We start from the raw sequence: 110,858 nt of genomic DNA, 5'->3' as shown, positions 1-110,858 counted from the left end.
TGTCCACCTCGTCCGGCGTCAACTCGAGCAGATAGCCCGGCCCGCAGGTCCGGATCGCCTCCGGATGCCCGGCACCGGCGAAAACCTTACGCAGCCTCCAGACCCGGCTCTGGATCTGCCCCCGCGCCGTCGAGGGTGGACTCTCGCCCCAGAGGGCCTCGACCAGCTGGTCCACGGACGTCATGCTGTTGACGTTCAACGCGAGCATGGCGAGAACGGTCTGTTGCCTAGGCCCGCCGACGGGCAACGAGCGTCCTTCGGCGAGAAGTTCCAGGTTCCCCAGGAGCCGGACCAGCATCTCGCCCTTCCACCCGCTCCCGCCTCGACCGCTCCCATGTGGACCCGAGACCGGGCGCCGTCGCTCCGCCGCCCAGCCGCAGCGACGGTAACACTCCAAAGCACGCCGATATGCTGCATAACACATCAACGTCGGTCCTCGACCGTCCGGGGCACGGTGTTGGCCCGGCCTCCGGCCGGGCCAACACCGTTCTCACACCCGGGACAGGGCCCGGTCGCTCACCACGCACTGCATGCCGAACTGCCGCGCCCGGCGCATCGCGAAGTCCGTCAGCCCCGGTGTGTCCGCATAGTCCAGCGCGTACAGGTCCAGCTCGAGCTGGAGGAGCTGCTCCGCGATCTGCGCGTGGAACTCCAGCACGTCCGCCGGCCACGGCGCGTAGCCCTCCTCCGTCCAGCGGGCCGAGAACGACTCGAACACCACGCCGTCGACCAGTTCGGCCAGCCGGGGCAGCATGCCGAAGCCCCGGTTCGCCAGCAGGTAGCCCGGCTTGGCCTCGGTGCGGATCGCCGCGACCAGCGTCAGCAGGTGGGGTATGTCCTCCGGCCAGGTCAGTTCGACGTTGAGGGTGTCCATGAACAGCCCGGCGAAGCCGGCCGCCATCGCGCCCCGGGCCTGGCCTACCACGTGCTCCACCCACAGCGGATGGCCGACCTCGACGAACGCGCCGCCCCAGTCCGGGTTGCGCTCCTTGCGCTGCCACGGCGCGGGCGGCCCCTGGTCCTCCGAGAGCGACAGGTAGCCGAGGGTCTGCACGCCCTTGTCGGCCAGCAGGGCCAGCTCCTGCGGGCGGTAGAAGTCCGGCTGCAGAACCACCCGCGGGTACGTCGCCAGCTCCTCCAGGTGCCCGTCGCCGTAGTAGAAACAGATCGGTGGTCGGGTCATGACGGCCATCCGTTCTCGCGGTACCAGGCGTACGTGGTCCGCACGCCCTCCTCCAGCGGCACGGCCGGCTCGTAGCCGGTGAGTTCGCGCAGCCTGGACAGGTCCGGGCAGCGGCGCGGTACCGAGCCCGCCGGCGCGGCCAGGGGTTCGACGGCCGGGCTCACGCCGGCCAGCCGCAGCACCAGCTTGGCGAGGTCGCCGATGTTCGTCTCGTCCCTGTCGTTGCCGATGTGCACGATCTGCCCGGCGGCACCCGGCGCCGCCATCAGCCGCAGCATCGCCTCGACCGCGTCGTCGACGTGGCAGAACGCCCGGAACTGGTCCGCGCCCGGCACCTTGAACGGGTCGTCGCCGCGCAGCGCCCGCAGGGACATCTCCGGGATGACGTGGTCGGCGCCCATCCGCGGGCCGTACACGTTGTGGAAGCGGCCGACCACCGCGTCGAAGCCCTTCGCGCGGGCGGTGTGCAGGAACGCCGCCTCGCCGAGCAGCTTGCTGACGGCGTACGCGAATCGCGGCGCGGTGATGTCGGAGATCATCACCGGGATGTCCTCGGGGGTCGGCACGGCAACGACGCCGGCCTCGACGCCGCCGGCGTAGACCTCGCTGGTCGAGGCGAAGAAGACCCGCTCGCCGGGCGCCACCCAGTCGAGCAGGTGCATCGCGGCGAGGGTGTTGACCCGGACGACCCGGGCCGGGTCGGCCTCCACGTTGCGGACGCCGACGACGGCCGCGAGCAGGTAGATCTGGTCCCAGCCGTGCGGCAGCGCGGCGAAGGTCGCGGGATCGGTCAGATCACCGGAGATCACGTGTACGGCGGGAGCGGCGCGCAGGGCGGACAGGTCGCGGTCGTCGCGGCCGCGGGAGAAGTCGTCCACGATGGTGACGTCGTGGCCCTCGGCGACCAGCCGGCGGGCCAGGTGCAGGCCGATGAAGCCGGCCCCGCCGAGCAGCAGCGCCCTCATGACGCCGCCTCGGCTTCGAAGCGGGGCAGGTAGCCGAGGCCCGCGTAGCGGATGCCGGCCGCGGTGACCGCGGCGGCGTCCAGCACCCGCCACGAGTCGTAGATGAAGGCGGGCCGGGACTCGCCGAGGATGTCCGGTACGCGGATCGCCCGGTAGTCGGGGTGGTCGTTGATGACCAGCACCGCGTCGGCGTCGGAGAAGGCCTTGTCGAGGCTGACCGGGTCGCCGCCGTACTGCCGGATGACGTCGTCGGTGACCATCGGGTCGTGGCCGATGACGGTGATGCCCGCCGCCGAGAAGGCCGGCATCATGCTGGCGATCGGCGTTCCGCGCATGTCGTCGGTGGGCGGCCACCCCTTGTACGCCCAGCCGAGCACCGCCAGCCGCGCACCGCGGGTCTCGCCGCGGGCCTCCGCCAGCATCCGCACGACGGTCTCGGCGACGTGCACCGGCATGAACTCGTTGAGCTCGCGGGCCCGGCCGACCAGGAACGGCTCCCGCTCCTGCGCGCTGTCGATCATTATGTAGGGGTCCTTGGAGAGGCACCCGCCGCCGACGTAGCCGGGCCTGGACAGGTCGGGCCGCGGGTAGTCCGCGTTCGCCGCCCGGATCACCTCGAGCGGGTCCAGCCCGTGCCGCTCGGCGATCAGCGCGATCTCGTTGCCGAACGAGTAGATCAGGTCGGTGTGGCAGTTGTTGGAGAGCTTGACCAGCTCGGCGGTCTCCAGGTCGGAGACCTCCACGATGGTCCGCGCCAGGCCGCCGAAGAACTCAACCCCGGCGCGCAGGCTGGCCTCGTCCAGCCCGCCGATCACCTGCGGCAGCTCGACCAGCTCGCGCAGCGCCTGTCCCTGAATGGTCCGCTCGGGGGCCATCACCAGCTTGACGTCGTCGCCCCAGGCCGCGCGCAGCTCCGGCAGGACGACCCGCCGGCTCGTGCCGACCGGCACGGTGCTGCGGACCACGACGAGGGTGCCGGGCCGGCAGCGGGCCGCGACGCTGCGGGCAGCGGCGGCGAGGTTGGCCAGGTTGGGCCGGCGGGTGATGTCGTCCACGGGCGTCGACACGCTGATCACGGCCACCTCGACGGTGTCCGGCGGCAGTTCGGTGCCGACGTGGATGCGCGTGCCGATGTGCTCGGCGAAGACCTCCTCGACCCCGGGTTCGAAGATGTGCGACCGGCCGTGCGACAGCGTCTCCAGAACGCCCGGTGACACGTCGGAGCCGTGTACGACGAAGTCTCTGGTGGCCAGCGCGGCGGTGAGCGTGAGACCCACGTAGCCGAGACCGACCACCCCGATCGTCTTGGGCATGTTGCCTTTTCCCTTCCGTTGACATGGTGCAGGTCCCGCCGCTCAGGTGCAGGGCGGGGTGAGACGGTCCAGTTCCAGCACGGTGACCGTGCCGGCGAAGCGCTCGGTGCGGTACCGGCCGCAGGCCGAGCGGATGTCGGCGGGCCGGGTGGCGTAGTCGACGCTGAGCACGAACTTGCCCGCGTCGCGCAGGGCCCGGGTGTCGGCGAGGTTCTCCGCGCACCAGTCCCCCGTGCACGGCCGGTCGCCGGCGAGGAAGAACAGCTCCTCCATCGCGATGCCGTCGATCGCCGCGGTGTAGCCGGCGAAGCGGCGCAGCTCGGGCGAGTTCTGCGGAACGATGAGGAACCCCGGGCTGCGGGCCTTGGCGTACGCGCTGATCCGGGCGACGAGCGCGGCCATCGCGCTGCCGAGCGCCTGGCGGTCGCGGCCCTGCGCGTATCGCCGATCGATCTGTTCGTAGGCGAGCGGGGTGTCGAGGTAGACCCCGTCGAAGCCGGCTTTCAGGGCCTGGTCGACGCGGCCCCGGATCACCCGCTCCCACCAGCGCTCGTCCCAGTAGCGCACGAAGTGCTCGCCCGGCCAGTCGCTCCACTCGTTGGCGATCAGGTCGCCCGCGTCGCGCCGCAGCGCCGGGTACTCGGGGCGGAAGTCCTCGATGCTGCCGATCTCGAAGTACGCGAGGACCCGCTTGCCGGTGGCGCGGACCTTGCGGATCTCGTCGGCGCGGAAGTAGTCGGCGTGCGCGTCGCGGGCCAGGTCGACAACGGCGAGCTGGTACGGCCCGGCGGCGACCTGGTCGAGCCGGCCGCCGGGGTAGTCCTGCAGCTGGTATGCCCAGCTGGAGATCCGGCCCGGCGCCGGCGTACCGGCGGACCGCGAAGGCGGCGGTAGCGGACCGGCGGAGGATGCCGGGGCGGAGACCGGCGGTGCGGAGACCGGCGACGTGGACGCCCGCGGGGTCGCGGTGCCGGTGGCCGTCGGCGCGCGGCCGGTGCCGGCGCGCGTCATCAGGACCACGCCGACCGCCAGCGTCGCCACCGCGAGCAGGCCCGCGAGGACCATCCCGCGCCGCCGGTGCCTCATCCGGCCTCACCCGCCGCCCAGATGTCCTTGATGGAGGTGGCCAGGTCCCGGCCCGGCGCCCAGCCGAGTTCCGCGCGGGCCCGGCCGACGTCGGCCTGGATCCAGTCGACCGCGGCCGACCGCCGCGGCCCGGCACCCTGTTCACGGATGTCGCCGCGGTAGCCGGCCGCCTCGGCGAGCAGCCGCACCGCCTCGCGCGAGCGGACGGCGCGGCCGCTGCCGACATTGAAGACCCGGTGACTCAGCCGCGGCGGCCGGAGCACGGCCGGGACGATCTCCGCGAGGTCGCGGACGTCCACGAAGTCCCGGTACGCCGAGAGCGGGCCCATGGTGATCTCGTCCGCCCCGGTCGCCAGCGCGGCACGGATGCGTTCGGCGGCGCGGCCCAGCATGTTCTCCTGCGACATCCCCGGCCCGATCGGGTTGAACACCCGCAGCGAAACGGTGTCGGCCAGCCCGTTCTCGCCGGCGAGCTGGAACAGGCGGGTGCCGGCCAGGTGGCTGACCCCGTACGCGGCGACCGGGGTCGCCCGGTCCTCCTCGGTGACGGCGTGCCCGGCGGGGACGATCCCGTACTCCCCCGCGGAGCCGAGACGCACCAGCCGCACGCCGGGCCGGACCGCGGCCACCGCCTCGAGCAGCGTGGTCGCGACCAGGGTGTTGCCCCGGATCAGCTCCGAGTCGGTGCCGCCGAGGCGGCCGACGCAGCAGACGATCGCGGAGGGCGCGTGGTCGCCGATGAGCTGGACCAGCTCCCGGTGATCGCCGTCGATCAGGTCGTAGTCCCGCCGGCCGGGACAGATCACCGCACCCACCTGGGGATCCGCCTCCAGCGCCGCGCGCACGTGGCCCCCGATGAAACCAGAGGCCCCGAACAGAACGACCCGGCTCACACCGGTTCCCTGGAACGGCGGGGCAGCAGGATCGGCAGGAGGCTGGCGCAGGTGCGGTTGGCCTCGTCGTAGTCCTCGGGCCGGCCGATGTCGAGCCAGAAGCCGTCGAACGCGTAGGTGGCCGGGTGGTCGCCACGGTCCAGCAGGTCCAGCACCAGCTGGTCGAACCCGAACGGCAGGCCGGGCGGGTAGGGCGCGAGCGCCCGGCGGGACATGCCGTACACGCCCATGCTGACGGGGTAGCTCAGCACGGGCTTCTCGCGGAAACCGACGATGCGGCCCTCCTCGACGTCGAGGACGCCGAAGTCGATCCGGTGCTCCTGCGCGGCGGTGGCCACCGTCAGCGCGCCGCCGCCGAGCGTGTGCGCGGTGAGCAGGTCGGCGTAGTCGAGGTCGGTCAGGATGTCGCCGTTCATCACCAGGAAGTGGTCGGGCAGCGTGTTCTTGAGCCCGAACAGGGGCCCGATCGTCGACAGCGGCACGTTCTCCTCGACGTAGTCGATGCGCAGCCCCCAGCGGGCACCGTCGCCGACGAACGCACGGATCAGCGGGCCGAGGTGGTTGATCGCCAGGGTCACGGACTTGAAGCCGAACGACGCGAGCTGATCCAGCACGATCTGCAGAATCGAATGGTTGTCCCCGATCGGCATCAGCGGCTTGGGCAACGCCGTCGTGTACGGCCTCAGCCGGACGCCTTTGCCGCCGGCAAGGATCACTGCGTGCATCGCTGACCTGCCTCCCAAGTTCGAACTACCGGTAGCGCACGGCCTGGCCGAGAATCGGGGCCAGGCCGAGCACGAAGAGCGCCTGGAGCAGCAGCACGCTGCCCAGGTAGAGCGAGGTGTCCACCAGTGCTGGCCCGGACCGGCCCAGCAGCGGGGCGGAGCCGAGCAGGGCGCCGATTCCCACGTGGGCGACGATCGCGGCCAGCATCGACCAGCAGAGCCAGCCGAAGCGGTCGCGGCCGGCGAGCAGGAAGGCGAGCAGGTAGGCGCCGCCCAGCGCGACGTGCGCGGCGGTCATCACGATCCCGACGGCCGAGAGCAGGCCCAGGTGGTACAGCCCGGCGAGCATCGCCGCCGCCGGTATCGCGGGGGCCAGCAGGCAGATCGCCGTCTCGCGGGCCAGCAGCTGCCAGATCCCGCGGACGAACGCCCGGGGCCGCTCGACCCGGCGCATCAGCGCGGCCGCCTGCGGCCGGAACCGCTCGGCCCGCCACTCGATGACCCCCATGGTCAGGATCAGCGGCGCGGCGGCGATCGCCACGTCGAGGCTGCCCAGCAGGTACGGCGCCGCGGCGTGCAGCAGCAGCACCGCCGAGCACAGCCCGTACGCTCCGACACCGACCAGGGCCGGCACCTCCGGGCGCAGGGCGGCGCGCAGCGGGGGTTCCGCCATGGCCGCGGCGCGGGCGCGACGGACGGCGATCACCACCGCGAGCAGGAACGCGGCCACGACGCACCCGGCCGCCACCGCCGCCGACCAGGGCCGCAGCCCCGATCCGAGGATCAGATAGGCCACGCCGATCAGGAAGGCCGGCGTCATGACCAGCGCCAGCCACGGCTCGCGGCGGTAGAAGACCATGACCGTGCTGGTCAGCTGGTAGGCGACCTGGCAGGTGATCATCGCGACGAGCGCGACCCCGCCGCCGGTGAGCCAGACCAGCCCGGCGCCGGCCGCCGCGCCGGCGACCGGGACGGTCAGGGTGGCGACGATCAGGATCCGGCCGGCGGCGCGCGGCCGGCCGAGACCCAGCATCCGGTACGCCGCGTGCGAGGCGACGCCGGCGTAGACCCAGCCGAGGACGCCCGCGAAGACCAGGCCGAGCACCAGCGAGCGCCGCCCGACGATCGCCAGCACGGCCGGGAACGCGGTGCAGGGCAGCACGTACAGCGGGCCGTGGCTGATCAGCCGCAGGCTCTCGCGCCACGACCGGTTGCCGCGGACCCGCACGTCGCGCGGCCTCGGCAGGCGCGGGCCGAGGCGGCGGTACACCTCGGTGGACAGGGCGAAGACGTCCTGGTAGCCGTACTCGACGCGGGCGCCCCGGTCGGTGAGGCCGTCGGCCTCGAGGGCGGCGGCAACGTGCAGGGAGTCGACCGCCTGGCTCAGCGTCGGGCGTACCCGCTCCACCAGGTCGTCCAGGGGGTCGGTGGAGATCCTGGGCAGCAGGACGGTGTGCTCACCCGGCCCGGCGGCGTGGGTGGCGGCCGGGCCGGGCCGGTTGCCGTCCGGGTCCGTGCCGCTCCCGAGGCCGGTCTCCAGGCCGCTGTCCAGGCTCACCGCGCCTCACCGTCCAGCTGCAACTGCCACGCCGGGCCGCGCTGTTCGGGGACGGTGACCCGGCCCTGCGCCCGGCCGCGCAGGTGCCGCGGCGGCGTGGCGGGCCTGATCGGGGTGGCCAGCGACTCGTAGACATTGCGGTACATCTTCAGCGAGCGCCGCAGGGTGAAGTGCTCGAGCACCCGGGCCCGGGCCATGATGCCGAGCCGGTGGCGCAGCTCGTTGTCGCGCAGCAGCTTGATGCAGGCCTCGGCCACGGCGGCGTAGTCCCGGGGCGGCACGACGATGCCGGTGTCGCCGACGGCCTCGGCCACCCCGCCGACGTTGGTGCACACGGTCGGGCGCCCGCAGGCCATCGCCTCGACGACCGTGTACGGGAAGCCCTCGGAGATGCTGGTCAGCGCGACGATGCTGCCCGCGTGGTACGCGTCGACGGCGTTGCCGATTCGGCCCTCCAGCACGGCGGCGCCGGTGAGGCCGAGCTCCTCGATCAGCCGCTCGCAGCTCTCGTGGTAGATCCGGTTGACCGCCGGCGTGCCGCCGAAGATGCGCAGGCGCGCCTCGGGGATCTCGGCGCGGACCAGTGCGAACGCCCGGATCAGGGTGTGCAGGTCCTTGAGCGGGTCGACCCGGCCCATGTACGAGATCGTCGGCAGCGCCGGCTCGGAGGTGGCGGCCGGGAACTCCGCCGGCTCGACGCCGTTGTACATGGTCCACATGCGGTCCGGGTCGGCACCGTTGTGCAGCTGCCAGCGCCGGTTGTACATCGAGTGCGGCGCGAGCACGTCGGTGATCAGGTACGCGGCGCCGGCCAGCGACCGGAAGAAGCTGAGCACCAGCACCCGGACCGGGTGCGAAGCCTCGTCGTGCAGGTTGGCGATGTAGCGCTCGCGCAGGTAGATGCCGTGCTCGGACATGACCAACGGGGTGCCGTGCCTCCACTTCGAGGTCATGCCGACGAGCGTGGCGAGCCCGTTCATCGAGGCGTGCACGATGTCGGCCTTGACCGGGGCGGCGCTCAACGGCCGCAGCATGTGCTCGATGAGCCAGGCCGCCTCGACCGCGTCGGCGACCGTCGGCGCCGGCCCGATCTCGTCGACGCGCAGGTCCCGCCAGGCGTCGAGCATCATCGTCAGCGCCCGGTTGGACAGCAGCGCGGCGCTCAGGTCGCCGCCGTCGCTGGCGTACTCGAACATGCCCCGCAGGGCCAGCAGGAACATGCTGCGGCTGACCGCGCTCTGCTCGGAGCGGGTGGCCTCCATGGGCGTCACCAGGGCCCGGACGAAGACCTCGTAGGACTCGTTGAACGACGCGCCGGGCCGGTGGCCCGGCCCGCGCCGGAGTGCGCGGCCGGGCGGCCGCGCACCCCAGAGCGGGATCGAGTGGACCTTGTCGAGGTTGGTGGGGGCCGGGAAGACCGACCGCTCGGCGCCGTCGACGGTGAGCGCGACGACGTCCCAGCGGTAGTCGGGCATGCCCTTGATGAGCTGCTCGCACCAGATGCTGACACCACCCATCGCGTACGGGTAGGTGCCCTCCGACACCAGCGTGATCTTCACCGGGCCCCCTCTACCGGGTTGTGCTTGTCACAGGCGCGGGACTGCGGTGACCGTCACGGCGGTGTTGGCCGCCAGCGCGAGCGGGGTCGTGACATCGGTGCCGTAGGTGCTGGAGCCGGCGCCCTGCACGCCGCTGATCTGCACGGTGCCGGCGGCCGGCGAGGCGACCGTCACGTTGCCGGTCGACCGGTCGTACACGGGGTCGACGCCAGCGCCGAGCTGCGCGAAGTGCGCGGTCCGGACCGTCGTGTACGCCGCGAGCGACGGCCAGTCCAGGTTGATCAGCGGAACGGAGTAGAACCCTTCGTACTTGCTCATCACGGCGTCGATCCAGTCCGTCAGGAGCGTCCGGCCCGAGCCGTAGTCACGGGTGTTGGCGATGTGGAAGGTGTGCGAGTAGATCGCGCCCGACGACACGTGCCCGAGCGCGACACCGGCCTCGTAGTCGATGATCTGCTCGTAGGTCAGGTTCGCCGGCCAGTACGGGAACCTGCCGTTCGGGCCGTAGAAGGAGTTGTAGAAGGCGGTCTCCTCCTGCGGCGTGGTGCAGAAGTAGGCGATGTTGGTCGGCCAGTCCGGCACCACCGAGATGCTCGACTCCAGCGGATGCGCCTTGGCGGCGTTGAGATGCGCCGGCACGTGGCTGGCGAAGGACATGTTGCCGTGCAGGTACTGCACGCCGAGGTCCTTGGCGGCCCGCAGCAGCTCCGGGTTGGAGCCGGCCAGGCCGTGGTCGACCGGAGGACTGGTGTCGTCGTCCGGGTTCGGGTTGTAGACGCCGAGGCCCGAGTACTCCGGGGTCTTCAGCACGTTGTCGGGGGTGCTCAGGCCGATCGAGGCGCCGGCGACCCGGTTGCCGTTGATCTCGGCGTACGACGTGGCGTAGCTGGTGGAGTTCAGCTCGGGGTGGTTGAGGGTGTGGTTGAGCCACCGGAAGTTCGACTTGAGGCACTTGCTCGTCGCGGTCAGCTCGGTCGGCCCGCCGTTCGGGCTGCAGGCGCTGCCGGCGAACGGGTCGATGTCGGCGCCGTTGAACGCCAGGTTGAGCTTGAAGTCGGCGGCCTGCGGGTGTGCGGCACGCAGGGCGACCTGCTGGTTGTCGAGGTTGACCGCGTCGTGGCCGCTGACCTGCCAGCCGGGCGAGTACTCGACGTGGCCGTCCGGGTAGTAGTGGTCCGAGGTGTTGAACCAGTCGTCGACGTCGACGTTCAGGTGGTGCCGCTGCTCGCCGAGGAACATGCCCTTGGTCGCCCAGCGGACCATGCCGTACACGAGCAGGTCGGAGTGGAGCAGGTACTGGTTCGAGGTGAACGTCAGCGCGAGCCGCTCCCGGCCGTCCGTCGAGGTGGTGCGTACTCCGAGCACGTTGCCACCCTGCGTGATGGTCGCCTCGGCGCCGCAGCCCGGGGTGATCGCGGTGCGGTAGACGTACGACTGCACCAGCGGGATCTGGGCGGTGCTCTTCAGGTAGTCGAACACGCCCGCGCCGGTCGGGGTGAGCGAGAGGTTGATCGGGGTGCTGCCGACGCCGGTCTCACCGGCGGAGGTGAGGCAGTAGTTCTCGGGCCAGGTGCCGTAGCTGGTGTAGAGGGCGGCCTGGCGGACGCCGAAGTTGCGCTCGTAGGCCCAGAGGATGTTCCACTCCGCCGGGTCGAGGCCGGTGAGGTAGCTGCCGCCCGACTCGTAGACCTGCATGCTGTTGGTGAGCAGGATGGCGTTGTACCGGCCGACGCCGTCGGGACGCACGAGCGTGCTCGTGGTGATGGGGGTGGTCGCGTCGTACAGCACGTCGTAGGCGGCGCCCACGCGATCCAATGTGGTCTTCCAGGTGGCGACGCCGAAGTCGTTGGCGTCGGTGCCGATGACCAGGGCGCGCAGGGCGACCTGGTCGTTGAGCCCGGCCGCGGCCACTCCCGCGGCGCCGACCGCCTTCGACGGCTTGACGACCTTGACGCTGCCGGTGCGCTTGGGCAGCGGGCCGGGACGGGCCTCGGCGGGGCGCGCGACCTGTGCCAGGCCGGGGACGTTCGGGGGCTGCCCGGCGGGCTTCGCGAGCGCGCCGGTCGCCTGGGCGACGGCGGGGCTCGAGGCGCCGAGCATGACCGTCACGACGGCGGTCGCGACGAGGGTCAGGCGCGTCGTTCGACGACGGCGTGCGGGAAGATTGGGGACCATCCAAGACCTCCAGAGCGGGGAAGGATCACCACTGCACCCAGGTGGAATCTGGACACAGAGGGATCCCCGAAGGTGGCCGATGATGAAGCCACGATGGACGGTAGCAACCATCGCGAGCACATTCGATGTCCCGAGGCTGACCCGATTCAGCCGTTGACCAGTCCATGATGGAGTGCTAGGACCGTCGATATCCCGACGCTGTTTTCAAATCCATCTACATTGGTCACTTAACTGTTAAGTTCCCGCTGACATGGGTTTTTCCTTAAGTGATCTTAATGAAGGCGTAATAAACCAGACACGGACCGGAAGCGTCACGCGGCGCAGTGGATCATGCCCGACCGAGCGCTCGTAGATCATCTTCATCGCCTGGATGATCAACTAAGAGTGATCAGCCACCGAGAATTCATGGTTTTCGCGGTCGATCGGACCATGCGCCCATCAACCGTTGGGACAGGCTTTTCGGGGTACCCTAACGACGCCTCAGGCGGCGGTGGACCCCCGTCGCCGAACGACCGGCGAAAATGGTCTCCGCCGGCGGCGGAGACCATCGTGGACAGACCATTCCCGCCGATTGAAAATGCGAGGGCACTCCGCGGAACCGGAGTCGCCAGGTTCACGCCGCGCCGGCGGACTCCACCTGCCTGAGCTGACCGGTCGCGGCGTCGGCGTACCGGTCAGCCGCCAGGTCCAGGGCCTTACTCATCGCCGCCGCGTACCGGGCGGCGACGGCGACGCTGTCGACGGCGAGCGCCCGGCGGTCCCCCGCGTCGATGGTGCAGCCGGTGCGCAACATCGCCCGGATCCGCTGGAAGGTGGCCAGATGCTCGTCGACGGCGGCCAGCACGTAGACCGACAGATCCACGTCAGGCGTCGGGGCATTGCTGACTTTCATCATCAACGGCTCCTGTGGCGTACGGCGTCACGATCCCGGGCGTCTCGAACCCCCCGTGCCGTTCATGATCGGGCATAACCGGCATCTCCGGAGGCGATTCGCGATTGTCGCCGCACGCCCTACTCCGGCGCCGCCGGGCTGACCAGTCCGCTCCGGTACGCGACGACGACGGCCTGTACCCGGTCGCGGAGCCCGAGCTTGGCGAGGATGCGGGCGACGTGGGTCTTGACCGTCGCCTCGGACAGGTGCAGCCGCCCGGCGAGCTCGGCGTTGCTCAGGCCCTGCGCCAGCAGGTGCAGGACCTCGAGTTCGCGAGGGGTCAGCGTGGCCAGGTCGCGGTGTGCCGTCGAAGGCGCGCTGTCGCGGCGCGCGAACCGCTCGACCAGGCGGCGGGTGATGGCCGGCGCCAGGAGCGCGTCGCCGGAGCGGACCAGCCGGACCGCGGCGACCAGGTGCCGGCGTCGCCGAGGATGCGCCGCGTCGCCACCGGCGGCGTCGTCGGCATGCCGATCGGGGTGCTGCTGCAGCGGATGGTCGTCGGCGAGATGGGCCGCACCGCGGGATTCAACCTGCCGGCCACGGTCCTCGAGGTCTACCACCCGGTCGAACTGGTGCTGTTCGGCCTCGGCGGGCTCCTCATCGCCGTGCTCGGCTCGCTCCTGCCGGCCGGCGCGTACCAGCACCGCCGCGGCGCTGCGCACCGAGTGAGCACGCGCGCTACCGACGGGTCGTCCCCGTCGGTAGCGCGCGGTCAACCGTGCGAATGAGCCCCGGCCGGGTACACCGGCGTCAGGCGAGCGCCTTGGCCTTGATGGAGTCGAACTCCTGCTGGGTGATCGCCCCGGACTGGAGCAGTTCGTGGCCCTTGGCGATCTGTGCCGTCGGGTCGCTGCCGCCGCCGCTGCTCGCGGCGACGCGGCGGATGTACTCCTGCTGGTCCTTGGCCGCGGCCTCGTGCCGGGCGATCGTCCGTTCGGCCATGCTCTTTCCGCGGGCGATCAGATAGATGATCATCGTCAGGAACGGCAGGAAGAGCAGGGCGAGGATCCACACCGTCTTCATCCAGCCGCTCGTGTCGCGGTCACCGAACAGATCGCTCAGGATCCTGAACAGGATCAGGAAGTAGAAGAAGATGAAGTAGAAGATCAATAGGCTCCAGAGAAAGTCGCCGAACGTCACGTGAAACCCCTTTGACTCGTCACGGCCCGATGGCACTCATCGCGGTGCTGCGGCTGGGCTGTCGTCGGCTCCGCACCTGGCCAGGGCCGGGTGCGGAGCCTCTTTCAGCCCTTGACAGCAGAACACGCGCGGCCCGCGCCGGCCGTCATCCGGAACGGATGAAAGCCGGACAGCCGCAAGCCCCGTCGATGCGGGCGCCGCACGGTTCCGCGCCGTACCGGCCCTGCGTACGAGCGGCGGCGCTGGTCGAAAACCGCCGTTCCGGTGCCCTTCATCCCGCGACGGCATGGATCCGCCCGCTCGGCCGGCTCGGGCGGCGCCGCCGGCCGAGATCATCCACGACGGATGAGGCCCGATGATCTCCGCGCGGTGTCCGGCCCGCGGGCGCGGCGCCCGCGGCGCAGCAGGAGCAGCAGGATCGCGACGCCGAGGAGAACGCCCGGTACGGCGAGGGCGACCACCGTGCGCACCGTGCCGTCGCGGCCGGCCCCTCGCAGCACCGGGCCCGGATCGCGGCAGCCGTTCGCGGGATCGTCGTGGGTGAGGGCGCACACCATCAGCGACGCCCTCTCCGGGCCGTAGTCGCCCGCCAGCGCGGCCTGGAACTCCTGCCACTGGTGCCGCGTCTCGACGACGGCTCCCCGCACCGCCTTGGCGAAGTTGTCGCCGATCCGGCCCCGGGGTGTCGTCGGATCCGTCGCGGCGCCCCCGTCCGGATCGACCAGCCCGTTGTCCTTGTTGAGAGCGGCATGGGTGACCCGCCGTTCGCACACGCCGGTGCCGTCGACCTGGTCCGCGAGCACGAAACACCCGGTCGTCAGGTCGCGGGGCACTGCGCGCATGCCGCCACCGCGCAGGTCCAGGACCGGGCTCGGCGCCGGCAGGTTCAGGCCCGGCGGGTTGTCCGCGGCAGTCGGGCGGGACGGGTCCGCGGCGTCGGCCCAGTTGCTGTGTGCGTAGAAGTCCTGCACGCCGTGCAGGGCCCGGCCGAAGCTCTCCAGCGCCCTGCACTTCGCCCGCTGCTCGGCCGCCGAGTCCAGCACGCAGTCGGTGCCGAGGTCCACGGCCGCGCCCACGATCCGGCCCTCGTCGTCGAGCAGTCCCGCCGCGTTCCCGGTCCCCTCCCGGAAGCGGCGCCGCAGATGCTCGACGCAGGCGCCGAGCCCCGCCGTGGCCTGCTCGCGCGTGCGCGGGTAGCCGCCGCCGGCGAGAAAGTCGGCGTCGTCGCAGTGCGCGGCGGGATCGGACACCTCCGTGCGGTCGGGGGCCCCGACGGCGCCGAACTTCTTGTCGTGTCCCGCGAGCTGTGCCACCGACCGCGGCTCGAAGCAGTCGCCGTCCGAGCCGGTACCGGCCGGACAGGCCACCGCGGCGCGGGTGATCCGTTCGTGCTCCCGACGCTGTCCCCCGCCGTCGATCGTCCCGAACCCGGCCGCCGGGCCCGGAACCGCCAGGACGGCGCCGGCGACGGCCAGGGATGCGAGCAGTGTCCTGCCGGAGCCTCCCCGCATCGCGCACCTCCCAGCGCCATCAGGCTGCCCAGCCGCCGCCGTCCCCGGCTCACCCCGTCGGGATGAACCCCGCCGGTCGAGAATCGGACAGGAGCACTTCGCGCAAGGCCGTCCCGGCCCGTCTGCCGCGGTGGGACCGTCGGATGGTGACGCCACCGTCGGCGAAGCGAGGTCCCCGACATGAAAGCCGAGCTCGACCGGGTCGGATCGATCCGACGGACCCTGGTGTTCGCCGCCGCGCTCGCCGCCCTGCTCTACTTCGCACGCTCCGGTGCGACCTCGCTGACCGTCCAGGTGCTCTTCACCGCCTTCATCGCCGCCGCGACGATCTGGCTGCGCGGGCAGTACGCCGACAGCCTCGACGGTGAGCAGTGGGTGATCCCGCGCTGGTTCGGCGGGCTCCTGCTGGCCACCGCCTTCGTCCTGGTGGTCCTGCACCACATGCTCGGCCAGGGCTCGTTCGCCGTCATCGGGGTGCTCCTGGCGTACTTCGTCGCCGGATCCGCCATCGCACAGATCCGGCAGAGCGAGTCGGTGCACCTACTGCGGCTGCCCAGCGGCAGGAAGTACGTGGAGATACGACCGATGCGCTGGGGGCTCGGCCTCACCGTCGCCGGCGTCGTGGCCGCGTTCGGCGGCGCGGCCCTGCTCGGGCCCGCCCGGCAGGTCGTGCCCGGCGCGCTGCTCATCGTCCTCGCCGTGCTGGTGCTACTCCCGGTCGGGCTGGCCATCTGGTCCGAGCAGGCCCTGCGCCGGCTGTGCCGCATGGACGACGCCCGGGCCTGGCTGTGGTGGCTCGGCGGGGCCGGCGCCGCGGTCTTCGTCGCGGTCACCGCCGCCTTCAGCCTGTGGAACTCGGCCTGGCTCATCGCCCTCATGGTGGTGCTCGCGCTGCTCGTCATCGCCTTGGTGTCGACCACCCAGGCCGACATCGCCGCCGTGATGGCCGTCGTCGCGCTGATGGGCGTGACCCCGTTGCAGGCGTCCGAGCCCGGACAGTTCGGCCCGCGCGGCCGCACCCAGGTGCTGGTGGCGCTCGGCGACTCGTACATGTCCGGCGAGGGCGCCGCGATCTACTACGTGGGCACCGACGACGGCGGCGGCAACCAGTGCCGCCGCTCGCCGACCGCCTGGGCGGCGATGGCGGCGCAGGACGAGACCAACTTCGACGGGCTGGCGTTCCTCGCGTGCTCCGGTGCGCGCACCGCCAACGTCCTGACCGAGCACCCCACCTCGTCCGTCGCCGACTCGGCGCTGGCCCGCGTCGGGGTGCCGGCGCCGCGCCCTCAGCGGGACGAGCCGGGCACCCAGCTCGACGCGTACCAGAAGATCCGGGGCACGTTCAAGCCGCGGATCGTGGTGGTGAGCATCGGCGGCAACGACGCGGGCTTCTCGACCATCGGCGTGATGTGCGTGGCGCCCGGCAACTGCGACCGCAAGGCCGGGCTCTGGCGGGACTCGCTGGATCAGGTACGCAAGCAGCTGCGCGCGACCTACCTCGAGGTCGACGCGGCGTTTCCGGGCGTGCCGGTCGTGGTGGTCCCGTACCCGGATCCGATCAGCATCCGCGAGAACGGCTGCCGCCAGGTGGCGCTCTCCCGCGCGGAGCAGCGGTTCGTGCACGAGTTCCTGACCGGCGGCCTCAACCGGGTCATCCGCCAGACCGCCGAGGAGTACGGATTCCACTACCTCGAGGAGATGCAGGACGCGCTGGCCAAGGCACACCTGCAGCTGTGCGACCCGCTCAACGACGGGCGGCCCGGCATCAACTTCATCGGCCTGCGCTCCGTGCGCGGCATCGCCGAGCAGCGCTTCAACCCGGCCAACTGGACGCACAGCAGCCTGCACCCCAACGAGCGGGGGCATGCCGCGATGCTGCGGGTCTTCCAGACCTGGTGGGCCACGCAGAAGGCGTCCATCACCGCGCGGGAGACCGTCGGGGTACCCGCGCGGGACCGGTCGGCGGACGCGCTGAGCGACCAGCAGCAGACCACCCAGGCGCTGGCGCAGGCGACGGCGACGAGGCAGGCGCCGCCGTGCAGCCTGTTCGACAGCACGAACCGGGGCTGCCGTCCGCAGGGCCAGCGCTGGGCATACCAGCAGATCGGCTGGACGCTGCTGATCTACGGCGCCGGTGTCCTGCTCGCCGCGGCCGGCGCGTGGTGTTTCGCGGTCGCGCTGTTCGCCCGCAGCCGCCGCCACTGGGCCCGCACCAAGTCACCGCCCGGGACTGCGCTCTAGCGGGCGCGCGCCCGCTGCTGGAAGGCGCTCGCCACCATGTGGGCCAGGTCGAAGATCAGGGCGACGACCACCCAGAACCATTCCCAGCCGACGAGGCCGACGCCCGGCGTGTAAAAGATGACGTACAGCAGGGTGGCGAACGGGAAGAAGACGATTCCCAGCAGCGGCCAGATCCAGGTGTCGAACGCGGCGTCGACGAATGCCGGCCGGACCACCCAGACGATGAACAGGGCCAACCGCGGGAAGACCCCCGCGAAGATGGCGAACAGGCAACCCATGTGCACTCCGTCCTGGACCGCGGCGCGACGCCGCCCGCGGCGTCCGCCCGGCTCGGCTACGTCGGGTCGATAAGCCTTTCCGGCTCCGGTTTCACGCTCGACCACCGCGCGGTGAGCGCGAAGATCACGAAGGTGTCGAGCGCGAGCATCAGCAGCGACCAGAGCGGGTAGGCGCCGAGCGAGGCGATCTGCCATACGGCGTGCAGGCCGACCACGATGATCGCCGCGATCCGGGCCCAGGTCTGCGTCGCGAGCAGGCCCACGCCGACCGCGAACAGGGCGACGCCGAACAGCAGCAGCGTCCAGCCCCAGGAGGTCAGGTCGATGAGCAGGAGCCGCTCCTCGAGCACCAGGAGCTGCTCGTCGTTGAACAGCACCAGGAGGCCCTCGAGGATGTTGACCATGCTCATGATCAGCAGCATGGTGGCGGCGAAGACGACCATGCCGGCCCACGCCGTGCTCTTGCTCGCGACCATTGCTCTGTTCCTCCCCGTCAGGGCTGGCGCCGGACCCGCCGAACGGCTGCCGGCGACCGGATCGTCGCACCGGGCCGCGGGCCCGGGCATCACCCCGCACGAATGAGGACGCCGGGGCCTACGCCTGCGCTGCGGGCGCGTCCGAGGGCGATCGCAGCGACGTCAGCGTCCGCCGCCAGGAGACGACGATCGCGGCGAGCGGCACCGCGATGAAGACGCCCAGGATGCCGCCGAGGATCCCACCGGCCACCGTGACCGCGAGGATCGCCAGCGGATGCATGTCGAGCGCCGCGCCGAAGACCAGCGGGCGGGCCAGCCCCTCGAACACGTTCTGGGTCACCAGCACGACCGCGAGCATCCACAGCGCCGCGTCGACGCCGCCCGCGCCGAGCGCCACCAGCACCGTGAAGATCGCGGACACCCAGGCACCCAGGTACGGCACGTACGCGGTGGCGAAGGTGACAAGCGCGATGACGAACACCAGCGGCAGCCGCAGAACCGCCGCCGCGGCTCCGATCACCACCGCGTCCAGGGTGGCGACGAAGGTCGTCCCGACGACGTAGCGACGCAGCCGGCCGGCGGCGTCGGCGAGCATCTGCCGCGTCGTAGCCGCCGGCAGCGGTGCCCGCCGCTCGATGCCCGCGCCGAACCGGCGGCCGTCGATGAGCAGGAAGAACAGGATGTAGAGCGCGACCAGCACGGCGAAGACCAGCATGACGACCGCCATCGTCCCGGTGAGCACGGTGCCGGCGAGCCCGAGCAGGACCTCCCGGCGCTGCGACGCGTCGACCGCCGGGGTCACCAGGTCGGCGCCGGTGGCGGAGCTCAGCCGGTCGGCGGCGGCCTGTGCGGTCTGCTCCCAGGCGGCACCCTGGCCACGCAGGCCGATGACGACCACGACGACGAGCACGCCGACGATCAGCGGCACGGCGGCGGTGGCGACGGCGGCGGCCGCGGCCGGCCGGAGCCGGTGCCGGCACATCCATCCGAACCACGGCTGGAGCACCGCCGCGAGGATCACCGCGAAGATCACCGGTGCCAGGTACGGCAGGACGACGCTGATCGCCACGATGGCCGCGACGACGCCGGCCACCGCGCCCGCGACCATCAGGCCGGACCACCCGAGCCGGGCCAGCCACCGCGGAGCGAGACGGCCGTCGCCGGCACCGTTGTCGTTCATGGTGCGAGTGTCGGCGGTCCGCCCCGCCCCGGCATCCCCCGTCGCGGACGGCACCGCGGCTTTCCTCCGACGCGGATGAGGCAGGCCGCAGAGCACCCGCGAAGACTCGGCCACAGCCCTCGCAACCTACGGACGGAGACCCGACCATGTCTGTGGACGAAGCAGTCGCCGCGTTGCTGGAATCGGTGATGCCCGGCGAGGCGCCGCTCGCGGAGACGCTGATGCGGATGCACAGCGACGTACAGGCGCAGTCCGGCCTCGACGACCGGACGTACCTGCTGGTGCGGATCGCGGCGCTGGTGGCGGTCGACGCGCCGGCCGCCTCGTACCTGGTGAACCTGACCGTCGCGGACGAGATCGGCATCACCGCCGACGAGGTACGCGGCGTGCTGATCGCGCTCGCACCGCTCGTCGGCAGCGCGCGGGTGTTCTCGGGCGCGGAGAAGGCGCTGAACGCCCTCGCCGCCGCCCGGCGGATGTAGCGGGCCGGATCATTCGCAACGGATGAAGTCGCTCCCCGGCTGAGACGGGACGCTGGGACGGATGTCCGGCGCCCGGACCGTCGACGCGCGCAGCCCGAGTGGAAACAGGAGCCCGCATGACTCCACATGCCTCGGCGGAGGGGACCTCGAGCGCGCTGCGGCGGGTCCTCATCCCCCTCGCCCTCGCCCAGTTCATCTGCAGCTTCGCCGGCTCCAACATGAACGTGATGATCAACGACATCAGTCATGACCTGGACACGACCGTGGAGAACGTGCAGCTCACGATCACGATCTTCCTGCTGGTCATGGCGGCGCTGATGATCCCCGGCGGCAAGCTGACCGACCGGTACGGCCGGAAGCGGTGCCTCACCGTCGGCCTGGCCGTCTACGGCGTCGGTGCCCTGCTCAGCGCGGCCGCCCCCGGCCTGGGCGTCCTCATCATCGGCAACTCGATACTGGAGGGAGTCGGCACGGCCCTGCTGATCCCGCCCGTCTACATCCTGACGACGCTGCTGTTCACCAGCGTCAGCTCGCGTGCCCGCGCGTTCGGCGCGATCAGCGCGGCGGGCGGCGTCGGCGCGGCCGCCGGGCCGCTGATCGGCGGGCTCATCACGTCGGCGATCAGCTGGCGCGCGGCCTTCGTCTTCCAGGCCATGGTCATCGTGGTCATCATCGTGCTGAGCCGGCGGTACCTCCGCGATCCGCTGCCGGCGGATCCGACGCGCCCGTTCGACACCACCGGCGCCGTGCTGTCAGCCATCGGCCTCATCCTCGTCGTCATGGGCATCCTGGTGGCGGACGACAACATCTGGCTGACGCTCGGCCTGATCGTGGCGGGCGCCCTGGTCCTCGCGTGGTTCTTCGCGTCGGTGCGTGCCAAGGAACGCGCCGGTCAGGAGCCGCTGCTGTCGACGGGGCTGTTCCGCAACCGCACCTCCAACCTCGGCATGGTCACCCAGAACATCCAGTGGCTCGTGCTGATGGGTGTCTCGTTCGTCGTCTCGGCGTACCTGCAGGTCGTGCGCGGATACAACGCCGTGCAGACCGGCGTGATCTTCACGGCGGCGACGGTCGGCCTGCTGCTGTCGTCGCTGACAGCCGAACGCCTCGCGAAGCGCTACGCGCAGCGGACCCTCATCCTGGCGGGCTTCGTCGGCACGATCGCCGGCATCGTCGTCTTCCTCGCCATGATCGCCGTCTCCAAGAGCATCTGGGCCTTCGTACCCGGGCTCTTCCTGATCGGCCTGGGCATCGGCGCCATGCTGACCCCGTCGGTGAACATCGTCCAGTCCAGCTTCAGCGAGGGCCTGCAGGGTGAGATCTCCGGGCTGTCGCGCAGCGTGTCCAATCTCGGCTCCTCGCTGGGCGCCGCGATCGCCGGCACCATCCTGGTCGCCGGGCTGACGAAGACGCCGGAGCGCGCCTACGCGCTCGCCATGATCACGCTGGCGGTGATCGGCATAGCCGGGCTGGTGGCCGCGGTGAAGCTGCCCTCGACGCCACCCGCACCGGCGGCCGCCGAGCCCGGCTGAGGCCGGTCAGGCCGGCTCGACCCGGAACACGTGTGAGCCCCACGGCGCAAGGTCGACGTAGAGCCCCGGGTCCACGAGCTCGCCGCCGTTCCGGTCGTAGGTCCGGTCGTCCAGGAGGTCGACCAGCCGCCACCGCCCGGTGCGCAGGCGCTGCCACGGCAGCGGCACCTGGGCCTGTGACGGCGCGGAGGACAGGTTCACCACGACGAGGTGGTGCGGCAGCTCGCCGTGCCAGGCCCAGGCCAGCAGGTCCTGGTGGGTGAGGTTGTCCGGCCATCCCCGGCAGTCCAGCAGCCTCCAGTCGCCGCGCCGGACCGCACCGGCGACGCCCAGCAGCCGGCGGTAGAACGGTGGCAGTTCCGGGTCGGCCGGCTCCGCCGGGCGCCGGGCCAGGAACACCGGCAGGTGCACGCGCCGCCCGTCGAACTGCCCGTCGTGCCAGAGCGTCGCACCGGGCAGCGTGGCGACGGCGACGGCGGCGGCCCGGTCCCGGCCACCGGGGAACTCAGCGGCTGCCCGCGGCTCGTCGTGGTTCTCGATGAAGCGGATCAACCGGCGCTGGTAGTCCGCCCCCGCGCCCAGGTGCTTGCGCACCGCGTCCGCGTTCTCGTGCGCGAGCCGGTCGTAGAGGCGCTTGTCGTAGCAGAAGTCGAAACCCTGCTGCTGAAGCGTCCACTCCATGTCCCAGTACGCCTCGGCGATGAGCAGGGCGTCCGGGTGCCGCAGCCGCACCCGGTCGATGACCAGGGGCCAGAACTCCTCGGCGGGCGGGGCACCGGCGTGCCCGCCCCAGGTCCGGCCGAACACCTCGTTGGTCAGCAGCATCGCCATGTCGCACCGGACGCCGTCGCACTGGTCCAGGATGGCGCCGAGCACGTCGACGGTGGCGTCGCGCAGCCCCGGGTGGAACGCGTTGAGCTGCACCACGTCCGGCCACGGCGGGAAGAACGGGTCCCGGCCGCGGGCCACCACCCGGCCGCCGCCGCCGTCGAACCAGGCGTCCGGTGCGGCCGCGAGGTCGGCGGCCGTGCCGGTCACGAACCACTCCGGGTGCGCCGTAACGGCCGGGTGGTCGGGCGCGACGTGGTTGGGCACGTAGTCGAGGATCAGCCGCAGCCCGCGCCGGGCCAGCTCCGCGCGGGCCACGGCCAGGCCCGCCGGCCCGCCGAGGCGCTCGTCAACGACGTACCGCCGGACGCAGTACGGCGAGCCGACCACGTCCTCGGGGCCCAGGTCCGGCAGCGCGGCGCGGAACGAGCGCTGCAGGCCCGCGTTTCGCCGGGCGATGTCGAGTCCCGCGGGGCTGCGTTCCCACACCCCCATCAGCCACACCGCGTCCGCGCCCTCCGGCGCCAGGTCGTCCCACACCTCGCCGGGCAGGTCGGCGAGCGTCGCCTCCGCGCCGAGGCGCCCGCGCAGGTCGGACAGCCACGGCCAGGTGTCGACCTCGTAGACGACCGGGGCAGAGGGGTGGCCACTCATCGTTGCACCGTACCGAACCCAGAGCGGAAGCCGTCCTTGATGCCGCGCTCGAGCAGGTCCTGGCTGGTGATGTTGGCGAACAGGTTGGCGAACACCGCGACCAGTCCGGTCCAGCCGGTCTGATGGCTTGCGCCCAGGCCGGCGCCATTGTCGCCGTGGAAGTATTCGGAGAACGTCAGCAGGTCGCGCCAGTGCTCGTCGTCGGCGTAGATGTGGTTCCCGCCGTAGCAGGGCCGGCGCCCGCCCTCCCCCGGCAGGAAGATCCGCGTCAGGCGGTCAGAGATCTCCTTGGCCACCTCGAACAGGTTCATCGTGACCCCGGATCCGGTGGGGCACTCGACGGTGAACTCCTCGCCGTAGCACACGTGCAGGTTGAGCAGGGCACGGATGAGCAGGGCGTTCATCGGGAACCAGACCGGGCCGCGCCAGTTCGAGTTGCCGCCGAACATGCCGCTGTCGGACTCCGCCGGCAGGTACGGCACGCTGAACCGCCGGCCGTCGACGTCAAGCTCGAACGGCTGGTCGGCGTGGGCCCGCGACAGCGAGCGGATGCCGTACGGGCTGAGGAACTCGTCCTCGTCGAGCATGCGCGCCAGGATCCGGCGCAGCCGCGGCTCGTCGAAGAGCGCCAGGATGAAGTGGCCCCGGCCGCCCTCGTACCGGCCCCCGGACAGCACGGAGCTCACGCTCGGGTGGCGGGCGATGAAGTCACGGGTCTGTTCGAGCAGCTGCGGATAGCGGCCCGTGATCTCGGGCCCGACCACGGTGGCGGCCGCCAGCGGCAGCAGCCCGACCAGCGACCGCACCTTCAACCGGGTGGCGCTGCCGTCGGGCAGGCGCAGCAGGTCGTAGAAGAACCCGTCCTCCTCGTCCCACATCGTCTCCGCCTTGCCGACCGAGCGGTTGACCGCCACCGCGATCCAGGCGAAGTGCTCGACGAAGGTCTGCGCCTGCTCGATGTAGACCGGGTCCTCCGCGGCCAGCTCCACCGCGATCTGCACCATGTTCTGGCAGTACAGCGCCATCCAGGCGGTGCCGTCCGCCTGGTCGAGGTGGCCGCCGGTCGGCAGCGGGGCGCTGCGGTCGAAGACGCCGATGTTGTCGAGGCCGAGGAAGCCGCCCTGGAAGACGTTGCGGCCGTCGACGTCCTTGCGGTTCAGCCACCAGGTGAAGTTCTTGGACAGCTTGTGGAACGCGTTCTCCAGCCAGTCCCGGTCGCCCCGGCCGGTCCTGGACTTCTCCAGCTCGTAGAGCAGGTACGTGGCCCAGGCGTGCACCGGCGGGTTGACGTCGCCGAAGTTCCACTCGTACGCCGGGATCTGGCCGTTGGGATGCAGGAACCGCCGGCTCAGCAGCAGGTCCAGCTGCCCCTTGGCGAAGGCGATGTCGACCATGCCGAGGGTGACCGCGTGGAACGCGAGGTCCCAGGCGGCGAACCACGGGTACTCCCAGGTGTCCGGCATCGAGATGATGTCGTGGCTGTCCAGGTGGAACCAGTCGCCGTTGCGGATCCCCCGCGCGTCCAGCGGGTCCAGGCCGTGCTCGGCGAGCCACTGCTCGACGTCGTAGCCGAAGTACTGCTTGCTCCACAGCATCCCGGCGAGGGCCTGGCGGACCACGAGCCGCTCGGACTCCCGGAGCCCGGGTGCGATGTGGTCGCCGTAGAACTCGTCGGCCTCGGCGCGGCGCCGCTCGAGGAGCTCGTCGAAGCCGGCCGCCGACGACCGGTCGCCGGGGTCGCCGGGTCCGACGGCCTCGTCGGTGAGCCGGAGCCGGACCGTCGCCGAGCCGCCGGCCGGCAGCTCCAGTGCGACGTCGGCGGCCACCTTGGTGCCGGTACGCGCCGGGTTCACCGCCCCGGCCTCGCCGTGCACCACGAAGCGGTCGATGCCGTCCTTGACGTACGGGGTCGCGTTCGCGCTGCCGAAGAGGCGCTCGGAGTTGGTCTCGTTCTCCGTGAACAGCAGGTCGTGTTCGCCCTGGCAGAGCAGCCAGCGGCGGCCGAGCGTCTCGTGCTGCGCCGCCACCACGGACAGGCCGGGCACGTCCGGCACCTCGCGCAGTGCCGGACGGCCGGCCGGCCGGTCCCCGGACCACGTGTTGCGGAACCACAGCGTCGGCAGCAGGCGCAGCGTGGCCGGTTCGGGACCGCGGTTGTGGACGGTGACCTTGATCAGGAGGTCCTCCTCGGCGGCCTTGGCGTACTCGACGAAGACGTCGAAGTAGCGGCCGTCGTCGAAGATCCCGGTGTCGAGCAGCTCGTACTCGAACTCGTCGCGGCCGCGGGACCGGGAGGTCGCGAGCAGATCCTCGTACGGATACTCGCGCTGCGGATACTTGTACAGCATCTTCATGTACGAGTGGGTCGGCGTGCTGTCGAGGTAGAAGTACTGCTCCTTGACGTCCTCGCCGTGGTTCCCCTCGGCGTTCGTCACGCCGAAGAAGCGCTCCTTGATGATCGGGTCGCGGCCGTTCCACATCGCGACGGCGAAACACAGGCGCTGCTCGTCGTCGCTGATGCCCGCGATGCCGTCCTCGCCCCACCGGTACGCCCGCGAGCGCGCCTGGTCGTGTCCGAAGTAGGCCCACGCGTCGCCGCCGGCGCTGTAGTCCTCCCGCACGGTGCCCCACTGGCGCTCGCTGAGGTACGGCCCCCACCGGCGCCACGCCCTTCCGGCCGTGTCGGCCTCACGCACGCGGCTCTGCTCGGCACCGGATGACGCTGCATTGGTCATGGGCTCATGGTGGCAGTGGCCGCGCGCGCCACGGCTCATCCGGCCGGGATGAGCCGGACACGCTACCCCTGCCCGGTAACGGCATGCGGCTCGGCCGGGCGCCGGGGACGCGGGACGCGCCCGTCCGCGGCGGGGCCGGGGCCGGCGGCCCGGCCGGCGCGCGGTCCCGCAGCCGGTGCCGGCCGGGCGCGGCCGGCACCGGACGGTCGCCGCGGCCCGAGCCGGCCGCCGAACCAGGTGCCGGCCCCGGCGGCCGCGAGCCCGATCACCTCGACCAGCAGCAGCCCCGCGTCCGCGCCGCGGTCGGGTGTGCGCAGCCGGATCAGCGCGACGACGGCGAAGACGATCAGGACACAGAGGTCGAGCAGCACGCCGACGGTGCCGGCGCGGGCGGCGCGGCCCTGCCGGGCGGGCGGGATGTCGATGATCGCCACCGAGATCGCCGGCACGCCGCCGGCGAGACCCGCGACGATGTTCCAGAAGGCGAGCGTCGCGAGCATCCCCGGCGCACCGGCCAGGGTGGCGACGTCGAAGATGACCGCGTTCGCGAGCAGGCCGAGCGGAAACATCAGCAGGAGTGGGTGCACGGCGTTGTCCGCGACCCGGAGCCGGCTTTCCATGCGACTGTCACCGTCCTCGGCTGCGGTCGCCGTCGCGACTGGACCTTCGAACGCGAAAGGGACGGCCGCCTCAGGGGTTGATCTGCCGGGTCTCCCGGCCGTGCACCGCCAGGGCGAAGATGATGAACACGTCGAGGGTGATGACGATGATCGACCAGAGCGGGTACGCGGGCATGAAGACCATGTGCATCACGGCGTTGATGACGGCGAGGATCACGCCGGTCACCCGGGCCCAGGTCTGGCCCACCATGACGCCGTAGCCGGCGAAGAGGAGCAGCACGCCGGAGAGCAGCAGGAGCCAGCCCCAGGCGGTGTAGTCGATGCTGAGCACCAGCCCGCTCGAACCCACCAGGTAGAAGTCGTCACGAATCAGCGCGACGATGCCACCCATCACGTTGAAGAATCCGCCGGTCAGCATGATGATGCCGGCGAACAGAACCCAACCGACCCAGCCGGTCACCCTGTCGTCGCCATACCCGGCGACGGGATCGTGTGTGTGCGCCATGACTGGCCCCCTCTAGGTGTACGCGAAAGGCGGGTGCCGCCCAATGCGCCTCAAGGCTGCCCCGCCGCCCCGGTCCCCCGGATCATCCGAGGGGAATGAGCCGGACGATCAAGATCGGCCCCGCCGCCCGAGGTCGTCGGGCTTCACCCCCGCCGGATGAGGCTCAACCGACCGGCCTACCGCAGGCTGGGCAGCAGTTCCTCTTCAGGGGTGGTGGAGTGGTGATGTCGCAGGTACGGCACGAGCTCGAGCCGAGGATCGCCGCGAGCCTGGCGCTCGACGCGCTGTCGGAGGCCGGCAGGTTCTCCGCGAACGGCCTGGGCACGGTGGGCGCACGCGCGGGCCGGCGCGCCGCCGTCGCCGGGGCCGAGGGAGCCCGCCGCACCGGCCGGGCCTGGGCGGCGCTGCGGGGCGCGGCGCCGCCACCGCCGCGGCGCGTCGGCGGGATCGTCGTCGTCGCGGTCGCGGCCGGCGGCGTCGCCGCGCTGGCGATCCGGCGCGGAGTCGTCGCCTGGCGCGCCTCCGGCCGCTCGGACGAGGTGGCCCGCCGCCTGCGCGACGCGTTGCGGCCCGCGCCGGCGGTGGGCCCGCCGGTGGACTCCGTGACCCGGGCGCCGTAGCGACGGCGCGCGCCATGAGCCAGGTGGAGACCTACCCGTCGGAGGGCCGGCATACATGGACATGACGGCGATGGTCGTCTTCGCCGCGGTGGTGGGCGCGCGGTTCCTCGTCCCGCTGCTGATCCCCCGGTACCCCCTGCCGGCGATCATCGCGGCGCTGACCCTGGACGGTGTCGACCAGACCATCTTCCAGGCGATGGGGTACGACCCGCCCGGCTACCAGGGCTACGACAAGGCGATGGACGTCTACTACCTCGCGATCGCCTATCTGTCGACGCTGCGCAACTGGACGAGCCGGCCGGCCGTGCAGGTGGCCCGGTTCCTCTACTTCTATCGGCTGGTCGGGGTCGTCGCGTTCGAGCTCTCCGATTGGCGCCCGCTGCTGCTGATCTTCCCGAACACGTTCGAGTACTTCTTCATCGCGTACGAGGCGTACCGGTTGTTCTGGAATCCGGCGCGGGTCTCCCTGCGGTCGTGGATCACCGCGGCGGCCGCGATCTGGGTGTTCGTCAAGCTGCCGCAGGAGTGGTGGATCCACATCGCGCAGCTCGACGTCACCGACATGATCGCCGAGGTGCCGTGGTTCGGTCCGGCGATCGTCGTGGCCGTCATCGGAATCTGTGCGGTCTACTGGTACGCGGTGCGGCCGCGGCAGCGGCCGCCGGACTGGTCCTGGCACGTCACCGCCGAGCCGCTACCCGCGGAGGCCGCCACCGTGGCCGCGCGCAACCGGTGGGTGGCCGCGCACGGCCGGCTCGCGTCCAGCCGGACGCTGGAGAGCGTCGTGCTCGTCGGCCTGATCTGGGTGGTCTACGCGTCGGTCCTGCCGGGCACCAGGGCCACCAGCGTCCAGTACTTCGTCGGCACCGCCGCGTTCGTCGTGGCCAACGCCGCGGTCAGCCTCTGGGTGGCCCGCTCGGCGCGGGGCGTCGAGCGCGCGCTGCCGGCGTTCGCCCTCCGGGTGCTGATGAACGTCGCGATGGTCTGGTCGGCCGGGTGGCTGCTGTCGCGCGGCGGCGGCGGGCTGAGCACGCCCGACGCGCTGTTCTTCGTGCTGCTGCTCAGCCTGATCACCCTGTTGGAGAACCGCTTCCGGCCGGTCTACGAGATCCGTTTCTCGCCCGCCGGCACCGCCACGGGTCAGCGGTGCGGTGGCCGCAGGAGCGGTCCCGACGACCCGGGGTGCGGCCCCGAACGGTGTGAGCTCTCCGTCGGCTGCCAGGCACCGGGGCCGTGAGTCAGCCGGCCCGAGGTTCGCCGGGCTCCCCTGCCGGCCGGGCCGGGCCGGCGGCGGGGCGGTGGAGCAGCCCGCGGATCGGCAGCTGGGCGGAGCCGTCGCCGGGCGGCACGGGAACGACGTCCGTGGCCGTCGCCGCGTACCGGTTGGCGAGCGGCTTCGCGCTCAGGCCGTGCGCGAACACGCTGAACAGCACCGTCGTCCCGATGATCGCCACGACCCGGTCGGCCTCGCCGTGCAGCTCCTCGAGGGCGATCAGCGCGAAGATGATCGAGGCCAGGCCGCGCGGCCCGAACCATCCGACGAACGCCATGGTCGCCGGCGACAGCCGCGCTCCGAGCAGCACGAGGCACACCGGCAGCATCCGGAGCACGGTGAGGCTCAGGACGGCATAGCCGGCCATCCGCCAGTCGATCTCCGCCATGACGATCGGGACGGCGATCGCGCCGAAGGTCAACCACGTCAGCAGCGACACCAGCCCGGCCGTCTGCTCGACGTAGAAGACCTCCTTGACCCCGCCGCGGCCGGCGGAGTTGCCGAACGCGAGGCCGGCGACGAAGGCCGCGACGAAGCCGTTGCCGTCGAGCCACAGCGTCGCGGCGTACGCGGCGAGGGCCAGGGCCAGCACGCCGGGGCCGGCGAAGTCCTCCGACATCCACCCGCGCCGGCCCGCGAGCCGCATGGCCCGGCCGCCCACCGCACCGAGGGCGACACCGACGGCGAGGCCGATCGCCAGGCCGCTGAGGCCACCGCCCGGGCCGCCGTCGATGACCCCGGCGGCCACCGCGCCCGCGATCGCGAACATCACCACCGGGGTCGCTATGCCGTCGTTGAGCCCGCTCTCCACGTTCAGGACCCGCCGGATCCGTTCCGGCACGGCGGGGTCGGCCATCACCCCCGAGCCCAGCGCCGCGTCGGTGGGCGCCAGCGCGGCGCCGACGAGGAGCGCCAGCCACACGCCCATGCCGTCGAACATCCACATAGCCAGCAGCGTCCCGGCCGCGATGGTCAGCGGGAGCCCCACCGCGAGCAGCCGCGTGTACAGCCCGAGGTCGGCGCGGAACTCCCGGATACCGACCCGGGAGGCGTCCGCGAACAGCACCCACACGAGCGTCACCTCGGCGAGGAGCTTGACGGCCTCCCGCGAGAGTTCCGGCTCGACGACGTGGACCACCTGCGAGAGCAGCAGCCCGACGGTGACGAAGATGATGGGTGCGCTCAGGTCCGCGCGGCCGAGTCGCGTCGAGAACAGGCCCCAGGCGAAGACGACAAGCATGACCAGCGCGACGACCGCCTCGTCCATGGACTCTCCCTACCCGAGTTGCGGTCGTCGCCCTCGGCGGGTGACATCCGGGGGCCGGCTATGCGCCGTAGACCTCCTTGACCTCACGGCCGTGCACCGACAGCGCGTAGATGACGAGGACGTCGATGGCGATGATCAGCGTGCTCCAGATCGGGTAGGCCGCGAGGAAGGCGAGGTTCACGATCGCGCTCAGCACGGCCAGGATGATGCCGACCACCCGCGCCCACGTCTGCCCCACCAGAACCCCGAATCCGGCGAGCAGCGCGACGACCCCGAGGAGCAGGTGCACCCAGCCCCAGACGGTGTAGTCGACGGAGAGCACCAGCCCGCTGCGGGTCACGAGATAGTAGGTGTCGTTGAACAACGCGACCAGGCCCACGATGCCCTGGAAGAACCCGAGCAAGACCATCATGATGCCGCTGAAGACGATCCAACCCACCCAGCCGGTCGGCTCTACCCGCGCACCGCCGTAGCCGGGATCCACGGTCGCACCAGACTGCCCTTTGTCGGACATCCCTCTTCCCTCCCCAGACCGAACCGGTGAGCCCTTTGTGGACTCGTCCACTGAGAACAGAGCCTGTTCCCTGCGGCCCGGCGACGCGTCACCCGTGGCGGGTGAACGGACGCATCGACGGGACGGTTCGGTGTCCGGCGCTCCCGCCACCCTGCTGCCATTGACGGTCATTTATCGGTAGGCGCAGTCCGCGACGCTCGGCCAGGTCAGGCCGTCGGCGACGCCGAGGCCGGGGCCGAGGCGATCAGGCCCTGGCACGCGGGGGCGGCCTCGAAGGCGTACCGGACGGCCTCCGCGCTGCCGACGACGACGTCGCGGACCGCCTCGCGATACGCCGCGACACCGTCCGCCGCCTGGGTCGCCGCGGTCTTCAGCGCCGCCACGCTTGAGGCGAGCTCCTCGTCCGTCTTCGCGGCCGCGACCTGGTCCCCCGCCGCGCTGAGCTGATCGGCCGACTGCTGCGCCTGCTGGCCCGCCACCAGCAGCTGCTGCTGCGCCTGCGCCGTCTGCGGAACGACGCCGCCGGGGATGCCGGAGAGCGTCCGGGCCAGGTTCGCCGCCGAGTCCTGTACGTCCTTGACGCTGTCCTTCACCTGCGCCTGCACCGAGTCCGGGGAGGTCGTCGCGTTCGAGGCCTCGACCCCGATCGCCTGGCCCGCGCTCTGCACCGTCGCCTCGAAGTCGGTCGTCGCCGTACACACGGCGTTGGCCCAGGCGACGGTCGCGTCGGGCGTCGGCGCCGGGCTACCGGAGCCGTTGCCCGACGGCGTGTCCGAGTCGCCGCAGGCGGCGAGCAGCACGGCAAAGGACAACGAGAGGGCGATCACGGCAACACGAGACTTGGCCATGTGCCCGAGTGTTCGCGGAATCCTCCCGGGCGGGATCATCCGCGCCGGGTGAGGGTCACGACGCACGGCACCCGGCGCGCTCCGTCCCGCCCGGCTCACTCCCGGCGGGTGAGGCCGGCACCGCCCGCGCGCGACAGGCTCGGGTGCAGTCGAATCATCAGGGGTGGTTGACGTGAGGTCGAGAGCAATGCAGGCCCTGGAACCGAGGATCGCCGCGGGCCGGGCGTTCGATGCGCTGATGGAGGCGGGACGGTACTCCGGACACGGCCTGACGACGGCGGGCGGGCGGCTCGGCCGGCGGGCCGCGGCCGCCGGCATCGAGGGCGCGCACCGCACCGGCGACGCCTGGGCGGTGCTTCGCGGCGCGTCACCGCCACGGCGCGGGTACGCGGGCCTGACGGTCGCCGCGGCGGCCGGGTGCGCCGTCGGCGCCGTGGTCGCGCTCGCGGTCCGGCGCGGAGTCGTCGCCTGGCGCGCCGAGGAGCCCGGTACCGAGTTCACGCAGCGCCTGCGCAGCGCCCTGCGCGGCACCGTACGCGGTACCGCCACGCCGGCCACCGCGACCGGCGGAAGCATCGCGGAGGAGCCGGCGACGCTGCCGGCCACCGCATCGCGCGGTGCCGCACAGTAGGCCGGTACCGCGGGCCGCCCGTGCCCCGGTCGGCCGATCGTGAGCGAAGACCCGACGGCCCGGCGCGCCCGGGCCCGCCGGGCGATCGGGCGCGCGCTCACCGCGCCACGGGCGGCGGCCGTCGCGGGCATCGCCTTCGCCCTGCTGCTGGGCACGATGCTCGTCCTCGTCCGGCTCTCCGTGCCCGCGGGGGCGGAAGGGTCCGTCACCTGGTTGGACGACGCGTCGCGGCGGCAGTCGTTGCAGCTCGCCCTGAACCTGGCGCCGTACGCCGGAATCACCTTCCTCTGGTTCATCGGCGTCATCCGGGACAACGTCGGCGAGCGTGAGGACCGGCTCTTCGCCACCGTCTTCCTCGGCAGCGGCCTGCTGTTCCTGGCGATGCTCTACAGCTCCATGGCGCTCTCGGCCGCCCTGGTGGTGACCTACACCAGCGGCGCCGCCAGCAACGACGTCGCCACCTTCGCCCGGTCGACGACACACGCCCTCACCAGCATCTACACCGTGAAGATGGCGGCCGTCTTCATGATCTCGACGTCGACCATCGCCATGCGGTCCGCGTCGCTGCCGCGCTGGCTGGCGCTGCTGGGCTTCCTCCTCGGGCTGACCCTGCTGATCGGTTCCAACTTCGCGCCGTGGGCGGACATGATCATGCCGGTGTGGGTCCTGCTGTTGAGCGTCGTCCTCCTGATCGGCACCTACCGGCGGCCGGAGGCCGGGCGGGAGCACGAGCGATGACGCCGTGGGCCGTCGTTTTCCGGTTCCGGCAGTACCTCAAGGGCAGCCTGTGGGTGATGCCGCTGTGCGGTGCCCTGCTCGGCCCGGGCGTCGGGTACGTCGTGTGGCGATTCGACGGCATCCTCAACCTGCCGGAGTCGATGCGCTACTCCGCGGCCACCGCCACCGGCGTGCTGACCGCGATCGTCGCGGCGATGATCGGCCTGCTCGGTTTCGTCGTGACGATCGGCGTCCTGGTCGTGCAGATGGCGACCGGAACCCTCTCACCGCGCTACATGCGACTGTGGTACCGCGACCGCATGCAGAAGGTGGTGCTGACGGGCTTCGTCGGCACGTTCACCTACGCCTACTCGCTGCTGAGCCGGGTGGAGGAGGACGACGTACCCGATCTCGGTGTCCTGCTCGCCGGGGTGCTGACGGTCTGCAGCCTGGTCATGCTCCTGCTGTACCTGGACCGGTTCACCCACAATCTGCGCCCCGTCGCCGTCGCGGCGGCCGTCGCACGGGCCGGACAGGCCGTCATCCGGCTGCCGCACCCCGGCGCCGCACCGGCGCCGCACCGCGGGCCCGCGGTGGCCACCGTGCGCGCCCGCTGTTCCGGCGTCATCCAGGCGATAGAGGCCGGCCGGATGACCGAGGCGGCGCGGCGCGGCGGCTATCACCTCGTGATGGCGTACGGGGTCGGCGATTTCGTTCCGCGCGACGCGCCTCTCATCGAGGTGTACGGCGGTGACCGGGCCACCGTGGACCCGGCCCGGCTGCTCGGCTGGGTGGCGGTCGGCCGGGAGCGGACCATCGACCAGGATCCGGCCTTCGCCCTGCGGATCCTCGTGGACATCGCGATCCGGGCCCTGTCCCCCGCCGTCAACGACCCCACGACCGCCGTACAGACGATCGACTACGTCGAGGAGCTGCTCCGGGCGCTGGCCCGGGCGCAGGCCGCCGGCCCGGCGCCGCCCGGCCTGCTGACCGTGCCCGGACCGGGCTGGGAGGAGTACGTCGCGCTCGCGATCACCGAGATCCGCGGGTACGGCGCGACCTCGGCCCAGGTCTGCCGGCGCCTGCGCGCGCTCCTCGAGGACCTTCGTGACGACACGACGGCGGCGCAGCGGGAGGCGATCGAGGCGCAGCTGCGGCTGCTGGACCTCGCCGTCGCGCAGTCCTGGCCGGACCCGGCCACGAGGGGGTTCGCGCAGAACGCCGACCGCAAGGGCATCGGCGGCGACGACCGCGGGCGCTGACCTATTCGAGCGCCGACAGCCATCGCTGCGCCGCACGGTACGCCACGATTGTGGACTCGCCGACCACCTCTCCCGCCGGGAACAGCTCGACGCCCCGCACGTTCTCGAGGGTCCGGTTCTTACGGGCCTGCTCCAGCAACGCCGGTTCGATGCCGCTCACGAACAGCCTTCCGCCCACCGCGGTCAGCCGCTCGGCATAGTCGCAGAGGACCAGGAAGGCGGTCGCGCCCAGGGTGACCCGGCCGCGGAGCCGGAGCACCACCGCCGGCTGCCTGGTGGGCGCGGGGTCCGGTAGCTGCGCCTGCAACGTCCGGGCGCCGGCGTAGAAGAGGCTGCCGTAGACGTCGAGCACCACGACCCGGTGCGACTCGAGGTGCGGCGCGGCCGGTTGCTCCAGGAAGCTGCCGTCGACCTGCGGCAGAAGTTCGACGACCCGAAGGTCGAGTGCCTCCTGGTTCAGCTGCATGAGCAGGGAGACGACCAGCCCGACACCCACCGCCGCGGCGATCGGCAGGAACAGCGTCCCCACGAAGGTCGAGAGCACGGCTATCTGGGAGATGTGCCCGGTACGCATGATCGCCCGAATGTCGGCCACCCGGAACGACCCGACGGCCGCGAAGATGAGCACGGCCGACAGGGTCGACACCACCACGCTTCCCAGGAGGTCGGAGAAGAGCAGCAGCACCACCGCCATCCACAGCCCCGAGAAGATGGTGGCCCACCGCCCGGCGGCCCCCGCCGAGATGTTCAGCGCGGTCCGGCCGGTCGAACCGCCGACGGGCATGCCGCGGAACAGGCCCGCGAGCAGGCTGCCGACGCCCTGCGCCACGAAGTCCTGGTTCGGGTCCGACCGGGCCTTGTCCCGGTTGGGTGCCGACTCCCTGATGCCGGCGCCCTGGACTAGGATGACGGCGGCGACCGCGAACGCCCCCGAGACCAGGCTGAAGGACAGGTCCGAGAGCCGCGGCAGCGCCGGCATCGGCAGGCCACTGGGGATCTCCACGCCGTCGCGGACCAGGGGTACCGCGCCGGCCGGCAGTGCCGAGACGACGAGGGCGGGCACGACCAGGGCGATCAGCGTGGAGTAGGTCGCCAGGCGGGTCCGCTTCAGGGCCGCCATGAGTCCCAGGGCGGACAGCCCGGTCACGAGCGCCCCGAGATCGATCCGGCCGGGGTGCGTGATGAGATCCCACGCCCTGGCGAGCGCGATCGGGCCCGAGACCTTCGCGCCCGCGAGGAGGGCGAGCTGGCCGCAGATGATGTTGGCCGACACCCCCGAGAGAAAGCCGATCATGACGGAGTGGGGCACGAACCTGGTGTAGCGGCCCAGCTTCATGACGCCGGCGACGACCATCACGCCGCCGGCCAGCACGGTCAGGAGGAACAGCGCCCGTGGCCGGTCCTGTTCGGGTACGGACTCCACCGCCGAGCCGGCGGCGAGGGCGGCCGCGGTGGTGGTCGTGATGGCCATCATGCGGGTGCTGACGGTGAGCCCTCCGCCGATCGGGCCGAAGACGCCGGCGTAGAGGCCGTGCACCGGACTCACGCCGGCCAGCAGGCCGTGCGCCATCCCCTCGGGTACGGCGGTGACCGATCCGGGCAGACCGGCGGCGAGATCCCTACCGAGGGCGCCGCGCTCCGGCGCTATCCAGCGCAGCCATCGTCGCGTGCCGGCCAATATCTTCACCGAGCGAGTGTCGGCGCGAACGGACCGCGCGCCATCCCCCGGCACAGGTGAAGATCAGGGTCTGCGGGTCCATTCCACGCCCGTCTGCTCCCGGTAGGCGGCGACCGCGTCCTCGATGGTGTGGAAGAAGTGCTCCGGGTTGATCGTCCGGGTCAGCCCGTAGCGGTCGATCTTGGTGCGGACCGGCGTCTTCATCTCGGCGAACACCAGCGAGACGCCGTCGGCGTTCAGCTCCTCGTCCAGCTGGGTCAGGACGTCGGCGGCGGTGGTGTCGACGTCGGTGATCGGTTCCGTGGCTATCACGATCCACTTCGGCGGCGGATCCGTGCGGGCCAGCCGCCTGATCTGGTCACGGAAGACCCGGACGTTCGCGAAGATCAGCGGTGCGTCGAAGCGGAACAGCACCAGCCCCGGCAGGTGCTCGGCCTGCGGGTAGTCCCGCAGATCGTGGTAGCCCGCGACGCCGGCGGCCCGGCCGAGCACGGCCTGGTAGGGCCACCAGGCCCGGCGGAAGACGTTCAGCACCGACAGCGCGACCGCGATGCCGATGCCGGGCAGGACGCCGAGCAGCGCCACGCCGAGAAACGCGGCGATCGAGAGGCTGAACTCGACCCGCCGCTGCCGCCACAGCCGCGCGGTGCCGGGGATGTCGGCCAGCGATATCGAGGCGGCGATCACGACCGCGGCCAGGATCGGCTGGGGCAGGTTGCGCAGCATGCCGGGCACCAGGATCAGCATCAGCGCGATGGTGACCGCACCGACCACCCCGGTCACCTGCGTACGCGAACCCGACTGCTCGGCGACGGCGGTGCGCGAGCCGCTCGTGCTGACCGGGAAGCCCTGGAAGAAAGAGGCGGCGACGTTGGCGGCGCCGATGCCCACCATCTCCTGGTCGCCGCGGACCTCCTGGCCGCTGCGCGCGGCGAAGGCCGAGGAGGTGGAGATGGTGTCGGTCAACGAGACCAGGGCGATGCCGAACGCTCCGGCGAGGAGCACGCTGAAGTCGGACCAGGACACGGACGGAACGGTGAGCGGCGGGAAGCCCTGTGGCAGCGCGCCGACCAGCCCGACGCCGCGGTCGGCCACGTCGAAGACCTGTGCGGCCACGATCGCGGCGACGACCGCGATGAGGACCCCGGGCACCTTGGGCAGCCAGCGCTGCAGCAACACCATCAGGGCCAGCCCGGCCACCCCGATCGTGACCGCCGCGGGCACCGTCTCGCCGGCGGCGACGCCCTTGGCGAAGCCGACCGCCTCCTCGATCAGGCCGTCGCCGTCGACGGAGAAGCCGAACAGCTTCGGCAGCTGACCCACCAGGATGGTCAGGGCAAGGCCGTTCATGTAGCCGATCTGGGTCGGCCGCGACAGCAGGTCGGCGAGGAAGCCGAGCTTGGCGATGCCGGCCACCACCAGCAGCACGCCGACCATGAGCGCGAGCATGGAGGCGAGCGCCACGGCCTGAGCCGGGTCCGCGGCGGAGCCGAGGGTGGTCAGGAGCACCGCGGCGATCATCGGGCCCAGCGACGAGTCCGGCCCGAGGACCAGGATCCGGGACGGGCCGAAGACGGCGTACGCGAGCAGGCAGAAGATCGACGTGTACAGGCCGGTGATCGACGGCAGGCCGGCGAGTTCGGCGTACGCCATGCCCTGCGGCACCAGCAGGGTCGTCAGGACGATCCCGGCCACGACGTCGCGCGGCAGCCAGGCGGCCCGGTAGTTCGCGATGACCTGCGCGCCGGGCACCCACCGGGTGATGCCTCCCGGGAGCTCGTCGCCCGGCGGCGGATCCCCCGCGGCCGACGTGGCGGCGCGTTCCCGGTTCGTCACGTTGCCTGCCTCTCCGCGGTTGGCGTAGGCCCAGTGAGCTACAGACGGCGGCCGCGGTCCTCACTCCGCGCGAATGAACAACGGCCCGGGCGCCCGTGCCGCCGGCCGGGCGTACCGCGCGATCCGGCCGGTGACCGACGTCGATCGCCGGGCAAATGCCGCCTACCAGGCTCGGCGTGCCCGCCGGCGGCCCGGTCCGGGCGCTCCGGGTCGCCCATCGATCACGCGGGCCGGTCGGCCGCCGGTTCATTCGCCGGGGATGGCGTGCGGTGATCGGGGCGGCACCAGGATACGAGCGAGGTCCGGCACGCGGACCGTTCGAGGAGTGCAGCATGGCCGCAGATCAGCGACGCAGGACGTCCAGGCCGTCAAACCAACCGACGGGCTGGGTGGGCCTCGTCATCTTCGGCGGCATCATGCTGACGGTGCTCGGCGGATTTCAGATCATCGAAGGGCTCGTCGCCCTGTTCAACGACGAGTACTACGTGACGACCTCGCGCGGGCTGGCCCTCACCCTCGACTTCACGGCCTGGGGCTGGACCCACGTCCTCATCGGCCTGGTCGCGCTCGCGGCCGGCATCGGCATCCTGAGCGGGCAGACCTGGGCCCGGATCACCGGCATCGTCATCGCCGTGCTCAGCGCGTTCGCCAACATGCTGTTCCTGGCGGCCTACCCGGTCGGGTCCACCATCGTGATCGCCCTCGACATTCTGGTGATCTACGCGCTCGCGGTCCACGGCCGTGAGATCAAGTACTGATTCCACGGCAGCCGGGGCCTTCGGCCCGGGAAGGAGCAGGCCGTGATCCGTACGGTGTCCCAGCAGTCCGGGCCCGGCGCGTGACCGGCGCCGCGGAGGGGCCGCCCGCCGTCCTGCCGCGCGGGGTCACCGTCCTGCTCGGCATCGCGGGGGTCGTGATCGCGGTCGCCGGCCTGCGCGGCGTGGCCCACCTGATCGCCCCGGTCTTCCTGGCGCTGATGCTGACCGTCACCGTGAGCCCGCTGAGCGTGTGGCTTCGCCGGCACGGCGCACCGGTCTGGGTGGCAATGCTGACCACCGTCACCGTCGTCTACGTCGTGCTGTTCGGCCTCGGCACCGCCATGGCCGTCTCCGTGGCGCAGCTGATCGACCTGCTGCCGACCTATCAGGCCCAGTTCACGCAGTTGCAGGCGGATCTGGTGAGCGCCCTGAGCCGGCTCGGCATCAGCGAGGCCCAGCTCAGCGACGTCGTGGAGCGGGCGAGCCCGAGCGCGGTCACGAACCTGGTGGGATGGGTGTTCGGCGGACTCACGAGCGTCCTGTCGGACGCGGTGTTCCTGCTCGCGGTGCTGCTGTTCATGTGCCTGGACGCGGTCAGCTTCCCCGCCCGGCTGCAGTCGACCGCCGGCCAGCGCCCGCAGGTCGTCACCGCGCTGCGCTCCTTCGCGCACGGCACCCGCAGCTACCTGCTCGTCTCGACGGTGTTCGGCCTGATCGTGGCGGTGATCGACACCCTGATGCTGTGGGCACTGGACATCCCGCTGCCCGTCCTGTGGGGCCTGCTCGCCTTCATCACCAACTACATCCCGAACATCGGCTTCGTCATCGGCCTGGTGCCACCGGCGCTGCTCGGCCTGCTGGACGGCGGCGTCGAGAAGATGGTGGCGGTCATCGCCCTGTACTGCGTCGTCAACTTCGTCATCCAGTCGGTGATCCAGCCCAAGATCGTCGGAGACGTGGTGGGGCTGTCGTCGACCGTGTCGTTCCTGTCCCTGGTCTTCTGGGCCTGGGTGCTGGGCCCCCTCGGCGCGCTGCTGGCGATCCCGCTGAGCCTGCTGACCAAGGGGCTGCTGGTCGACATCGACCCGTCGACCCAGTGGATCAACGTGCTGCTCTCGGGAGGCTCAGCCCCGGCGCCCGCACCCACGCCCGCGGCGCAGGTACCTCCGGACGCGGCGGAGGACGACGCGGAGCGCAGGGACGCGGCGCCCGGCGATGCGCCCGGCAACGCCTCCTGAGCCGGACCCAGGCCCGCGACGATCAGCCGCAGCGGTTGTCGAGCTGCCGCCGCAGCGCGGCCCAGCTCGCCGAGACGGCCGCCACCTGCGCGGTCAGCTCGGGCATCGCCGCCTTGACGCTCTCCTTGTCGGTCAGCCCCGACGCCGTGCCCGACAGCGCGGCGAGCGACGCGCGCAGCGCGGAGATCGTGGGCCGGTACTCGGCGGACGCAGCGGCGCTGAGCGCGTCCAGGTCCTGGTGCACCTGCTGCGCCGCGGTCACGAGCCCGGCGGCGCCCGCCGTACCCAGGTCGAGCCCGCGCAGCGACGCCACCGAGGACTCGAGCTCGCCGCGGGCCGCGCAGACGGCCGCCCCCGACGCGTCCGGGCTGGGTGGCGCTTGCGCCGCGCTGGTGACCACCTGCGGAGTGGCGGTGCTTCCGGAGTCGCCGCCGGAACCGCACGCGGGTGCCACCAGCACCAGCGTGAGCGCCGCGAGCATCCCGGACCGACGCACCCTGGAACCCGTTCGTGACATGGTCTCGCCTCGCCTTCGTCTCGCCCGCGCCCGAGGTGCGATGGGCGGCCGGCATCATCGACCCGACCGCCAGTCTCGGCCGCACCGGCCGGCGCCACGTCATCCCCGGCGGACGAGATCCGGGCCGCCGGGCCCGGACGGGGCATCCGTGGTGCCGGCCGCGGCCCAGTGGCCGCGACGGACACGCCGCGCCGTTTCACCCCGCGCGGATGATGCCGCCGTGCCGCCGGGCGCACGCTCAGCCGGCAGCCCGGCGTGCCACGCAGACGACGTACCCCTTGGGGTCACGCCACGGCCCGGACCCGCCGGCGAACCAGGACCGGACCCGCCCGTCGATCACCCGGGCCAGCTCGGGCCGCAGGGCCGAGCCCGGTTCGACGCCGTGGAACGACAGCTGAGCCACCGCGAAGGCGACGACCGGCTCGGGGCGGTCGAAGACGAGCGCGTTGTCGTAGCGGTGCACGACCACGTCCCCGAAGGCCGAGGCGATCATGCCGGGCAGGTTGGCGGAGTGCACCCTGCTGCTGGGCGGCCCGGGAGACCGCACGCCGGCCGCCGCGACGACCTCCGCGACGAGCGCGGACACCCGCGGCGTCACGTCCGGGTGGTTGACGATCGCGCCGAACGCGCCGCCCGGCCTGAGGACCCGCCGCGCCTCGGCGATCGCCCCGGCCACGTCCGGCACGTGGAAGAGCATGTGGCGGGCGGTCACTACGTCGAAGCTCCCGTCGCCGAACGGCAGCGTCGCAGCGTCGCCGAGGCACGCCGACACCCCGGCCACGCCGTCGAGCGCCCGGACCGCGGCCGCGGACGTGTCCAGCCCGGCGAGCCGGCCCCGGTGACCGCCGGCGCCGAGGTCGCGCAGGAAGGACCCGGTGCCGCAGCCGACGTCGAGCAGGTCGTCGTGCGCGGACAGCGCGACGGCCCGCCGGACCGCGGCCTCCACATCGTCCGGAGACTCGCTGTACCGCCGGTGGGTGCGGATCCGCGTGGCCAGCGGCTCCAACGACAGATACTCCTGTACGTCCGAGACAGAACTCACGTTCACCCTCCGGTGGTCGGCCCTCGTTGGTGACGCTAGTAGTAGCCGGTATAGTCCAGCCACGTGCGGCGTCCGGCTCGGAAGTGCGGATGCCGGCACCGGATCGAAAACGCGCCTCGGCTCGTCGATCTTGGGGGTGGGCCGTCGCCGACTGGCGGTCAGCCTTACAGGAGGACATTGATGTCCAGGAACAACGAGTTTCAGGGAACGCCGGCACAGCAGGCGTTCTGACCTGAGTTCTTGCACAAGTCGGAGCGGGAGCTCGGCTTCACCGGTCAATTGACTGGTCGAGCTGAGCCGCGCGCGTCTCCTCGACCAGACGAGTCGAGAGGCGAACAGTGGGGCTGACATACCTCGAGCCGCTGATGACCAACGTTCCCTGGGCGGCCGTGCTCGTCATCTGCACCCCGATGGCAGCCATCACCATCATGTTCCTCTGGGCCATCTGGATGGTGGAGAAGTCCCGGCGGGTCGAGGCGATCAAGGCGATGGCGGAGCTGGTCAAGGCGCTGCGTCCGGGCAGACGGAACCGGTTGCCGTGACCGGACGCGGCGCTCATTCGCATGCGGGCAGGCCCTGCAGGACGCCCTTGCGGTAGGCGGCGATGCGATCGAACGCGGACGGGCCCGAGCCCTCGGCGGCCCGGCCGAAGGCGAGCAGCGCCGCCACCGCCTCGTCCAGGTCTCCGGGCGACAGCCGGGTGGTACGGCCGCTGTCGTCGCGGTTCAGCAGGTCGTTGGTCCACGACCCGGCCAGGCAGTCGACGGCGAGCTGCCCGGCCGCCTCCCGGGTCGACGCGCCGCGGCGGTGCTGGGCGGCCCGGGCGAACAGCTCTCCGATCAGCATGCCGACGGCATTGTCCCCGGCGCTGCGGTACAGCGCCGGACCCAGTTGAGCGTTGTCGAAGGCGATGAACTCGCCGTCCGGGCAGTAGAAGGCCGCGCCGCCCGCGACGGCGTCGGGATTCGCGCACGCCGGGGCCGCGGAGTCGAACGCCCGCACCGGCAGCGGCCGCCACGGCCTGCCGGCGAGCCCGGGGAAGGTCCGGCCCCAGTACGCCTCCGCGTCCCGGGACAGGGTGTCGACCGCCTCGTCGTAGGGCAGGTTGCCGCCGCTGCGGGCGTCGTCCAACCGGGTGAACGGCACCTCGGTGACCGGCAGGTTGTCGGCGCTGTAGCCGGCGCAAACGGCGGCACCCTGCTGGATGCCGTCCTGCATCGCCCGTACCCGGTCGAAGGCGTTGCCGTGCGCGCCCTCGGCGGTCGCCGACATGCCCGGCTGGTCGCGCAGCAGCAGGAGGCCCCCGATCGTGTTGTCGAGCTGGGCCGGCGTGATCCCGGAGTAGGCGGTGGATCTGCCGGCCAGCGCCTCGGCGAGCCAGGCGCCGGCGAAACAGTCGGCCTGCTGCTCCAGGACGACGGACGGCTGGTCGGTCAGCCCGAGCCGGGCCTGGATCGCGTGCCCGTACTCGTGCGCCATGACCACGCCGACCAGCAGCGAGCCGAACTGGGTCCGCAGCTGCGGGATCAGCAGCTGGTCGTCCCAGGCGATGAAGTCGCCGGTCGGGCAGTAGAACGCGTTGGGCTGGTAGACGCTCTCCTCCCCACCGCAGGGCGGCGGCGGGTCGGCCTCGGTGTACGGGTGGTAGCCGCCCTGCAGCGGCTCGAAGGGTGCGCCGCCGCTCAGCGCCGGATAGGTGTCCGCCCAGTACCGCTCGATGTCCTGCAACGACCGGCTCACGAGATCCTCCGCGGCCGGCACCGACGGCGACGCCACCGGCCGGGGCCGGGGTGGTGACTCGCCGCGCCCCGTGCAGCCGGCGAGCGCGACCAGCAGGACGGCGACCACCAGCCGGGCCGCCGCCTCGATGCGCACCCGGCCGGTGGAGGGGGTCGTCACGACCGCTCAGCTCCGGGTCACCCGGAGGTCGCGGTCCACGCCCTTGTAGGAGGCGGTCAGCGCCGAGATGGTGGTGGACGACTTCAGCCGTACCCGGTCGATGGTCCTGGCCCCGGACTGGCCGCGGCCTTCCGGGCAGGGCGCGCCCACCGCCGGCCCCACGGACGTGCCCGAGACCCCGCTTACCGCGCCGGTGAGCCGGAAGCCGACGACCCGGCCCCTCGGCTCGGCGCTGGAGACGGACGACGCGTCGTAGGCGACGGATGAGCGCAGATAGACGCGCGTGCTCAGCCGGGGGTGGGTCACCACGATCGTCACGTGGTCGCGTCCGCCATTCGGCTTGTCCCAGCCACAGACCACCGAGTAGACGTCCTCGATCGATCGGCTGTGGCTGAAGGTGATGCCGGCCGCGCGCGCCTGCAGCACCGCGTTGCTCCAGCGGAAGGGCGCCTGCACGTCGTTCCGGCCGACGTAGCCGGTGCCCTTGGCGGGGTCGAACCTGATCGAGGCGGACGCCGCCGTGGCTGGAACGAGGCCGCCCGCGAGGGCGGTGCCGACGACGGCGAGGGTGGAAACGAAACGGGAGTGCATGTCGTTCTCCTGAGATGTGCAACGCCTCAATATGTGCACGTATAACGTAACTGACCGATAATTACACAGATCATCCGGACTTACCCTGAAAGCGTGAATACTGGGGCGATCGGCCCCGCGCTCCGCCGGCCCGCGACTGAATCTGTGAATGCGACTCGAGGTGGGCGTGACGCGCCGGGTGAGGAACCGGGCCGCGCTGTCCGTGCTGGCCGTGACGGCGCTGCTGATGCCCCCGGCGGAGTCGGCCGCCGCACCCGGCTCGCGGCCGCCCAGCCCCGCGCAGGTGGCCGCCGCGCGCGCCGAGGCCCTGTCGGGTACCGGGTCGGCGCAGGCGGCGGAGACCTGGGAGTCGCCCCTCGGCGGGAGCCTCGTCGCGGTCGGCGACGAACACACCTGCAGCGTCACGATCGCCGGGGAGATCTGGTGCTGGGGTGCCGCCGGCGACGGACAGCTGGGCGTCGGCACCGGTCCCGACCGGGACCGCCCGGTCCGCGTCACCGGCCAGGCGGTGTTCCGGCCCGGCGACGACACGCCGCCGGGTGCCATCCAGGCGACCGACATCGACGCCGGTGGCGCGCACACCTGCGCCGTCGTCAACAACTCCTACCACCTCTTCACCGACCACGGCACCGTCTACTGCTGGGGCGCCAACGACCGGGGCCAGCTCGGCGACGGCACCCTCACCACCCGCGGCCGGCCGGTGGCGGTGCTGGAGGAGGCCGACGAGGTGGCCGCCGGACGGCGGCACACCTGCGCGCTGACCGGTGCGGGCACCGTCTCCTGCTGGGGAAGCAACGACGCCGGACAGTTGGGCATCGGGACGGTCGGCGGACACCGGGACACCCCGCAGGCGGTGCCCGGCCTGACGGACGTCGTCACCGTCGGCGCCGGCCACGACAACACCTGCGCCGTGACGGAGAACGGGCGGGCGTGGTGCTGGGGAGCCGACGACCACGGCCAGATCGGGGACGGCTCCGGCCCCGGCGCCCCGGTGCCCTCCCCCACCCTCGTCGACACCTCGGGCGTGCCCGGCGAGATCCGGCAGATCGACGTCGGCCGGGGACACGGCTGCGCCATCGCCGACGCCGAATCGGGCGGGCGCGCCTGGTGCTGGGGCTCGGGCGGCGCCGGTCAGCTCGGCGCCGGCGGCACCGGGGGCGACGAGCCGAAGCCGGTGATGGTCCGCGGCTCCGAGCTGTTCTTCCAGATCGCCACGGGCGGCGACAGCACCTGCGCGACCAACTACTCCCCCGACGTCATCATCATCGGCGACTTCACCCCCGGCGTGTACTGCTGGGGCGACAACAGCGCCGGCCGGCTCGGCGTCGGAGACCGCGCGAACCGATCCGTGCCGGCGCGCGTCGCCGACGGGGAGTTCGAGGCGTCCGTCAGCCCGGCGGCGTTCTTCGGCTACCGGCACCCGATGCCCGCGTACGTCTCGGTCGGCGCCGGGCACACCTGCACCGCCGACATCGACGCCGCCGTCTACTGCTGGGGAACCAACGACGCCGGACAGTTCGGCAACCGCGGCAACCAGGACTCGGACGTGCCGGCCAAGACCTGGCTGGGACCCGGCCCCGCCACCGCGCTCCGGGTCCGCGCCGGCGACGCCAGCCTGCGCGTCAGCTGGCGGCCGCCCGCCGACACCGGCGCGGCCCCGGTGGACTATTACCAGATCAACGCCGATTCACGCAGCCATGGCCGCGGCGAGAGCCAGACCACGACGACCACGGTCCTCGGCGATCTGACCAACGGCGACGCCTACACCGTTCTCGTCAGCACGTTGACCCTGGCCGGCTACTCCTACTCCGCCGAGCGCACCGCCACGCCACGCGCCGCCTCCCGCCCGGGCAGGGGCGGCGGGCTACCCGTCACCGGCACCGCACCGATGACGCTCGCCGCCACCGGCATCGCCCTGCTCCTGCTGGGAGTCGCCGGCCTCACCGCGGGCCGCCGCGCCCCGCGCACGTCCACACCCGACTGACCGACGGAGCGGTCGGCAGGACACGACCTATGCGGGCAGGCCGTCGAGGCGGGCGAGTACCTGGAGCATCACCTCGTCGGCGCCCGCGCCGATCGAGGTCAGCCGGGTGTCGCGCAGCATGCGTGCGGTCCAGGTCTCCTCGAGATAGCCCATGCCGCCGTGGAACTGCAGGCACCGGTCGGCCACCTCGCGGATCAGCCGGCCCGCCTTGAGCTTCGCCACCGTGGCCATCCGGGTGATGTCCTCGCCGGCCATCAGCGCCTCGCAGGTGACCAGGTTGTGGCTGTGCAGCAGCTCCACCTCCGCCTGCAACTCGGTGAGGCGGAAGGCGACGTACTGCCGGTCGGCGAGCGGGCGGCCGAAGACCGTGCGGTCGTGGATGTACTGACGGGTGCGGTCGAGGGCGTACCGGCACTGGCCGACGGTGGTGTATGCGGCGAACATCCGCTCGGTGACGAACTGGCGCATCTGCTGCTGGAAGCCGCGCCCCACCTCGCCGATGGTGTTGGCGACGGGCACGCGCACGCCGTCCAGCACCAGCTCGGCGGTGTCGGAGCAGCGGTTGCCGAGCTTCTCGAAGGTGCGCGCGACGCTGAAGCCGGGCAGGTCGGTGGGCACGACGATCTGCGACATCCCCCGGTGGCCGCCCTCGTCCGAGGTGCGCGCGAGCAGGCAGATCCAGTCGGCCTGCGCGCCGTTGGTGATGTAGATCTTCCGGCCGGTGATGACCCAGTCGTCGCCGTCCCGCACGGCGCGGGTGCGCAGCCGGGAGACGTCGGAGCCGATGTCCGGCTCGGTGACGGCGATCGCGGTGACCGCGGTGCCGGCGATGGCGGGCGCGAGGTAGCGCTTCTTGAGCTCGTCCGAGCCGAACTCGTGCAGCGACGGCGTCGCCATCATCGCCTGCACGCCGAGGGCCATCCCGACGCCGGTCGCGTGCATCCGCCCGAACTCCTCGGCGGCGACGAGCTGGAAGCTGTGGTCGGCGCCCTCGCCGCCGTAGGCCGGGTCGTACTCCAGGCCGAGCAGGCCGAGGGCCGCGGCCTTGGGGAACACGTCGTGCAGCGGCGCCCGGCCGGCCGCCTCCCACTCGTCGACATGCGGGTTGATCTCGTTGTCGACGAACCGGCGGACGCTGTCGGCAAAGGCGCGGTGTTCCTCGTTGAGCCGCATACGCCGACGGTAGCGACGGCACGCCGCAGAAACAAGCATGCTTGCTTGTTTTTCCCGGCTGTGCCAGTGTCCGTGCCATAAGCGAGCGAATCATCGGCCGGCGGAGGGATGGCATGAGCGTGCTCCGGGTCGGTAACTGCTCCGGGTTCTACGGTGATCGGCTCTCGGCGATGCGGGAGATGCTCGAGGGCGGCGAGCTCGACGTGCTGACCGGCGACTACCTCGCCGAGCTGACCATGCTCATCCTCGGCCGGGACCGGATGGCCGACCCGGCGGCCGGCTACGCGCGGACGTTCCTCGCCCAGCTGCGGGACTGCCTGCGGCTGGCGCTGGACCGCGGCGTCCGCATCGTCGCCAACGCGGGCGGCGTCAACCCGCCCGGCCTGGTCGCCGCGATCCGCGAGCTGGGCCTCCCCGCCAGGATCGCGCTGGTGCGCGGTGACGACCTGACCGCGGGGGCCGGCGCGCTCGGCCTGGGCTCACCGCTCGGCGCGCACGCCTACCTCGGCGCGTTCGGTATCGCCCGGGCCCTCACCGCCGGCGCGGACGTCGTCGTCACCGGGCGGGTGACCGACGCCTCCCTGGTCGTCGGGCCGGCGATCGCCCACTTCGGCTGGGGCCGGACCGACTTCGACGCGCTCGCCGGCGCCACGGTGGCCGGCCACGTGATCGAGTGCGGCACGCAGGCGACCGGCGGTAACTACCCGTTCTTCACCGAGATCGCCGACCTGGTCCGGCCGGGGTTCCCGATCGCCGAGCTCCACCCGGACGGATCCAGCGTCATCACCAAGCACCCGGGCACCTCGGGCGCGGTCACCGTCGGCACGGTGACCGCACAGCTCATGTACGAGATCGACGACGCGCGGTACGCCGGCCCCGACGTCACCACCCGCCTCGACACGGTGTCGCTGCGGCAGGCCGGTCCGGACCGGGTGGAGATCACCGGCGTACGCGGTGAGGCCCCGCCGCCCGACCTCAAGGTGTCGTGCACCTCGATCGGCGGCTACCGCAACGAGATGACGGTGGTGCTGACCGGCCTCGACATCGAGGCGAAGGCCGACCTGTTCCGGCGGCAGTTCGAGGCCGCCCGCGGCGCCGCCGATCCGGCCGAGGTCACCTGGGACCTGGCCCGGGTAGACGCCGCGGACGCGCCGACGCAGCAGCGGGCGTCCGCCCTGCTCACCGTCGTCGCCCGGGACCCGGACGAGAAGGTGGCGGGCCGCGCGTTCACCAATCCCGCCGTCGAGGTCGCGCTGTCGTCGTACCCGGGCTTCTTCAGCACGACGCCGCCGGGGCGCGCCCACCCGTACGGGGTGTTCACCGCCGGGTACGTGGCGCAGGGCGTCCCCGCGCACGAGGTCGTGCTCGACGGCCTCGTGGAGCGGATCGCCCCGCCGCCGCTCACCCGGCCCCTCGAACCGCTGGCCGGGCCCGCTCCCGATCCGGCGCAACGCGAGCCGGGCACGACCCGTCGCCTGCCGCTCGGCACTCTCGCCGGGGCGCGCTCCGGCGACAAGGGCGGCAACGCCAACGTGGGCCTCTGGGTGCGTGAGGATCCCGCGTACCCGTGGCTGGCCGCACTGATCACCGAGGACTCCGTCCGCGAGCTGCTGCCGGAGACGGCGGGGCTGCCGGTACGGATCACCCGGCTGCCCAACCTGCGGGCCGTCAACGTCGTCATCGAGGGGCTCCTCGGCGAAGGTGTCGCCTACCACGCCCGCTTCGATCCGCAGGCGAAGGGCCTCGGTGAGTGGCTGCGTTCGCGGCACGTCGGGATACCCGCATCGCTACTGCCCGCCAAGGAGGAAGCGTGACCATCCTGCGGTCCACTCTGGATCCATCGGACGCGGACGCCCGCGCCGCACGGCAGGCCATGCTCGACGCCCTCGGCGAGGTCGCGGCGGAAACCGCAAAGGCCGTGGCCGGCGGCGGCGAGAAGGCGGTCGCCCGGCACCACGCCCGGGGGAAGATGACCGCCCGGGAGCGGATCGAGCTGCTGCTCGACCTGGACTCGCCGTTCCTGGAGCTGGCCGCGCTGGCGGGCTACGGCTCGCAGTTCACCGTCGGCGGCAGCGTCGTCGCCGGCATCGGCGTGGTCAGCGGGGTGGAATGCCTGCTGCTGGCCAACGATCCGACGGTCAAGGGCGGCGCGAGCAACCCGTGGTCGCTGCGGAAGACGCTGCGGATGCACGAGATCGCGCTGCGGAACCGGCTGCCGGTCATCGCGCTTGTCGAGTCCGGCGGTGCGGACCTGCCGACGCAGAAGGAGGTCTTCATCCCCGGCGGGGCCGTCTTCCGCGACCTCACCCGCATGTCCGCCGCCGGGATCCCCACGATCGCGCTGGTCTTCGGCAACTCGACGGCCGGCGGCGCCTACCTGCCGGGCATGAGCGACCACGTGGTGATGATCGAGAACCGGTCGAAGGTGTTCCTCGCCGGCCCGCCGCTGGTCAAGGCCGCCACCGGCGAGGAGTCCGACGACGAGTCGCTCGGCGGCGCCGAGATGCACGCCCGCGTGTCCGGCCTCGCCGACCACTACGCCGTCGACGAACAGGACGCCATCCGGATCGGGCGGCGGATCGTCGCGCGGCTGAACTGGCGCAAGGCGTCCGGGCCGGCGACGGCCGCGCCCCGGCCGCCGCGGTACCCCGCCGAGGACCTGCTGGCGATCGTGCCGCCCGACCTGAAGTCCCCGTTCGATCCCCGGGAGCTCATCGCCCGGATCGTCGACGACAGCGACTTCGACGAGTTCAAGCCCCTGTACGGCAGCTCGCTGGTGACCGGCTGGGCCGAGCTGCACGGCTTTCCGGTCGGCATCCTGGCCAACGCCCGCGGCGTGCTGTTCAGCGCCGAGGCGCAGAAGGCGGCACAGTTCATCCAGCTCGCCAACAGGTCGCACACTCCCCTGCTGTTCCTGCACAACACGACCGGCTACATGGTCGGCAAGGAGTACGAGCAGGGCGGGATCATCAAACACGGCGCCATGATGATCAACGCGGTGTCGAACTCGACGGTCCCGCACATCTCGGTGCTGGTCGGCAACTCGTACGGCGCCGGGCACTACGGCATGTGCGGCCGCGCCTACGACCCCCGTTTCGTCTTCACCTGGCCGAGCGCGCGATCCTCGGTCATGGGTGCGCAGCAACTCGCCGACGTCACCTACATGGTGTCCAAGGCGTCCGCGCTCTCGCAGGGCAGACCCTTCCACGAGGACGGCGCGCAGGTGGTCCGGCACGCGATCGAACAGCAGATCTCCGCGGAGGCGATGCCGATGGTCCTGTCCGGACTCGTCTACGACGACGGCATCATCGACCCCCGCGACACCCGCGACGTCCTCGGCGTCGCCCTTTCCGCGATACACACCGCGCCGGTACAGGGCACCGACGCCTTCGGCGTCTTCCGGATGTGAGGCAACGATGACCCCGCACTCTCGGCCGATCACCGGCGTACTGGTCGCCAACCGCGGCGAGATCGCCCGGCGGATCTTCGCCACCTGCCGCCGTCGCGGCCTGGCCACCGTCGCCGTCTTCGCCGACCCCGACGCCGGCAGCCCGCATGTCCGGGAGGCCGACAGCGCGGTACGCCTGCCCGGTTCCGCGCCGGCCGATACCTACCTGCGCGGCGATCTCATCATCGAGGCGGCGCGGCGGGCCGGCGCCGACGCGATCCACCCCGGCTACGGCTTCCTCGCCGAGAACGCGGACTTCGCCCGTTCGGTGCGCGACGCGGGCCTGACCTGGATCGGTCCGGACCCCGAAGCGATCGAGGTGATGGGTTCCAAGGTCGAGTCGAAGCGCCGGATGGCCGCCGCGGGCCTGCCCGTGCTCGACCTGCTCGATCCGGACACCATCACCGAGGCCCAGCTGCCCGTGCTGGTCAAGGCGTCGGCCGGCGGCGGCGGCCGGGGCATGCGGATCGTCCGCACGCTCGCCGAGCTGCCGGGCGCGGTGGCGTCCGCCGCGCGGGAGGCCGGCGCCGCGTTCGGCGACGCCACCGTCTTCTGCGAGCCGTACCTTCCCGCCGGGCACCACGTCGAGGTGCAGATCCTGGCCGACGCGCACGGCACGGTCTGGGCGCTGGGCGAGCGCGAGTGTTCGCTGCAGCGCCGCCACCAGAAGGTCATCGAGGAGGCGCCCGCGCCGCTCGTCGACCGGATCGGGAGCGGCCTGCGCAAGCGGCTGCTCGCCGCGGGCCGCGACGCCGCGGCGGCGGTCGGCTACCGCGGCGCCGGGACGGTGGAGTTCCTCGCCGACGACGACGGCGACTTCTGGTTCCTCGAGATGAACACCCGCCTGCAGGTCGAGCACCCGGTCACCGAGTGCGTCACCGGCACCGACCTGGTCGGCCTGCAGCTCGACATCGCCGCGGGCGCCCCGCTGACCGGCGCCGAACCGGTGATGGCCGGCCACGCCATCGAGGCCCGCCTGTACGCCGAGAGCCCGGTCGACGACTGGCGCCCGCAGACCGGCACCGTCGTCACCTTCGACGTGCCCGGCGTGACCGCCCGGTTCGACCGCACCGGCCTCGACGGGATCCGCCTCGACTCGGGCGTCGAGCCCGGCAGCGTCGTCGGCACACACTACGACGCCATGCTCGCCAAGGTCGTCGCGTACGCGGAGACCCGCGAGGCCGCGGCCCGGCAGCTCGCCGCCGTCCTGCGCCGCGCACGGGTCCACGGCGTGACCACCAACCGCGACCTGCTGGTCGCGAGCCTGCTCCACCCGGACTTCCTGGCCGGCACCGCCGACACCGGCTTCTACGCCGCCAACCCGCCGGCCGCGCTGACCGCCGGCGCCGGGCTGGAGCCGGCGCTCGGCGCCCTGGCCGCGGCGCTGTCGGACGCCGCGCACGAGCGCGGGCCGCTGCTGCCCGCCCTCACCGCCGGATTCCGCAGCATCCCGGTCGGCTACCGCAGCCGCACGTACGCCGCGGGCGAACAGGAGTTCGAGGTCCGGTACCGGTTCGGCCGTGCCGGTCTCGAGCTCGCGGAGCCGCCCACCGGCGTCACCGGGCTCACGCTGGTCGACGCCGCCGCCGACCGCGTCGTGCTCGACGTCGACGGCGTGCGCCGGGCGTGGGCGGTCGGCCGGTTCGACGACCGGGTGGTCGTCGACGGCCCGCGGGGCTCGGTCGAGCTGCGCCGGGTGCCCCGCTTCACCGACCCCTCGTCGCGGCTGCCCGCCGGCGCGCTGGTGGCGCCGATGCCCGGCACCGTGGTGCGGGTGGGTGTGCAGGTCGGCGAGGCCGTCGTGGCCGGTCAGCCGCTGATCTGGCTGGAGGCCATGAAGATGGAGCACGTGGTGCACGCCCCCGCCGCCGGCACGGTGACGGACCTGCCGGTCGAGGTCGGGCAGCAGGTCGGCCAGGGCACTCCCCTCGCGGTGGTGGCGTGCGCAGAGGACACGGATGGCTGACGGCTCCGCGCCCAAACAGGACCGGTCCCGGGCAACCCGCCGGCACCTGCTGGAGACCGCCATCCGGTGCCTGGCCCACCACGGATGGGAGGTCTCGACGGTGGGGTTCATCGCCGCCGAGGCCGGCATCAGCCGGGGCGCCGTGCAACACCACTTCCGTACCCGTGAGGCGCTCATCCTCGCCGCCCTGGAGCACATGTTCGCCGAGCGGGCGGCGCTGCTCGACGCGCTGCCCGACCCCGGGGGTTCCGGCCCGGAGCGGGTACACGCGGTGGTGACCGGCCTCGTCAACGCCATCGGCGGCGAGCTGTTCCGGGCGGCGCTGCAGGTGTGGACGGTGGCGGCCGCCGAACCCGAGCTGCGCTCCGCCGTGGTCCCGCTGGAGCGTCATTTCGCCCGCGGCGTGCACCACCGGGCGGTACGCCTGCTCGGGGTGGACGACACCGATCCGGCCGTGCGCGCCCTCATCCAGGCCACCCTCGACCTGGCCCGGGGCCTGGCCCTGGCGGACGTGCTTACCGACGACTCCCGCCGGCGGGCCCGGGTCGTGCGCGCCTGGTCGAACCAGCTCGCTGCCGCCCTGTCGGCCGCCTGAGCCGGGTTCATTCCCGCGGGCAGCGCGGTGCGCACACCGCCAGCAGCCGGTACGGCAGCTCCTTGTCCTCGTGCACCTGAGTGATCATGATCCGGGCGGTGTCCCGCGGCCACACGGTCGCCCAGCCGGCGTTCTGGTCGCAGGGGAAGCCGTCGTTGCCGAAGCCGTCGCTGAAGGACGGCTCGCCCAGCACCGGCTCGGCCGCCTCCGACGTCTCCTCCCACAGCCGGTAGTACTCGTCGATCAGGTCGTCCTGGTACTCGTCGTCCGGGTCGGGCCAGGAGGCGGCGAGGGTGACCTCGGCCCGCACGACGCGGTCACCCTCCACGTAGGTGTCCAGCCTGCGGTCCTCGAGCCGGTACGTGTGCCGGGCGCCGGCCGCCTCGACCGGCACCCAGCCCGCGCCGGCCAGCGCGGCGCGCACGCCGTCCGGTGTCCAGGCCCAGTCGATCGCCGCCAGCCGCCGCAGCAGCTCCGTCAGGTCCACGGTCTCCACCACCTCCGCGTCGCATCCCCCGTTGCCCGGCACAACATAGACGCGCGGGGTGCCGTTCTAAACGGGTTGTGGAAACCTGCTCTCCGCCCGGGCCCGGGCGGGCGCCGGACGCAGGCGCCGGCGGGCCCGGCAGAGCACGATCGCCGCGTACCCGTGCGGCGCCCGCCGCGCCACCGGAACGACCTCGATGGACCCGTCCGGCATGTCGAAGCCGGGCCGGAGCACCGCCCGCAGGTCGTGCCCGTCGACGTCGGCGCCGGCGAAGGCCTTGCCCGCGACGGTGTAGCCGCGGCACCGGCGCAGGGCCGCGGTGACGAAGAGGCCGCCCGGGCTGACGAGGCCGGTGATGTGCCGCATGAACGACTGCCAGGCCGCCCGGTCGGCGGTGGCGGAGTCCGCGCAGTAGGCGCTGACCACCGTCGCGTACTCCCGCTCCACCGGCTGCGGGTCCCGGCCGTCGACCCGGAGCAGCGCGGTGATCTTCGTTCGGGTCAGGTCCTCCCGGGCCGCCACCTGCTCGGCGGTCGGGCAGCGGTTGCCCTCGCACCGCAGCGTGTGGCGCACGAACGGCCGCCAGTCGTGCGCACCGGGTGCCCGGTCCAGCCACCGCCGGATCTCGGCCAGGTTCGCCGGCAGGTAGTCGCCCAGGTGGATCTCGGAGGCGACCTCGGCGGCCGCGAACACGTGGTGCAGGGTCGGGCCGACGCCGAAGAACAGGACCGGCCGGTCGCGGTCCGCGCGGCGCGTAGTAGGGCGCCTCCTTGGCGATCTCCGTACCGGCGTAGCCGGCCGCGGCCGCCGCCCGGGCCGCGCGCACCCCGTCCGTCCTGCGCCGGGTCAGGTCGTACGCGGCCTTGGACAGCGTGCTGGTACCCGTCCGGGTAAGCAGCCGCCAGTTTGCCCGCAGCCCGGTTCGCAGGCCCCAGCCCCACGCCGCGTAGCTCGCCACGAGCAGCGAGCGACCGTGTGCGCGCCGTGTCTGCACCGTTTGCGGTGCGTAGACCGCGACGCGCGTCAGCCGGCCAGGTCCTGCGGGGTGCCGGGGGTCTCGACACGGGCGATGAGCAGCTTCAGCCGCCCGATCTCCTCGGCCAGCGCGGCGCTGCCGGCGGCGGTGAGCGTGATCCAGGTCCGGCCACGCCGGCCGGAGTACCCCTTCTCGACCTCGACCAGACCGGCCGTCTCCAGCACAGCCAGGTGCTGTGACAGGTTGCCGGCGGTCAGCTCCAGCTGGGCTTTCAGGTAGCCGAACTCGACCCGCCGCGCCTCGTGCGTGATGGTGAGGATGCCGAGCCGGACCCGCTGGTGCACCACGTCGTCCAGGCCGGTCACCGGGTGGGCGCCGGGTCCGCCCGCGTCGGGGATGCCGGCCTCGGCGGTCACCGCTGCCGCCGGCGGGCCACCGCGAAGCCGACCGCGCCCAGCAGCAGCACGGTGCCGTTGATGACCTGCTGCGGGAGGAACGCCGTCCGGATGCCCCAGTCGTCGCCCCAGCCGAGGTCGATCGGCACCAGCACCACCGCCAGGTAGCCGACGGTGAACGCCAGCAGGGCGAGATTGCGCTCCAGCCGGGCCAGCACCAGCAGCGCCACCCCGATCGCGCCCCACGGTGCGATCAGGCGGTCCAGCACGAGCACCGGTTCCGGGAAGCGGGTGGGGTGGCTCGGGAAGTACAGGGCCGCCGCCACCCACGCGGCGGTGAACAGGACGGTCAGCGCGACACCGGTGATCGCGTAGGGCAGCACGCGGGCGCCGACCCCGCGCGCCCGGGTGGCCCGCACGTAACAGACGGCGATCGCCGCGTACGCCAGCAGCAGCGCCGGTGGCCAGTAGAACAGGACGCCCCGGCGCGCGAACTCGCAGCCGCCGTCGGGCAGGCAGTGCACCTTCATGCCGTACCAGTCGAACGGGATGCCCAGGAACGTCACCGCGGCCAGCACCAGCAGCGCGACCCAGGTCACCCGCTGGTCGAGCCGCACGCGGTGGGCGAGGGTGCGCACGTCTGACAGCAGCCGGCGGGGATCGCCGCCGGCGGGTACCGAATCAGTGGTCATGCCAACAGGTTTGCATTACAAACCTGTTTGCGCCAGCCCCAGCCGCGGCGCGGGTCAGGGCAGCCGCCGGCAGTACAGCGCGTCGGGGGTACGGGAGGAGCCCAGCCGGCCGGTGTACGCGATGCCCGCCACGTACTCGTCGTCGCCGCACTGGCCCTTGTAGCTGCCGGTGGCGAAGTCGCCGCCGGGGTTGCCCGCCGGGCGGTTGTCGCCGCGGTCGAACCACACCGTCCGGCCGCTGCCCGCCAGCGCGGTGGCCGCCGTGGCGCACAGCGCGCTCGACACCGCCGCGCCGCGAACGGCGTACCCGATGACGAAGGATCCGGCCGGGCACTGCAGCTTGGTGTACCTGGAGGCCCAGTCGCCGGCGACGTACCGCTCGTCGGTGACGACCTGATACGCCGCCGACGGGGCCCACAGGTCCGCGGCGGCGGTGTCGGTGCACAGCGCCCGGTTCCCGGTGTGACCGAGGCCGATCAGCCGCTGGCCGTCCGGGCAGGCCGCCTTGCGGGCACCGGGATCCCAGTCCGGCCTGTCGCGCATGCGCAGCGACTGGATGAAGTCGCCGTGGTCCGGGCTCAGCATCGACCGGCGCGGCACCGGATCGACGTAGCCGGTGCGGCCGGCGGAGGTGACCAGCCTGGTCCAGTCGCCGGCCCGCCAGTCGCCGCCGTCGTACGGTCCGGTCCGCCGGCCGGAGGCGTCCCAGTAGAGCAGCGCCCAGCCGTTGACGCCGCGGTTCTCGGTCCGGCCGACCGCCGGCCAGTAGGCGAAGTCCGCGTCGGCCTGGATCAGGTGGTCGGCGAAGGCGGCGAACCAGTCCCGCTGCTTCGTGCCGGCCGGCGCGTTCCCGTCGACACCGAACTCGCTGATCCACACCGGCGCGGTGAAGTGCCGGCCGGGCTCGGCGGCCACGAAGAACGCGTCCCGGTACAGCACCTGGGCGAGCTCGGCGCGGCTCAGGTCGCGGTACCGCGGGTCGCTGGTCTCGCCGACCCCGGTCGCGCCGGTGTGGTTCGGCCCGGTGTAGTCGTAGAAGTGTGCCGCGTAGACCAGCTTCCCGGACCTCACCAGGGTGTGCGAGAGCGATCCGACGGGCCTGAGCGTGGGACGCCCGTGCGGGAAGCCGTCGACCGGGATGCCGGTCCAGTTGATGCCCTCGACGATGATCAGCAGGTTCGGGTTGGCCTCGCGCAGGATCCGGTCGCCGAGCCGCTGCGATGCGGCGAACCAGTCGTGGTCGTCGCCCCAGCCCCAGTTCGGATCGTCCCAGACCGTGCGGCGTACCTCGTTGTAGAGATCCGCGCCGACCACCCGGGGGTTGTCCCGGTAGCGCCGGACGACGGACAGCCAGTTCTCCTCCCACTGCGTCGCGGACTGGCTCGCGTTCCACCGCTCGTTGCCGTCGACGCCGCAGCACCAGCGCGTGGTGTTGGTGTGGTTGTTGAGGATCACCGCGAGTCCGGCGCCGGTCGCCGCCGCGACCACCTCGTCGTACACCTGCAGCGGGGTCATGCCCCGGAACCGGGGGTTGGCCGCCACGGCGGCATCGGTCACCGGCCGCGTGTCGTGCAGCATCTCGCCGGAGAACGGGAGCCGCAGGCTGTTGAGGCCGATCGACCGGAAGCCGGCGACGATCTCGGCGAGCGGCGCCCGGTCGAGGCCGAGCGGTATCCGGCCCGAGTTCTCGCCGGCGTGGTGCGCGGCGTCGTCGGCCTCGTCACCCGAGCCGTTCCAGGTCCCGCTCGCACCGTGCCAGTTGCCGGACAGCAGCTTGAACCGCACCCCGTCGGCGTCGACGATGTAACGCCCGCGGGTGCTCAACGGGGGCGCCCAGCCGGGGGCCGCCGGGCCGGGGGCCGCGCCGGCGTCGGCCGCGGGCACCCCCGGCAGCGCGAAGACGGTGATGAGCAGGGAGATCAGCAGAGTGCGAACGGCGGGACGCAAGACGATCACCAGACCCTCGACCAAGGTATCGACCTTTGTCCATATCTAAGGCCACCCGTGGCCGGAAGGGAACACACGCGCTCCCACCGGGGTGTCGCGGTCAGCTCCCGGCGGCGCCCCCGGCCGACCTGAGCCGCCGGATCCACCCCTGTGCGGTGTGCCGGGGCACCCCGTAGTGGTCCGCGATCGCGGTTGCCGTGCCGGCCTGCCGGAGCACGGCGGCGAAGTCCTCCGGCATGCGCCGGTACGCCCGGCCGTTGCCCGCCGTGGTGGCGGCGGTCTTCGTCGCCGGCTTCCTCTCGGCGGCGGACCCGCGGCCGGCGCGCTTCGCGGCCGGCTCGGGCGCGACGGTCTTCCTCGCGGCCGGCTTCGGCGCGACGGTCTTCTTCGCTGCCGGCTTCGGCGCGACGGTCTTCCTCGCGGCCGGCTTCGGCGCGACGGTCTTCTTCGCTGCCGGCCTGGGCGCGGCGGTCTTCACGGCGGCGACCCGGCGGGAGGCCGCCCGCGGCGTCGGTGCGGGCGCCGGCGCCGCGGCGGGTGCCCGCTTGGCGCGGCGGGGCCGGGGCACGGCGACGGGCGCCGGCCGGGCCTCGACGGGCTCGGGCACCGCGACCGGCGCCGGCTCCTCTACGACGGCCGGCGGCTCGGGCGCGGCGGCCCGCACGCCGGCCGGCTCGGGTTCGGGCGCGGCCTCGATCACGGCCGGGGAGGACACGGGGGTCACGGCCTTGAGCAGCAGACCGAAATCGATCGTCGGCAGCTGGCCGCCGGTGAGGCCGCCGGCCGCGTGCAGCCGGACGTCGGTGATGCAGACCTGGCCGCCGGAGGTGTCCACCACCAGCGTGGTGCTGTTGCCGCTGTCGTCGTTGGGCAGGATCGTGATGGTGTAGGAATCCATGCTGGTGTCCCTCGGATCATGGCGTCACGACTCCCCCGCATCGACTGCCCCCGACAGCAGCGACGTCGTTGTGCGCCGGCGTTCATGTAGACGGCGCAAATGTATCGCGACCGATGATCCGCTTCGGCGGCCGACTGTCCGATGGGGCCGGTGCCGCGCCGGTCACGGCGCCGGCGCGGCAAGCACTTCGTGCTCCAGCGCCGCGACGCCGTGGTGACGGCCTCGTGACGGGCGGGCGGCGGCGAAACCCGCATTCTCCGGCCCATCAGCGCCCGGCGAACCTTTGCGCCGGGCTTGAGAGCGGCCTGAGACGGCGTTGAGGTAGCGCGCCGAACTACGGGGCATGACTGTTGCCAGCCTCATCGCCGTCCCCCCGTTCGTCGTCGCCGGTCCCGCACAGCAGTCTTCGTCTGCGGGCGAGGCGACCGTGGAGTTCTCCGTCGTCGTCCCCTTCCACAACCCCGGCGCCACGCTGCGCCGCGCGGTCGAGCGTGTCGCCGAGACCCTCTACGCGCAGAACATCTCGTTCGAGATGATCGCCGTCCCCGGCGGCTCGCGGGACGGCTCCCTGCGCACCCTCGAGGGCCTGCCCTGGCTCCGGGTCATCGCCGACCCCGAGCTCCAGGACAAGGGCGCGGCCCTGCAGTCCGGCATCGCCGCGGCCGGCGGCGCGTGGGTCGGCTGCATCGACGTCGACGCCGACACGGAGACCGAGATCGACCCGCACGAGCTCATCGAGTGCCTGCACCGCGCCCGCGAGAACGCGGCCGTCGCGGCCTGACCCGCACCACCGCGCCACCCGTCCCACCCCGACACCACCCGTCCCACCCCACACACCCGTCCCGCTCCCGCTCCCGCACCACCCGCGCCACCCGTCCCACCCCACCCTCGTTTCCCAGGTACACGGATTCACCGGTCCCCATATGAACCACTGACCCCGGCCGCGCCCCCCTGCGTGCCGGGGTCAGTTCATGCCCGGATCCGGATCGCGGCTTGCCGTGCTCTTGAAACCCGGTTGAGCCTGTCTTGAGGGTCGCCGCCGAACTAGGAAGCATGACCCTCAACGCGCCCGCCATGCGCAACCTCCGGGAAGTCATCCACTCGCAGGCGATCCAGCCGACGTTCCAGCCGGTCGTCCGCCTCGAGGACGGCGTCGTCAAGGCCTACGAGGCGCTGGCCCGCTTCGACAAGGCGCACTTCCCCAGCCCGGCGGACGCGTTCGCCGCCGCCCTGGCGGCCGGCATCGGCGTGGACCTCGAGCTGCTCGCCCTCGAGCGGGCGTTCGCGTACCTCGACGAGATGCCGGCCCAGGCGTGGCTGAGCGCGAATCTCTCGGTGGAGGCGCTGCTGGACCCGCGGGTGCACACCACCCTGCTGGAGCACTCCTCGCGCGGCATCGCCGTCGAGCTGACCGAGCACACCCAGGTGCACGACTACCCGTCGCTGGTGAAGGTCACCGAGGAGCTGCGCTCCGCCGGCATCCTCATCGCCGTCGACGACGCCGGTGCCGGGTTCGCCAGCCTGAGCCACATCCTCCAGCTGCGCCCGGACATCATCAAGCTCGACATCACCCTGACCCGCGGCGTCGACACCGACCCGGTCCGCATGGCGCTGGCCCGCTCGCTGGTCGGCTTCGCGAAGGACATCGGCGCCATGCTTATCGCCGAGGGCATCGAGACCGTCGCCGAGCACGAGAAACTGCAGGCGCTCGGTGTCATGCTCGGGCAGGGTTACTTCATGGCGCGGCCCGGACCGCTGCCGGACCGGGCCGAGATCACCGCCGCCGGCATCGTGCCGGTCCTCGGCTGACCGGGCTACCTTCCGGCGAAGCCTTCGATTCCGGCCCGGCCGACCGATAGGACTCGGAGCCGCGCTGTCGTCCTGCGCGGTGCCGTCCGTCGTCTCGTCAGGAACATGGAGGTCCCGTGGCCAGGCCGCGCGCGCTCGTCGTCGAGGACTCACCCGAATTCATGCTGCTCTGCCAACACCTCCTGGAGAAGGAGGGTTTCGACGTGGTCGTCGCGACCGACGGCAAGGGCGCGGTGGAACAGGCTCAGAAGGAACACCCGGACATCGCCATCCTCGACCTCGGCCTGCCCGACGTCGACGGCATCGAGGTGTGCCGCCAGATCCGGCAGTTCACCGACGCCTACATCGTCATGGTCACCGGCCGCACAGACGAGGTCGACAAGATCGTCGGTCTGTCCGTCGGCGCCGACGACTACGTCACCAAGCCGTTCTCGCCCCGCGAGCTCGCCGCCCGCATCCAGGCGATGCGGCGCCGGCCCCGCAGCTCGGCGGGCGCCACCAGCACGGCGATCCGCGAGTACGGCCTGCTGCGCATCGATCCCGACGTCCGCGAGGTGACCCTCGACGGCCGGGTGCTGGAGCTGACCAAGATCGAGTTCGGCTTCCTCGACCTGCTCTCCTCCGCGCCGCGCCGCACGTTCACCCGCGGCCAGCTGCTCGAGGACGTGTGGGGCGACAACTGGTACGGCGACGACCACATCATCGACGTGCACGTCGGCAACCTGCGTAAGAAGCTGGGCGAGTCCGCCTCCGCGCCCCGGCACATCCGGACGGTGCGCGGCGTGGGCTACCGCTTCGAGCCCTGATATCCCGCACCCGTACGACCGGCCCACGCGCCCTCGCGGCGCGTGGGTCTCTTCATGTCCGGACCGACGTGAGTACCGCGCGGGCGGACGGCGCCGCGCTCAGCCCTTGCGCCGGAGGCGCCGGACGACGCCGGTCATCGCCGGCAGGCCGCGGCGGCGGGACCAGAGCACCGCGGCGCCGAGCACCGCGGCGGCGCCGCCCCACATCGCAACGTCCTGGATGCCCCGCCCGGCCTCCGCCGGCGGGACCGAGCCGACCAGCGTCCGCGTCATCCCGGCCGGGGTCTTGCCCACCGCGAGCACGCTCGTGCCGGAGGAGAGGCGGCTCGTGGAGCCGTCGGTGACCGGCAGCACGGTGGTGTCGGGGGTCGACGCGGGTGCGGGGGCCGACGCGGCGTTGACGACCAGGACGCGCAGCGCGCCGGCGGCGTCCGCGACGACGGTCCGCTCCGCGGCGGCTCCCACCCGCAGGCTCACCGGCGATCCGCCCTTGAAGCCGAGCGCGTAGACGGCCAGTCCCTCGTCGTCGGCCGCCCGCGGCTGCCACTGCACGGTGAGCGCGTCCGCGGTGCCGCCGTACCCCGGCCCGTCGGCCAGCGCTACGCCCGGTGCGGTGAGCACGCCGAATACGGAGGCGGCCAGCAACAGCGGGCCCAGGCGGCGGGGACGGGGGATCATGACCCGATAGTGACACGCCCCGGTTGCGAAAACGGTTAGCGGCGGGTCCCGTCCGCATCCTTGCTTTCGGCTTGAAGCCCGCTAGAGGTTGCGTTGAGGTTGCCCGCCGAACAACAGGGGCATGACCGCGACGTTGCTCTCCTCCCCCGCTTCGACCGCACCCACCTCCGTCCGCCCGGCGCTCTTCAACGCCACGCGGCTGTGGGCCTCGGCCGACCCGGCTGTCGAGCTCACCGTCGTGGTTCCGTTCTACAACCCGGGCGCCGCGCTGCGCCCCACCGTCCTGAAGCTGGTGGAGTCCCTGGCCGCCGAGCAGGTCGCCTACGAGGTCATCGCGGTCTCGGACGGCTCGACCGACGGCTCCGAGCAGACCCTCGGCGGCATCCCGAACGTCCGGGTCATCGCCAGCGGCGTCAACCAGGGCAAAGGCGGCGCGCTGCACCTGGGCTTCGCTGCCGCGCGCGGCTCCTGGGTCGGCTTCGTCGACGCCGACGGCGACATCGACCCGCGCCACCTGGCCGAGTACCTGCGCCTGGCGCGCGAGGGCGGCCACGCCGGCGTCTACGCCGACAAGCGGCACGCCGGCTCCGCCAGCGCCTCCTCGCCGTTCCGCAAGCTGGTGTCGACCTTCTACTCCACGCTCGTGACGCTGCTGTTCCTGCTCGGGATGCGCGACACCCAGACCGGTTGCAAGGTCCTGCGCCGCGACGTGCTGGCCGAGCTGCTGCCCCGGCTGCGCGAGCGCCGCTTCGCCTTCGACCTCGAGTTCTTCGTCGCCGCCAAGGCGGCCGGCATCCGCGGCTTCGTCGGCGCTCCGGTCAAGCTCGAGGAGCGGGTCGCCGGCTCGACGGTGTCCGCCAAGGCCATCCTGCGTACCATCCGCGACACGTTCGTCATCTTCGGTCGTCTGCACCTGACCGGTCAGTACCGTCCGGCCGTGGCGGCCGCTCCGGCCGTGGCCCGCCCGTACCTCTCCACCGCCGCCAACTCGTGGACCGTTCAGGTCGCCGAGGCTGCCTGAGCCCCTCTTCCCGCGGCCCGGTCCTGCCCCGGCGCTCCAGGCGCGGCGTCGACCACCAGCGCAGCAGGTCACGGCGGTGCTCCCACAGCCCCGACAGCAGCAGCACCGCGATCGCCAGCAGGGACACGATCAGCCCGATCCGCAGCCACCGCCACGGCGTGTACCGCACCGTCACCGCCCCGGCGCCGGCATCGACCGCGACCGTCCCGGCCACCGTTCGCCGGGTGGGTAGATCCCGCGCCGACCAGCCGGGCGACCACTCCTCGGGTATCACCACCCAGCCCGGCGTGCCGTCCCGCACCCGCCAGCTCGTGGAGCTGGTCCGCTCGATGCCACCCGACGCCGCCGAGGGCAGGGGTCCCCGCTCCGGGCCGCCCGGCAGCACCGCCTCGCTACCGAGGTCGCCCTGGGACGCCAGCTCCACCGCCTTGTCGTAGCCACCCCTGCGCGCGGCGATCACCCGGCCGGTGCCCGCCACCTCGACGTGGTAGACGTCGAGCTGCGGGGTGCGCAACACCCGCCGCAGGTCGTCCTGGGTCTCCAGCCAGGCGTACGCCTCGGCCTCCCGGTCCCGCGCCAGCACGACGAAGCTGATCCCGAGCGGGGCGATCAGGCGGCCGAACCCCTCGGTGACCCCGGAGGCGACGAGGCGCTGCACGTACTCCGTGCGCAGCGAGACCGAGTTCGTCCGCACCGGCCCGAGCTCCACGGCGTCGCTGCTGAGCACGGGTCGGCGGAAGAAGGCGCCGGCCGGTGTCGCGACGGTCCGCGAGCCGGTGAAGCCGAACGGCTGGTACAGGTGCCAGGGCAGGAAGAGGATGCCGCCGGTGCCGTCTCCCATGATCTTGTCGGCCGCGTACCAGGACTCCGGGTACTGGGTCACCCGGACGCTGCCGCCGAGGCCCCAAGCCAGCGACGGGGCGACGACGGCGTACACGCTCGCGACCGCCAGCAGCCCGGCGCCCGCGGCCAGGCGTGCCACGGCCGGGCGGGCCGACCGGCAGACCGCGACGAGCGCCTCCGCGGCGACCCCGATGCCGACGGCGTAGGCCAGCATGGTCAGCGCGAGCCACTTCTGCTGCTCGCGCATCGCCTCGAAGAGGGGCACGACGTCGAACGCCGTCCGGTACACCGAGGCCAGCGGGCCGTGTATGCCGGCGCCGAGCAGCACGCCGCAGACCGCGAGCGCGGACAGCGGCGCCCCGGCCACCGGGTCGCGGCGGCAGAGCCGGACCAGGCCCCAGATGGCGGCGGTCGCCATGACGACGGCGGGCACGAAGCCCAGGGTGAGCTGCGGGCTGCTGTCGGCGGCCCCGCGCCAGAATCCGCGCAGCGACAGCAGCGTCGTGAGCATCCCGCCGGGCCCGGCGTGCGGGGCGTACACCTCCAGCTCCTGGCCGCCGACCCCGATGACGAGGATCGCGTTCATCATCACCGCGACCGCGTACGCGTAGACGCACCCGGCGAAGGCGATGACCGCGGCCGTGCGGACGAGATCCTTGCGCCCGGGTCGCGGCAGCAGCGCCACCGCGACCAGGCAGGCACCGCCCAGCCAGGCGGCGTGCGGGCCGACGACCATGGCCAGCGCGTACCAGACCGCGGGCCGGGCGGCGAACCACACGCGGCGCCGCCGCGCCCAGACCGCGGAGGCGAGCAGCCAGCTCAGCAGGCCGACGGAGAGCAGGAAGGCGACGTGACCGGCCTGGATGCGCTCGACGACGAAGGGGTTGCAGCACGCGAACAGGGCGGCGCAGTAGCGCCGCACCCGGCCGCCGCCGGCGAGCGCGGACACGCCGGACGCGGCCAACGGGAAGTAGCAGAGGACGATCAGCCAGCCCGTCGCGCCGGCGCCGAAGACCGTCCGCAGCCCGTGGGTGAACAGCCGGTACGGCAGCGCGTCGAGCGCGGTCGGGTCGAGGCCGTACAGGCCCGACGCGACGGCCTGGTGTGGCCCGGACACCCAGTCGAGCAGCAGCAGGTAGCCGTCCCGGGTCCACGGCGCGACCACGGTCACCCCGGCGATCAGGCCGAGCAACGCCGACTCGGCGGTCAGCCGGGCCGCGCGCCGGCCGCCTCCGGGCCGCCGCCGGTCCGGCCGCGCGCCCCCGTCCGAATCACCGCCGGGCTGCCGCCGGTCCGGCCGGCCGCCCCCGTCCGAATCACCGCGGGGCTGCCGCCGGTCCGGCCGCGCGCCATCGGCCGGGGTCGCGGCGGCGGTCATCGGTGGTGGCGGCGCCGGGGAGGGCCGTGTGCCGCTTGCACCACCGCGGCGACCAGGTGCGCCAGCGGGTCGGCCACCGCGCCGGAGGTGTCGACGACCAGCTCGGCGTGCCGGGCGGGATGCTCCGCGAGCAGCCCCCGGAAGCGTTGCTGCTGGCCCGCCTGCTCGGTGAGGCTGCGCTCGGGCTTGCGGGCGTGGATGAGCTCGACCGGCGCATCCGGCAGGACCAGCACGTCCGGGGCGGGCACCACCCGCTCGGCGAAGCGGGCGGCGCGGGAGCCGGGCCACGGCGACTCGCGCAGGTCGTAGACCCAGCGGTCGGCGATCACCACGCGGCGGCGGGCCGCGGCCGGCGCGACCGTGCGCAGGTAGCGCCACACGTACTCGCCGGCGTAGAACCACGCGGCCACGCGGCGCAGCCCGGGATGGTCGGCCGGCACGGATGCCGCCGCGGTGGCCGGCAGCCGGGCCGGCGCGGCGCTGTCCAGCGTCGGCGCGGTGGAGCCGACCCCGAGCACGCGGCGGGCGAGGGCGACACCGGGCAGGTTGCCCCGGGCCATGCCGAAGTAGGCCGCGCTGGTGGGCAGCCCGTAGCGGTGCAGGCGGTCGTGCAGCCCGTCGGCGACCGTCGACTTGCCGGAGCCGTCCGTGCCGACCAGGGCCACGACGACGCCGCGGGTACGCAGTCCGAGCGGCCCGGCGGCCCACAGGGCCGGCACCACCGTGTGGCGCTGTGCCCAGGTGGACGCCACCACCTCGGGCGCGAGGCTCCGGGCGGCCAGGCGCAGCCGGGCCCGCCGCGGCAGGTTGGCGTCGGGTGGGGCGCCGCCGGCCACGGCGATCAGGTCGGCGGCGACCCGGTGGCCGAGCTGCGCGGCGAGCCGCCGGCCGAGGTCCCTGCGGTGACCGGGCTCGGCCGCGGCCCAGGCCGCGCGTGCCTCGTCGAGCCGGGGCCGGTCGGGCACCCGGCCGCGCAGCACCGGGCGCACGAGCAGGTCGGCCGTCGCGGCGGCGCCGGTGAGGCGGTGCGTGCCCGGATCGACGGTGACCTTGGCGGCGGGCACGAGCAGCACGGGGCCGACGCACAGGTCGCCGTAGGTCACGTCGACTACGGCCGGGCCGGTGGTGGTCTCGATCGCCAGGCTCACGTGCCGCAGGCGGCGCGGGTCGTGCGCCTCGGCCACCCGGGCGGCGGCGAACGCGCGGGCGAGCACGTCGACCGGGTCGCTCTCGGAGGGCGGCGCGGAGTACCAGATGTCGAGGTCCTTGGGCCCGGTGTCGGCGGCCCAGCGCTCGGCCGCCCCGGCCTCGCCCTGCCAGGCCCAGGGCCGCCCGCCGGCGTCGAGGGCGATGGCGACGGCCGCCAGCAGATCGGGCCGGCTGAGCCCGGAGGCCGCCGGTTCGGAGGCCTCCGGATGGCCGGCCTGCGGATCGGACGCTTGCGGCGCGTCGGAGGCGGCGCCCGCCGCGGTGCCCTGCGGTGGCCGCCGATCCGCGCCGAGTTGCCGATAATCAGTCATTTCATCCCGATTATGGACCCCGGGGCCCGCCCCGCGTCCCCGGTTTCGTGACCAGGTTCGCCCGACAATCGGACAGGTCGGCGTCCCGGCCGTCGATAGAGACGGTGTGACCCCCCTTGCCGGCCGAATCGCGCGCCTCGCCGCCCTGGGCGCCGCGCCCATCGCCGTCGCCGTCGCCGTGCAGAGCGCCGGCAACCTCGCCTTCCACGCGGTGGTCGGCCGCCTGATGGACCCCGGCTCGTACGGCGCCCTGGGCGCGGTGCTGAGCGCGATGGTGATGCTGGGCGTCCCGCTGGGCGCGTTGCAGACCGCCGCCTCCGCCCTGGTCGCCGAGCACGGCCTGACCCGGGAGACGACCCGCCGGACGCTGCGCTCGGTCGCCCTCTGGTCGTTGCCGCCAGCGCTCCTCGTCCTCGGCTGCGCGCCGCTGCTGCGCGACTACTTCCACCTCGCGTCGCTCGCCGAGGCCGCGCAGCTGGCCCCGTACCTGGTCGTGGCCGCCGTGACCGCGGCGGCCCGCGGGCTGCTGCTCGGCGCCCGGCGGGTGGGCACGGTCGCGATGACCTACCTCGTCGCCACCGTGGTCCGGCTCACGCTGGGACTGGTGCTCGTCATACCCTTCGGCGTCTCGGGCGCCCTGGCCGGAACCGTCGTCTCGGAGGTCGCCGCCCTGCTCTTCGCGGCGCGGCGGATGCGGGGCCCGGCCGGCGCCGGCACGTCGGGGCTGCGGCTCGGCGCGGTCGCCTACGCCGGGATCGCGGTCACCGGCATGTTCCTGTTCTCCACCGCCGACCTGCTGCTCGCCCGGCACCACCTGGGCGACGCCGCCTCCGGCTCGTACGTCGCCGCCGCCACCGTGGCGAAGACCGTGCTGGCGCTGCCGGCGGGGATCATGGCGGCCGTCTTCCCGCGGCTGCTCGCCGCCTGGCCGACCGCCGGGCGGGGGCGGGCGCTGCTCACCAGCGGCGCCGCCGTCGCCGCGCCGGCCGTGCTGGGCGCCGCGGTGATCGTCGCGGTGCCCTCGCTGGTGCTGAGCGTGCTCTACGGCGACGGGTACGCCGACGCGGCCGGCCTGGTCCGCGCGCTGGCGAGCGTCGCCGCGCTGACCTGCCTGGTGTCCGTGCTCACCCACGCCGCGATGGCCCGCCGGTCGCGCACGATCGCGGTCCCCTGGGCCGGCGCCGTGCTCGAGATCGCGCTCATCGAGGTGTGGCACGGCTCCGCGGCGCAGATCGCCGCCTGCTCGGCCGCCGCCCTCGTCCCGACGCTGCTGCTGATGGCCGCGCTGGAGGGCCGGCCGTGGGCGCGCGCACCGCGGGCGAAGGCTCAGGTCGTCACCGGCGGTGCCGATCCTTCCCATACTGCCGCTACCGCGGCCTGACCCGCGGAGGCCCCGTGCGCATCCTCGTTCTGAACTGGCGCGACCTGACGCACCCGGCCGCGGGCGGCGCGGAGGTCTACACCGAGCAGGTCCTGCGCCGCTGGGCGCGGGCCGGCCACGAGGTGACGCTCTTCGCCGCGGCCGTCGCCGGGCAGCCCGCCGCCGAGATCGTCGACGGCTACCGGGTGGTGCGCGCCGGCAGCCGGTTCACCGTGTACCGCGAGGCCCGCCGCTGGTGGCAGCGCTACGGTCGGGGCCGCTTCGACGTGGTCGTCGACGAGACGAACACCGTGCCCTTCCACGCACACGAGTGGGTCGACGACGGCGCCCGCACCGTCGCGCTGGTGCACCAGACCTGCGAGGAGATCTGGCACCACAACGCCCCGCCGCTGGCCGCGCACCTCGGCCGGTACGTGCTCGAGCCGCGCTGGCTGCGCCGGCTGGCCGGTTCGCCGATCCTGGCGGTCTCGGACTCGACGCGCGACGCGCTGGCCCGCTTCGGCGCCCGCGACGTCACCGTCGTGCCCGAGGGCTACGAGTCGCCGGCCGTCCTGCCGGAGGTCGCCAAGGAGGAGCAGCCGACCGCCGTGTTCTGCGGCCGGATGGTCAGCTACAAGCGCCCGTGGGACGTGATCCAGGCGGTGCGGTTGGCCCGCCGGGAGATCCCCGACCTGCGGCTCTGGATGATCGGCGGCGGGCCCATGCTCGCCAAGCTGCAAGCGGCCGCCCCGGAGGGCGTCGAGTTCCTCGGCCGGGTGTCCGAGGCGGTCAAGCACGACCGGATGGCGCGGGCGCACGTGCACCTCTCGACGAGTGTCCGCGAGGGCTGGGGCCTGGTCGTCACCGAGGCCGCCGCGCTGGGCACTCCCACGATCGCGTACGACGTGCCCGGGCTTCGCGACTCGACGCGTGCCGCGCGCGGCGTCGTGGTGCCGCCGGAGCCGCAGGCCCTCGCGCGCCGGCTCGGCGAGCTGTTGCCGGCCCGGCTGAGCGAGCCGTTCCCCGCGCTGCCGCACGGCGGGGCGCACGGCTGGGACGAGGTCGCCGCGACCCTGCTGGCCGCGGTGGAGCAGCGCGCCCGGGTGCCGCAGGGCGTGCACGCCTCGACCGTGGTCAAGAGCCGGAGAGGTCACAAGAACCAGCTTCGGGGCGCCGACGCTTAACCCGCGGTGACCTCGTCGATATCAGTATCGAAGTGGTGAAAGCAGCTCATAATAGGTGGAATTCGCACGCACCGGCTCCCACCGGCCTTGGAGACTGCCCGATGACAAGCCACCCCGTGGTGTCGGTGATCGTTCCCGCCTACAACAGCGCGCCGCTGCTGCGTGACTTCCTGGGCGCGTGCGCCGCCTCGGAGTACCGGGACTTCGAGGTGATCATCAACGACGACCTGCGCTCCACGGACGGCACCAGCGCGCTGACCGCGCAGTTCCGGGCCGACGGCCTGGACGTGACGTATCTGCGGGAGAACCGCTCGATGGCACAGGGCCGCAAGCGCGGCGCGGCCGAGGCGCGCGGATCGATCCTGCTGCACCTCGACTCCGACATGAAGGTCACCCCCGGCCTGCTGGGCGAGTGCGTCGACCTGCTCTCGGGCGGCTACGACGCCCTGGTCATCCCGGAGGAGTCGTTCGGCACCACGTTCTGGGCCTCCTGCAAGTGGCTGGAGAAGAAGATCTACGACGGGGTGGAGCAGATCGAGTCGCTGCGCTGCGTGCGGCGCGAGATCTACGACCGGCTCGGCGGCCACGACGAGCGGATGGTCTTCTCCGAGGACAAGGACTTCGACCTGCGGGTGCGCGAGGCCGGGTTCGCGATCGGCCGGACCCGCAACTTCCTCTACCACAACGAGGGCGACCTGCGGCTGGGCAAGACCATGCGCAAGAAGCTGGGCTACTCCGGCACCGCCGACCTCTTCGCCGCCGAGCATCCCGAGGCGTACCGGTGGCAGACCAACATCTTCAACCGCTTCGCCCTGTACCTGAAGAACTTCCGGTACGTCTTCTCGCACCCGCTGCTCTACGGCGGCCTGTGGGTGATGAAGGTCGGCGAGTTCGGCTTCGGCGCGCTCGGCCAGGTGCGGCACAAGCTGGCGGTCCGCAAGCTGGACAGCGGCGTACGCGGGGGTGCCGCATGACCAGGGTCGCGCACGTGATCTCCGAGTTCTCGGCCCGGGAGGCGATGGGCCGCACGGTCACCGAGATGGCCAACCGGATCCCCGGCGAGCACCACCTCATCACCACCCACGCGCTCGACGGCCAGGACGCGTTCAACGGCGTGCACGAGATCGGCGGCGCGCTGGAGACGTTCCCGCTCGGGCGCGGGGACGCCCTGCGCGACGCGCTCGACAAGATCCGGCCGGACCTGGTGCACCTGCACGCCGGCGCGCTCGGCCCGTTCCTGGCGCTGCTGCCGGCGCTGCGGGGGCACCGCAAGCTGCTCACCGCGTACGCCTGGCCGACCCTGCCCAGCCCGGGCGCGTGGCGGCGGGCCACCGTCTCGGAGATGCGCAGCTCCAACGTGCTGCGGCTGCGGGTCCTGGTGACCACGGTCCTGCCGGTACCGCTCGCCGCCGCCGCGCTGCGCCGGGCCGGGGTGACCACGGTGCTCACCCCCGACCCCCGGGTCGCCGACCGGCTCGGCGGCCGGCGCGGCCTGAACGTCGTCCGGTTCAGCTCCGGCGCGCCGGTCGACCCGCGCCGGGCCCGGTTCGACTCCGAACGGCCGACCATCGTCTTCGCCGGCCGCGCGGAGGGGGTCCGCGGCCTGGACACCCTGCTGGCCGCGTTCCCCCGGGTCAGGGCGGCGGTACCCGGCGCGCGGCTGCGGCTGCTGCTGATCCCGCGCCCGGAGCTGCCGCGGATCCTGGCCCGGGCCGGCGCGGCCGGCGAGGCCATCGAGGTGGTCACCGAGCCGGTGCCGGACCTGCTGGCCGAGCTGGCCGCCGCGCAGGTGGGCACCTGGCCGTTCAAGTTCGACTACACCACCTCGCCGCCGGCGATGGCGCTGGTCGAGGCGATGGCCGTCGGCCTGCCCGTCGTCGGCACCGACGTCGCCTGCGTCCGCGCGGTCCTCGACCACGGCGTGAACGGCCTGTCGGTGCCGCCGGCCGACGCACCGGCCCTGGCCGGCGCGCTGGTCACCCTGCTGCGCGACGAGGCGACCTGGCAGCGGTACGCGAAGGCGGGGCTGGAGTCGGCGACACGGCGGATGGGCTGGGAGCGGGTCGCGGAGACGACCGCCGCGGCGTACTCCGCCGTGCTCCGGTCCTAGCCGCAGGCCGGGGCGGCGCCGCCCCGGTGGGGCGGCGCCGCGTCGGCGCTACGGCGCCTGGATCCGCGTGGGGATCGAGTACTCGCTGCCCGCCGGGCCACCGACCTGGTAGGCGACGACGTCGTAGGAGCCCGAGCCCTGCGTGTCGGTCCAGCCCTCGGTGGCGGTGCCGGCGACCAGCCCGATGCGGTCCATCAGGTGGACCTCGCCGACCTCGGCGTTGTCGATCGCCGACAACACCCGGGCGTAGGCCGCACCGGCCGGCGCCGCGGTGTTGTACGAGCTGGTGATCCAGCGGTCCGTGCCGTCGAACGTGTACTGGTTGGTGCTGAAGAACTTTCCGCCGATCGCCACCCCGGACGCGTCGAACCACTGCACGCCGGTGCGCACCTTGCGGCCGACGGTCTGCGCCTTGTACGAGGCGACCGCGGTGTACGACTGGCCCGCGGTGACCGGGGTCAGCGGGCCGACCGCGCTGATCAGGCCGGCGCCCGTGGTCGTGAGCGCCAGGGATGCGGCTCCCACGCCCGGTGCGGCCGCCGCGGTGACCCGGCTGACCGAGGTGCGGCTGGCGGCGGTCCAGCCGCCGAGGCCGTTCTCCAGCGTCGCGGCGTCCGCCGACAGCAGGTTGCCGGGGATCTCCCCGCCGACCGGCAGGTCGGCCACGAGCTCGCCGTCGCGGTACACCCGGTACCCGCCGACGAAGACGTTGGGCAGCGCGTAGACCTCCTTCCAGGTCAGCTTGACCCCCTCCGGGGTGCCGACGGCGGGCTGCGCCTCGGGCGACTCCGGGGTGTTCTTCCCGTACCGGTAGGGGCCGACCACGAGGGCGCCGAAGGAGTTGTCCGGGTAGGTGCCGCTGGAGTCGGTGAGCACGGTGTCGGCCGCGGTGGTGGTGGCCGTGCGGGACCCGATCTGGACGCCGTACCAGGTGTTCGTGCCGCCCGAGACGACGTTGCCGTAGATCTTGTCGCCCCGCCCGGCGGACAGCCCGACGCCGACCGTCTCGAAGGTGCCGCAACCGGTGCCGTAGCTGCTCGTGCCGCGCTGGCCGACGCCCGTGATGACGTTGCCGGTGATCGTGTCCGCCGCGGTCTTGGCGGCCTCGAAGCAGCCGTACACGAGGACGCCGGACTCGGCCGGGTTCTCGATGATGTTGCCGGTGATCACGTTGCCGCCGCCGGACCACAGCGTGTGGTTCGTGAGGTCGGCCGGGTCCACGTAGGCGTCGGAGCGTCCGATGCTGCCGTCGGGGTCCTTGTAGTCGTTGTAGTTCACCGTGATGCCGGCAAAGTACGAACCCACGATCCGGTTGCCGCGCACGATGTTGCGCGCCGGGTTGGTGACGTCCTTGTTGGTGCCGGTCGGGGTGTAACCCACGTTCGTCTTGAGGACGATGTGCCCGCCGTTGAACAGGTTGTCGCTCACCTCGGAGTCGGTGACCGCCTCCAGGTAGACCGAGCCGTTGTCGGGCCGGCTGAACCGGGTGAGCATCGCCGGGTCGGTGTACACGGTGTTGTTGCGGAACACCAGGCCCTTGGCGTTGGTGAAGTCGAGGGCGTTGCCGAGCTGGGTGCCGTCGAACTGGTTGTCGGACACCACCGTGTCGGTGGCGTTGCCGCCGCCGCCGATGTTGTCCTCGTCTCCGGAGCCGGCGCCGCCGCGGTTGTCGAAGCGGTTGTCGACGGCCCGCACGCCGGTCGTGCCCCGGATCCACAGCTTGAAGTACTCGAGATTGGTGAACCGGACGTGCCGGATGGTCCACCTGTCGCCGGCCGAGACGCCACCGCCCGCGTTGTTGCCGGCGCCGTGGTCGCAGGCCACGGCCGGCGGGACCACCTCGTCGGTAAGACCCGCGCCGGCCTTGCAGCTGCCGTTGACCGCGAGGTCCGAGATCAGGTTGGTGCTGCCCGCGACGGGTGTTGCGCCGAATTCGGGCCGCACGAGGAACGAGTTCTTGAAGTTCGCGTGGCTGCCCGGCGCGATGACCAGCGTGGTGTCGGTCATGCCGGCGCCGCGCAGGTTGACGTTCGGCTGCAGGTTCAGCGCCTTGGTCAGGGTGTAGACGCCGGCCGGCAGGAACACGGTGGCCGGTGCGGCAGACGTGCCGCGGGCGGCCGCCGCGGCGACCGCGCCGTTGAGCGCGGCCCAGTCGTCCAGGCCGCCGCCGCGCGGCGCGCCCGCCACCGCGCAGCCCGGGTCGGCCGCGCAGGCCTCCGCGGTCAGCGCCGGGTCGCCGACCGTCGGGGCCAGGGTGTACCCGGTGCCCTCCGGTACCGAGGCCGGTGCGGCCGAGGTGAATGCGAGCTGAGCGGTCAGGGTGGTCAGCACGGTCGTGCCGAGCACCGCCACCGTTCTGGGGAATCTCCTGATCAAGGGATCCTTCTTTGTTCGTTGCCCCGCCGGATCGGTCCCCTGCGGCGGAGCGGGACAGGGGGGAGCCCCCACGACAAGGGTCGTGGGGTCGAAAAAGGGGCGGATCAGGCCCGGTTGCGCCGGGCCGCGGAACGGATCACGCCGTCGAGCAGGGCACGCAGGCGGCCGGTGTGCCGCTCGGTGGCCCAGGCGAACAGCCAGCCGGCGCCGACCAGCCCCGCGCTGAGCGCCGACAGGGCCAGCCAGTGCGCCGGCGTCGACGACCACCGGTGCGAGACCTGCGGCGCCAGCAGGGCCGCGATCAGCGCGGCGATCGGCAGGTGCACCGCGTACAGCGAGTACGACGAGTCCGCGTACCGGGACAGGGCGTCGAGGCCCCGGCCGGGCAGGCCGGTCCAGCGCAGGTCCTGGACCAGCAGGGCGAGCAGGACCGTGGTGGCACCCGCGAGCAGCAGCACGTTGCGGCTGGAGTAGCTGACCTGGGTGGCGTACAGCGCGGCCGCCAGCGCCACCACGGCACCCGCGCGGACCAGCGCCAGCACGCTCGGGCGCAGCTCCGCCAGCACCTCGGCGATGTGCTTGCGGAACAGGGCCACCACGGCGCCCATCAGCCACACCGGCAGGTACATCAGGACCGCCGGGCCCGCGACGGCGCAGACGGCGAGCAGCAGAACCGCGCTGAGGATCCGCTTCGGCATGCCGCCGCGGCCCTTCCAGGCGTACAGCGCCAGCGGGAAGATCGCGTAGAAGGCCGCCTCGTAGGCCAGCGACCACAGCGAGGCGTTCGTGCCGTACGTGGGCACGGCGATCGTCTGCAGGAAGCCGATGTTGCCGAGGGCGGTCAGCGGGGTCAGCCGCCCCGCCAGGTCCTCCGCCGGCACGGTGTGGTGGTACGCCGGGTCGCCGAGGTAGATCGAGGTGTGCCCGAGCAGCGCGAGGCCGACGTTGTCGAGGACGGCCGTGAGCACCACGGCCGGAACGAGCACGATCCACAGCCGGCTCAGGCGCGCGGTGGCGTAGCCCGCCCACCGGAACCGGTCCTGCCGGAAGGCCGCGAGCACGCTGCCGCCGACCCAGTAGCCGCTGAGCACGAAGAACACCAGCACGGCCGCCGGGCCCAGCCCGGTCACCACGTACAGGGCCCGGGTCAGCACGCCGTCGCCCGCCTCGGCCGCGTCGACGAAGAGCAGGGTGCGCAGGTGGAAGACGACCACGAGGACGGCCGCCGCGGTACGCAGCGCGTTGAGCGCCCGATGGGTACCGTGCTGAGCCGGCGCGGCGGCCCGGACCGGGGCGGGGATGGTGGCTGTCATACGCGGGCTCCTGCCGGCGAGAAGAGTGCGGTCCCGGCCGGGGACCGGTGGCACCGGCCGGGCCGGTCTCCCATCGGTCCGCGTGCCGTCGGCATGAGGTCTTTGCTGATCACAGTCGGTGTCACCGGCCTCATCGACAGGACGCCTCGCCCCTGTCGAGCGGGCCGTCGACGCCGACCGCGCGGAAGTTCCAGCTCCACGAGTCCGGCTTGAGCTCCAGGTCCAGGACGCCGTGGTGGTCGAAGTCGACGAACTCCCCGGCCGGGGGCTTGGCACCCAGCGGCAGGTTGCCGTGCTCGTCGCGTCCGCCGTCGCCGGCACCCGGCCGGTAGTGTGCCTGGCCGCCCGTGCCCACCACGTACTGGCGCACGCCGAGCGGGTCCTTCTTCCCGTCGGGGTTGAGCGGGCCGAACCGCTCGTAGTCGGCGTCGTGGCCCGACAGCACGAGCTCGACCCGGTGCTCGTAGAGGGTGCGGAACAGGTCCGCCGTGCGCGAGTCGGAGCCGGCGATGCCCGACGACCAGCGGGGGTGGTGCCACGCGGCGATCACGCACTTGCGGTCGGTGTTCCTCAGGTCCTCGTCGAGCCAGGTCTGCTGCGGCGAACCCTTGCCGCAGCCGCCCGCGACCGCGGAGCAGTTCGAGTTGAGCACCACCAGGTGCCAGCGGCCGAGCTCCTGCGACCAGTACCCCGTCGGTTCCTTGATCTGCTTGCCGAAGTACGCGGTGAACGAGTTGGCGTCCTGCACCTTGTACTCCTGGTTGCCGAAGACCGGCACCGTGCGGCTCAGCAGCCGCCCGAAACCCGGCCCGTACACGGTGCGGTACGCGTCCAGGGTCGGCAGTTCGTACTGGAAGTCGCCGAGGCCCAGCAGCGCGTCCGGATTCAGCGCGACCGCCAGGTCGGAGACCTGCTGGTGGCGGCAGCGGTCGTTCGCGCCGGTGGCGAAGTCAGGGTCGTCCGGATCGCAGGCCATGTCGCCGACCGCGGCCACCCGGACCGTTTCCGGCCCGGTGGAGCAGCGGCTGAGCAACGCCACCGCGACGAGGAGGAGCACCACGGCCAGCGCGACGACCACCCGCGGACGGCGGCGACCGCCGGTCAGGGCGGCACGGCGGACCAGCCGGGGTGCGGACCCGGCGACCCGCCGGAGCAGGGTACCGATCATCGGAATCGCCTCCACAGCATGCGCAGCGCCGGGCGTAGCCGCGGCCGGCGTGCCCGCAGCAGTCCGATCCGCCGGCCGCGGCGGCGCAGCCGGGACAGCGGCGGTTCGATCCACGGGCAGCGGCGGCGTAGCGTCGCCAACGGGCCGCCCCGGCCGCCGGACAGGCGGAACGCGTACATGAACATCAGCGACGCGGCGACTGTGACCGGCAGCAGGTAGAACGCGTAGCGGCTGATTCGCGCCGGGGCGTAGCGCATCGTCACGGTGCCGCCCTCGGGCAGCAGCCAGCCGTTCATCCAGCCCTGGAGGGTGACCTTGCGGGCGCCCTCGACGCCGGTGAGCATCCAGCCGGGCGCGGCGCTCTCGGCGAGCGCGACCGCGGTGGGCCCGGAGGTGGTGACGGTGCCGGTGAACTGCGTCGGGTTCTGCTTGCTGTAGTCCACGATGGACTTGGTCGCCGGCGCGGCGTCGCGCACGAGCACGATCGCGTTGGGGCTGGCCATCGGGCGCAGCCGCACCCCGCGGTACTCCACCTGCGCCTGGCGCTCCTCCTTGAGGTCACGCAGCCCGTACAGGTAGAGGCGGGTGTCGACCGCGGCCGGATCGGGCGTGATCAGCGCCTCGTACGACGTCCAGCCCTGGTACATCGCCACCGCGGGCAGCGTGCGGCACAGGTCGGGGCCGCGCAGGTACAGGCAGAAACGGGGGTTGCGCAGCGCGACGCTGCGCGCCTCCATGGAGAGCTCGTACAGCGACGACGCGCCCATGTCCGACGCCGGCGCGCCGATGCAGGCCAGGTGCCGCACCGCCTTGAGCGTGTACGTCGTCTCCCCGTCCGACCCGACCTGCGACTCGGCGTCCAGGCCAGCCTGCTCGGCGGTCTGGTCGTCGTAGCGGTAGCAGTCCTCCAGCGGCTCGAACGGCGCGAGCACCGTACCGGCCGGGCCGCCCTCGACGCGCAGCTCGTGCTTGCCGGCCTCGAGCCCCACCTTGACCTCGGGGACGGCCGGCGGGAAGACCGTCTTCGTGGCGACCGCCTCCAGCGCGTCGACACGCAGGCCGCGGTATTCGGTGACGGTCTTCGGCTTGAGCCGCTCGCCGACGTCGGCGTGCAGGATGATCTGCAGCTCGTCCGCGAGGCTGTCCATCGTGACGACCTTCTCGTAGGAGGCCCAATCGTCGTCGAGCACCGGGCGGGCGCTCAGCTCGCAGCCGGCGACACCGGCCTGCCACAGGCAGATCTGCGGGCGGGTGCCGGCGATGCTGCGGTACTGCAGCCGGACCCGGTACATCTGGCCCGGTTTCGCGTCGCGGACCACCACCTTGGTGCAGGCGGCGTGGTCGGCGGCGGTCAGCCGTACGGTGCGGCCCGCCGGCGTGTCCTTGACGGTCTGCGCGAACCCCAGCTCCTTCCACGGCCGGGGCTCGTAGTTGTTGCAGTCGAAGACCGGGGAGTATCCGGTGGCCTTGACCGGCTTCGCCGCGGTGGCCAGCAGCGTGATGTCGGTGGCGGAGCCGACCGGCACCGAGGCCGGCGTGCCCGGGCCGTCGAGCGAAACGGTCCGGCCGCCCGTGCTGATCGCGCGGATCTCGCGGCCGGCGGGTATCGGCACGGACAGGGCGGGGCGCCTCGACACGGCCATGCCGTCCACCTTGACCACCGTCGGGTCCTCGAGCAGCAGGCGCGAGTTCGCGGTGTCCAGGCGGGGCGTGAGCACCGCGGCGGCGCGGGCGCGCTGGGCGAGGGTGTATTGGCCGGCGGCCACGTCGATGGTCGTGGTGGGCGAGCCGCTGTCGACGGCGGGCACCGGCCAGTGCACGACGTCCGGCGTGACCGTGACGGTGTCGTCCACCTGGGGGCTCATGGCTACGGGCGAGGTGTCCTTGCGCGCGGCGATCGCCGTGCGGGTGTCGACGGTGCCGAGCACCGCCGCGCCGGCGTCGGGGCGGGCCGGCGCGTCCAGGACCCGGTCGTACGTGCGCATCGTCGGGCTGGTGCCGTCGCCGAACTTCCACATCTGCAGCGTGCCGTCGACGTCGAGCTGGGCGCCGGGCACCCGGCTCATGGCCGCGCCGAGGATGCGGTCGTCGGCGAAGTACCGGTTCGGCAGGCCGCGGACGAGGTCGTGCCGCACGATGACCCGGCTGACCCCGATGGCGTCGAGCAGCTTGGGCACCGGCGTCAGGTCGCCGGCGAGCAGGGCGGTCTCCACGGCGTGCACGTCGGCGCCGAAGCCGGGCACCTCGCCGAAGTAGCCGCCGGGCTTGGGCGCCACCACCGGATGCTGGATGAGCAGGTTGGCGATGCTGTCCGCGCCGAAGAAGCCCCACGTGGTGGGCATCTGGTAGTAGTCGTCCAGAGGCAGCACGAGCACCTTGCCCGGACCCGGGTCGGCGTCGATGTGGCTGGCCATGTTCCACCACTCCGGTGGGACCCGCACGTGGGTGGACGGCTGGGTGGGCCGCTCGTCGGGCATCACCTCGCCGGTGTACAGCGGGTACGGGTAGGCGAGCACCAGCAGCAGCGGGGTGACCGATCCCGCGTACGCCAGCCGCCGCGGCCAGCCCGGCAGCCTGAGGCGGGGCAGGGCCTTCAGCCGCTGCGCCGTGCCCTCGACGCCGATGGCGAGCAGCACGGCGAAGAAGAGGATGAGCAGCTGTCCGAGCTTGCTCATCGGCTCCCTGAACAGCCAGAAGCCCGGCGCGTGCTGGTACAGGAACATGTTGATCTCGGAGAACGGCGGGCGCAGGCCCTTGGCCAGGAACACGAAGACGAGGACCAGGGCGATCAGGCCGAACGCGACCCGGCGCAGGCGGCGCGGGGCCAGCAGCGGCACCAGGAACACCAGCGCGGGCAGCAGGTAGCGGATCCAGATCCACCACGGGCGGTCCAGGTCCGCGGCGAACGGCAGGTACTGCGGACGGAACCAGGCCCAGTTGGCCACCATCGTGAGGATGTTCGGCGGCGAATTGTTGACCTGCGACCAGGACCAGTTCGTCGGGTCGGTGAAGGTGGCGTTCGCGGTGGCACCGCCGCCGCCGACGAAGCTCTGTGAGAGCGGGACGAGCCAGTAGGCGTTGAGCGCGATCGCCCAGGGCGCGGCGAACACGAACCACTTCAGCAGGCGTACGGCCCCGGACCGGCCCAGCACCAGCGCGGCCAGCAGCGGGGTGCCGCCGACCGCCCACGCGTATGCCACCACCAGCATCGGCGGGTTGAAGGCGAGGAATGACGTCGGCATCAGCGCGAACCCGGCGATCGGCGTCGGCACCCGCCGGCCCTGCGCGACCCGAATCGCGATGCCGGTGATCAGGGCTACCGAGCCGACCGAGATGATGTTCAGCGGGTTCGGCAGCCGGGTCAGGAAGAAGCCGTTGAGCAGGCCGAAGGCGCCGGCCGTCACGATCGCCGCCTGGTTGCGCACGAACGCGCCGGCCAGGTACGCCACGCCGAAGCCGACGAGGCCGTAGATGCAGATGTAGAACAGCCACTGCGCGGAGTACTCGGTCAGCCCGACGGCCCGGCAGGCCCCGATCAGGATGAACTCGAAGCCCCGCGCCATGGTGTACCCGGCGGAGCCGGTGCCGGTGGTCTGGTGGTTCCACGACCAGGTGGCCTCGGGGGCCCACCCGCGCCGGATGAAGGCGCCCATGTCGCCACCGGCGATGAACGTGCCGGTGCGGAACCACTGGCTGACGATGAGCGCGTTGAGCGCGAGGACGATCAGGTAGGGCCGGGAGGTGGGCCACGCGTCACGCGGGAGGAGCCGTCGCACGTCGCTGTTCCTCCTCACCGAGCACGTCCGCGGTGCGGCCCGGCCGGGCGCGCTGCCCGTAGAATCGGCCGTTGCGGTCCCGCCCTGAGATATGGCGCCGCCGCAGGTCAGGTCTGGTCGGGTGGCGGCTGTCTGCGCAGCCCGAGCAGGCCGAGCGGCACGGCGCACGCGCTCAGCGCCAGACCGATCAGCGAGGCCCAGTACACGACGTCGAGGTGGCCGAGCGCGTGCGCGGGCCCGCAGGCGGCGAAGATGGCCGCGGCGAGGGCGAGGGGTACCCGCCACAGCCGCTCGGCGAGCGCGGGCAGGTCGAGGACGCGGTAGTGGCGGGCCGGTTCCGGGGGCAGTTCGACGACGATGTCGATGTCGGTGTCGAGCGTCATGGCACCTTCTCCCCGCATCGGCGGACACCCACACGACGAGCCGGGTCCGGTATCTGCTCCATCGGCGCACGGCGTTGCCGGTTGAGCCTTACCGCGGCCCGCCCTTCTCCCGCGGCGTAACTTCAAGGTTGGCTCAGGCGGCGGGCAAGGTTGACTCGGGTCCATTCCCCCGGCGGCCGCGATGCCGCAACCTGATGGACATGCGGAACTCAGCCACCCCCGGTCGCAACGCCCTCGTCATCCTCCTGACGATGCTCGGTCTGTGCGGTGCGCTGCTGCTGGCGCCGGCGGCGCCGGCCGGCGCCGCCACCAAGGCCGGCACGGACAAGCTCGTGCTCAGCTGGGTCGAGGGCGGCAAGCAGCTGCAGGTGAGCGGGTCCGCGTACCGGCCGCGGGCCGTCGTCGACGTCCGCCTCGGCAGCGCGCCGATCCAGCAGGCCCGCAGCGACGAGAACGGCCAGGTGCGGGTCTCGGTGCCGCAGGCGCTCATCGCCGCCGGGCAGTCCGGCGCGAGCATCATCGTGGCCGGCCGCTCGGTCTCCGGCGCGTCGCGCGTGCTGATCTCCGCCGTCCCGCCGCGTGCGACGGGCCTCGGACCGGTCGACTTCCTGCCCTGGTCGCTCGCCGCGATCGCGGTCGGCGGCATCCTGCTCGGCGCCCTGCACCGCCGCCGGTCGCGCCGGCCGGCCGCCGCGACCGCCGCCAAGGTCGCCCCGCTCGGCTTCCACGGCCTGCAGGCCGCCTGATCCGGTACCCGCTACCTGAAACCGATCTGCTCCCCAACGCTTCCCCGTTCGCCCCCAGCTTCCCGCAGCCTTTGCGAGTGGACCCAACCCCCCAGGTCCCGCTCCCCCGAAAGGTCAGCGCATGGGATATGCGGCGCGAACGCTGGTCGAGGCGATCCCCGGTCCGGCAGCGATCGTGGACGCGGACGGCCGCGTCCTGGTCGCCAACGGACGCTGGCGGCCGGACGGCGACGACGCGTACCCCGGCGAGGGCACCCTCCTGACGGACGGGGCCGGCGGTTGCCCGGCACACGACCGGATGCTGTCCGCCGCCCGGCAGATGACGCCCCAGTCGCCGCCCAAGGTGCTGGCGTGCGGGTGCGACGCTCCGGGCCGGGGCGGCGTACGGGTCGCGCACCTGGAGAGCGACTGCGGCGCGCACCGCAGGCTGGTCACCGTCGAGTGCGCCGCGGCACCGGACGACGACGCCGCGTACGACGACGCCGCGGCACACGCCAAGTCGCAGTTCCTGGCCCTGCTCGGGCACGAGATCCGGACACCCGTCACCACCGTCGTCGCCGCGGTCGAACTGCTGCGCGCCCAGCCGCTGCAGCAGGAGGTCCGCGAGGTCGTCGACAGCGTGCACCGGTCCGTGCACGCCCTCAAGGCCCTGACCGACGACCTGCTCGACCTGGCTCGGCTGGAGACCGGCGTCCTGCGCGTCGAGCGGGAGCCGGTCGCGGTACGCCCGGTGCTCGAGTCCATCGTGGAACCGCTGCAGCAGCAGGCCCGCCGCAAGGGCATCCTGCTGCTGGCGGCGCCCGCACCGGACCTGCCGCCGACGGTGCTCGGCGACGTGCACCGGCTCCGCCAGGTGCTGACCTGCGTGGTCGGCAACGCGATCAAGTTCACCGAGGCCGGAGAGGTCGTGGTCACGGCCGCGACCGACGGCGACAACGCGTACCAGATCATCGTCTCCGACACCGGGCCCGGCATCCCCGCGGCCGACCGGGCGCGCATCTTCGCCCCGTTCGTGCAGGCGGACTCCTCCGCCGCCCGCCGGCACGAGGGTGCCGGCCTCGGCCTGGCGCTGGCCGCCCGGCTCGTGGAGTGCATGGGCGGCACGATCGAGGTGCAGTCGCAGCCGGGCGAGGGCTCGCAGTTCCTGATCCGGCTGCCGCTGCAGGCCACGCCGCAGCAGCCGGGCGAGAAGGCGCCGCTGCCGCTGACCCACCGCCGGATCGCGGTCGTCGCGCCGTCGCCGCGCTCGGTGCTGGCCCTGTCCTGGCTGCTCAAGAGCGCGGGCGCCGAGCCGGTGCCGGTGCCCTTCGAGGACCTCGCCCTGCGGGTCCGGGACGTCGACACGGTCCTGTGGTGCGACGACTCGCACGACCCGGAGGCCGTACGCCGCGCCGACACGGTCATCGAGCTGCTCGGGCCGACCGGCCGGGCCCAGATGATCAGCACCACGGACCCGCGTACCGGCATCGTCCGCAAGCCCGACGTGCTGACCGCCCCGCTGGTGCTCCGCCGCCTGGTGGCGGCACTGAACCGGGAGCGAACGGGCGTGCGCGGCGCGCCGATCACGGTGCCGCCGCTGAGCCCGGGCCGGGTGCTGCTGGCCGAGGACAACGACGTCAACCGGACCGTCTTCCGCCGCATGATCGAGCTCCTGGGCGTCGAGTGCGACACCGTGGCCGACGGTTCCGCCGCCGTGAGCGCGCTGCTCGGTGAGACCGCGTACGACGTGGTGCTCATGGACGTGCAGATGCCCCGTACCGACGGGCTGGAGGCCACCCGGCAGGTCCGGTCGGCCGACTGCGACACGCCGATTCTGGCCCTGACCGCGACGGCGCTGCGCGGCGACCGGGAGCGCTGCCTCGAGGCCGGGATGAACGGGCACCTCAGCAAGCCGATCACCTTGCCCGAGCTGCGGGCCGCGCTGGCGCCGTACCTGTCCGCCCCGGCGGCGGAGGAGGCGCCGGAGGAGGAGCCGGAGCCCGTGGCGGACGACGCCGCGCCGGACCTGAGCAAGCTGCGCGACCTGGAGGAGCAGCTCGAGGACCGGGCGCTGGTCGTCACCACCGTCAACACGTTCCTCTCGCAGCTCGACGTGCGCCGCTCGGCGCTGGCCGAGGCCCTGCGCCGGCAGGACCACGACGCGCTGCGCGCCACCGCGCACACGCTCAAGTCGTCCAGCGCCCTGCTCGGCGCCGATCCGCTCGCCGAGGCGTGCGCCCAGGTCGAGCGCAACGCCATCGCCGGCACCAGCGAACAGGACCTGACCGCGCTGGTCGCGGACGTGGAGAGCGCCGTCGCCGGCGCGATCCGGGTGATGGCCGGGTATCTCGCCGACGAAAGGGCCGACGGTGCAGTACGACGCTGACTCCCCGAGCCCCGATCTGCCCGCCCACGCACCCCGGGACGGTTCTCCCATGCGATTCGCGCCCTCCCGCGCACAGCGGTGGTCGCTGCGCCGACGGCGATTCGCCCGGCTCCCCCGCCGGTACATCGTCTCGACGACGCCGCGGCCCGCCGCCCAGCTCTACGCCGAGCTGGAACGCGAACGCCTGCGCAACGCCGAGCTGGAGCGCCGGGTCTCCGACCTGAGCCGTTCGGTGCAGGACCTCGAGGCCTTCGCCCGCGAGATCAGCCACGACCTCAAGGCGCCGCTGGCGGGCATCTGCGGCTACGCGCAGCTGCTCACCTACCTCGACGTCGGCAACCCCCGCCCGGCGGACTACGACGACTTCGTCGCGGAGATCAACCGGGGCACCGACCGGATGAGCCGGCTCATCGACGACGTGCTGGCCTACTCGACGGTCAGCGGTGCGCCCCTGCATCTGACGACGATCGACCTGGCCGCGCTTGTCGACGACGTGGTGGCGGACCGGGCCGTCGAGCAGCTCCAGCCCAGCGCGGCGTCCCGGCCGGCGCCGCAGATCACCTGGGAGTTCCTGCCCGCGGTCCGCGGCGACCACGGGATGCTGCGTCGGCTGCTGGAGAACCTGCTGGGCAACGCGATCAAGTACGTCCGGCCGGGCGAGCCGGCCCGGGTGCACATCGCCGCGCGTACCGGTGACGACGGGTTCGTCATGGTGGAGGTGACCGACGAGGGTGTCGGCGTACCCGACGGGCAGCACGAGGCGATCTTCGGTGAGCTGCACCGGGCACACGCGGACGCCTACCCCGGCACGGGGCTCGGTCTGACCATCTGCCGGCGGATCGTGCAGCGCCTCGGCGGCTCCATCGGCGCCGACCCGCACTTCCGTCGTGGCGCCCGGATCTGGTTCACCCTGCCGGCGGCCGGCCCGACCGGCGCGGGCCAGGTCTCGGTCGCGGCCGACATGACCCGCTGACCCGGCGGCCTCGCGGCCGCGACTTGCCCAAAAACAGAGACGCGCTTGAGGTCGGCTTGAGGTTCCGAGCCGATCAAGACAGCCGAACAGTTCGAATCGAGAAGAGGCCAGATGGACGCGAGGCGAATGCTCACGAGAGTGGGCTACGGATTGCTCGGAGTGGCGGTGACCATCGTCGGCACGCCGACAGCGGTGCACGCAGCCGCGCCAGCTGCCCCGAAGAGCTTTACGGTCGCCCGCGCGGCGGACGACGTACGAAAGATCAACGTGACGTGGAAGCCGGTCACCGGCGCCGACCACTACGTTGTCGAGAGTGTCGCGGGCAACGTGGAGACGGTGGTGGACGTCCCGTCCTCGACCCTCAGCTACACGGTCGACGCTCCCGATGTGTGTAGCTCGTACAAGATCCGGGTGGGCGCGGCCGACGCCGCCGGGAACACCTCGAGCACCACGTACTGGACGCTGAAGTCGCTGGCGCCGTCCTACGTCTCGGGCGTCGTGAACGGGCGCGAGGACGACGGCAGGACCGTCACGGAGTCGTGGTCGGCCCCGTCGTGGCCCGGCTACACCCCGGTGACCGGGTACCGCGTCGTCTTCACCCGCGCCACGGACGGCGTCGTGCTGTCCGACAAGACCAGCATGGACACCTCGTTCCGCTACGAGGACGCCGACCCGGCCCGCCTCTACACCGTCGCCGTCACCCCGGTGAACGAGTTCGGCGCGTGCGCGACGGCCAAGTCGACGATCGACCGGTACCGTCCGGCCGACCCGACCAACCTGGTGGTGCAGCGCCGCGCGGACGCCGCGAGCACCGTCGAGGTGCTCTGGAAGCCGGCCACGTCCGGCCCCGCGCCCACCTACTACCTGGTGAGCTACGGCCAGGACAAGATCACCAGCTCACTGCGGATCGACGCGCCGGCCACCTCGGCCACGCTGAACCTGGACATCGCCAAGACGTGGATGATCGAGGTCAAGGCCTACAACACGGTCGGCGGCAGCAACGCGGTGACCGGCTCGGTGCCCGTCTGGGTGCCCACGACGACGCCGGCGCCGACGACCCCGCCGACCAGCGAGCCGACCGCGCCCGCCACGCCGAGCGCCCCCGCGCCGAGCGCCCCCGCGGCGACCGACCCGACGGACTCGCCCGACAACCCGGCGACCGACCCCACCTACGGTTCGTCGACGTCCTCGACCACCGTGAGCACCGGCAGCGACCGGACGCCTCCGACGATCACCACGACCCTGTCGCAGGCGCCGAAGAACGGCTGGTTCCGGACGCCTGTCACGATCCACTTCACCTGCGCCGACAGCAGCAGCGCGATCGCGACCTGCCCGGCCGACATCCTCGCCGACAAGGACGGGATGACCCAGCGCTTCTCCGGCACCGCCGTTGACGCCGCCGGCAACACCGCCACCGTCACGCAGACGCTGAGCGTCGACCAGACCCCGCCCGTGGTCACCACCAAGGTCACCGGCACGAAGGGTTCCGACGGCTGGTTCACCTCCGCCCCGTCGATCAACTACACCTGCACCGACACCGTCTCGGGCTACAACACCGTCTCCGTCTGCCCGACCGACACCACGGTCAACAAGGACGGCGCCAACCAGAAGTTCACCGGCACCGCGTGGGACAAGGCGGGCAACTCCGCCACCGACACCGTGTTCGTCAACGTCGACCGGGTGGCGCCCGTCATCACCGCCACCGTCACCGGCGACTCCAACGCCGACGGCTGGTACACCACCACGCCGATCGTCCACTTCACCTGCACCGACACCGGCTCCGGCATCGCGATCTGCCCCGAGGACCGCAAGGTCACCAAGGACGACCCGAGCCAGGAGATCACCGGTACCGCCTTCGACAAGGCGGGCAACAGCTCGGCCGCGTCGGTGACGGTGAACGTCGACCGTACGGCACCCTCGATCGTCGCCTCGGTGATCGGTCAGGCCAGTGAGGACGGCTGGTACAAGACCGCCCCCACGGTCCACTTCACCTGCACCGACGCGGGCACCGGCATCGCCACCTGCCCGGCGGACGTGACCGTGGACGGCGACGGCGCCGGCCAGGCGGTCACCGGCACCGCGGTCGACCGGGCCGGCAACACCTCCACCACGACCGCGGTGGTCGACATCGACCGCACCGCACCGGTGGTCACCGCGACGGTGGTCGGCACCCCGAACGCCGACGGCTGGTACAGCACCGCGCCGACCATCCACTTCACCTGCACCGACACGGGCTCCGGCGTCGCCGACTGCCCCGAGGACACCGAGGCGACCTCGGACGGCGAGGCGCAGACGGTGACCGGCACCGCCGTTGACGAGGCCGGCAACGTCGCCGAGGCCTCGGTGACCGTGAGCGTCGACCTGACCGCTCCCGCGATCACGGCCACGGTGCTCGGCACGGCGAACGCCGACGGCTGGTACCGCACCGCGCCGACCGTCCACTTCACCTGCACCGACGCCGCGGGCTCCGGCATCGCCACCTGCCCCGCCGACGCCCCGGTCGACGTGGACGGCAACGGCAAGGTCGTCACGGGTACCGCTGTCGACAAGGTCGGCCACTCCGCCACCGCCTCCGTCACGGTCAACGTCGACCGGACCGCCCCGGCGATCACGGCGACGGTCGTTGAGGCGGCTAACGCCGGCGGCTGGTACCGCACCGCTCCCACCGTGCACTTCACCTGCACCGACACGGGCTCCGGCATCGCCGACTGCCCGGCGGACTCGACGGTGACCACGAACGGCGCGGGCCAGAAGGTCAGCGGTACGGCCGTCGACAAGGCGGGCAACACCACCACCGCGTCGGTCAGCGTCAACGTCGACCTGGTGGCCCCGGAGGTCGCCGCGACGGTGGAAGGCACGAAGAACGCCGCCGGCTGGTACCGCACCGCACCGACCGTGCGTTACGCCTGCACGGACACGGTCTCCGCCGTGGCCACCTGCCCCGCCGCCAAGGCGGTCACGACCGACGGCACCGCCGTCAGCGTGGCGGGCACGGCCGCCGACAAGGCCGGCAACACCACCACCAGCACGCTGCGTCTCAACATCGACAAGACCGCCCCGGCGGTCTCGGTGATCGGCGCGGTCAACGGCGCCCGGTACGGCGCGGAAGCCGTCCCGGCCGTCTCCTGCCGCACCGCGGACCAGGCCTCGGGTGTCGCCACCGAGGCGACGCTCACCCGCACCAGCACCGACCGTGGCGTGCACACGGTGGTCTGCGCGGGCGGCGTCGACAAGGCGGGCAACTCCGCCGAGCCGGTGACCGTCAGCTACACGGTCGAGCCGACCGCCGCCTGGCTGCTCAACCTGACGCGCGACTACCTCGGCGACGCCGACGCGTCGGAGCTGAAGGACTTCGAGGCCGCCCTGAAGAAGAACAACTTCATGCTCTTCCGGGCCAAGATCATCGTCCACTCCGTCGGCAAGAAGCCGGCGTTCACCGCGGAGGAGGCGGCGACGCTGCTCTACTGGTCCATCGTGGTGGACCTGCGCAGCTGACCTGACCGTTCGATGAAGGGGCCGGGACTCGACACGAGTCCCGGCCCTTTCGCATGCCCTGCGGCGGCCCGGTCAGTGGCCGGGCCCGGTGACGATCTTCCTCCGCTCGGCCTCGTGTGCGCCGCCCTTCTTCGCGAGCGTGGCGCACGCCTCGGCGATGTCCCGGGCGAGCGTGTCGACGTGCTCCCGGCTCATCGTCTCCTTGACCAGCGCCCGCATGATCGTCACCTCCTGAGCGTCCGGCGGGAGGGTGTAGGCGGGCACCATCCAGCCGCGCTCGGCCGAGAGCTGCCAGGCGACGTCGAACTCGTCGAACCCGTTGTCGGCGGCGAGGCGGAACGCCACCAGCGGTAGCTGCTCCTCGTGGGGACCGATCAGCTCGAATAGGCCCATCGCCGCCAGCTTCTCGCCGAGTATCCGGGCGTTGGCCTGCATGTTCTTCATGATGTAGGTGTAGCCGGCCCGGCCGTAGCGCACGAAGTTGTAGTACTGGGCCAGCACCATCGACGAGCCGGTGGAGAAGTTCAGGGTGAACGTCGAGTCGGTCTTGCCGAGGTAGTTCTCCTTGAAGACGAGCTCCTCGGCCAGGTCCGCCTTCTCGCGGAAGATCAGCCAGCCGATGCCCGGGAACACGAGGCCGAACTTGTGCCCGGAGACGTTGATCGAGCGGACCTGCTCGAGGCGGAAGTCCCAGGCGGAGTCCGGATAGAGGAAGGGCCACACGAAGCCCCCGCTGGCGCCGTCCACGTGCAACGGCACGTCGAGCCCGCGCTCGCTCTTCATCCCCAGCAGCAGGTCGTTGATGCCGACGATGTCGTCCTTGTGCCCGGTGAACGTCGTACCCAGCACCGCCGCGACACCGATCGTGTTCTCGTCGATGTGCTCCCGCACGTCCTCGGGACCGATCGTGTATTTGCCCGGCCGCAGCGGCACGATCCGCGGCTCGACGTCGAAGTAGCGGCAGAACTTCTCCCAGACCACGTGCACGTCACCGCCGAAGACGAGGTTGGGGTTCGCGGTCGGGGCGCCCGCGGCCGCGCGACGCTTGCGCCAGTTCCACTTGAGCGAGAGACCGCCGAGCATGATCGCCTCGGAGGAGCCCTGCGTGCGCGCGCCGGTCGTCTCGCCCGGCGCGTGGAAGAGGTCGGCGAGCATCCGGATGCAGCGCTGCTCGATCTCGGCGGTGCGCGGGTACTCCGCGTGGTCGATGAAGTTCCGGTGCAGGTTCGAGGCGATGATCTCCTGCGCCTCCGGCTCCATCCAGGTCGTGACGAAGGTCGCCAGGTTCCGGGCCGGGTCGCCCTCGAGCGCCAGGTCCTCGGAGACGAGGCGGAGCGCGTCCTGTGCGGACATGCCCGCCACCGGAAACTCCCGGGACGGCACCTCCTTGGTGATGAACCGGTTGCCGAACAACGCGGCGTCGACGTCGGATGTGGCGGTCATTGGCTCTCCTCCGTTCGGGCGCCGTCCGATGCACGGGGCCGGGCTGGCGCGGTGATGGCACGTGGGTAACGCGCTCAGGGTCGATCGCGGGGTTCCGGCAGCGGGCCGGCGGGGCGAACGGCCGGGCGCTGCCGGACGGCGCGTCTCCAGGCCGGGAACATCAGCGCGGCTCCGACGAGGAAGCACAGCGCGCCGAGCAGGGTGCCGGCGACGGCGAGGCGGTCGTCGAGCACGTCACCGGAGCCGGGAAGAACGTAGCTGGCCAGGGCGGACGCCATGAAGAAGATGGATCCGAGCATGTTCAGCCACGCGATGTTCCAGGGCAGCGACCGCGGCCGCCAGCTCCAGAAGCTCCCGACCGCGAGAATGCCGAACGCGCTCGACACCAGGAAGAGCGTCGACCCGAGGAAGTCCGGCCGCCACACATGCCGGTCCTGCTGGTCCGCCGAGAGGTTCTGCAGCAGCGCGGCGAGGGTGCTCGAGTTGAAGAACAGCGTGCCGGGGAACTGCGAGACCGCCGCGAGCCAGCTCCGGTCGTGCGGCAGCCGGCGCCAGATCACCACCGGCTCCGGCGTGTTCTGCCGTTCCTCGTCGACGTCGGTCATCGCCGGGGTCTGAGCCTGCAGGAGCTGCAGGAACGACGCCGAGGTGAAGAAGATCGAGCCGATGAAGTAGGTGACGGCGGTGGCGAGGGCGCCGACCGCGTCGCTGTACGCCGGCACCGATCCCAGCACGAAGCAGGACGAGCCCACGATGAACAGGCTCGCGGTCGCCGCGTTGAGACGCACCGGCCGCATCCTCATGCCGCTCCCTCGGTAGGGCCAGAGCCCCCAGCGTCACCCGGGACCCGACCCCGCGGCTCATCCGCTCGGGATGAATCTGCATTCGCCGGCCACCGTCGGCGCCCCGCCGGACCCGCCCTCTATCACAGCCGCCCGGGAAACTGCTCGAAATACTGGATTCCGGGATCCGCGGCGACACGATCGGTGTTACGGGCTCGACTCACCGTGCCCACTGGGGCTATTGGTAATGGCTATTCGAACGTAATTCCGAATTCCATTATTGTCGACAAAAACGGCCCAGAATCATTCCGTGAAATCGGCGGACAAGCGGCGGCGGCACATGGTCCGATATGCGGGCAATAGCAACTATCGCAGAAGGGGTGACATGAACAAGGCAACGCGTATAGCAGTGGTGGGCCTGAGCCTGCTCGCCGGTGCGACGCTCGGTATGGCTCCGGCCCAGGCTTCGCCCTCGACCGGACAGGCGACCGCGAGCAGCTCAGTCGTCCAGCAGCAGGGCGACCGGTACTGGAACGAACGCGGCGTGGTCGGCTACTACCGGTTCCTCGGGGATTGCCGGCGGGCCGGCTTCTACGGTGACCGCATCGGCGCCTGGTGGGACTTCGAATGCGTGTTCGTGCGCTGGGGCATCCGTCGCGGCGCCTGGGCCCTGGTCGTCGGCGACCGGTACTGGGACAACGGCTGGGATGACCGTTGGCGTCCGGGTTACTGGCCGGGCAACTGGCCGTACCGGCCGGTCTGGCGGCCCGGCGTCTACGGCGGCGGTGGCGGCTATGACGGCGGTGGCGGCTATAACGGCGGGGGCGGCTTCAACAACAACAACAACAACGACAACGGCGGCGGCTGGAACGACGACCAGATCGAGCCGATTGACAAGAACCACTGAATAGCGCGATAAATCAATTGCGGGCCACACCTGACCGGTGTGACCCGCAATTGATTTCGCACCTGAGGCGACCGGGCGCCCTCCCCGCCGGCCCGGCGGCGCCCGTGATTCTTCTCGCCGGGCGTTGCTATGCAACGAGTTGCATAGCAGGATGCACCCATGGCCCTGGAGCACGCGATTCTGGTCTCCCTGCTGGAGCAGCCCGGGTCCGGATACGAGCTGGCCCGGCGCTTCGAGCGGTCCATCGGCCGTTTCTGGACCGCGACGCACCAGCAGATCTACCACGTCCTCAAGCGGATGGAGACCGACGGCTGGGTCACGGCCGAGCAGGTCGGCCAGGGTGGGCGCCCCGACAAGCGGTCCTACTCCGTGGCCGCGCCGGGCCGGGCCGTGCTCACCACGTGGCTGCGGGCCCCCGTGCAGCCTGAGGCGGTCCGGCACGAACTGGCCGTCAAGATCCGCGGAGCCGCGTTCGACGACGCCGCCGGGCGCGCGGCGCTGACCGCCGAGGTCGAGCGCTACCGCGCCACCCACGAGGAAACCCTCGAGCGCTACGTGACCGGTGAGCACCGGGACTTCCCCGACGCCGGCGCCCTCGACACCGGGCAACGCCTGCAGCACGTGGTGCTGCGCGGCGGCATCGCATACGAGCGGATGGTGCTCGACTGGCTCGACGACGTCCTCACCACGCTCCGCGGCCTCGACCGCTGACCTCTCTCACCCACCCGTCACCGCCCGGAGGAAGGGGAACGCCGCAATGGCGAACTCGCTGCTGTTCAACCCGCACACCTACGATCCCGCGCACCTCGACGCCGAGACGCGCAGGCTGCTGCGCGCCACCATCGACTTCTTCGAGAACCGCGGTAAGAAGGCGCTCCTCGGCAGCTACATCGACCGGGCCTGGTACGGCGACTTCCTGGACTTCGCCGCGAAGGAGGGCCTCTTCGCGACGTTCCTGACCCCGGCGGCCGACGGCGGCGGCGACCCCGCCAAGCGGTGGGACACCGCCCGCAACGCCGCCCTCAGCGAGATCCTCGGCTTCTACGGCCTCGGGTACTGGTACACCTGGCAGGTGACCGTCCTCGGCCTCGGACCGGTCTGGCAGAGCGCGAACCAGGCGGCCCGGGCACACGCGGCACAGCTGCTCGCCGACGGGCACGTCATGGCGTTCGGGTTGTCCGAGCGGGGCCACGGCGCCGACATCTACGCCACCGACATGATCCTCACCCCGGACTCCTCGGGTGGCTTCCGGGCGAGCGGCACCAAGTACTACATCGGCAACGGCAACGTCGCCGGGCTCGTGTCGGTCTTCGGCCGCCGCGCCGACGTCGACGGGCCGGACGGCTACGTCTTCTTCGCCGCCGACAGCCGGCACCCCGCGTACCACCTGGTCCAGAACGTCGTGAACGCGCAGATGTACGTCAGCGAGTTCCGGCTCGAGGACTACCCGGTACGCGAGCAGGACGTGCTGCACACCGGCCGCGCCGCGTTCGACGCCGCGCTCAACACCGTCAACGTCGGCAAGTTCAACCTCTGCACCGCCGCCATCGGCATCTGCGAGCACGCGATGTACGAGGCCGTCACCCACGCGCACCGGCGGATCCTCTACGGCAAGCCGGTCACCGACTTCCAGCACGTGCGCCGCGAGCTCGTCGACGGCTACGCCCGGCTGGTCGCGATGAAGCTGTTCAGCGACCGCGCCGTCGACTACTTCCGGTCCGCCGGCCCCGACGACCGCCGGTACCTGCTGTTCAACCCGATGACCAAGATGAAGGTCACCACCGAGGGCGAGAAGGTCATCGACCTGCTCTGGGACGTGATCGCCGCGAAGGGCTTCGAGGCGGACACCTACTTCGACAAGGCGGCCAAGGACATCCGCGGCCTGCCGAAGCTCGAGGGCACCGTGCACGTCAACCTCGCGCTGATCCTGAAGTTCATGCCGAACTACCTGCTCAATCCGACCGAGTTCGGCCCGGTGCCGCCGCGGTTCGACTCGGCCGACGACGAGTTCCTCTTCCGGCAGGGCCCGGCGCGCGGCCTCGGCGCGATCCGCTTCCACGACTGGCGCATCGCCTACGACGCACACGCCGACCTGCCCAACGTCGCGCGCTTCCGGGAGCAGGCCGACGGGCTGTGCGCGCTGCTGCGTGCACACGCGCCCGATGTGGACCAGCAGGGCGACCTGGACTTCCTGCTCGCGATCGGTCAGCTGTTCGCGCTTGTCGTCTACGGCCAGCTCGTCCTGGAGCAGGCCGAGCTGAACGGCCTCGACCGGCACCTGCTGGACGAGGTCTTCGCCATTCTGGTGCAGGACTTCTCCGCGTACGCGATCGAGCTGCACGGCAAGGCCGCCACGACCCCCGCGCAGGCCGCGTGGGCGCTGAGTCACGTCCGCCGCCCGGTGGCGGACGCCACCCGCGCCGCCGCGGTGTGGGACCAGGTCGTCGCGCTCTGCGGCGCGTACGAGATGCAGCCGTAGGCGGTCCGGACGGCCGGGCCCGCCGCAGGCGCCGGGCCCGCGCCGTCCGCCGCGGAGGCTCAGTGGCGGAACTTGTCGGACACCAGGTGCAGCTGATGGGAGAGCTGGGACAGCTCGGCCGCGGCCGCCTCGGTCTGGCTCGCCGCCTCGTGGGTCAGGTAGGTGGTCTCCGCCACCCTGGAGATCGAGTCGGACACGGCGGATGCCGAGGCCACCGCCGACGAGATGCTCGCGACGATCTGCCCGGTCGCGTTCGTCTGCGCGTCCACCGCCGCGGAGATCGAACGCTGCAGCTCGTCGATCCGGTCGATCACCGCGCTGATCCGGGTGATCGCCTCGAATGCCTGCGCGGTGTCGGTCTGCATCGCGGTCACCTTCGCCGCGATGTCCCCGGTGGCGGAGGCCGTCTCGCGGGACAGGTCCTTCACCTCGCCCGCCACCACGGCGAAGCCCTTGCCCTGCTCGCCGGCCCGGGCCGCCTCGATCGTCGCGTTCAGGGCCAGCAGGTTCGTCTGCTCCGCGATCGCCGTGATGATGCTGACCACCGCGGAGACCTCCTCGCTCGAGCTGCGTAGCCGCTCGATGGTGTTGTTGGTGGTGACCGCCAGCCCCACCGCCTCCTTCGCCACCGTGTCGGCCTCGGTCACGGCCGACGTGATGTCCTGGATCGAGCCCTCCATTCCCCGCGCCGCCGTCGTCGTCTGGTCCACGCTGGCCGTCACCAGGCCGATGTCGCGGCTCGCGGCCGCCGCCTCGCTCGAGGCCGTTCCGGCGCCCTCGGACAGCTGCCGGCTCGTCGCCGTCAGCTGCTCGGAGGCCGCCGCCACCGAACCCGCGTTGCCGCCGATCTCGATCAGCGCCGCGCGCAGAGAGCCCACGATCGCGTTCAGGCTCGCGCCGAGCTGGGTCAGCTCGTCGCCGCCCGACAGCGAGGCGTCCACCGTCAGGTCGTAGGCGGCGATGGACTGGGCCGCCGACAGGCAGTGGTTGACCCGGCGGGCGATCCGGCGGCCCAGCAGCATCGCGGCGCCGCCCAGGACCAGCGCGGCCAGCAGGCCGACGACGACGGTGAGCAGCTTCGCCCGGTCGGCGACCGCGTTGGCCTCGTCGTAGGACTCCTTGACCCGCTGGACGATCTCGGACCTCAGCGCGTCCAGGCTCTCCGCCAGCTTCTTGTCGACCTCGTCGTAGGCGGGACGGGCCGCCAGCGCCGCGGAGCGGGTCGGGTCCGACGCGACCCGGCTGGCCAGGGTCACGATCCGCTGGCCGGAGGCGATCAGCTCGTCCAGGGTCGGCAGCACGGCGTCCGCCTGTTGCCGCAGGTCGGGCATGTAGCGGATCACGTCGTCGATGCCGGCCCGGGCCTGCGCCACGTTCTCGCCCATGCCGTCGAGGGCCGTCTGACGTTCGGTGGCGTTGTTGGTGACCAGCGCGGCCAGCACGTTGCCCCGGTACAGGGCCCGGGCCAGGTCGGCGGACTGCACGGCCTGCAGCGCCGCCGCCGAGTTCCGCGCCTGCGCCTGCTGGTCGGCGAGGGCCGAGGTGCCGCGATAGCCGATCGCGCCGGCGACGATCACCAGGATGAACCCGACCACGGCAAGACCGGCGATCTGGCGCCGAATGGTGAACGTCACGGAGGACCTCCCTGCACGAAGATTAACCGGAAACCGCGCATATCGGGCACCTTCCGCTCAGCTCCGCACGCTGGGGACCGAAGAGGTCGGATAGCTACCCAGGAGGTTTCTCATGAAGATCGTTCCCCTGCTGCTGTGCGTCGCGGTGACGCTGACCGGCGCCGCCGGCTGCGCGAGCCAGGACGAACCCGAGGCCGGCAAGCCGGTCGACCGGCTCGCCGAGGCCCGGGCCGCCCTGCCCGACTCGGTCAAGCAGTCCGGGGTGCTGGTCGGTGGCACCGACCCGACCTTCGAACCGATGACCTTCATGAAGGGCTCCACCTTCACCGGCCTCGACGTCGGCCTCGCCGAGGCGATCGCCGACCGGCTGGGGCTCAAGGTGCAGTGGCAGAACGTCGGCTTCGGCGACCTGCTCGACCAGGTCGAGGGCCACAAGATCGACTTCTCGATGTCGTCGATGTTCGACCGCGCGGAGCGGCAGAAGCAGGCCGACTTCGTCAACTACCTCAACGCCGGCACGTCGATCGTGGTCCCCAAGGGCCAGGGCGACATCGGCGGGATGCCCGGGCTCTGCGGGCGCCGGGTCGCCGCGCAGCCGGACACCGTGTTCGTCGAGATGGCCGAGGCGCAGAAGAAGGACTGCGGCAAGAAGGGCATGACCGTCGTGCTGTCCGCCACCCCGTCCGCGTACGTGCGCGACGGCAAGGCGGACGCGGCGCTCAACGACTTCCCCATCGCCGCGCTCGACGTCGAGAAGATGCCGACGCTCGAGCTCTCCGGCCCGCAGATCGAGGCCATCCCGTACGGCATCGGCGTGGCCAAGGACCGCAAGGAACTCACGAGTGCCGTGCAGACGGCCCTGTACTCGCTGATCAACGACGGCACCTACGACCGGCTGCTGGCCGAGTGGAAGGTCAACGAGGGTGCCCTGCGCACCGGCGCCATCAACGGCGGCGCCTGACCGCCGCGCGCCACAGATCTTGAGCAAATCTTGAACTCGGCCTGAGCGGGGCTTGAGGCCGGCGCCGATTCTTCACGGTGGTCGCGCCCGCCCGTGCGGCCTCGACCAGGGGAGCACGATGCCGCCGCCGTTCCGTACCGTGCGCCGCGCGCTCGCCGTGGGAATGCTGCTCCTGCTGCCCCAGCTGTTCCATCCGGTGAGCGCACCGGACCCGGGCGCACCGGAGCCGGAGAGCACGTACACGCTCGCATCGACGGTGAGCCCGCCGGCGATGACGGCGGCCGGCTGCGCCGCCGATCCGCTCTGCGTGGCGGCGCCCGCCCCGGTCGCCGGCAACAACCACCCGGCGTTGCGGAAGGCCGTCACCGCGGCCGCCGCGCTGGCGGTCCCCGCCGTGGTCGATGAGGGCGGTGCGGTGCGCACCGCGCCGCGGCCGGCCACCGTCTTCCTGGCCGCCGGGAACTACACGCTCGGCGCCGGGCTGCGCCTGCCCCCGAACGTCAACCTGCGCGGCAGCGGCCTCACCGCCACGACCCTCTCGATGATCACGTCGAGCTGGAAGAACTTCAGCTACGGCTTCCTCGTGCGCTGGGAGGACGACGCCGAGGTCGCCGCGCCGTCTCCCGGCAGCACCAACCTCGTCTCGGACCTCACGGTGAACGGCAACTGCCGTGAGGGCGCCGGCGCACCGGTACCGGCAGACCTGCCCGCGCGCCCGGGCGGGATCTGCGATTTCCGCGTCGGCAGCGCCGCGGGCACCAACGTCGGCGGCGGCGTCAACGTCGGCGACCGGTGGACGGTGCGGCAGGTGCGCTTCACGAATCTGGAGTACTTCAAGCTCTGGATGCACAACGCCGAGGACGTACACGTCGTCGACAACCGGTTCGACAACTGGGGCGGCGCCGAGTCCGGCGACGAGGACAACATCGGCGGCGGCGGCCGCCACGACGGCGCGGTGATCGAGTACAACCAGTTCGACCGGACGATCCGCGGCAACTCCCTCGACTTCACCAACGCCATCCGCTCCACCATCCGGGCGAACGCCGTCTACGCCGACCGGGCCGTTGCCGCGGCCCGCCGGGTGCGGGGGTACGGCGACATGTACCTCGAGGGCGTGCCGGAGGCCACGGTCTCCGACAACGTCATGCACGGCGGCCACATCATCCTGCAGTCGAACGGCAAATACACCCGCACTGGGGCGAACAGGGACATCACCAACCCGCGCGGCTCGACGGTGAGCGGCAACCGCCTGTTCGATTCGTTCGGCGCGGGCGTGACGGTGACCTACGACGACTACGCCGACGCCGACGGCACCTACGGCACCCTCGGCACCTGGGACACCGGCAGCACCCGCCCGGGCGACCACATCGTCCGCCCGGGCGGCGGCAACGTCGTCCGTGACAACGTCATCGTCCGCCCGGCCGAGTCCGGCGTCGTGGTCGCCGGCATGATGGACCGGGTCAAGGACCTCGCCGACACGATCACCGGCAACTCGATCGTCAACGCGGGGCACGGCGGCTCGACCGAGATGTCGACCGGCGGCGGCACGTTCGAGACCAGCGGCATCGGCGTGTCCATCGGCAACGGTGACCGGATCTACGGCAACGAGGTCGCCGACGACCAGACCCCGCCCACCACCTGGTACGGCATTCACCTCGGCGCCCGCAACGCCGTCAGCACCGTGACCGGCACCGTGCTCACCGGCCCGTCCGCGCAGACCAACACCACCGACGGCGTGATCGGGGTCCCGGTGCGCCAGGCCGCCGGCGCGGCCGTCGCCCCGGCCTCGCCGGCCGTCGACGGCACGGTCCTGACCTGGGCCGAGTCGTACCCGGCCGGCAACGCGGCGGTCGCCGGCTACCGGGTGTACCGCGCCAACGTCCTGGTCGCCGACCTGCCGGTCGGCAGCGCGACGGTCCCGGCCAACCTGGTCGCCGAGGCCGACGCCGGGGTGGAGACGGACGCCTCCGGCTGGGCCGCGGTCTCCAACACGCTGGTGGCCCGCCACGGCGCCGCCGGCGCCCTCGGCACCGGCTCGCTGTCCCTGACCGCCGTCGCCGCCGGATCCGTCAACGCCGCGGGGCGGCTGATCCCGGTCACCCCGGGCCGGAAGTACACCACCGTCGCCTCGTTCCAGGCCCTGGCGGGTTCCGGGCAGCGGTCCCGCGCCGGCATCGAGTACTACGACGCCGCCGGGGCCCGGATCAACCGGCTCGCCACCCAGAACCACTCCTCGGTCGATCACCCCGGGAGCTGGATCACCAGCAACCACACCAGCGCCGCCCCGCCGAACGCCGCCTACGCCAAGGTGTTCGTCCAGGTGGACAACGTGGCGGCCGGGGAGGTGCACCTCGTCGACCGGCTCGGCCTGGTCGCCGGTACCGCCACGGAGCAGTGGACCGACCCCGCCGCCGGGGCCGGGGCCACGTACCGGGTCATGGCCTACCGGCAGGGCGACGGCCAGCCGGGCTGGATGTCGAGCGTGACGACGCCCTGACGGCGCCTCCCGGACCCGCCGCGGTGCGGCGGGCCCGGAACCTCTCGGTCAGGTGGACCTACAGGTCGGGCTCATTCCGGCGCCGGTACCGGTGGCCTGGAAGCCGAACTCGGTGTAGCCACCGGCGGGGATCGACGCGTTGTAGCCGACGTTGGTGAACTGGACCGCGCCGCTGCTGGCGCTGCGGTTGACGTTCCAGGCGTTGCTGATGGTGGCGCCCGAGGGCAGGGTCAGGCCTACGTTCCAGCCGTTGACCGCCACGGCGCCGGCGCTGACCCGCACCGTCGCCACGAAGCCGCCGGTCCACGCGTTGACCGACACCGCCGCGGTGCAGCCGGAGCCCGGCGGCGGCGAGCTCGGCGAGGTGGGCGGCGAGGGCGAGGTGGGCGGCGAGGGCGAGGTGGGCGGCGTGGAGGTCGGCGGGGTGCTGGGCGGGGTGGGGTCGAGGACCGGGGTCTGCCAGTCCCGCCACTCGGCCAGGTTGCCGGACGCCTTGCTCGAGATCCTGATCGCGCCGGGCGAGTTCCCCGTTCCCAGCAGGTACTTCTGGATGTGCTGCTGCAGCGGGGTCCGCCATTCGGCCCGGTTGGCGCAGTGGTTGCCGTCCTGGATGTCGGACCAGTAGCTGATATTCGCTCCCGCACCGAGTGCCTTGTAGACCTCCGCCCCGCCGAGCGCGGCCACGCCGGCGGACCTGGGACCCAGGTTGACGATGTGCGGGTTGTCCATGATGAACAGTCCCCGCGGCGCGACCATCGCCACCATCTCGTGGGTGTCCACCGGCAGCCGCGCCGGGCTGCCGGTAAAGGTTCCGAACGCGTCGCCGAGCCACGGCTGCTCGCCGTAGGCGCTGCTCAGGCTCTGCGCGCCCTCACCGGGGATGCCGCGGAAGATGGGCGCTCCGGCGCTGCCCGACTCGATCGGCATGGTCAGCGCGATGCGCTGATCGAAGGCGCCGATGACGAAGGCGCCCTTGCCGAACCGGGAGCATCCGGTGACGCCGGTCGCGTCCGCCCGCAGGACGGTACCGTTCGACTGCTCGATGACGTCGATGATGCGGCTGACGCCCCAGGCCCAGGCCATGAGCAGGCCGGTGCCGCTGGACGCGCCGTAGATGCTGTAGAACGCGCCCTGCTTGTTGTCACGCGGGGTGCCCTCCTTGCCGACCGCGTAGGGGTCGTAGTTGATGACGGCCGCGCCGGCGGCCTTGATCGCGGCCGTGTCGGCCCCGAAACCGCCGAGGACGACGACGGCCGGGAAGGGTCCGGAGCCGCTGGGCAACTCGACCCGGGCGGAGAAGCTGGAGCTCCTGCCCTGGTGCGTCACATTCACGGTGATGCCGGTGCTCGACACCGTTCCCGTGACGCTCGCCGGCTTCGCGGGCTTCTCGCCGTACACGAACCTCTCGGCCAGCTTCTTGATCTCCGCCCGGCGGCACTGCCACTCGGACGTGCTGGTGATGCGCGCACCGTTCAGCTTCTTGAAGGGGTCGGGAAGCCTGGCGTTGGTGGGCAGGGAGCCCGCGTCGGGCAGGCCGGGTACTGCGCAGCCGGCGCCCTCGTCCTCCACGCCGGACGCCGCCGCGGCGGCCTCGGCGGGTGCGGATCTCGGTATCGACGTCGCCGCTCCGGCGACCGCGAGCGCCGTTACCGCTAGCGCGACGACCGTGGAACGGAACTTGAAGCGGCCCGAGCTGGTGGTCACCGGGGCCCTCCTTCCGTGGCTGTCGGAGCGATCATCGTCGGCCGGCGACCCGGAACTTTCGGTCAGCGAGCCATGGAAGCGCTCCCATGGTGGATGCGTCCAGTGTTGAGCAACCTATTGAAAGATGTCAATCGAGACCTGGGCTTCTCGCCTGCCGACCCGCTTCCACGCGGCCCGGCGACAAGCTGACGCGCCGCCGAAAGTTGACTCTGTGTATATGGAACTTCCGGAACCGCTGCAGGTACGGCGGACGCCGTTCGGGACAATGGCGCAGACCCCGGAGATGAGGAGAGCCCGTGCGATTCACGCTGAACGCACTGTTCGCCGACGTGCCCGCGGAGCAGATCGACGAGGCTCGTGACTTCTACAGTTCGAGGCCGGCGGGTCGCGGCCCCGCCACGCCGGAGGAGCTGAGGCAGGCACGGGCGAGCAGGCCCGCCCCGCGTGCCGCCGATCCGCCCGCCGTCGAGGAGACGATCGAAGCCGCGCGGGCGCGCGTCCCCGTCCGGATCTTCACCCCTGTCGCCGGCCCGCCGCGGGGCGTCTACCTCGACATACCCGGCGGCGGCTTCTACCTGGACTCCGCGGCGCGCGCGGACGGGCGCAACCGCGGGCTCGCGGACGCCCTGCAGCTCGCCGTCGTCAGCGTCGGCTACCGGCTCGCGCCCGAGCACCCCTGGCCGGCCGCGCCCGACGACTGCGAGGCGGCGGCGCTCTGGCTCGTCGAGGAGGCCGCCGCCCGCTTCGGAACGTCCCGGCTCGCGATCGGCGGGAGCTCCGCGGGAGCCACGCTCGCGCTGGCGACCCTGCTCCGGCTGAGAGACCGCGGCGCCGCCGGCCGGTTCACCGGCGCCGCGCTCCAGTTCGGCACCTACGACCTGAGTGCGCGGACCCCGGCCGGTCGCCGCATCGCGGACGAGTACTTCATCCAGGCGTACGCCGGCCAGGTGCAGGACCGCACCGTTCCCGACATCTCCCCCGTCTACGGCGACCTTCGCGGGCTGCCCCCCACCCTGCTGATCGTCGGAAGCGCGGACGTGTTGCTGGAGGACAACCTGGCGCTGGCGGCCCGGTTGTCGGCGGCCGGCAACGACGTCGAGGTGCGGATCTACCCCGGGGCACCGCACGGCTTCACGGGTCACCCCACGGCACTGGCCAGGACGGCGCTCGGCGGCGTCGACTCCTGGCTGCGCGACCGGCTGACCCAACTGTGACCGTTCGTCGACATCGCCGCAGGCCGGGATCGTGATCTACGGCGGGTAGCCTCGGTGCATGACATTCCTCCTGGTGGTCGGGGCCGTGGTCGTCCTGATCGCGATCGGCGCGGTAATCACCGTCAGCCGCCGCAACGGATCCGGTTCCATGCCCGCCGACAGCGAACCGGGCTTCATGGCGGGAATCGGGAAACTAGGCCTCGAGCCGCACAGCAAGCGGGACGACGGCACCGGCGGCGCCTACTGAGGCCGCGGCCCCCGCGACCGGTGCGGACCGCACCGGCTCGCGGTTGACCGGGCCGTCGACGGCGGCCATGGCCAGCGCGATGCCGAAGTACATCAGCGAGAGGTTGATGTCGGTGTAGCCGTAGAACGGCGTGATCACCAGCGCGACCACCGGGACCACGCTGAGCCACTTGCCGGGCGGGCTGACCGCCGCGGCCAGCCGCCACGCGATGATCACGAACAGCAGGATGAAGATCAGCATCGCCGGGACGCCGTAGCTGTACATCAGCAGCCAGAACTGGCCCTGCGTGCCGAGCGGCTCGGCGCCGTGCGTGGTGTCGGCCAGCCGCGGTCCGCCGTAGCCGAGCAGCGGCGAGCGCAGCACCGCCTGGACCGTCTGCGCGTAGAGATCCGCCCGGTCGCCGGTCGAGTCGGTGTTCTCCACCCGATTCGAAATCAGCTCGCCGACCGGGATGACCAGCGTGGCGACCCAGGCCAGTACGGCCACCCCGGCGATCGAGGCGATCAACCGCACGTCGCCGCGCAGCAGCGCCCGCAGGCCGAGATAGACAAGCCCGGCGCCGAGCCCGATGAACATCCCCCGGTTCAGCGTGAAGAACGCCGGCACCAGCGCGAGCGGCAGCGAGACCAGCACCGCGGCGCGCAGCGCGCCGGTGCGCACCGAGCCGAGGTACGCGATCATGCACGGCACCAGGACCGCGAACCCGGTACCCCAGTTGTTCGTGTACGGGTACGGCGCCGCGGTCCGGTAGTACGGGTTGCGGCCCAGCGCGTTGTACTCGGTCGCGTGGCTGTGCACCAGCGCCCGGATCCCCCGGTTGCCGGCGACGCCGTCCGGCAGCAGCAGCTCCACCGGCGTGGTGATGGCGAACGTCGGCTTGAACACCCCGATCCAGCCCAGCGCGACCATGCCCAGCCAATAGAGGCAGAGCGGCCCGAACAGCCGGCGCCACCGCGCGCCGTCCCGGGCCGCGTTGTAGACGTACAGGTACACCACCAGCGCGGTGGCCAGCAAGCCCAGCCGCAGCGAGAACATGAACACGCCGCTGGCCCGGTCCATCCGGGTCAGGCTGACCACGACGATCGCGAGGAACACCAGCCACAGCGCCGACCCGGCGGGCAGGCCGATCCGGCCCCGGCTGACCAGCACGACCGCCAGCAACAGGCCGAGGAACGGCCAGAACAGCTGCAGTCCGCCGAGGACCCACCACAGTGGCATCAGGCCGAACATCGCGTACAACGGCCAGAGCGGCAGCTCCGCGCCCCGGTTCGCCCGCACCACGCCGGACAGTCTAGGAGGCACCGGGTTCAGGCGGCCGCCCGGGCCGTGGAGGTCATCGGGCACCCGCGGACCGGCGTACCGCTCGTGCTGCCGCGGCGCGCTCCCTCAGCCGCCGCGGTGATGCTTCTTCACGAACGTGTAGCCGGGTGCCAGGGCGGCGGGGGCCTGCGCGTTCTCGGCGGCCCGCTCGTGGAGCGTGAGCTGCTTCTCCGACGGCTGGGCGCCGGGCGGCAGCCGGCGGACGAAGCCGTTGACCCAGTGGTCGCGCCGGTCGGCGCCCTCGGCGCCGGCGTCGTCCGGGTACGGCGCCGGCTCCACCAGCGGCGCGTAGAACAGCAGCTCGGCGGACTTCTGTCCGTCGACGGCGGGATAGCAGGGGTATCCCGCCGCGTCGACGCTGCCGGGCACGCGGGTCAGATAGCCCTCCCGGATCAGCTGGTCGACGGCGTTGCGGAGCAGGAACGACCCGCGGGCGCCCCGGCCGAGCCCGCAGCTCGCGGCGAGTCCCGACTCGGCGAACGCGGCGCTGCCGTCGGAGTAGACCCGGCCCAGCCGGCGCACCGCGTGCAGCACCTGCCCCCGGTTCGACCCGCCCGCGCTGAACTCGCGGGTGACGACCCTCGGGTCGTACTCGTGGAAGTAGTCAACGCCGTCGACCCGCATCGGCTCCTCCAGGGCGGTGGTGCGCACCACGACCTCGTCCTTGGCGGCCTGCCAGGCGACGGTGACGAGCACACCGGGCCGCAGGTCCCGCGGCCAGTCGATGTCGCCGAACTGCCATTCGACGTCCTGGCGCAGCGAGGTCTCGAGGACCCGCGTCATGGGCGTGATGCCGTGGCCACGGTGCTCGAGCACGAGCGGAATGCGCTCCCGGTCACGCAGGGTCTCGACGCACTCCTCCGGCACGGCGCAGACCCCGCCGTCGAGATCCGCCTGCCAGAGGGCGAACCGACGGGTCACCTTCACCATGATCCACCCTCCGTGTACCCCCAGCGCGCACCGAAGATACCTCGCCGCCGGTCAGTAGCCGCTGAGTGAGTGGACCTTCTGCAGCAAGCAAGCGAGGATGAGCCGCGGGTCCAGCAGGCCCGCCGCGGTCAGGTCGACCCGGTACTCGTACGCCCACAACCGCCGGATCTGCCGAACCCGCGCGACGCGGACGCCGTCGACCGTGATGTCGTAGCGGCTCCGGCCGACCAGCAGCCAACGCCCGATCAGTGCGGTGACCGGCTGCGTCAGGCGCCCAAGCACCTGCCCGGACGGGCCATGGATCACCGTACGCGCCGGGCGGACGAACCCGCCGGTCGTCTCCAGCGTCCCGATGACCACGCCGAGGCGATGGTCGACGACGTCGAAGCAGACCGGCTCGAACGCCCCCGAGATCGACGGCGGGCGGTCGACCTGGCGCTCGCACAGCACCAGCATTGGCTCGGCGGGCGAGATCGTGCAGATCTTGATGCCGGGCGGGTATCCGGGGTAGGCCCCCGTCAGCACGATCATGCTCGGCTGCCCGCCGATCCGCAGCTGCAGCTGATCCCGGCGGCCCTTCTCGATCAGGCCGTCGGTGAGGACATCCGCCGCGTCGAACAGCCCCTGCACCAGGCCGTCACGGCGGCGGGTGGCGAACGAGTACCGCCCCGTCAGCACCGCCTCGGGCCAGCCGCGCCGCAGCATGTCGATGTGCACGTCCAGAAGATAGATCGCAGCGGCAAACATCGAGATCGGCCGCTCGGCCGAGGGCATCCGTCCCGGGAGGGATGCCGTGGCGCGGCGCCGCTGCCAGGATCGACGCCGTGACGGACAGGATTCGGTTCTGGCTACCGGCGGCGGCCGGCGGCGGCGTACTGCTGGGGGTCGTCGATCTGCTGCTGCAGCTGAGCCTGCCCTACCCGCTGGCGAACCTGGCGAACTCCAGCGCGGTGTGGGCGGTCGCGGCGTTCGCCGCCGGGCGCACGCTGCGCGCCGGACCCCTGCGGGCGGCGCTCGCCGGCGTGGTGTTGCTGGTCGTGGCCGTCCAGGCGTACTACGTGGCCGCGATCGTGCTGTTGCACGACGACCCGCAGACCCTGTGGGCGCCGTCGACGCTGATCTGGATGACGTTCGGCGTCCTGGCCGGCGCGGTGTTCGGTGCGGCCGGGCACCTCAGCCGCGACCACGCGGGCCGGTGGGTGGCAGTCGCGGCCGCCATGCCGGGCGCGGTCCTGCTCGCCGAGGCGCTGTCGCTGTGGCGCGCGCCGCGTGCGGACGCGGCGGCCACGGCCGTGGTGGAGGCGGTGCTCGGCATCGTCCTGGTGCTCTGGGCGGCCCGCGGTCCCGCCGTACGTGTCCAGGCCCTCGCCGCCAGTCTCGTGCTCGCGCCGCTCGGCCTCGGCCTGTTCCTCGCCGCCGGCTTCGGCGGTTGACCCCGCGCCCGGACGCCTGTGCCGCCGGTCACGACCGGCCCGGACGCGGAATCCCGCGTACGGCCGCACGGTTCGCGCTGACATGACGACAATCGGACTCATCGGCAGCGGGAACATCGGCTCGACCGTCGCGCGCCTGGCGGTCGCCGCCGGCTACGACGTGGTGCTGAGCAATTCCCGCGGCCCCGCGACACTGCAGGATCTGATCGCCGAGCTGGGCCCGCGGGCCCGCGCCGGCACCCCCGCCGAGGCCGCCGCGGCCGGCGACATCGTCGTCGTCACCGTCCCCCTGAAGGCCTACCGCGACGTACCGGCCGAGGCCCTGGCGGGAAAGGTGGTCATCGACACCAACAACTACTACCCCCAGCGCGACGGCGTCTTCCCCGAGCTGGAGGACGGCTCCTCCACCACCGGTGAACTGCTGCAGCGCCACCTCACCGGGGCACACGTGGTCAAGGGCTTCAACAACATCTTCGCCAAGCACCTGGCGACGCTGGCCCGCCCGGCCGGCGCGGCGGACCGCACCGCCCTGCCGATCGCGGGCGACGACCCGGACGCCAAACGCGCCGTCACCGAGTTCCTCGACCGCATCGGGTACGACACCGTCGACGTCGGACCGCTCGCCGAGAACTGGCGTACCCAGCGGGACACCCCGGTCTACGTCACGCCGTACGGCACCTTCGCCGACCCGGTCGGCACCCCCGCGGACGCCCGAACCGTACGGGAGGCCGTCGCCGCGGCCAAGCCACCCGCGCGCTGATCCCGACTCGAACGAGCTCAACACCCCGTCAGGCCGCTTCCTCCAACCTCCACGACGACGGATGTTGGAGGAAGCGGCGAGCACCGCGGCCCCAACCCACCAACGTCCACGACAACAGCCGAGGTTGGCCGCGCTGCTAACCCTGACCATGCCGCGCACCACCCGCGGCTACTTCTCGGTTCTGGCGCGAATTCCGTAAAGCTTCGGTCCAGCCGTTGCCACCACGGCGCGAGTCGGACCCAGGGTCGCTGCCGGGGCCATCGGCTCACTCATCCTCGGTGTTCAGCCGACCGGGCCTGTCATCGTGTGCGGCCCGTACGGCTGGTTCGAGCAGCGACAGTGTCCGCTGCTGCGCATCGAGGCCGACGCGGATGCCGACCGGCATCGGCAGATTCGGGCCGGCATGTCCGAACTCGACGTTGCCCAGGACCGGGATGTCACGGTCCCCGAGGACGTCGAGGACTATCTCGGCAAGGGTCGGGGACGCGTCGTGCGGCTCAAGTCCGATGATCTCCCGCGGAACACCCACGACCATGCCGGAGATTCGGTCGAGGATGCCGCAGTGCCGCAGCACCTGCAGATAGCTCCACACGTACGACGCCAGGCCGCCCATCTCCTCCCAGAACAGCACCGCACCGTCAAACCAGTCGAGGGGCAGCGCGTAACACGTCGCCTGCGTCAGCACAATGCGGTTGATCACCCCGCCGATCAGCCGACCTTCGGCACGCCCGGCACGCCAGCACTCCCACGACGGGCTCGCAGGCAGCGCACCGATCGCCTCCGTACCGGTCAGCAACCTGGAGTAGAGCTTCTCGAGTTCCGCTTGGCGCGTCGCCGGTGCGGCCTGCCAATGCCCGCCGAAGCCAGGGGTGGCCATGTCGGCATGGAACCCGACCAGACCCGTGCGTGCATAGAGCACCAGATGCAGCAGCGAGATGTCGCTGTAGCCCAGGATCGGCTTGGGGTCGGCCCTGATCGCCTCGAGGTCGATCAGGTCGAGGTAGCCGAGCGCCGTCTGGCCGCCGTCATTCGCGATGATCGCGCGTACCTCAGGATCACGCAGAAGACCATTGAGCTCCCCGGCGATCTCCGCCGGCGTAGCCGCGCTCCACCAATGGTGTCGCCCTACTTCGAGTAGCGGTGCCCGACGCACGCGGAATCCCATCCGCTCGAGCACGACCACCGCCTGCTGGACGTTGTGCTCGTAAGCGGCAGCCAGCGGCCCGGACAGCGATGCGATGACGACGAGATCTCCGGGCCTCAGGGCGCGAGGTCGAAGCAGTTGAGGCAGTGCAGAACCGGTCACCGACGCAGTGTCCCCACACACGCAACAACACGCTACGAATTTGCCAGTCGACCAGCCAGCAGGCCTAGGGGTGTCTCGCGGATCACGACCTCTTTCGCAAGCCCCCGGGGCACCCACCGGCACAGGCGGCATCGGCACACCCGGCAGCAGACGCTTCCCGACCCTCATTTTCCAGCGCACTCTCCCAAGGCGACAGCTTAAGAAAGTAGCCTTTGGCCGCCCGCCCCGGCGCGGGGCGCCGCTGGCGGAAAAGTGAATCTGCTGCGATTGCGTCGCGTTCGCCCAATGGAATAGCGATGTCGTTCCAGTGATTTCGGAGCGACGTGCGGGCCGGCCCTGATCGGCGCTGCCGTTGACCGGGAACTTCCCGGCGCCGGGGAGGCCCGCACCAAGGGTTCACGTCGACCGCCGGCCGTCACCTGCTCGACGGATGCGGGCCGCCGCCGGCGCACGCAGGCGGACTCCATGCGCCCAGGCCGCCGCTGGCCTGTACAGGCGGTTGCCGGGTGTCCGGACCGTCGCTTGCGGAACCGCGCCGGATCCGCGATCGTCACCAGCGCTCGGCGTGGCGCTGGGCAGGATGCCGCCTCGGCCGACAGGGACCCGCACCCTGGAACAGGGGCCGGGGGCGGGATCGGGGCCGGATGGCGCGGCCGGGAACTGGGTGCTCCGTCCCGCAGCTGACGCAGACGCTCGGCGTGGCGCCGGACAAGGCCCCAGGCTCGGTGGCGCTGATGGGTGCGGCGGAACGCGTCATTACCGGGCGAGTATCGGCGCGATGCGGTCCGGTCACGCATTGCGGCAAGTTCCTCCGTGGTGAATAGCTGAAGCTGCCGCATGGGACTATTATCTCGGATCCGGGCGACAATTATCGTTCCTGGATCGGCGATCGATCATGCCAATTATCCCGCTTGATCATCCACCCTGATCTGGCAACCCGAGCTCCCGCGTCAGACGTCGATGAGATTCTGCGGCGACTTGGGCGGGCCCCGGGGGAGGCGCAATTCGGTGGTCCCATCCGCCTGGGAGGGCGAGCATGGTCGCCATGGTGAGGGAACGGGTCTGGGCGCCGCTTCAGGGCGGGCTGCCGCCGGTGGAGACGGTGACCGGCCCCGTCGTGGAGATCGCCTGCGACGAGTCCGGGTTCTCCGGCAGCAATCTGCTCGATCCGGCGACCCCGGTGATCACGCATGCGAGCGTCGACCTGAGCGTCGCCGAGGCGGTCGGGCTGATCGCGGCGCTGCGGTCGGGGTTCCGGTACTCGCCGGACGAGTTCAAGTCCGGGCGGTTCCTGCGCGGCCCGGACGCGGGCGAGGCGCTGGGGTGGTTCCTGGCGGCGCTGGGCGGCCGGGCGCACGTCCACCTCGTCGACAAGGAGTACTTCCTCGTCACCCGGATCCTCGACCTGTTCCTGGCCGAGCCGTCCTATGCGGCCGGTACCCGCCTGGCCCAGGAGCATCGCCCGGCCGCGCTCACCCTGTACCGGGCCCGGCACTCGGCCGGGCGCGACTGGGGCGTCTTCCTCGCCGCCTTCGTCGAACTGGTCCGGATGAAGCGGCGGCGCCGGCCGGACCACCCGATCGTCGAACGGTTCCTCCAGGCGCGGGATGCGCTGGCGCGGGACGGGCTCGGCGCGCGGGCCGCCGGCGTCCTCGACGGGCTCAGCCGGGCCCGCGTGCAGGCCGTCCTGACCAGGCTGCGCGACGACGACCCGGCGATACCGCCGCCGCTGGAGCCGATGCTGCCGGCGCTGGCCGAGACCGTCCTGTACTGGAGCGGCGGCCACCGGCAGGTGCTGGTGGTCCACGACGAGCAGAGCGCCCTCACCGCCGGCCGGTTGAGGCGTCTTCAGCAGGCACTGGCGGACGGTTCCGACGAGGCCGGTGCCGCACCGGGCCGGCTCTCGCCGCTGGCCGGGCTGGTGACGGTCGACTCCCGGGACGATCCGCGGGTCCAGGTCGCCGACCTCCTCGCCGGCGTGGCACGGCGGCTGCCGGGTACCGCAGGCGACGGCCCGCTCCAGCCGTTCCTCTCCCCGACCTCCCTGCGCGATCCCGAGCGATGACACGCCTCGTCGAAGAGCACCGCCTCGTGGGTGTCCGATCCCGCGCTGAAGGCCCCCGCCACGGATCGAGAGGATCAACGGCAGCCTCGCGACGGTGCTCTTCGGACGGTGCACCCGCAGTCTCACGCGGCGGCCCGAAGGGCCGATCGAGAACACTTACGCTACCCAACATAGCGTAAGTGGCAGGATAGCCTGATCCGGTGCAGACATCCACCACCCCCGCGATCGGGCGGCCCCGCTCGGACCTGAACGCGACCGTCTTCGCCGCCACGCTGCGCTCGGTGCACGAACTGGGCTATGCGGGCGCGACGATGGACCGGATCGCGGCGGCGGCGGGCGTGGCGAAGACGACGCTCTACCGCCGATGGCCGTCCAAGGGCGCGCTGATCGTGGAGTGCCTGCTCGACGCGTTCGGACCGGTGCCGCTGACCGGCAGCCGCGGCGAGATCATGTCGTCGGCCATCCGCTGGATCGCGGCGAAGATCGGCGAACCCGGTGCCGGCGCGGCGTTCGCGGGCGTGTTCAGCGACGCCATCAACGATCCGGCCCTCCGCGGGCTCCTGTCCGCACGGCTTCAGGATCCGTACCGGCTGGCGCTGCAGGACGCGCTTGGCGAGCCGGAACACCGGATCCTGCTCCTCATCGACGTCGTCACTGGGACCCTGCTGCACCGGATGGGCATGACCGGCGAGCCCATGGCCGACGCCGACGTCGACGCGCTGACCGAGATGGTCCTGCGGTCCTTCGGCTGACCGCCGCCGGGTTCTACGCTGCTGGCGGAACCGGCGCCCGGCGGGTATCGGCGGCGCCGCACCGATGGGTACCGTGACCGGATGGCGGACATCGCGCACCTCGGCCCCGGCGGACGTCCGCGGCCCCGGCCGCTGCTGCGCACGTTCGTCGGCGAGGTCCTGCGCCGCCACCGGCTGGAGCAGCGCCGCACGCTGGCCGAGGTCGCCCGGGAGGCCTGCGTCTCGGTGCAGTACCTCTCCGAGGTCGAACGCGGCCGCAAGGAGCCCAGCTCCGAGATCCTCGCCGCCGTCTGCGACTCGCTGCGGATCGAGCTGTCCGACCTGCTCGCCGAGGTGGGGCGCGATCTCGCAATGGACCGCGCCCCGGTCCTCAGGCTGGAGAACGCCCGGCGCCACCAGCACCTCGCGGCGCGACCGCAGCACCCCGGTGGCTCCGTCATGCTGCTGGCCGCCTGATCAGCTCGCGTCCGCCAGCTGGAACGGACGCGCCGCGCGGGCGGTGATCACCTGGTCGGCGAGGCCGTACGCCACCGCCTGCGCCGCGGACAGGGTCATGCTCCGGTCGGTGTCGGCCCGGATCCGCGCCGCCGTCTGGCCGGTGTGCTCGGCGAGGATCTCATCCATCTCGGCGCGGACCTTCGCCACCTCCTTGGCCTCGACCGCCAGGTCCGGCAGCGTGCCGCGGGCCTGGCTCGACGGCTGGTGCAGCGTCACCTTCGCGTGCCGCAGCACCGAGCGCTTGCCCGGCGTGCCGGCCGCGAGCAGGGCCGCCGCCGCGGACGCCGCCTGCCCGACGCAGATGGTGGCGATGTCGCACCGTACGAAATGCATGGTGTCGTAGATCGCGGTCAGCGCGCTGAAAGAGCCGCCCGGGGAGTTGATGTACAGCCCGATCTCCCCCTCGCCCGCGGACTCCAGGTGGATCAGCTGAGCGATCACCACGTTGGCGACCCCGTCGTCGATCTCGGTACCGAGAAAGATGATCCGATCCGAGAGCAGCCGCGAGTAGATGTCATACGCCCGCTCCCCGTTCGGCGTCTTCTCCACCACAGTAGGAATCGTGTACTGACTCATGCCATCCCCTCCGCTGGCGCTCCGGCGATGTCATGAGTTTTGGACTGAGTTGATGATTCACTCGCAAGCTCGCTCATGCCATCCCCTCCGCTGGCGCTCCGGCGATGACATGAGTTTCAGACTGAGCCGATGATTCACTCGCAAGCTCGCTCATGCCATCCCCTCCGCTGGCGCTCCGGCGATGACATGAGTTTCAGACTGAGCCGATGATTCACTCGCAAGCT

The 110,858-nt window shown here is 72.3% G+C and carries 92 protein-coding genes and 2 pseudogenes; 40 read left to right on the top strand and 54 right to left on the bottom strand.

Features of this window, described 5'->3' with window-relative positions:
* From AB0B58_RS33070 to AB0B58_RS33005, 14 genes are all read right to left on the bottom strand, one after another.
* A partial coding sequence (locus tag AB0B58_RS33070) for a helix-turn-helix domain-containing protein (protein ID WP_360231801.1) occupies positions 1-208 on the bottom strand: 208 nt, incomplete at its 3' end.
* A 282-nt stretch (positions 209-490) separates the two neighbouring features.
* Complete coding sequence (locus AB0B58_RS33065; RefSeq protein ID WP_360231798.1) at positions 491-1,183, bottom strand: hypothetical protein; 693 nt, start codon at positions 1,181-1,183, stop codon at positions 491-493.
* Positions 1,180-2,148, bottom strand: coding sequence for an NAD-dependent epimerase/dehydratase family protein (locus tag AB0B58_RS33060; protein WP_360231795.1), 969 nt, complete (start codon positions 2,146-2,148; stop codon positions 1,180-1,182). The genes AB0B58_RS33065 and AB0B58_RS33060 overlap by 4 nt, the downstream gene beginning before the upstream one ends.
* Positions 2,145-3,461, bottom strand: a complete 1,317-nt coding sequence (locus AB0B58_RS33055) for a nucleotide sugar dehydrogenase (protein WP_360231792.1) — start codon at positions 3,459-3,461, stop codon at positions 2,145-2,147. Before AB0B58_RS33055 ends, AB0B58_RS33060 begins: the two co-directional genes overlap by 4 nt.
* Before the next feature lie 42 nt (positions 3,462-3,503).
* Entirely contained in the window at positions 3,504-4,547 is a 1,044-nt protein-coding gene (locus tag AB0B58_RS33050) for an endo alpha-1,4 polygalactosaminidase (RefSeq protein WP_360231789.1), read from the bottom strand.
* Complete coding sequence (locus tag AB0B58_RS33045) at positions 4,544-5,440, bottom strand: NAD(P)-dependent oxidoreductase (protein ID WP_360231786.1); 897 nt, start codon at positions 5,438-5,440, stop codon at positions 4,544-4,546. Before AB0B58_RS33045 ends, AB0B58_RS33050 begins: the two co-directional genes overlap by 4 nt.
* Entirely contained in the window at positions 5,437-6,165 is a 729-nt protein-coding gene (locus tag AB0B58_RS33040) for a sugar phosphate nucleotidyltransferase (RefSeq protein ID WP_360231783.1), read from the bottom strand. The genes AB0B58_RS33045 and AB0B58_RS33040 overlap by 4 nt, the downstream gene beginning before the upstream one ends.
* 25 nt (positions 6,166-6,190) lie before the next feature.
* Complete coding sequence (locus AB0B58_RS33035; RefSeq protein WP_360231780.1) at positions 6,191-7,723, bottom strand: hypothetical protein; 1,533 nt, start codon at positions 7,721-7,723, stop codon at positions 6,191-6,193.
* Complete coding sequence (gene pelF / locus AB0B58_RS33030; RefSeq protein ID WP_360231777.1) at positions 7,720-9,282, bottom strand: GT4 family glycosyltransferase PelF; 1,563 nt, start codon at positions 9,280-9,282, stop codon at positions 7,720-7,722. The genes AB0B58_RS33035 and pelF overlap by 4 nt, the downstream gene beginning before the upstream one ends.
* A 27-nt stretch (positions 9,283-9,309) precedes the next feature.
* On the bottom strand, positions 9,310-11,457 hold the full coding sequence (locus tag AB0B58_RS33025) for a hypothetical protein (RefSeq protein ID WP_360231774.1): 2,148 nt from the start codon (positions 11,455-11,457) through the stop codon (positions 9,310-9,312).
* A gap of 613 nt (positions 11,458-12,070) precedes the next feature.
* Positions 12,071-12,352, bottom strand: a complete 282-nt coding sequence (locus AB0B58_RS33020) for a hypothetical protein (protein WP_360231771.1) — start codon at positions 12,350-12,352, stop codon at positions 12,071-12,073.
* 116 nt (positions 12,353-12,468) lie between these two features.
* On the bottom strand, positions 12,469-13,050 hold the full coding sequence (locus AB0B58_RS33015) for a response regulator transcription factor (RefSeq protein ID WP_360231768.1): 582 nt from the start codon (positions 13,048-13,050) through the stop codon (positions 12,469-12,471).
* An 88-nt stretch (positions 13,051-13,138) separates the two neighbouring features.
* Positions 13,139-13,528: a PLD nuclease N-terminal domain-containing protein gene (locus AB0B58_RS33010; RefSeq protein WP_360231765.1), complete on the bottom strand. Its 390-nt coding sequence runs from the start codon at positions 13,526-13,528 to the stop codon at positions 13,139-13,141.
* A gap of 332 nt (positions 13,529-13,860) precedes the next feature.
* Positions 13,861-15,039: a CinY protein gene (locus AB0B58_RS33005; protein WP_360231762.1), complete on the bottom strand. Its 1,179-nt coding sequence runs from the start codon at positions 15,037-15,039 to the stop codon at positions 13,861-13,863.
* Between the two features lie 180 nt (positions 15,040-15,219).
* On the opposite strand from AB0B58_RS33005, the gene AB0B58_RS33000 reads away from it, so the two are divergent.
* Positions 15,220-17,280 (top strand): GDSL-type esterase/lipase family protein, encoded by a 2,061-nt coding sequence (locus AB0B58_RS33000; RefSeq protein WP_360231759.1) that lies wholly within the window; start codon positions 15,220-15,222, stop codon positions 17,278-17,280.
* On the opposite strand, the gene AB0B58_RS32995 is transcribed toward AB0B58_RS33000, so the two are convergent.
* The 3 genes from AB0B58_RS32995 to AB0B58_RS32985 all read right to left on the bottom strand — a co-directional run bounded on the left by AB0B58_RS32995 (position 17,277) and on the right by AB0B58_RS32985 (position 19,214).
* Positions 17,277-17,558 (bottom strand): hypothetical protein, encoded by a 282-nt coding sequence (locus AB0B58_RS32995; RefSeq protein WP_360231756.1) that lies wholly within the window; start codon positions 17,556-17,558, stop codon positions 17,277-17,279. The two genes, AB0B58_RS33000 and AB0B58_RS32995, sit on opposite strands and share 4 nt — an antisense overlap.
* A gap of 56 nt (positions 17,559-17,614) precedes the next feature.
* The gene (locus AB0B58_RS32990; protein ID WP_360231753.1) at positions 17,615-18,034 is read right to left on the bottom strand and encodes a hypothetical protein; all 420 of its coding nucleotides are present in this window, start codon (positions 18,032-18,034) and stop codon (positions 17,615-17,617) included.
* A 118-nt stretch (positions 18,035-18,152) separates the two neighbouring features.
* Positions 18,153-19,214, bottom strand: coding sequence for an AI-2E family transporter (locus tag AB0B58_RS32985; protein ID WP_360231750.1), 1,062 nt, complete (start codon positions 19,212-19,214; stop codon positions 18,153-18,155).
* A gap of 146 nt (positions 19,215-19,360) precedes the next feature.
* Here AB0B58_RS32985 and AB0B58_RS32980 point away from each other — a divergent pair, with 146 nt between their 5' ends.
* Both AB0B58_RS32980 and AB0B58_RS32975 read left to right on the top strand, forming a co-directional pair.
* Positions 19,361-19,696, top strand: coding sequence for a carboxymuconolactone decarboxylase family protein (locus AB0B58_RS32980; RefSeq protein ID WP_360231747.1), 336 nt, complete (start codon positions 19,361-19,363; stop codon positions 19,694-19,696).
* Positions 19,697-19,812: 116 nt separating this feature from the next.
* A complete protein-coding gene (locus AB0B58_RS32975; RefSeq protein ID WP_360231744.1) occupies positions 19,813-21,228 on the top strand; it encodes an MFS transporter in 1,416 nt (471 codons plus the stop codon).
* A 6-nt stretch (positions 21,229-21,234) separates the two neighbouring features.
* Here AB0B58_RS32975 and AB0B58_RS32970 read toward each other — a convergent pair whose 3' ends face one another.
* The 4 genes from AB0B58_RS32970 to AB0B58_RS32955 all read right to left on the bottom strand — a co-directional run bounded on the left by AB0B58_RS32970 (position 21,235) and on the right by AB0B58_RS32955 (position 26,570).
* Complete coding sequence (locus AB0B58_RS32970; RefSeq protein ID WP_360231741.1) at positions 21,235-22,710, bottom strand: alpha-amylase family glycosyl hydrolase; 1,476 nt, start codon at positions 22,708-22,710, stop codon at positions 21,235-21,237.
* On the bottom strand, positions 22,707-25,445 hold the full coding sequence (locus AB0B58_RS32965; protein WP_360231738.1) for an MGH1-like glycoside hydrolase domain-containing protein: 2,739 nt from the start codon (positions 25,443-25,445) through the stop codon (positions 22,707-22,709). The genes AB0B58_RS32970 and AB0B58_RS32965 overlap by 4 nt, the downstream gene beginning before the upstream one ends.
* 62 nt (positions 25,446-25,507) lie before the next feature.
* On the bottom strand, positions 25,508-26,065 hold the full coding sequence (locus AB0B58_RS32960) for a DUF2231 domain-containing protein (RefSeq protein ID WP_360231735.1): 558 nt from the start codon (positions 26,063-26,065) through the stop codon (positions 25,508-25,510).
* A gap of 70 nt (positions 26,066-26,135) precedes the next feature.
* Positions 26,136-26,570 (bottom strand): hypothetical protein, encoded by a 435-nt coding sequence (locus AB0B58_RS32955; RefSeq protein WP_360231732.1) that lies wholly within the window; start codon positions 26,568-26,570, stop codon positions 26,136-26,138.
* Positions 26,571-26,794: 224 nt separating this feature from the next.
* Here AB0B58_RS32955 and AB0B58_RS32950 point away from each other — a divergent pair, with 224 nt between their 5' ends.
* Positions 26,795-27,190, top strand: coding sequence for a hypothetical protein (locus tag AB0B58_RS32950; RefSeq protein ID WP_360231729.1), 396 nt, complete (start codon positions 26,795-26,797; stop codon positions 27,188-27,190).
* Positions 27,191-27,245: 55 nt separating this feature from the next.
* Complete coding sequence (locus AB0B58_RS32945) at positions 27,246-28,427, top strand: hypothetical protein (protein WP_360231726.1); 1,182 nt, start codon at positions 27,246-27,248, stop codon at positions 28,425-28,427.
* A gap of 1 nt (position 28,428) precedes the next feature.
* Here AB0B58_RS32945 and AB0B58_RS32940 read toward each other — a convergent pair whose 3' ends face one another.
* The 3 genes from AB0B58_RS32940 to AB0B58_RS32930 form a co-directional block, all read right to left on the bottom strand.
* On the bottom strand, positions 28,429-29,730 hold the full coding sequence (locus AB0B58_RS32940; RefSeq protein ID WP_360231723.1) for a cation:proton antiporter: 1,302 nt from the start codon (positions 29,728-29,730) through the stop codon (positions 28,429-28,431).
* A 58-nt stretch (positions 29,731-29,788) separates the two neighbouring features.
* Positions 29,789-30,244 (bottom strand): hypothetical protein, encoded by a 456-nt coding sequence (locus tag AB0B58_RS32935; RefSeq protein ID WP_360231720.1) that lies wholly within the window; start codon positions 30,242-30,244, stop codon positions 29,789-29,791.
* A gap of 206 nt (positions 30,245-30,450) precedes the next feature.
* The gene (locus tag AB0B58_RS32930; protein WP_360231717.1) at positions 30,451-31,092 is read right to left on the bottom strand and encodes a hypothetical protein; all 642 of its coding nucleotides are present in this window, start codon (positions 31,090-31,092) and stop codon (positions 30,451-30,453) included.
* 172 nt (positions 31,093-31,264) lie between these two features.
* On the opposite strand from AB0B58_RS32930, the gene AB0B58_RS32925 reads away from it, so the two are divergent.
* Genes AB0B58_RS32925 through AB0B58_RS32915 form a run of 3 tightly spaced genes read left to right on the top strand, consistent with a single transcriptional unit; the run spans position 31,265 to position 33,702 of the window.
* Positions 31,265-31,723, top strand: coding sequence for a hypothetical protein (locus tag AB0B58_RS32925; protein WP_360231714.1), 459 nt, complete (start codon positions 31,265-31,267; stop codon positions 31,721-31,723).
* A 39-nt stretch (positions 31,724-31,762) separates the two neighbouring features.
* Positions 31,763-32,461 (top strand): hypothetical protein, encoded by a 699-nt coding sequence (locus tag AB0B58_RS32920; protein ID WP_360231711.1) that lies wholly within the window; start codon positions 31,763-31,765, stop codon positions 32,459-32,461.
* Positions 32,458-33,702 (top strand): DUF2254 domain-containing protein, encoded by a 1,245-nt coding sequence (locus AB0B58_RS32915; protein ID WP_360231708.1) that lies wholly within the window; start codon positions 32,458-32,460, stop codon positions 33,700-33,702. The genes AB0B58_RS32920 and AB0B58_RS32915 overlap by 4 nt, the downstream gene beginning before the upstream one ends.
* Position 33,703: 1 nt before the next feature.
* Here the strand turns inward: AB0B58_RS32915 and AB0B58_RS32910 are convergent, their stop codons facing one another.
* Positions 33,704-35,389: a SulP family inorganic anion transporter gene (locus tag AB0B58_RS32910; RefSeq protein WP_360231705.1), complete on the bottom strand. Its 1,686-nt coding sequence runs from the start codon at positions 35,387-35,389 to the stop codon at positions 33,704-33,706.
* Between the two features lie 54 nt (positions 35,390-35,443).
* Complete coding sequence (gene sulP, locus AB0B58_RS32905) at positions 35,444-37,216, bottom strand: sulfate permease (protein ID WP_360231702.1); 1,773 nt, start codon at positions 37,214-37,216, stop codon at positions 35,444-35,446.
* A 332-nt stretch (positions 37,217-37,548) separates the two neighbouring features.
* On the opposite strand from sulP, the gene AB0B58_RS32900 reads away from it, so the two are divergent.
* Complete coding sequence (locus AB0B58_RS32900; protein ID WP_360231699.1) at positions 37,549-37,974, top strand: hypothetical protein; 426 nt, start codon at positions 37,549-37,551, stop codon at positions 37,972-37,974.
* A gap of 80 nt (positions 37,975-38,054) precedes the next feature.
* Positions 38,055-39,212, top strand: coding sequence for an AI-2E family transporter (locus AB0B58_RS32895; protein WP_360231696.1), 1,158 nt, complete (start codon positions 38,055-38,057; stop codon positions 39,210-39,212).
* Positions 39,213-39,234: 22 nt separating this feature from the next.
* On the opposite strand, the gene AB0B58_RS32890 is transcribed toward AB0B58_RS32895, so the two are convergent.
* Both AB0B58_RS32890 and AB0B58_RS32885 read right to left on the bottom strand, forming a co-directional pair.
* Entirely contained in the window at positions 39,235-39,708 is a 474-nt protein-coding gene (locus AB0B58_RS32890) for a hypothetical protein (protein WP_360231693.1), read from the bottom strand.
* A gap of 259 nt (positions 39,709-39,967) precedes the next feature.
* Positions 39,968-40,771 (bottom strand): class I SAM-dependent methyltransferase, encoded by an 804-nt coding sequence (locus tag AB0B58_RS32885; protein ID WP_360231690.1) that lies wholly within the window; start codon positions 40,769-40,771, stop codon positions 39,968-39,970.
* A gap of 365 nt (positions 40,772-41,136) precedes the next feature.
* Here AB0B58_RS32885 and AB0B58_RS32880 point away from each other — a divergent pair, with 365 nt between their 5' ends.
* Positions 41,137-41,313: a hypothetical protein gene (locus AB0B58_RS32880; protein WP_360231687.1), complete on the top strand. Its 177-nt coding sequence runs from the start codon at positions 41,137-41,139 to the stop codon at positions 41,311-41,313.
* Positions 41,314-41,326: 13 nt separating this feature from the next.
* Here AB0B58_RS32880 and AB0B58_RS32875 read toward each other — a convergent pair whose 3' ends face one another.
* Together AB0B58_RS32875 and AB0B58_RS32870 are read right to left on the bottom strand one after the other, a co-directional pair.
* The gene (locus AB0B58_RS32875) at positions 41,327-42,670 is read right to left on the bottom strand and encodes a neutral zinc metallopeptidase (RefSeq protein WP_360231684.1); all 1,344 of its coding nucleotides are present in this window, start codon (positions 42,668-42,670) and stop codon (positions 41,327-41,329) included.
* A 6-nt stretch (positions 42,671-42,676) separates the two neighbouring features.
* A complete protein-coding gene (locus AB0B58_RS32870; protein WP_360231681.1) occupies positions 42,677-43,261 on the bottom strand; it encodes a hypothetical protein in 585 nt (194 codons plus the stop codon).
* Positions 43,262-43,409: 148 nt separating this feature from the next.
* On the opposite strand from AB0B58_RS32870, the gene AB0B58_RS32865 reads away from it, so the two are divergent.
* Positions 43,410-45,245, top strand: a complete 1,836-nt coding sequence (locus tag AB0B58_RS32865; protein WP_360231678.1) for a fibronectin type III domain-containing protein — start codon at positions 43,410-43,412, stop codon at positions 45,243-45,245.
* 27 nt (positions 45,246-45,272) lie between these two features.
* On the opposite strand, the gene AB0B58_RS32860 is transcribed toward AB0B58_RS32865, so the two are convergent.
* Positions 45,273-46,418, bottom strand: a complete 1,146-nt coding sequence (locus tag AB0B58_RS32860) for an acyl-CoA dehydrogenase family protein (protein WP_360231675.1) — start codon at positions 46,416-46,418, stop codon at positions 45,273-45,275.
* A gap of 113 nt (positions 46,419-46,531) precedes the next feature.
* Between AB0B58_RS32860 and AB0B58_RS32855 the strand changes: the two genes are divergently transcribed.
* From AB0B58_RS32855 to AB0B58_RS32840, 4 genes are read left to right on the top strand one after another with little or no spacing between them, the layout of a single operon-like run.
* Complete coding sequence (locus AB0B58_RS32855) at positions 46,532-48,232, top strand: acyclic terpene utilization AtuA family protein (RefSeq protein WP_360231672.1); 1,701 nt, start codon at positions 46,532-46,534, stop codon at positions 48,230-48,232.
* The gene (locus AB0B58_RS32850) at positions 48,229-49,827 is read left to right on the top strand and encodes an acyl-CoA carboxylase subunit beta (RefSeq protein WP_360231669.1); all 1,599 of its coding nucleotides are present in this window, start codon (positions 48,229-48,231) and stop codon (positions 49,825-49,827) included. Before AB0B58_RS32855 ends, AB0B58_RS32850 begins: the two co-directional genes overlap by 4 nt.
* 7 nt (positions 49,828-49,834) lie before the next feature.
* Entirely contained in the window at positions 49,835-51,832 is a 1,998-nt protein-coding gene (locus AB0B58_RS32845) for a biotin carboxylase N-terminal domain-containing protein (RefSeq protein ID WP_360231666.1), read from the top strand.
* Positions 51,825-52,427: a TetR/AcrR family transcriptional regulator gene (locus tag AB0B58_RS32840; RefSeq protein ID WP_360231663.1), complete on the top strand. Its 603-nt coding sequence runs from the start codon at positions 51,825-51,827 to the stop codon at positions 52,425-52,427. The genes AB0B58_RS32845 and AB0B58_RS32840 overlap by 8 nt, the downstream gene beginning before the upstream one ends.
* Before the next feature lie 7 nt (positions 52,428-52,434).
* On the opposite strand, the gene AB0B58_RS32835 is transcribed toward AB0B58_RS32840, so the two are convergent.
* From AB0B58_RS32835 to AB0B58_RS32810, 6 genes are all read right to left on the bottom strand, one after another.
* Positions 52,435-52,914: a DUF6301 family protein gene (locus AB0B58_RS32835; protein WP_360231660.1), complete on the bottom strand. Its 480-nt coding sequence runs from the start codon at positions 52,912-52,914 to the stop codon at positions 52,435-52,437.
* Between the two features lie 66 nt (positions 52,915-52,980).
* Positions 52,981-53,607 (bottom strand): hypothetical protein, encoded by a 627-nt coding sequence (locus AB0B58_RS32830; RefSeq protein WP_360231657.1) that lies wholly within the window; start codon positions 53,605-53,607, stop codon positions 52,981-52,983.
* 330 nt (positions 53,608-53,937) lie between these two features.
* On the bottom strand, positions 53,938-54,306 hold the full coding sequence (locus tag AB0B58_RS32825) for a transcriptional regulator (RefSeq protein WP_360231654.1): 369 nt from the start codon (positions 54,304-54,306) through the stop codon (positions 53,938-53,940).
* Positions 54,303-54,977: a hypothetical protein gene (locus AB0B58_RS32820; protein WP_360231651.1), complete on the bottom strand. Its 675-nt coding sequence runs from the start codon at positions 54,975-54,977 to the stop codon at positions 54,303-54,305. Before AB0B58_RS32820 ends, AB0B58_RS32825 begins: the two co-directional genes overlap by 4 nt.
* A 54-nt stretch (positions 54,978-55,031) precedes the next feature.
* A complete protein-coding gene (locus tag AB0B58_RS32815; protein ID WP_360231648.1) occupies positions 55,032-56,933 on the bottom strand; it encodes a cellulase family glycosylhydrolase in 1,902 nt (633 codons plus the stop codon).
* 91 nt (positions 56,934-57,024) lie between these two features.
* Positions 57,025-57,822 (bottom strand): hypothetical protein, encoded by a 798-nt coding sequence (locus AB0B58_RS32810; RefSeq protein ID WP_360231645.1) that lies wholly within the window; start codon positions 57,820-57,822, stop codon positions 57,025-57,027.
* 343 nt (positions 57,823-58,165) lie between these two features.
* On the opposite strand from AB0B58_RS32810, the gene AB0B58_RS32805 reads away from it, so the two are divergent.
* From AB0B58_RS32805 to AB0B58_RS32795, 3 genes are all read left to right on the top strand, one after another.
* Complete coding sequence (locus AB0B58_RS32805; RefSeq protein WP_360231642.1) at positions 58,166-58,603, top strand: glycosyltransferase; 438 nt, start codon at positions 58,166-58,168, stop codon at positions 58,601-58,603.
* 272 nt (positions 58,604-58,875) lie between these two features.
* Positions 58,876-59,631, top strand: a complete 756-nt coding sequence (locus tag AB0B58_RS32800) for an EAL domain-containing protein (protein WP_360231639.1) — start codon at positions 58,876-58,878, stop codon at positions 59,629-59,631.
* Between the two features lie 116 nt (positions 59,632-59,747).
* Positions 59,748-60,437: a response regulator transcription factor gene (locus AB0B58_RS32795; RefSeq protein ID WP_360231636.1), complete on the top strand. Its 690-nt coding sequence runs from the start codon at positions 59,748-59,750 to the stop codon at positions 60,435-60,437.
* Between the two features lie 99 nt (positions 60,438-60,536).
* Here the strand turns inward: AB0B58_RS32795 and AB0B58_RS32790 are convergent, their stop codons facing one another.
* Positions 60,537-61,115 carry a hypothetical protein gene (locus AB0B58_RS32790; RefSeq protein ID WP_360231633.1) on the bottom strand — a complete coding sequence of 193 codons (579 nt, stop codon included), beginning with the start codon at positions 61,113-61,115 and terminating at the stop codon, positions 60,537-60,539.
* Between the two features lie 121 nt (positions 61,116-61,236).
* Here AB0B58_RS32790 and AB0B58_RS32785 point away from each other — a divergent pair.
* Positions 61,237-61,941 (top strand): annotated as a pseudogene (locus tag AB0B58_RS32785) (glycosyltransferase family 2 protein); the annotation flags it as partial.
* A 67-nt stretch (positions 61,942-62,008) separates the two neighbouring features.
* Here the strand turns inward: AB0B58_RS32785 and AB0B58_RS32780 are convergent.
* Both AB0B58_RS32780 and AB0B58_RS32775 read right to left on the bottom strand, forming a co-directional pair.
* Positions 62,009-64,357: a hypothetical protein gene (locus tag AB0B58_RS32780; RefSeq protein WP_360231630.1), complete on the bottom strand. Its 2,349-nt coding sequence runs from the start codon at positions 64,355-64,357 to the stop codon at positions 62,009-62,011.
* Positions 64,354-65,877 carry a thymidylate kinase gene (locus AB0B58_RS32775; RefSeq protein ID WP_360231627.1) on the bottom strand — a complete coding sequence of 508 codons (1,524 nt, stop codon included), beginning with the start codon at positions 65,875-65,877 and terminating at the stop codon, positions 64,354-64,356. The genes AB0B58_RS32780 and AB0B58_RS32775 overlap by 4 nt, the downstream gene beginning before the upstream one ends.
* A gap of 106 nt (positions 65,878-65,983) precedes the next feature.
* Here AB0B58_RS32775 and AB0B58_RS32770 point away from each other — a divergent pair, with 106 nt between their 5' ends.
* The 4 genes from AB0B58_RS32770 to AB0B58_RS32755 all read left to right on the top strand — a co-directional run bounded on the left by AB0B58_RS32770 (position 65,984) and on the right by AB0B58_RS32755 (position 70,531).
* The gene (locus AB0B58_RS32770) at positions 65,984-67,258 is read left to right on the top strand and encodes a polysaccharide biosynthesis protein (RefSeq protein ID WP_360231624.1); all 1,275 of its coding nucleotides are present in this window, start codon (positions 65,984-65,986) and stop codon (positions 67,256-67,258) included.
* 14 nt (positions 67,259-67,272) lie between these two features.
* Positions 67,273-68,421, top strand: coding sequence for a glycosyltransferase family 4 protein (locus tag AB0B58_RS32765; RefSeq protein WP_360231621.1), 1,149 nt, complete (start codon positions 67,273-67,275; stop codon positions 68,419-68,421).
* A gap of 101 nt (positions 68,422-68,522) precedes the next feature.
* Positions 68,523-69,395, top strand: a complete 873-nt coding sequence (locus AB0B58_RS32760) for a glycosyltransferase (protein WP_360231618.1) — start codon at positions 68,523-68,525, stop codon at positions 69,393-69,395.
* Entirely contained in the window at positions 69,392-70,531 is a 1,140-nt protein-coding gene (locus AB0B58_RS32755) for a glycosyltransferase family 4 protein (RefSeq protein WP_360231615.1), read from the top strand. Before AB0B58_RS32760 ends, AB0B58_RS32755 begins: the two co-directional genes overlap by 4 nt.
* Positions 70,532-70,579: 48 nt before the next feature.
* On the opposite strand, the gene AB0B58_RS32750 is transcribed toward AB0B58_RS32755, so the two are convergent.
* The 5 genes from AB0B58_RS32750 to AB0B58_RS32730 form a co-directional block, all read right to left on the bottom strand.
* Positions 70,580-72,907: a glycosyl hydrolase family 28-related protein gene (locus AB0B58_RS32750; protein WP_360231612.1), complete on the bottom strand. Its 2,328-nt coding sequence runs from the start codon at positions 72,905-72,907 to the stop codon at positions 70,580-70,582.
* Positions 72,908-73,011: 104 nt separating this feature from the next.
* The gene (locus AB0B58_RS32745; RefSeq protein WP_360231609.1) at positions 73,012-74,220 is read right to left on the bottom strand and encodes an acyltransferase; all 1,209 of its coding nucleotides are present in this window, start codon (positions 74,218-74,220) and stop codon (positions 73,012-73,014) included.
* Positions 74,221-74,350: 130 nt separating this feature from the next.
* Complete coding sequence (locus tag AB0B58_RS32740; RefSeq protein ID WP_360231606.1) at positions 74,351-75,388, bottom strand: metallophosphoesterase; 1,038 nt, start codon at positions 75,386-75,388, stop codon at positions 74,351-74,353.
* A complete protein-coding gene (locus tag AB0B58_RS32735) occupies positions 75,385-79,164 on the bottom strand; it encodes a hypothetical protein (protein ID WP_360231603.1) in 3,780 nt (1,259 codons plus the stop codon). The genes AB0B58_RS32740 and AB0B58_RS32735 overlap by 4 nt, the downstream gene beginning before the upstream one ends.
* Before the next feature lie 107 nt (positions 79,165-79,271).
* Positions 79,272-79,547 carry a hypothetical protein gene (locus AB0B58_RS32730; protein ID WP_360231600.1) on the bottom strand — a complete coding sequence of 92 codons (276 nt, stop codon included), beginning with the start codon at positions 79,545-79,547 and terminating at the stop codon, positions 79,272-79,274.
* A 200-nt stretch (positions 79,548-79,747) separates the two neighbouring features.
* On the opposite strand from AB0B58_RS32730, the gene AB0B58_RS32725 reads away from it, so the two are divergent.
* From AB0B58_RS32725 to AB0B58_RS32710, 4 genes are all read left to right on the top strand, one after another.
* On the top strand, positions 79,748-80,293 hold the full coding sequence (locus AB0B58_RS32725) for a hypothetical protein (RefSeq protein WP_360231597.1): 546 nt from the start codon (positions 79,748-79,750) through the stop codon (positions 80,291-80,293).
* A 121-nt stretch (positions 80,294-80,414) separates the two neighbouring features.
* Positions 80,415-82,658 carry an ATP-binding protein gene (locus tag AB0B58_RS32720; protein WP_360231594.1) on the top strand — a complete coding sequence of 748 codons (2,244 nt, stop codon included), beginning with the start codon at positions 80,415-80,417 and terminating at the stop codon, positions 82,656-82,658.
* A gap of 49 nt (positions 82,659-82,707) precedes the next feature.
* Complete coding sequence (locus AB0B58_RS32715) at positions 82,708-83,631, top strand: ATP-binding protein (protein WP_360231591.1); 924 nt, start codon at positions 82,708-82,710, stop codon at positions 83,629-83,631.
* Between the two features lie 138 nt (positions 83,632-83,769).
* Positions 83,770-87,126: a Neogenin gene (locus tag AB0B58_RS32710; RefSeq protein WP_360231588.1), complete on the top strand. Its 3,357-nt coding sequence runs from the start codon at positions 83,770-83,772 to the stop codon at positions 87,124-87,126.
* A 72-nt stretch (positions 87,127-87,198) separates the two neighbouring features.
* Here the strand turns inward: AB0B58_RS32710 and AB0B58_RS32705 are convergent, their stop codons facing one another.
* Both AB0B58_RS32705 and AB0B58_RS32700 read right to left on the bottom strand, forming a co-directional pair.
* Positions 87,199-88,569: a glutamate decarboxylase gene (locus tag AB0B58_RS32705; RefSeq protein ID WP_360231585.1), complete on the bottom strand. Its 1,371-nt coding sequence runs from the start codon at positions 88,567-88,569 to the stop codon at positions 87,199-87,201.
* Positions 88,570-88,643: 74 nt separating this feature from the next.
* On the bottom strand, positions 88,644-89,366 hold the full coding sequence (locus AB0B58_RS32700; protein WP_360231804.1) for a hypothetical protein: 723 nt from the start codon (positions 89,364-89,366) through the stop codon (positions 88,644-88,646).
* Positions 89,367-89,661: 295 nt separating this feature from the next.
* On the opposite strand from AB0B58_RS32700, the gene AB0B58_RS32695 reads away from it, so the two are divergent.
* The 3 genes from AB0B58_RS32695 to AB0B58_RS32685 all read left to right on the top strand — a co-directional run bounded on the left by AB0B58_RS32695 (position 89,662) and on the right by AB0B58_RS32685 (position 92,737).
* A complete protein-coding gene (locus tag AB0B58_RS32695) occupies positions 89,662-90,258 on the top strand; it encodes a hypothetical protein (RefSeq protein ID WP_360231582.1) in 597 nt (198 codons plus the stop codon).
* A gap of 159 nt (positions 90,259-90,417) precedes the next feature.
* Positions 90,418-90,969, top strand: a complete 552-nt coding sequence (locus tag AB0B58_RS32690) for a PadR family transcriptional regulator (RefSeq protein ID WP_360231579.1) — start codon at positions 90,418-90,420, stop codon at positions 90,967-90,969.
* A gap of 46 nt (positions 90,970-91,015) precedes the next feature.
* Positions 91,016-92,737, top strand: a complete 1,722-nt coding sequence (locus AB0B58_RS32685; RefSeq protein WP_360231576.1) for an acyl-CoA dehydrogenase family protein — start codon at positions 91,016-91,018, stop codon at positions 92,735-92,737.
* Between the two features lie 59 nt (positions 92,738-92,796).
* On the opposite strand, the gene AB0B58_RS32680 is transcribed toward AB0B58_RS32685, so the two are convergent.
* Positions 92,797-94,371: a methyl-accepting chemotaxis protein gene (locus tag AB0B58_RS32680; RefSeq protein WP_360231573.1), complete on the bottom strand. Its 1,575-nt coding sequence runs from the start codon at positions 94,369-94,371 to the stop codon at positions 92,797-92,799.
* A 112-nt stretch (positions 94,372-94,483) separates the two neighbouring features.
* Between AB0B58_RS32680 and AB0B58_RS32675 the strand changes: the two genes are divergently transcribed.
* Together AB0B58_RS32675 and AB0B58_RS32670 are read left to right on the top strand one after the other, a co-directional pair.
* The gene (locus AB0B58_RS32675; RefSeq protein WP_360231570.1) at positions 94,484-95,332 is read left to right on the top strand and encodes an ABC transporter substrate-binding protein; all 849 of its coding nucleotides are present in this window, start codon (positions 94,484-94,486) and stop codon (positions 95,330-95,332) included.
* A gap of 118 nt (positions 95,333-95,450) precedes the next feature.
* The gene (locus AB0B58_RS32670) at positions 95,451-97,829 is read left to right on the top strand and encodes a hypothetical protein (protein ID WP_360231567.1); all 2,379 of its coding nucleotides are present in this window, start codon (positions 95,451-95,453) and stop codon (positions 97,827-97,829) included.
* 48 nt (positions 97,830-97,877) lie between these two features.
* Here AB0B58_RS32670 and AB0B58_RS32665 read toward each other — a convergent pair whose 3' ends face one another.
* Positions 97,878-99,533: a cellulose binding domain-containing protein gene (locus AB0B58_RS32665; RefSeq protein ID WP_360231564.1), complete on the bottom strand. Its 1,656-nt coding sequence runs from the start codon at positions 99,531-99,533 to the stop codon at positions 97,878-97,880.
* Positions 99,534-99,829: 296 nt separating this feature from the next.
* On the opposite strand from AB0B58_RS32665, the gene AB0B58_RS32660 reads away from it, so the two are divergent.
* Positions 99,830-100,747, top strand: a complete 918-nt coding sequence (locus tag AB0B58_RS32660; protein WP_360231561.1) for an alpha/beta hydrolase fold domain-containing protein — start codon at positions 99,830-99,832, stop codon at positions 100,745-100,747.
* Between the two features lie 58 nt (positions 100,748-100,805).
* Entirely contained in the window at positions 100,806-100,994 is a 189-nt protein-coding gene (locus tag AB0B58_RS32655) for a hypothetical protein (protein WP_360231558.1), read from the top strand.
* Here AB0B58_RS32655 and AB0B58_RS32650 read toward each other — a convergent pair.
* From AB0B58_RS32650 to AB0B58_RS32640, 3 genes are all read right to left on the bottom strand, one after another.
* Positions 100,941-102,275, bottom strand: coding sequence for an O-antigen ligase family protein (locus AB0B58_RS32650; protein WP_360231555.1), 1,335 nt, complete (start codon positions 102,273-102,275; stop codon positions 100,941-100,943). The genes AB0B58_RS32655 and AB0B58_RS32650 overlap by 54 nt on opposite strands.
* A gap of 105 nt (positions 102,276-102,380) precedes the next feature.
* Complete coding sequence (locus AB0B58_RS32645) at positions 102,381-103,244, bottom strand: hypothetical protein (protein ID WP_360231552.1); 864 nt, start codon at positions 103,242-103,244, stop codon at positions 102,381-102,383.
* 51 nt (positions 103,245-103,295) lie between these two features.
* Complete coding sequence (locus tag AB0B58_RS32640; protein ID WP_360231549.1) at positions 103,296-103,961, bottom strand: hypothetical protein; 666 nt, start codon at positions 103,959-103,961, stop codon at positions 103,296-103,298.
* 107 nt (positions 103,962-104,068) lie between these two features.
* On the opposite strand from AB0B58_RS32640, the gene AB0B58_RS32635 reads away from it, so the two are divergent.
* Positions 104,069-104,677, top strand: a complete 609-nt coding sequence (locus AB0B58_RS32635; protein WP_360231546.1) for a DUF6518 family protein — start codon at positions 104,069-104,071, stop codon at positions 104,675-104,677.
* A gap of 82 nt (positions 104,678-104,759) precedes the next feature.
* Complete coding sequence (locus tag AB0B58_RS32630) at positions 104,760-105,437, top strand: NADPH-dependent F420 reductase (protein ID WP_360231543.1); 678 nt, start codon at positions 104,760-104,762, stop codon at positions 105,435-105,437.
* A gap of 265 nt (positions 105,438-105,702) precedes the next feature.
* Here AB0B58_RS32630 and AB0B58_RS32625 read toward each other — a convergent pair whose 3' ends face one another.
* Positions 105,703-106,743, bottom strand: coding sequence for a S66 peptidase family protein (locus tag AB0B58_RS32625; RefSeq protein WP_360231540.1), 1,041 nt, complete (start codon positions 106,741-106,743; stop codon positions 105,703-105,705).
* A 1,036-nt stretch (positions 106,744-107,779) separates the two neighbouring features.
* Between AB0B58_RS32625 and AB0B58_RS32620 the strand changes: the two genes are divergently transcribed.
* The 3 genes and pseudogenes from AB0B58_RS32620 to AB0B58_RS32610 form a co-directional block, all read left to right on the top strand.
* Positions 107,780-108,808, top strand: coding sequence for a hypothetical protein (locus AB0B58_RS32620; RefSeq protein WP_360231537.1), 1,029 nt, complete (start codon positions 107,780-107,782; stop codon positions 108,806-108,808).
* Positions 108,809-109,008: 200 nt separating this feature from the next.
* Positions 109,009-109,560, top strand: coding sequence for a TetR/AcrR family transcriptional regulator (locus AB0B58_RS32615; RefSeq protein WP_360231534.1), 552 nt, complete (start codon positions 109,009-109,011; stop codon positions 109,558-109,560).
* A gap of 81 nt (positions 109,561-109,641) precedes the next feature.
* A pseudogene (locus AB0B58_RS32610) lies at positions 109,642-109,893 on the top strand (helix-turn-helix transcriptional regulator); the annotation flags it as partial.
* A 123-nt stretch (positions 109,894-110,016) separates the two neighbouring features.
* On the opposite strand, the gene AB0B58_RS32605 reads toward AB0B58_RS32610, so the two are convergent.
* Positions 110,017-110,634, bottom strand: a complete 618-nt coding sequence (locus AB0B58_RS32605; protein WP_360231531.1) for an ATP-dependent Clp protease proteolytic subunit — start codon at positions 110,632-110,634, stop codon at positions 110,017-110,019.
* Positions 110,635-110,858 lie beyond the last annotated feature (224 nt).

The sequence above is a fragment of the Actinoplanes sp. NPDC049118 genome, from assembly GCF_040648555.1.
GTDB lineage: Bacteria > Actinomycetota > Actinomycetes > Mycobacteriales > Micromonosporaceae > Actinoplanes.
Note: the sequence above shows the minus strand (reverse complement) of the source record. Positions and strands in the feature narration are given on the sequence as shown.

What these genes read in the sequence shown, in the direction of transcription:
- AB0B58_RS32740 (WP_360231606.1), bottom strand. Translation starts at nt 75,388, where the DNA reads ATGATCGGTACCCTGCTCCGGCGGGTCGCCGGGTCCGCACCCCGGCTG.
- AB0B58_RS32915 (WP_360231708.1), top strand. Translation starts at nt 32,458, where the DNA reads ATGACGCCGTGGGCCGTCGTTTTCCGGTTCCGGCAGTACCTCAAGGGC.
- AB0B58_RS32860 (WP_360231675.1), bottom strand. Translation starts at nt 46,418, where the DNA reads ATGCGGCTCAACGAGGAACACCGCGCCTTTGCCGACAGCGTCCGCCGG.
- AB0B58_RS32730 (WP_360231600.1), bottom strand. Translation starts at nt 79,547, where the DNA reads ATGACGCTCGACACCGACATCGACATCGTCGTCGAACTGCCCCCGGAA.
- AB0B58_RS32960 (WP_360231735.1), bottom strand. Translation starts at nt 26,065, where the DNA reads ATGGAAAGCCGGCTCCGGGTCGCGGACAACGCCGTGCACCCACTCCTG.
- AB0B58_RS32975 (WP_360231744.1), top strand. Translation starts at nt 19,813, where the DNA reads ATGACTCCACATGCCTCGGCGGAGGGGACCTCGAGCGCGCTGCGGCGG.
- AB0B58_RS32930 (WP_360231717.1), bottom strand. Translation starts at nt 31,092, where the DNA reads ATGGCCAAGTCTCGTGTTGCCGTGATCGCCCTCTCGTTGTCCTTTGCC.
- AB0B58_RS33020 (WP_360231771.1), bottom strand. Translation starts at nt 12,352, where the DNA reads ATGATGAAAGTCAGCAATGCCCCGACGCCTGACGTGGATCTGTCGGTC.
- AB0B58_RS33055 (WP_360231792.1), bottom strand. Translation starts at nt 3,461, where the DNA reads ATGCCCAAGACGATCGGGGTGGTCGGTCTCGGCTACGTGGGTCTCACG.
- AB0B58_RS32855 (WP_360231672.1), top strand. Translation starts at nt 46,532, where the DNA reads ATGAGCGTGCTCCGGGTCGGTAACTGCTCCGGGTTCTACGGTGATCGG.
- AB0B58_RS32745 (WP_360231609.1), bottom strand. Translation starts at nt 74,220, where the DNA reads ATGACAGCCACCATCCCCGCCCCGGTCCGGGCCGCCGCGCCGGCTCAG.
- AB0B58_RS32685 (WP_360231576.1), top strand. Translation starts at nt 91,016, where the DNA reads ATGGCGAACTCGCTGCTGTTCAACCCGCACACCTACGATCCCGCGCAC.
- AB0B58_RS32985 (WP_360231750.1), bottom strand. Translation starts at nt 19,214, where the DNA reads ATGAACGACAACGGTGCCGGCGACGGCCGTCTCGCTCCGCGGTGGCTG.
- AB0B58_RS32980 (WP_360231747.1), top strand. Translation starts at nt 19,361, where the DNA reads ATGTCTGTGGACGAAGCAGTCGCCGCGTTGCTGGAATCGGTGATGCCC.
- AB0B58_RS32630 (WP_360231543.1), top strand. Translation starts at nt 104,760, where the DNA reads ATGACGACAATCGGACTCATCGGCAGCGGGAACATCGGCTCGACCGTC.
- AB0B58_RS32950 (WP_360231729.1), top strand. Translation starts at nt 26,795, where the DNA reads ATGTCGCAGGTACGGCACGAGCTCGAGCCGAGGATCGCCGCGAGCCTG.
- AB0B58_RS32990 (WP_360231753.1), bottom strand. Translation starts at nt 18,034, where the DNA reads ATGGTCGCGAGCAAGAGCACGGCGTGGGCCGGCATGGTCGTCTTCGCC.
- AB0B58_RS32935 (WP_360231720.1), bottom strand. Translation starts at nt 30,244, where the DNA reads ATGTCCGACAAAGGGCAGTCTGGTGCGACCGTGGATCCCGGCTACGGC.
- AB0B58_RS33040 (WP_360231783.1), bottom strand. Translation starts at nt 6,165, where the DNA reads ATGCACGCAGTGATCCTTGCCGGCGGCAAAGGCGTCCGGCTGAGGCCG.
- AB0B58_RS32965 (WP_360231738.1), bottom strand. Translation starts at nt 25,445, where the DNA reads ATGACCAATGCAGCGTCATCCGGTGCCGAGCAGAGCCGCGTGCGTGAG.
- AB0B58_RS32940 (WP_360231723.1), bottom strand. Translation starts at nt 29,730, where the DNA reads ATGGACGAGGCGGTCGTCGCGCTGGTCATGCTTGTCGTCTTCGCCTGG.
- AB0B58_RS32820 (WP_360231651.1), bottom strand. Translation starts at nt 54,977, where the DNA reads ATGACCACTGATTCGGTACCCGCCGGCGGCGATCCCCGCCGGCTGCTG.
- AB0B58_RS32840 (WP_360231663.1), top strand. Translation starts at nt 51,825, where the DNA reads ATGGCTGACGGCTCCGCGCCCAAACAGGACCGGTCCCGGGCAACCCGC.
- AB0B58_RS32690 (WP_360231579.1), top strand. Translation starts at nt 90,418, where the DNA reads ATGGCCCTGGAGCACGCGATTCTGGTCTCCCTGCTGGAGCAGCCCGGG.
- AB0B58_RS32670 (WP_360231567.1), top strand. Translation starts at nt 95,451, where the DNA reads ATGCCGCCGCCGTTCCGTACCGTGCGCCGCGCGCTCGCCGTGGGAATG.
- AB0B58_RS32725 (WP_360231597.1), top strand. Translation starts at nt 79,748, where the DNA reads ATGCGGAACTCAGCCACCCCCGGTCGCAACGCCCTCGTCATCCTCCTG.
- AB0B58_RS32620 (WP_360231537.1), top strand. Translation starts at nt 107,780, where the DNA reads ATGGTCGCCATGGTGAGGGAACGGGTCTGGGCGCCGCTTCAGGGCGGG.
- AB0B58_RS32995 (WP_360231756.1), bottom strand. Translation starts at nt 17,558, where the DNA reads ATGGGTTGCCTGTTCGCCATCTTCGCGGGGGTCTTCCCGCGGTTGGCC.
- AB0B58_RS32775 (WP_360231627.1), bottom strand. Translation starts at nt 65,877, where the DNA reads ATGACTGATTATCGGCAACTCGGCGCGGATCGGCGGCCACCGCAGGGC.
- AB0B58_RS32760 (WP_360231618.1), top strand. Translation starts at nt 68,523, where the DNA reads ATGACAAGCCACCCCGTGGTGTCGGTGATCGTTCCCGCCTACAACAGC.
- AB0B58_RS32805 (WP_360231642.1), top strand. Translation starts at nt 58,166, where the DNA reads ATGACTGTTGCCAGCCTCATCGCCGTCCCCCCGTTCGTCGTCGCCGGT.
- AB0B58_RS33000 (WP_360231759.1), top strand. Translation starts at nt 15,220, where the DNA reads ATGAAAGCCGAGCTCGACCGGGTCGGATCGATCCGACGGACCCTGGTG.
- AB0B58_RS32790 (WP_360231633.1), bottom strand. Translation starts at nt 61,115, where the DNA reads ATGATCCCCCGTCCCCGCCGCCTGGGCCCGCTGTTGCTGGCCGCCTCC.
- AB0B58_RS33050 (WP_360231789.1), bottom strand. Translation starts at nt 4,547, where the DNA reads ATGAGGCACCGGCGGCGCGGGATGGTCCTCGCGGGCCTGCTCGCGGTG.
- AB0B58_RS32870 (WP_360231681.1), bottom strand. Translation starts at nt 43,261, where the DNA reads ATGCACTCCCGTTTCGTTTCCACCCTCGCCGTCGTCGGCACCGCCCTC.
- AB0B58_RS32845 (WP_360231666.1), top strand. Translation starts at nt 49,835, where the DNA reads ATGACCCCGCACTCTCGGCCGATCACCGGCGTACTGGTCGCCAACCGC.
- AB0B58_RS32645 (WP_360231552.1), bottom strand. Translation starts at nt 103,244, where the DNA reads ATGGTGAAGGTGACCCGTCGGTTCGCCCTCTGGCAGGCGGATCTCGAC.
- AB0B58_RS32700 (WP_360231804.1), bottom strand. Translation starts at nt 89,366, where the DNA reads ATGCGGCCGGTGCGTCTCAACGCGGCGACCGCGAGCCTGTTCATCGTG.
- AB0B58_RS32755 (WP_360231615.1), top strand. Translation starts at nt 69,392, where the DNA reads ATGACCAGGGTCGCGCACGTGATCTCCGAGTTCTCGGCCCGGGAGGCG.
- AB0B58_RS32900 (WP_360231699.1), top strand. Translation starts at nt 37,549, where the DNA reads ATGGCCGCAGATCAGCGACGCAGGACGTCCAGGCCGTCAAACCAACCG.
- AB0B58_RS32720 (WP_360231594.1), top strand. Translation starts at nt 80,415, where the DNA reads ATGGGATATGCGGCGCGAACGCTGGTCGAGGCGATCCCCGGTCCGGCA.
- AB0B58_RS32655 (WP_360231558.1), top strand. Translation starts at nt 100,806, where the DNA reads ATGACATTCCTCCTGGTGGTCGGGGCCGTGGTCGTCCTGATCGCGATC.
- AB0B58_RS33025 (WP_360231774.1), bottom strand. Translation starts at nt 11,457, where the DNA reads ATGGTCCCCAATCTTCCCGCACGCCGTCGTCGAACGACGCGCCTGACC.
- AB0B58_RS32865 (WP_360231678.1), top strand. Translation starts at nt 43,410, where the DNA reads ATGCGACTCGAGGTGGGCGTGACGCGCCGGGTGAGGAACCGGGCCGCG.
- AB0B58_RS32945 (WP_360231726.1), top strand. Translation starts at nt 27,246, where the DNA reads ATGGACATGACGGCGATGGTCGTCTTCGCCGCGGTGGTGGGCGCGCGG.
- AB0B58_RS32780 (WP_360231630.1), bottom strand. Translation starts at nt 64,357, where the DNA reads ATGACCGCCGCCGCGACCCCGGCCGATGGCGCGCGGCCGGACCGGCGG.
- AB0B58_RS32970 (WP_360231741.1), bottom strand. Translation starts at nt 22,710, where the DNA reads ATGAGTGGCCACCCCTCTGCCCCGGTCGTCTACGAGGTCGACACCTGG.
- AB0B58_RS33065 (WP_360231798.1), bottom strand. Translation starts at nt 1,183, where the DNA reads ATGACCCGACCACCGATCTGTTTCTACTACGGCGACGGGCACCTGGAG.
- AB0B58_RS32880 (WP_360231687.1), top strand. Translation starts at nt 41,137, where the DNA reads ATGACCAACGTTCCCTGGGCGGCCGTGCTCGTCATCTGCACCCCGATG.
- AB0B58_RS32605 (WP_360231531.1), bottom strand. Translation starts at nt 110,634, where the DNA reads ATGAGTCAGTACACGATTCCTACTGTGGTGGAGAAGACGCCGAACGGG.
- AB0B58_RS32800 (WP_360231639.1), top strand. Translation starts at nt 58,876, where the DNA reads ATGACCCTCAACGCGCCCGCCATGCGCAACCTCCGGGAAGTCATCCAC.
- AB0B58_RS33060 (WP_360231795.1), bottom strand. Translation starts at nt 2,148, where the DNA reads ATGAGGGCGCTGCTGCTCGGCGGGGCCGGCTTCATCGGCCTGCACCTG.
- AB0B58_RS32955 (WP_360231732.1), bottom strand. Translation starts at nt 26,570, where the DNA reads ATGGCGCACACACACGATCCCGTCGCCGGGTATGGCGACGACAGGGTG.
- AB0B58_RS33005 (WP_360231762.1), bottom strand. Translation starts at nt 15,039, where the DNA reads ATGCGGGGAGGCTCCGGCAGGACACTGCTCGCATCCCTGGCCGTCGCC.
- AB0B58_RS32675 (WP_360231570.1), top strand. Translation starts at nt 94,484, where the DNA reads ATGAAGATCGTTCCCCTGCTGCTGTGCGTCGCGGTGACGCTGACCGGC.
- AB0B58_RS32705 (WP_360231585.1), bottom strand. Translation starts at nt 88,569, where the DNA reads ATGACCGCCACATCCGACGTCGACGCCGCGTTGTTCGGCAACCGGTTC.
- AB0B58_RS32715 (WP_360231591.1), top strand. Translation starts at nt 82,708, where the DNA reads ATGCGATTCGCGCCCTCCCGCGCACAGCGGTGGTCGCTGCGCCGACGG.
- AB0B58_RS32810 (WP_360231645.1), bottom strand. Translation starts at nt 57,822, where the DNA reads ATGGATTCCTACACCATCACGATCCTGCCCAACGACGACAGCGGCAAC.